Raw genomic sequence first — 84,299 nt, 5'->3', positions numbered from 1 at the left:
TTTTTTAATAAGAAAAACCTTCTGTGCCGAAGGTTCAGAAAAAAGCTGGGGTTGTCTAAAAACAGCAGGGAAGAGAGAACCTCAGCAAATAAAAACCACCGGCTGTGCCGGTGGTTTTTATTTAGGTGCATTGAAATACCATATATTTCCTATCAGTTTGTCTGCCATTCATATTGACGCTTTATCATTTTTTGCTCATACTTTGATTTGATAACACCTATCAGTGAAAGGAGAGAGAAGCGTGGATCAAAAGATTGAGTCTCAAATCATTTCTGCTTTTATCATCGATCTGAAAAAAGAACGAGCGAAATACGAGCTCTGGAACGAAAAAAAGCGGAGAGATTTTATATGGAAAACTTGCGTGCGCAAATATTTTAATGAAAGATGTGTACGGCGGATTACGCAGCCGATTTCCAGCTGGCAAGACGTTTATCGTCTGTTAAAAAAGAATGGTGCTCCAGACACTTGCTATGTGCTGAGCATAAATGAAGGGTTTGATGGGGTTACGCTTCCTCTGGAGGTTGCCTTAGAGCATCTTGTTTTCAATGGACCGGCTCTCATTTCCTGCATCCATGGAAAATTGGCTTATTTGGGAGAAGAACCGACGATTGGGCCTTCCGCGAGATACTTGCTCATTCGTGAGCAAGTAATTTGATTGCATTCCAGCGTTGAGGGCGGATCGATATTCTTACTGTGAAATCCATACGGAACGGGAGAGTTAATTGAGCTATATCTTATTAATACTTGCTTTATTTTTATTGACATTCTGCTATCTTCGGAGTTTATACTCGTGTATCATCGATTATCAGGTCAATAACAGTGCCAGACGGAAAAGAAGAAAAGGCCAAACATTGATAGAATGGATTCTTTATAGGCGGTACCGCAAGGAAATCCCACGGATTTTATTGATTACATACTTTGGCTGTTTCATTTTCCATTTGATCGCTTTTGTTTTAGCGATCCTTTTCTGGGCAAACCATTTGGAAGAAACCGCTTTTCATCATTTTAGACTGACTGTGGCGGCAGATTATGGTCTGATTTTCATTTTGGCAATTGCTTTTTATGGAAGGCGCAAAAATGGCCAGACATATGCCAAGGTAGAACGCTGGATCAAAAAGAGAAAAAGGCAAAGATAAATTCACTTTTGAGTCCGGGTACGGATCACTATGATGAGTCAGCAGAAATCCGTACCCGGCTTCTGTCGATACCTGAGCGGCCGCATATACACAGGTGGTCGAAAAAGGCGATGTTAAGAAAGAGATTCGCTTTTCCGGCCCGATTTTCCTATGATGGGAAGATCTGTTTGTCCATCTAAATTTTACAAAATTTTATATCATTACAAACAATTTTTACATATTGCAACAAAGCATTGACTAATGCGTAAAACCCTATTAAAATTGTTTTATCTCTACATGAAATTTAATTTACATATTCATGAAAATTTATTGGAGGTAAGAACATTGGAAGAAAAAAATCATAAGCCTTATATTCCGGCGGATAAGGTAGTACCTGAATTTACGGTTTATTCAGTAGCTTTAGGTATTTTGCTCGTTATTCTATTCGGCGCCGCCAATGCGTATTTGGGGCTGCGCGTAGGTATGACGGTTTCGGCCGCGATCCCCGCATCTGTTATCTCTATGGGCATCATCCGCGTGATTCTGAAACGTGATTCCATTCTGGAAAACAACATGGTGCAAACCATCGGCTCTGCCGGCGAGGCAGTGGCGGCCGGTGCGATCTTCACCATGCCGGCGCTGTTTATGTGGGCGGAGGACGGACTTACGTCGATGCCTTCTCTTATTGAAATTTCTTTGATCGCCCTGTGCGGCGGTATTCTCGGTGTTGTATTTATGGTGCCGCTGCGTACGGCGCTGATCGTCAAAGAGCACGGCGTTCTGGTTTACCCGGAGGGACAGGCCTGCGCCGAGGTTCTGATGGCCGGTGACAAAGGCGGCAATAAGGCCTCTACTGTTTTTATCGGCCTGGGTGTTTCCGCCGTATATAAGTTTATTACGGATGGACTCAAGCTTTTCCCCAGTGAGATCGATTGGAAAATCCCCATGTATAAAGGTGCCGGATTTGGTGCAGATGTGCTTCCCGCGCTGGCTGGTGTTGGTTACATATGCGGAGCACGGGTATCCTCTTATCTTCTCGCGGGCGGCGCTACCGCATGGTTTGTCGTTATGCCGCTCATTGCTCTTTTCGGCAACGATCTTGTTATCTTCCCGGCAAGCGTTTCTGTTGCGGAGCTGTGGGAAACCCAAGGAACATGGGGGATCTGGAGCAATTTTGTCCGCTACATCGGCGCTGGTGCCGTGGCGGCCGGCGGAATTATCACTCTGATCAAAACCCTGCCTTTGATTGTCCGCACGTTTCGGGACGCAATTGCCGGTTACGGACAGAGCACGAAGGGTACGCTGCGTACCGAACAGGATCTTTCCATGAAGTTCCTGCTGATCTGCACGGTAATCGTCGCTCTGGTCATGTGGCTCGTTCCGGCCATCCCGCTGAATTTCCTGGGAGCGCTGATTGTCATTATTTTTGGCTTCTTCTTTGCGACCGTTTCTTCCCGGATGGTCGGACTGATCGGTTCGTCTAACAACCCTGTTTCGGGTATGTCGATCGCAACGCTGCTCATTGCTACCATGCTTTTGAAAGCGACGGGCAATAGCGGAATCGGCGGTATGATCGGCGCGATCACCATCGGCTCCATCATTTGTATCAGTGCGGCGATTGCCGGCGATACTTCTCAGGATTTGAAAACCGGTTTCCTCGTGGGCGCTACGCCAAGGCTGCAGCAGATTGGCCAGCTGATTGGAACCATTATTTCCGCACTTACCATCGGCGGCGTTCTGTACCTGCTCAACCAGGCCTGGGGATATGGTTCGTCAGAGCTCCCCGCACCGCAGGCCACGCTGATGAAGATGGTCGTGGAAGGCGTTATGGGCGGCAATCTCCCCTGGGCGCTTGTGTTTACCGGAGTAAGCATTGCGGTTATTATTGAAATTCTTGGCATTCCCGTGCTGCCCTTTGCGATTGGGCTGTATCTGCCGATTCATCTGTCCGTGCCGATCATGGCTGGCGGTTTGATTCGTCTGTACCTGGAAAAGCGCAAGGCTTCGTCCGAAGAGGAAAGAGAAGACATGGTGCAGTCCGGCGTGCTTTACAGCTCCGGTCTGATTGCGGGTGAAGGTCTCATCGGTGTTTTCCTCGCGATATTTGCCGCGCTCAGCGTCAATGTGGCACTGCCCGAGTCCCTGCACTTCGGCAATATTGCCGGATTGATTGCTTTTATTCTGCTGCTCATGACCATTCTGAAATTCACTGTTTGGAATAAAAGCCTGAAAAGATAATCAAAATGAAAACATGGCCGGGCTGTACACCATAAAAGGGTGTATGGCCCGGTTCAAATCGAACCGGGAGAAGCTTTGATGGAAAAAAGAAAAAACTATCTGGATTTTGTGCCGGTTCTGAATGCTCAAAATTCATGGGATGAAAAGGACGGCATTGTCACAGTCCACATGGTGCATAAGGGCATTCACCACGTGATTGCCCAAAAGTTATTTCATTCGCCCCCCGTAAGTCATATCGCACTGGATACCTTCGGCAGTTTTGTGTGGAAGAAAATCGACGGCGTGCGGACTGTGGGCGATATAGCGGACGAAATGAAGGCGCATTTTGGCGATCAGGCGGAACCGGTTTATAACCGTCTGGTTCATTATATGAAGATTTTGCAAAACAACCGTTTCGTTCAGTTCTAAAAGAAAGGGTGAAAACCTGACCGGCGGAACAAAGCCGGTATGATTTCTTATGGTAACGGAACAACGTACCCTTTGTGTAGAATCCAAGGATTTTGCATGACGAGTGACGGATGTTATAATAACAGGAATGAGATGCGGGAACAATTGGTTCATCCTTCAGCGGCGAACATATCCCCGCTTCGAGTTTCAAGGTTCTCTCAGCCGCCGGCAGCTGGTTGCCGTAAACGGTGTGAGGTTCCTATTATACTGTAAAGGAGCTATCGTCATGGGAGTATTAGAGCATCTGGAACCGAACAATGTTTTTCATTTTTTTGAAGAGATTTCCGCGATCCCGCGCGGATCCACGAACACCAGGGCAATCAGCGACTGGTGCGTAAGCTTTGCGAAAGCACGCGGGCTGGAATATCATCAGGACAGCTTCAACAATGTGATCATCATAAAAGAAGCGACACCGGGATATGAAAGTGCGGAGCCGATTATTCTGCAGGGGCATCTGGACATGGTCTGCGAAAAAGAGCCGGACTGCACCAAGGACATGGAGAAAGAAGGCATTGATCTTGTGATCGATGGCGACCGGATCCGGGCCAAGGGCACCACGCTCGGCGGGGACAACGGTATCGCTGTCGCTATGGCGCTGGCGGTGCTCGACTCAAAGGAATTATCGCATCCCCGTGTCGAGGCGATTCTCACCATCGATGAGGAAATCGGTATGCTGGGCGCCATCCAGCTGGATATGTCGCCGTTAAAGGGCAGAAAGCTCATTAACCTTGACTCTGAGGAGGAGGGGATTTTTACCGTGAGCTGCGCGGGCGGCAATATGACCCGGTGCCGTTTGCCCATTGCACGCGCACCGTATTCCGGCACTGTGCTGAATATCACGGTGGGCGGTCTGCTCGGCGGCCATTCCGGTGCGGATATCGATAAAGGGCGCGCCAACGCCAGTATGCTGCTGGGCCGCCTGCTGTATGCCGCAAAGAAAAAGTCGGATTTCCGTTTGATCTCTGTAGAGGGCGGCAAAAAGGACAACGCAATTCCGCAGCAGTCAGAAGCGCTGTTGGTCGCCGCCAATGCGGATCTGGTTCGTGTGATTGCAGCGGACATGGAAACAGCTTTCAAATCGGAATACCAAAAGAATGATCCGGGCCTGTTTGTAGAAGTGAAAGATGCGGCGACAGAGCTTGTTCCTATGGATGAAACCGCGACCCGGAAGGTGCTCCATATGCTGACCTGCATGCCGAACGGCATTCAGGAAATGAGCGCCGACATTGAGGGGCTGGTTCAAACCTCGCTGAATCTTGGCATACTGGCAACCGAAGAAGAGGAGCTGCTTGCCTCCTTCTGCCTGCGCAGCAGTGTTGCGACACAAAAGCAGATGCTGGTTGACCGCCTGGCTTGCGAAATGGAGCTGCTGGGAGGAAGCATTCAGATTTTCGGGGATTATCCGGCATGGGAATATAAGCACGAATCGGCGCTGCGCGACCTGATGGTTCGGATTTTCCAAAAGCAGTATGGCCATGATCCGGAAATTTCTGCGATCCACGCAGGACTTGAGTGCGGTATGTTTATGGGGAAACTGCCCGATCTGGACTGCATATCGATTGGTCCGGATATGTCGGAGGTTCACACCTATCGCGAAAGCATGAGCATTTCGTCCGTTGGCCGCGTGTGGGACTATCTGATTGAAGTTCTTCAGTGCCTGAAGTAAGGCGGATCGAGAAAGCTCCATGGTGAAAACTGTGGGCTTTCGCCGAAAACATGGGTGCAATCCCGAATGAGAATCTGTTTTATTTAGGCTCTCTGCCAATCATTAAAGTGACTTCAAAGGGAAACGAAAGGAGCGGCGTTAAGCCGCTCCTTTTTGCATTGCGGCATTGAAGTTATGCACAATGCGATTGCGAAAGCGTTGAAAATTACGGTGACCGTGGGTGCTGTGCTTAAAGACTTTAACTTTGCTGCTGGCCTTTTCAGTAAAGGTGCTCATCTGAAGGCAATAGTACGATCGTGTCCGAAAAAACTGGATCACTACCGGCGAAAAGTCGGCAGTGATCCAGTTTTTCATTCGCTTGCTTTACTATCTAAATTGAAAGCGCGGGGTAGGTTTCTAAAATCACCTTGGCGGTGTTGGCACCCTCAGTGCCTTTTGTCCCAAAGAATTCCTGACCAGGATAATATCTTTGGCAGCCTTACTTGAGCACAGCGCCTTCCCAAACGCTGCCGACATACTTTTGATACCGCTTCAGATAATCGCTGTCAGTCTTTGTCAAGGTCGGGCTCCAACTCTTTCTCCGTTCTTCCATCACTTCCTCCGGAACTAACAGTTCCAGCTTGCGGTTTGGAATATCAATCGAAATCAAATCCCCGTCCTGTACCAGGCCGATCGGGCCCCCGACAGCGGCTTCCGGGGAGATATGCCCAATACACGGCCCATGCGTTGCGCCGGAAAAACGGCCGTCTGTAACCAATGCTGTCGTATCACCCAGCCCCAGGCCCATCAGCTGAGTCGTGGCCAGCAGCATTTCGCGCATACCCGGGCCGCCCTTGGGCCCTTCATTTCGAATCACGATAACGTCGCCATGATGAATTGCACCCTTTTGGATCGCCTCGATTGCCTTTTCTTCACTTTCGAATACACGAGCCGGGCCGGTATGGCATTTCATTTCTTCATTATGGATACCGTTCTGCTTCACAACGGCACCTTCCGGAGCCAGGGAGCCCTTGAGAATCGCGATACTGCCCTCCGCATGGAATGGTTGATCCAAAGTGGTGAGAACGTTTAAATCACGGGTTTTATGGCCGGGCAGGATATCCCTCCATGCCTGCCCGGTTACCGCAGTGACGTTCAGGTCAAGCAAGCTCTGAATTTCACCCATGACGGCAAGGACACCGCCGGCGTTTTCCAGATCCTGCAAGGAGTATTTACCGGATGGGCGCACATTGACAATTTGGGGCGTCGCCCTGCTGCAGGCTTCAAAATCATCCGGCCCAATGCTGATGTTGAATGCACTTGCGATTGCCGGAATATGGATCGTTGTATTTGTAGAGCCGCCGAGTGCCATGCTTACCTTAATCATATTGATGAAGTTTTCGCGCTTTATGTAATCTCTGGGGCAGATATTCTTTTTTACCATCTGCATCAGGCGTATGCCGCTTTTCCTTGCGATACGCAGCCTGTCTGCATGGATGGCCAAAACCGTGCCGCTGCCGGGCAAAGACAGTCCCAAAGGCTCCATTAGACATGACATGGTATTGGCTGTTCCCATCATTGGGCAGCTTCCGGGGCCTGTGCACACCGACATTTCCATTTCTTTGTATTCATCCTCGGTGATTTCACCGCGGAATAAGCGGCCTGCAGCTTCACGCACACGAAATGCACCTTCCATCGGTTCCCCGCGGTAATTACCGGTGACCATTGGCCCTGATGTGACGATTACACTGGGAATGTTGATTCTTCCAGCCGCTATTGCCATTGCAGGGACGATTTTGTCGCACCCGGCCAGCAGCACGAGACCGTCCAGCCGTTGAGCCTGAGCCATTACCTCAACAGAATCTGCGATGATGCCACGACTGGGTAAGACATAATGCATACCATCGTGACCCTGTGTACAGCCGTCGCATATGCTGATCGTATTAAATTCAAATGGACGGCCACCTTCAGCGATGATCCCTTCTTTCACAGCAGCACTAAGTTCGCGCAGATGCTTGTGGCCGGGATGCATTTCATTCCAGGAATTCACGATCCCGATAAAGGGCTTTTTTAATTCGTCTTCGTCTATGCCCAAGGCATATAAGAGCGTACGGTTGCCGGCGTTGTTTCATCCGCCGACCATCTCGTTGCTGCGATACGGCTTCTCCAGCATTGCCATGTTACCTACTCCTTTTTAATTGCTGACTAAATGTAATTTGGTGTGCAGGATGATTTGTTTTCAAGAAAAGATGTTTATTTGATATTTTAAAAATCAATAAACACAATCTCGTCTTGTATGAGAAAATTTCTGACACACCTGCATCTCTGAAATTTGAGCTCTGGTTAAAAACGAGCACTTGTGTACAAACAGGATCAGCTCGTAATCCCCAACCACCAGACCACAAATTCATCGTTGCCCATGCCGAACAGCTCGCTCTTGGTCGGTTTGCCGGAGGCTACCTCTATGATGGCCTCAAAAATATCCTCACCCATCTCCTCGAGCGTTTTCTCTCCGTCGATGACGACACCGGCGTTCATATCCATATCATCCTCTTGCCGTTGAAAAAGAGGAGTATTGGAAGAAATTTTCAAAGTGGGGAAGTGCTGTGCTCCAAAGCAGGAGCCACGCCCGGTGGTAAAAACACATAAATTGCATCCGCCTGCAAATAGGGCGGCGGCAGCCATTGGATCATAGGCCGGGGCGTTCATGATGACAAACCCCTGCTCTGTGATCTTTTCACCGTAGTCAAAAACACCGTTAAGAGGGGTGCTTCCGCCTTTTTTAGCGCCGCCCAGCGCCTTTTCTAGGATATTAGTAAGACCTCCGGCGTTATTACCCGGAGTTACCTTACCGTTGATTTGAGCATCGCGTCCCTTGCAGTAATCCAGCCACCAATTCATCAAATCGATTAGCTTTTGTGCCACTTCGGGGGATTTGGCCCGGCGGACAAAGGCTCCCTCTATTCCAAATAACTCTGTGATTTCTGTCAGAACGGCAGTGCCTCCCTGTTCGATCAGCAGATCCATCGCCTTTCCCAAAGCCGGATTGGCGGAGGAACCGGAGAATGAATCAGAGCCCCCGCACTCCATCCCGATTTTTAAGTGGCTGATCGGAACCGGCTGGCGTTGACACTGGTTGGCAATAGGGAGCATGGCTTCCACCATGGCAATGCCCTGTTCCATTGCTTTTCTGGAACCCCCAACTTCCTGAATGACCAGGCGGCCCAGCAAAGGGCCGGGGGTCAGTTCAGCTTCCTCAAAAAATGCATCGATGTTATTGGATTCACAGCCCAATGCGCACACGACTGCGCCCGCTATATTCGGATTTTTGACGTGCCCCCCTAATATCCGCCGAAGATAAGACATGGGTGTGCCCGTCTTTTCCAATCCGCAGCCGGAACTGGTGATAAGCGGAACAATGGCGTCTACATTCGGGTAATCCTTCAGCCTTTCAGGAGTAAAGTAATTTGCGATTTTTCGTGCCACCGTAGCAGCACAGTTGCTGCACACGGCAACAGCGATGCAGTTGCGCGTGCCAACCTGCCCGTCCGGGCGCACATATCCCTGAAAGGTACGGCACTGCTCAGGGGGCAGTATGTTCACCGGATGGTAGTCCCGGCAAAACTCGTATTGTTTCGATACAGAATCAAAGTAAATCGTTTCGTTGTGCATGTGGGTTCCGGCCTCTACATCCCGGGCAGCATAGCCGATCACCGTATTGTATTTTAAAATGGGTTCATTCTGGCGTATCGCGCGGGATGCGATTTTGTGCCCAATTGGAATATCGCTCTGGACGGTAAAATCTTCGTCAGGTATATAGGTGCCTGCTGCAACAGGCTCCCGTGCCACCACAATGTTATCTGCGCTGTCTAAACGAATTACGGGGGATTTTTTCTCTGTAGTCATTCCATTCTCCCTTCGCGCGGCTTTATGTAATGAATTGCTTCTTCATGCGCGTCTTCTTTTATTGAAAAAGGCAAAGGAAATGCTGAATACCCTTTGCCTCTCTCGCTTTGCAGTAAGCACTATTTAGAGTGAATATATTGAATCACTGCTCTGAGGCCCATTCTTTCCCTTGCCAAACAGGGTGATCATAAACCGACGGATCCGCTACGTACTTCCACTTTTCACCATGGCAAACGGCTAAACAGCCTTTGACACACATTTGTGCCATTCTGATAACCGACTCCCGGCTCAGTGCGGCAGCATGCGGGCTGAGAATCAAGTTCGGAGCTTGGAACAAAGGGTTGTCAGGCGTGGGGGGTTCGGTAGTAAAAACGTCGATGCCCGCTCCGGCTATTGTGCCGGATTTTAGTGCCTCTACTAAATCTTCCTCATTGATAATTCCGCCCCGGCCACAATTGATAATGAGAGAAGTTTTCTTCATTGATGCAAGCTGTTCCTTGGCAATCAAATTACGGGTTTGCTCCGTGAGCGGAATATGAATCGTGACCAAATCGCTTGCTTTCAGCAGCTCTTCATAGTCGGAAAAATACAGTACACCCAGTGATTCGATTTTTTCCCGAGATAAAAACGGATCATACCCGGCAACCTTCATGCCACATCCTTGGCACAGCTTTGCCATTTCACGTCCAATAGCCCCTAATCCCAGGATACCGACTGTTTTTCCTTCCAGTTCAAAAGATTTTTGTGCATCACGGATTTCCCAATTTCCGGCGCACATCTCCCGATGCGCATCCATCAGGTTTTTAGACAGCGAAAACATCATGGCAATGGCATGCTCCGCTACGCTGCGGTTATTGGCGCCCGGGGTAATGATGACGGGGATACCGTGAGCCGTAGCTGTCTTTACATCCACATTATCGTATCCGACCCCTGTGCGCCCAATTACCTTTAATTGCGGGCTGTTTTCAATGACGTGGCGGTCACACTTGCCGACGCGGACAAGTAATGCGTCCGCATTCTGCATCTGATCCAGATATTCATTCGGGTCAGGATGATTCGCGGTATAAACCTCCGCCTTTCCGACTAACAGCTCCATTCCCTCAGGGGAAACTGCTTTTGTCATAACAAATTTCATCTCACCTTAATCCGCCTTTCCTAAAATGAATTGAACCATGCGATCCAGCTATCTTTTGATACTTGAATTTTCTATCAGTGGAGTATGCAGTAAAGAGCAGTACCGGAACGGAATTCGTAAAAATGTATAGCAATGCAGTGTGGAGTAAGCATTGCTATACACCTTTCTTTTACGTAGAGCGCTGGCCAGCATGATAATCACTCAGGTTCATACTAACACAGAAGCCGGTTCCCCTCCAAATGTGTTTGGAGGGGAATTTGCAATGATTCCTTTATTTCCCTGATATTTCTGAGTCGTTGCCAAGACCGGAAATGACACCGGTCGAAGCCGGACCGTGTTCGTGAAAATGGCTGATTACTTCAGTGCCGCTTCCGGCTCGGCACTCCCCGCCAGAGCGGCGGCGCGCTGCTTATTGATCTGGTGAATCCGCCAGGGAGCAAAGATCAAGCCGCCGACGATGAAGGTGGGGATACGAAGGAACGAAATCACCTGGTAGCCTTTTGTGACCAGAGCGACGATGCCGATCTGCGCCAAAAGCAGCGACAGACCCAGAAGGATGATTCCGAAAATCATGTCCACAATCGCCTGATTGTACTTCTTCTTTGGGTTGAACCAAGGCCCGAAACGCGCACAGACAGCTACCACATCCGACATGGAAACATAAGCCAGGAACAGGCCGATACTGTAGATCAAGGACAAAATACCGGTGGAACCAAAACGCTCCACGATCATGTCGTAAATCGGAATCACGCTGTCGCTGATCCCAGGCATGCGGGACAGAACGGCAAGAGAAACGATAAACAGCATAAATCCATTGAGGAAGCCGCCGAAAATAGCCATCACCTTGCAGTCGTTTTTGCTGGTGAATTTTCCTGCAATCGCTATGTAAGCACTGCAGAATCCGACCTGCAGACCGGTATACCACATCATATCACCGATTGCCGATCCCGTTGAAACGTTGAATGTCTCTTTGGTCTGTACGATGTTCACGACACCGCCCCAGTTTTCTTTGAGCAAAACAAACGCCACGACAAGAATCGCACCGGTCATGATGATTCCAAGAGGCAGGTCGATTTTCGCCATTACGGTCGCGCCGAACATGGAGATCGCGACGACAATCAGCAGGCACACAAATGTCCCAAGGGTATAATTCATACCTACAGACTGATTCAGGAAGGTTCCCGCGCCGGCCAGTACCGCGCTGCTGTTTACCAGAAGGGAGATCAAGACGATCACGTCAAAAACGATCACCATAATTTTTCCGACAGCTTCTTTTTTGGAATACAGCGAGTATGCGACATCTTTATAGCTGTCAGCCTTAATTAACCGCGAATACTCTCCCATATAGTAAAAAACGAAACCAAGAATAATGAATGGGACTAACGTGGTGACAAGCGATATCCATCCGGACCTTGTAAAATATTTTAATAGAGTTAAACCGGAGCAAAATCCCGCCCCGCAATGATTGCCGAACCATGCAAAAGCGGCGCCGAGCGCTACAAACCACTGGATTTTGGCCTGATTGGTTTTAATCATCTTCACATCTCCTCAATAGTATATTACCTGTATCGACAGGCTTTGAAGGGCTGCTTTTAGCAAAGAAACACACTCTTTTTTACCTCATATTTTCTTCAGCGGATGGTTTCCGAATTCCTCCCCCTTTCCTGATTGTCCCTGGGGTCGTTTCGCCGTGTCCTACCTAAGCTGTTTTATAGATTGTCCCCGTATTGTATTTTAGATTCCATTGCCGGCCGGTCTTTTCTTTTTTTCTCCGTAGTCGGAAAAGAAAAGATTCAGACTGTTTTAACTGAAAGGAGACTGATAGGCAGCCGGATCGGTTAACGCTGTCCATCCCAAGCATGGCCGTTTTCGCCCTTGCGATAAGGCGGTACCCCTTTTATGTATGACGCCGTGAACGCTGCGCAGATCGCGGTGCTTTCACCGGAAACGAAACCGGGCGGTTACAGCCCTTATTTTTTGTCGGCTGTGGAATAGTCGTACCAGCCTTTTCCGGTCTTTCGTCCAAATTCGCCCTTCTGGAACTTTTCTATGACCAGCGGGCTGGGTTTGTCGTATTCGTCGCCGCTTTCGGCATAGCGGTCGCGGCGCACATAGTAGTTGACGTCGATGCCGGTCAGATCCATCAGGCGGAAGGGTCCCATGGGGTATCCCAGTCCCTTTTCACAGGCGGTATCGATATCCTCTACCGAGGCGATGCCCTTCTCCAGCAGAGAACAGGCCTCATGAGTTACCGCTGCGTTGATGCGGTTGGCTACAAAGCCGGAAATCTCTTTGTTGATCACGATGGGAGCTTTTCCGGTGTTAACGGCAAAGGCCTTGACGGTCTCGATAACCTCCGGTGCGGTGTGCGGGCCGCGAACCAGTTCTACAAGCTGCATCACCAAAGCTGGGTTGAAGTAATGGATATTCAGCAGCCGCTGGGGGTTCTGAGTGACGTCGGCCAGCTTGGAGCTGACGAGATTGGAGCTGTTGGTTCCCAGGATCGTGTCCGGCCTGCACAGCTTGCTGATCCGCCCGAACAGTTCCCGCTTGATTTCCAAATCTTCGATAATGGCCTCAATGACAATATCCGCTCGGGCAGCCGCCTCGTCCACATCCTGGGAGAAGGACAGGCTGGCCGAAATCCGGTCGGCCTCAGACTGCGTAATGCGGCCCTTGGCCACGCGGCCCGACAGATAGTCGGCGGCCCATTTCTGCGCCTTTTCCACCGCGCCCAGGAACGAGTCGCACAGGATGACCTGATAGCCGCTGGTACGGCCATTGAGAGCGGTGTTCATGGCGATCTGCTGACCCATGGCTCCGGCGCCGATCACCACGATGGTTTTGACCTGCTCAATATTCATTTGACACACCTCATTTTAATATAGAAATTGCGAGATTGGAATCACAGCTTTTCAATCATCGTAGCCATGGACTGACCGCCGCCGATGCATAGGGTGGCCAATCCGTACCGGCCGCCGGTACGCATAAGATTATGCAGCAGGGTGACGATCAGGCGGGTGCCGGTGCTGCCCAGGGGATGGCCCAGAGCGATGGCTCCGCCATTGATGTTGACCTTTTCCGGATCCAGACCCAGGTCCCGCATACAGGCCACCGCCTGGGAGGCAAAGGCTTCGTTCAGCTCTACCAGGTCCATTTGCTCCACGGTCATCCCGGTGCGCTCCATGATTTTGCGGGTAGCGTACACCGGGCCATAGCCCATAATGGCCGGGTCCAGGGCGGCTCTGGTAATACCCACGATTCGAGCCAGGGGCCTGAGTCCTGATTCTTTCATTTTACGCTCGGACATCAGAACCAGGGCGGAGGCGCCGTCATTCAGGCCGCAGGAGTTGCCCGCAGTTACGGTTCCGTCCGGCTTGACGATGGGCCTGAGGGCGGCCAGAACCTCCATGGTGGTGCTGGGGCGGGGGAATTCGTCGGTGTCAAACACAAAGTTTTTCTTTTTTTCTTTCACCTCCACAGGAAGAATTTCCTCTTTGAAATAGCCCGCGGCAATGGCCGCCGCCGCCCGGCGCTGGCTCTCGGCGGCAAATCTGTCCTGCTCTTCCCGGGTGATGTGGAAGCGCTCGGCCACATTTTCCGCTGTTCTGGGCATGCTCAGAGCGGTACCGTAAATGGATGCGGGCTGGGCTGTGGTACCCGCCTCTATATTGGAATCCACCAGCGTCAGGGGGCCGTCTCCCCAGCGCTCGTGGCGCAGGTAGTGGGGCGCACGGCTCATGTTTTCGGTGCCGCCGGCTACAATGACGTCGGCCTCGCCGCACCAGATTTCCTGACAGCCGCTGAACAGGGCCTGCATGGCAGAGGCGCACAGGCGATTCACGGTAAAGCCGGGTACGTTCTCGGGCAGACCAGCTTCCAGTGCGGCGCACCGGGCGATGTTGGAGGCCTCGGTGCTCTGCCGCACTTCACCTAAAATGACCTCATCTATCCATTCCTTGTTTACACCGGCGCGCCGTATCGCTTCCTGAATGACCAGTGCGCCCATGGTATGGGCCGGTACGCTTTTCAGCGAACCGCCGTATTTTCCCACGGCGGTACGGACGGCGCCCATGATATAAACGTTTTCCATTTCCATCAAGAGATTCCCCTTTCACAAAGTCCTGCCGCAGTACGGCGGGATTCATTGGTACACAGTTTCTATCAACGTGATAAAGCAATCTCTGTGCCAATTCATTTTTGCACCAAGGAAAATAAATAAAAGGAATCCGGGAACCTCCGTGCTTTTTGTTTGGAATTCCGATGTTTTCTGGACGCAGGCCAACTTTTTCGCACCAAATTCCATCCATCAAAAAGTTTTTCGCTGTTGTGCTGAAACCGATCACCGCATCGATCCATGGGGTAATTCCTTTGTGAAATGCACATATCATTGTGCATTTGCACTTATTGTGCAATTTTATTGCACAATTTTTTATTTATCTTTATATTAGGAAGGCATTCACCTGCGATTTAAAATCCGAAAGAGTTTGTGGGCACAGCCCTTTCCATCCGGATTTTTAAAATCGAATAAAATCTGTGCCTCTCAAGCCGGGTCGGCCTGCCGGAACTTTTCCGGTGGCCCCCGGCCTTTTTTATATGAAAAATTTTGAAACAGGAGAAATCACTTGGCACGCTTATTGCTGATTTACCCTGGGTAGAAGCACATAGAGGGTCTGCCTCTGCTGAATCAATGGAAAGGAGATTGGAAGACAGTGGGGATGGAATTTGAAAATATTCTCTACGAAATCCGGGACGGCATCTTATACCTGACGCTGAATCGCCCGGAGGTTCGCAATGCCCTTACCCCAGAAATGTGGGGGGATATCAGCGCTGCTGTTCAATGCGCCCGGGAGGATGACCAGATCAGAGTGGTGATTGTCACCGGAGCAGGGGAGAAGGCTTTGGCCAGCGGCGCGGATATCCGCGAAATCCATGACCGGGATTATTTGAAAATGCTGCTGGGCACGGCGCCGGCGGCTCTGAAAAACCTGGAGGATCTGTATAAGCCTGTCATCTGCGCCATTAACGGCTACGCTCTGGGGGGCGGCTGCGAACTGGCCATGGCCTGCGACATCCGGATCGCGACCAGGCGCTCCAGACTGGGGCAGCCAGAGGTTGGCCTGAGCATCATCCCCGGCGCGGGCGGAACCCAGAGGCTGAGCCGGCTGGTGGGGCTGGGCAAGGCCAGGGAGCTGATCTATACCGGAAAAATCATCACCGCGGAAGAGGCCGAGGCCATTGGTCTGGTCAACCAGGTGACCGAGGACGACCGGGATGCCCTGATGACCGCGGCGGAGGAAATGGCACGCCAGATCATGGCCAAGGGGCCGGTGGCGATCACGATGGCGAAAATGGCCATCAATCTGGGCTATGAGACCGACATCAACACCGGCCTGATGATTGAGCGCCTTGCTCAGACCATCGCGTTCAGCACCGAGGACAGAAAAGAAGGGACCGCCGCTTTTCTGGAGAAGCGTCCCGCCCAGTTCAAAGGGCGCTGAACCGCCGGAATATCAAAGGCACCGGTACGCTGATTGCGCCGGTGCCAGGATCAAGCAGCAAAAATTTAGGGAGGAATTTTCATATGAAACCAATGGAAAACATTCGTGTGGTAGAGCTGTCCACCATGCTGGCCGGCCCGATGACCGCCCGGATTCTGGCCGAATGGGGCGCCGATGTCGTCAAGGTGGAATCGGTCAACGGCGACGCGTGGCGCAAGCAGGCGGGCACTACGCTCTCCCCCTGCACGAAAGATGCAAACCCCAACTTTGATGTGCAGAACATGAACAAGCGCTTCGTCTGCCTGAACCTGAGGACAGAGGCAGGACGCGACGCCATGATGAAGCTCTTGTCCGGGGCGGACATCTTTATCACCAACTACCGCGTTCAGGCACTGGAACCCATGGGACTTACTTACGAGCAGCTCAAGGAGACATTTCCCCGCCTGATCCATGCTTCCGTTTTGGGCTACGGCAGCGAAGGCCCGGAGAGTTCACGCCCCGGGTACGATTACACCGTGTTCTTTGCCAGAACCGGCCTGATGGCCGACCTTGCCCCGGCCGGCGGCCCGCCCCTGATCCCTGTGGGGGGAATTGGCGACCACAGCGTGGCCGTCGCCTTGTCTGGGGGCATCGCCGCCGCGCTTTATAAGCGATCTGTTACGGGGGAGGGGGATAAGGTGGATGTCTCCCTGCTGCAGGCCGGCACCTTTATCAACTGCACGGGCATTTTAAACGGCTTTAACGGGCGCAAACTGCCCCGGGACCGTTATGACTGCGGACACGCCGGCAGCAATACCTACCAGGGCTCCGACGGGGAATGGTTTTACCTTGCCATCATCGATTACCGGCGCTTCCCGGAATTCTGCCAGGTGATCGGCATGCCCGAGATTGCCGCAGACCCCAGATTCTCCACCTCAGATGTGTATTACGAGAACAGAGGCGAGCTGACCAAAATTTTGGACAAAAAATTTGCGGAACAGCCAGTTTCTTACTGGCATGAGCTGCTCGACGCCCACGATCTCCCTCATGAGGTTTTGCATCACTTTAAGGACGTTCCCTATGATCCGCAGGTGCAGGCGAACCATTACACCTATTTCCACGAATACTCGGATGGAACCAAGACCGTGTTCTCCAATGGCCCGGTCCACTTCGGGTCGATCGATCCGTCCGCGATCCCCTGCCGCATCTCCGGCTCCATCGGCCGGGATACGGACGAGGTTCTGAAAGAGATCGGCTATACAGATGAACAAATCCATGCCATGTACCAGTCCGAAGAAATCAAATAACTGCCAGAAAGGAGGTTCGGCGCCTATGTATACACTGGGAATCGATATCGGTTCTACCTCCAGTAAGGCGGTCATTCTGCAGGATGGTGCTGTGCTTGCCGCTCACGTGGTAGAGCCGCTGGGCACCGGCACGGTAGGCCCTGAGCGCGCTCTGAAAAAGGTGTTTGAGCTGTGCGGCCTTTCGCAGCAGGACATCAGCTATACGGTGGTGACAGGTTACGGCCGGATGAACTGTGACTGTGCCGACGAGCAGATCAGCGAGTTGAGCTGCCACGCAAAAGGAATTCACTTTCTGCTGCCCACTGTACATACCGTCATCGACATTGGCGGTCAGGACGCCAAGGCGCTGAGCATCACGGATAAGGGCCAGCTCACTGCATTTCAGATGAACGACAAGTGTGCGGCGGGCACGGGGCGGTTCCTTGACGTAATGGCTCGGGTTTTGAACGTAGAGATCAGCGAACTGGGGCCTCTGTCCCAAAAATCCAGCCATCCGGTCAGCATCAGCAATACCTGTACGGTTTTCGCTGAATCGGAGGTGATCTCGCAGCTGTCTTCCAATGTCCCCATCGAAGATATTGCGGCGGGGATTCACAGCTCGGTGGCCAAGCGCGTAGCCGGCATGTCGCTGCGCCTGGATCGGACTCCCGATGTGGCCATGAGCGGAGGGGTCGCCCTGAACATTGGCGTGGTTCATGCCATGGAGCAGGAGATGGGATGCCATATCCTGGTCGATCCGCTGTGCCAGTCGGCGGGCGCCATCGGCGCCGCAGTTCTGGCATGGGAAAAGCGAAGAAAAGGAGAAGTTGATGATCATGAGTAAACAGACAACCGCGGCGGAAACCGCCGCTGCAGCACCGGCGCCCAAGCCCAAGCGCCCAAAACCCAAGTCCATGATTTTGCTGGGCGAGCAGACCCAAACATTATTTGACAATGCCCAGCTTGCTAAAGAGCGGGGCGAAAAAGTGGGGTGGTCCGCCTCGATTTTCCCCCAGGAGATTGCGGAGACGCTGGGCCTGAATATACTTTATCCGGAAAACCACGCCGCCGGCATCGCGGCCCGTCATCAGGCGGACCCTTTCCTGCAGGAGTGTGAAGGGCCTTTGGGCTACTCCAACGACCTGTGCGCATACGCCAAGCTGAACCTGGCGTATGCTGCCGTCCTGAACGGCGAAAGCGTAGTGGAGCTGCCCGACGGGGGCAAAATGGTCAAACCCGACTTCCTGCTGCTGACCAACAACATCTGCAATCAGCTGACCAAGTGGTACGAGAATCTGGCCAGACAAATGGACATTCCCATCTTCTTCATCGACACCTGTTACAACCCCTACGATTATGTGACGGAGAGCCGGGTACGTTATGTCCGCGCGCAGATCGATCAGCTGATTCAGGACCTGTGCGCCTTTACCGGAAAGTCCTGGGATGAGGAGCGGTTCCAGAGGGTGATGCAGATTTCCCAGCGCAACAGCTATCTGTGGGAGCGGGCCAATGACCTGCTCGACCGCAAGCCCTCCCCCCTGAGCGGATTCGAGCTGTTCAACTATATGTCCGCAATGGTGTGCAACCGGGGCAAGGAATCCTCTACCGCCGTTCTGGAGCAACTCAACGCCGAGATCGAGCAGCATATTGCCGAGGGAACCTCCACCTTCCCGGTGGAGGAACAGTTCCGGGTCTCATGGGACGGTATTGCCTGCTGGCCCTATCTCAGCCACAATCTGCGCACGCTCAAAAAGTACGGCATCAACATGGTTGCCTCCAGCTATGGAAAGGCATGGGCGATCGAATATGAGGACCTGGACGGCATGGCCCGGGCCTACTGCTTCGCCTCTACCAACGGCGACAATGCCACCACCATGATCTCACGGCGGCTGGAGGCCCTGCAGAAGTTTGGCTGCGAGGGTACCATTTACCATGTCAACCGCAGCTGCAAGGTGATGGACTGTCAGATGATGGAGGTACAGCGCCAGCTCTCTCAGCTGGCGGGAGTGCCCTTTACCTCGTTCGACGGCGACCAGGCAGACTACCGCAACTACAGTGAAGCCCAGTTTGAAACCCGCATCCAGGGGCTGGTAGAAGTCATGGAGCAAAATAAGGAGGCGAAGCGCAATGACTGATCTGAATCAAAACCTTTCTATACTGCAGCAGGCCTGCGCCAATCCTCGCGGCCGACTGGAGCACTATCTGGAGCAGGGCAAAAAGGTCGTCGGGTGCTTTCCTTATTACGCCCCGGAAGAGCTGGTTCACGCCTGCGGAATGATCCCCATGGGCATGTGGGGCGGCCAGACGGAATGGAAGCTTGCCAAAAGGTATCTGCCTGCCTTCGCTTGTCCCATCATGCAGTCCAATATGGAATTTGGCCTGAGGGGTACATATGAGGGCATGTCCGCCGTCATTATCCCCGCCATCTGCGACACGCTGCGCTGCATGACCCAGAACTGGCGCTTCGGCGTGCCCTCCATTCCCATGATCCCCATTGTCCAGCCCCAGAACCGCACTTCCCCCGCCAGCGTGGATTACCTGATCAGCGAGTTTGAGACTGTGCTGGCCATGCTGTACACCATCACCGGCAGAATGATGAACGAAGCCGCCCTCGGCCGTACCATCCAGATTTACAATGAGCACAACGCCGTCATGCGGGAGTTTTCCGCCGTGGCCGCGGAGCACCTGGATGTGATCACCCCCAAGGTTCGCCACACGGTGATGAAAAGCGCTTCTTTCTATGAGAAACACGAGCATACCGCGATTGTACGCGAGATTGTGGATGCGCTCAAGCAGCGTCCGGGCTATTCCTACCCCGGCAAAAAGATCATTCTCAGCGGTATTGCCTGCGAACCGGATGAGCTGCTGGACATTCTGGCCGAAAACCAGTTTGCCGTAGTGGAGGATGACCTGGCTCAGGAGATGCGCCAGTACCGCACCGACATTCCGCTCAAAGGGGGCGGCGGCCTGAAGCGGCTGGCCCTGCAGTGGGGCAACCGATGCAGCTGCAGCCTGATCCACACGCTGGGCAAGCCCCGGGGCGGCATGATGGTCGATCTGTGCAGAGAGACCGGGGCAGAGGGAGTCATTCTGTGTATGATGAAGTTCTGCGATCCGGAGGAGTACGACGAGCCCTATCTTGAGGCGGATCTGCGGCAGGCGGGCATCCCAAGCCTGTCTATCGAGGTGGACCAGCAGAACGGCAGCTTCGAGCAATTGCGCACCCGTCTGCAGACCTTCCGGGATATGATGTAGCGACAGCCGATTCCCAAATAATTTATTGTAAATACATTCCATTTTCTTGGCCTTTTTGCATGATTTATGATATGATATGCATGACTTTTGATCCGATGGGAGGCATGGTCAGATGCAGGATTTTTCGTCCTTTCAGGAGTTGTGCCAGGAATTGCCTTTTACAGAAATTCTGGACAATATCGACACCGGAATCGCCCTCTACGACGCGCAGGGGAATTTCCTTTTTATGAATACCGTCATGGTCAACTGGCGGAATATTCCCCGAAAGGAATACCTGAAAATGAACGTCCATGACTTCAGCCATGTTCTGGATGTGTCCGTGTTTGACCTGGTCTGCCAGGAAAAGCGCCGGGTCAGCCGCCTGCAGTACTACAAGGATTTTCAGCAGGTGGACGGCCCCACACGGATGCGCATCGTCATTGGCACGCCGATCTTCGACGGTCAGGGCAACGTGAAGTATGTCGTCACCACACTGCAGGATGTTCAGGCCTTTGAGGATCTGTACCATACCCTGCTCAACGATCACAAAATCCTTGCATCCAGAGAAATAGGCCAGGCGGAAAAGATCAGCATCGTCGCCAAGAGTCAGAAATTCCGGCAGCTGCTTTCGGTAGCCGAAAGCATTGCGCCGCTGGACTCTACAGTGCTGATTTATGGGGAATCCGGCTGTGGTAAAGAGGTCATCGCCCATTATATCCACGAACACAGCGACCGGAAAATCAAACCTTTGATCACCGTTAACTGCGCCGCTTTTCCGGAAAATCTGATTGAGGCGGAGCTGTTCGGCTATGAAAAGGGAAGCTTTACCGGCGCCAATCGGGAGGGCAAGACAGGCCTCGTGGAATCTGCCGACGGCGGCACCCTGTTTCTGGACGAACTCAACTCCCTCCCCATGAACGTGCAGGGCAAGCTGCTGCGATGTCTGGAGGAAAAGAGCGTCCAGCGGATCGGCGCCACCCGGGCCAAGAAGGTGGATTTTCGCCTGATCGCCGCCACCAATCAAAATCTTGGGGAAATGGTGAGCAAGGGTACCTTCCGTGAGGATCTGTACTACCGCATCAACGTCATTCCCCTGACCATCCCGCCGGTGCGGGAGCGCAGGGAGGACATCGTTCCCCTCTGTCTGTATTTTCTGCACCATTTCTGTCAGAAGTATAATCTGCAGAAAAGCTTCTCCGACGAGGTACTGGAAGAGGTTCGAAACTACAGCTGGCCCGGGAACGTCCGGGAAATTCGCAATTTTGTGGAGCGGATGGTCGTCATGACCCCGCACGCCACCCGTGAGATCAACAGCATCCCCTCCGGCATGCTGTCCAACCAGACGGATACCCGCCCGACAGTATCCCCCCAATCTGCCGTGTTCTCCGTCGCGCAGAGCCAACCAAGGCAGCGTTCCGATGGTCCGAGCCGGGATGAGGTGCTGGCCGCCTTGGCCACCTGCGGCAACCATAGGGAAAAAGCGGCGCAGTATCTTGGAATCTCCCGCCGAAAGCTGCAGTACAAGATTCGGGAGTACCACCTTCCGTCCCGCTGTCAATATCAGGATGAGGATGCAAAATAATTTTCAATATGTGAAAAAGCGTCTCCTGTTTTTCAAAAACAGGAGACGCTTTTTTGAGAGAGCATTATGGGGGTTAAGATCATGCGGCTTTCGCCATCCTGTGAAAGACTTCAAGAAAAGAAAACATAAAGAAAGGACTGTCGGTATGTTTTGGCAGTCCTTTCTGTTTCTCAGACGATTTTCTGAATTCGGATTTTTCGTGGCGGATTCTTTTATCCCTTTTGACCTTATCATCTGGTTAAAATCCAATCAAAATGATTTACCTTGAAAGACATAGTCACTTTGATTTTGAATGGAAATCACCAAAGCGTTTTGCCGTCCGTTTCAACAAGCGCTTTTTAATTACCGGCGAATATATTTCTGGTATTTATTTCTCAAATCATTTAACTGATTGATCCTTGCCATGGAATCGAAGGATTCCATGGCAATTTTAATGATCAGGCTGTCAACAACAGCCATCAAAGAGACCATGGAATGATATTCCGTTGGCTCCCCCCGGTAGCAGTAGAGAAAGGCTTCCGAATTCTGGAGTCCGTTCGCCAGAAGATCGCTGAAAATCACGCAGGAGAATCCTACATAGTTCTTTTGGGTGAGCAGTACCGTTGTTTCTGCCAAAACGCGGCCAAAACAGAAGATGAGAACCAGATCTTCCTTTCGGATATTATTCAGGGATTCATATAGGGCGGACCCTCCGTCCATCAAAATCAGCTCGATTCCGAACCGGCGCAGGCGGTATTTCATCACATGGGCGATCCCAAAGGAAGCGTCCGGTGCGAAAACATAGATTTTCTGCTTTTGTGCAATCAGGCGCGCCGCCGTTTCGATTGCTTCGGACGATATCAGCTTCATCGTTCTTTCCAGTGTGTTCACCAGCATGTCGATGTTTTTTACCATCCAGTCAGAGGGTGCCCGGTCTGAGCCGGTCAGGGAAGAAAGGGTGTTTTTTACCTTTGAGGCCGGGGTGGTGCTGCTTTGGGAGAGCTGTGCCCTTTTAAACTCCTTGAAATTGTCAAACCCGATTTTCGGCCAGAATCTGCCGACGGTCGCAAGGCTTACTCCTACTTTTTTAGAAATGTCGCTTGCCGTTTCGCAGTAAAGCGCAGTTTCGTTGCTCATCAGATAATTCAGGATCAGATGGTCTGCTTTGGTAAAGCCTTCTTGATTGATATCGGATAAATGGATCATACGGATTCCCCCTTCTTTTTTATTATAAGGGTTTCCCTCAAAAATGAAAGTAATTTTTCATTAAAAAATTTATGAAAATTATTAATCATAGCATAACGGTTTGATAATGTGATTTTAATGTTGAGGGAATATGATAAATTCAGCATTGAGAGGGGGGACAGCTGTGAATCCAATTTATTTTTCTTCCACGCTGATGTGGAATGCGGCCCTGCCTGAACTGTTTCAGGCTGCCTGCACGCTTGGCGCACAGGGAATCGAATTTTGGGCGCAGCAGTTTGAAAGCCGGGACTATTGTGAGGAGGAATGCCTTCGATTGATGGATGAATACCAAATCGAGGCGTTTGTTCACAGTAAAACATGGGATTTGAATTTCGCTTCGATGAACCGGTGCATTCGGGAGGCTTCGATCTGCGAGATCAAGGCTTCCATCGATCTTGCCGGCAAGCTGCACGCTCCGGAAATCACCGTGCATCCGCCGCGGGAATCGCTTTGCGGGGAGCTTCCCTTTTACCGGGAGCTTACATATCAGGGCCTGACGGAACTCCTTTCGTATGCGCGCGGCAAGAATGTGGATGTATCGCTGGAGGTGATGGAGAAAATCCCGAAGGAATTGATGACCTCACGCCGGCAGATTCAGGAGCTGACGCGCGACCTGTACCCGGAATTTTCTTATACGGTAGATGTGGCCCACTGTGACGACGCGGCAGAGGTACAGGATTTTCTTTGGGAGCTTCCCCGAATATCAAAGCTGCATATCAGCAACCGCCGCGGCAGCAAGTACCACACACTACTTTCGGATGGGGATTTTTCGTTCCCGGAGCTGTGGCCGATTTTGGAGGACAGTCATCTTCCTATGGTGGTAGAAGGTCTCGATCGATCGAAGGAATATACCATGCTGTACGAAAACATGAAATATATCCAAACAATCAAAAGGAGAGTCTGAAATGAAATCAAACAAAAAAATTGCGGCGGGAATCCTTGCTTTGTGTATGCTGGCGGGCTTTGCAGGGTGTTCCGGGACCGGCACCACTTCCTCGCAGGGCGGCGCGGCGCCGTCCGCTCAGAATTCCTCTGCGGCGCAGCAGACGGAGAACCTGAAGGGAGAGGTAACGCTTTACACCTCTCAGCCGGAACAGGATGTACAGGCCCTGATTGAAGCGTTCAACCAAAAGCAGCCCGATGTGAAGGTCAATGTGTTCCGCAGCGGTACCGAAGAGGTCGTCAGCAAAATCCTTGCGGAGAAAAAGGCCGGCGCGGTCAAGGCCGACCTGCTTCTGGTTGCGGATGCAGCTACCTTTGAAGCCCTCAAGTCCGAAAATCTGCTGATGAGCTATGAGTCCCCCGAGCTCAAGGGGATCAGCAGCGATTATTACGATGCAGAACATACGTATACCGGCACCAAAATCATTTCCACGGGGATCGTCATCAATACCGACATGGTCAAACAAGCGCCGGTCAGCTACAAAGACCTGATGGATGCCGCCTACAAGGACAACCTGATCATGCCGAGTCCGCTGTACTCCGGCGCTGCCGCTTATAACCTTGGTGTTCTGGTCAGAACAGACGGTGTCGGCTGGGATTTCTACAAATCCCTGAAAGCAAATGGAGTTTCTGTACAGCAGGGCAACGGCGCTGTGGAAAAAGCGGTGCTGGCCGGTCAGAAATCCTGCGGAATTGTCGTAGACTATCTGCCGCTGCGCGATAAGGCAAAGGGATCGCCGGTCGAGTTTATTTACCCCAGTGAAGGTTCTTTGAGCGTGACGGAACCGATCGGAATTGTGAACGGAACCCCCAATGAAGCGCAGGCCAAAGCGTTTGTGGACTTTATTTTGTCCGACGACGGCCAGACGACAACCTCTGTCATTGGGTACACGCCGATCAAGTCTGGAATCAAAGCACCGGAGGGTTTTAAATCTGTCGATGAAATCAAGAATCTGACCTACGATATTTCTGAGCTGGTCAAAACACGGGACGGCGACAAAGAAGAGTTCAGCAAACTGTTTGGCTAAAAACCGGGTGAATGCATGTAAGGCTGCGGTTTTCCGCAGCCTTTTTGGAGGTTTAGAGAAATGAAGAAAAGGAATCTGATGCTTCAAACGGTTGGCTGCATTGCAGTTGCCTTTCTGTTTTTGGTTCCGCTGTGTCGGCTGGTACTGATGAGCTTTACACAGGACGACGGCAGTTTCAGCTTCGGGAATTACACCGCGTTGCTCCAGGAGCCGCGCACGCTTCGGGCCATTGGGAACACGGTGATCATCTCCCTGGCGGCCACCGTGCTTTCCACCGTTCTGGGCGTTCTGTTTGCCTTTATCGTCGCTTATTTGAATGTCAGGCGCAAAAAGCTGCTGGAGCTGCTCGTGCTGGCTCCCTTTATCATTCCGTCCTATGTGATCACGATCTCGTGGACCAGCGCGCTGGCCGGGAACAGCGGGATGAACCAGCTTCTGCGGCTGCTGCATCTTGGCCCTGTGAACCTGTATTCACTGGGCGGGATCATCTTCATCCTTGGGATCTGCAATATCCCGCTGGTGTATCTCACTACCGTGAATATGCTGCGGAAAATCCCCCGGGATTTGGAGTGGGCAGCCCGTGCCTCGGGCTGCGGACAGTGGGAAACGCTGTTTCGGATCAATCTTCGGCAGGCGGCCCCGGCGATCATCGGCGGCAGTGTGCTGGCCTTTCTTTCGTGTATCGATAATTTTTCCGTTCCGGCTTTCCTCGGGATTCCGGCCTCCATTCCGGTGCTTAGCACCTACATTTATGAAAAGGCGATCAGTTTTGGGTCACAGTCCTTTTCCATGGCCTCCGCCTTGTCCGTCATGCTGTCTGTTGTGGCGATCGCCGGGTCGCTGGGAATCTCCGCCTTTTCTCAAAAAGAAAAGCATGCCGACAGTATCCGCGCGGATTTTTCGGAGCGCATCATTTTGAAGGATCAGACAAGAAGATGGGTGGAATGGATCGGCATAGGGATTTTTGCAATCATCGATTTGGTCCCCCTGCTCACGATGACCGCCGCTTCCTTTCAGGATCTTTACGGTCAAAGCTTTTCTGTCAAGAATTTCTCGCTGCAAAATTACCAGTTCCTGTTTACGAACAGCGGCATATCCAGTGCCATCGGCAACAGCCTAATGCTTTCACTTATCACCTGCGCGGTCTGTATTCTGGTCGGCACGGCGGCAGCGTATCAGAAGCTGCGCGGGAGCGGCCCGGCGGTTCGCCTGCTGGAAGCCTGCGCATCCCTGACCTACGCGATTCCGGGCATCGTGCTGGCGCTGGCCATGATCTTTCACTGGTCTGCGATTCCGGGCGTCTATGGCAGCATCCAAATCCTGATGGTTTCTTATGTGACACGGTATCTGATCCTTCAGGTGAAAGGAAGCTCGGCGGCAATGCTGTCCATCCATCCGTCGCTGGAGGAAGCGGCGCATGTATCGGGCAGCGGGAACACGCGGATGTGGAAAAGAATTTTGATTCCGCTGCTGTTCCGGCAGACCATATCCAGCTCTCTTCTGATTTTTGTTTCTGCCCTGACCGAAATGACGCTGTCTTCCATTCTGGCGTCCGCCGGAACCAAAACGATTGGACTCAGCGTGTTTAACCTGCAGCAATCCGGCGATTATAACCTTGCATACGCGTTTTCCGTTCTGATCGTTCTTTTGATCGTTTGCGGATATGCACTGGTTCAGTATGTGTGCCGGGAGCCGGTGAAAAAGGGGAAGCACGAAAAAAGGCAGAATGCGGGGCTGTTCCGCCAGTATCCTTTCAAAGTATCCCACAAGATGGAGGAGTCTGCTTTATGAGCCTGAAAATCAGCGGTTTATCAAAAAAATATGGCGATCATCCGGCCTTGTCGAAGGTGTCTGTCGAAATCGAGGACGGCGAGTTTGTCTGCATCCTTGGCCCCTCCGGCTGCGGCAAGACCACTCTGCTGCGGCTGGTGGGCGGATTTGAGCAGCCCACCGAAGGTTCTATTTGTGTCGGAGATGTGTTATACTCTTCTCAAGAGGAATGCGTTCCGGTGGAGCGTCGGGATCTGGGAATGGTGTTTCAGTCGTTTGCGCTGTGGCCCAATATGACGGTGCGCCAGCATGCGGAATTTCCCCTGCGGCAAAAGAAATACGCGCGGATGGATGCGGCGGAAAAGCAGAGGCTGATTGACCGTACGCTGGAGAGCGTCGGCCTTGCGGCACTGTCCGGCCGCTACCCTGATGAGCTGTCCGGCGGGCAGAAACAGCGTGTTGCGTTGGCGAGGGCCATCATCACAAAGCCGAAAATTCTGCTGATGGATGAGCCCCTCAGCGCGTTGGACGCGGAGCTGAAAATCAGCATGCGAAAAGAAATTCAGGATATTCACCGCATGACCGGGGCGACGATTCTGTATGTCACACACGACCAAAGCGAGGCGCTCGCCATGGCGGACCGCATCATGATCCTGAAAGACGGCGAAGTGGAGCAGGTCGGCACGCCCAAAGAAATTTATCTGCACCCCCGTACGCCGTTCGCCGCGACTTTCGTTGGCAAATACAATTTGTTTCGGGGTACCTGGGACAGCGACCGCTTTTACGAGGAAAGCTCGCGTGTCTGTTTCCCCGGCCGAACCGTCGGGCCGGAGCTCAAGAAGCTGGGGCTGTACCCCGTGCGGCCGGATCAGCTCCAAATTGAAAAGCACGGAAATGGAATTCCCGGAAAAATCAGGAACCGGCAGTATTGCGGGCGGGAGGTTCATTATTCCGTTGAAAGCGCCGGAGGCCTGATTATGGTGTATGCACCCATCCAGGCCAGCTATGACTTAAATGAAACGGTGGTTCTCACCAAAAAGGAGGAGATAGATTGAAGGCACTCTTTGATCTTCATACGCATACGCTGGCCAGCGGCCACGCGTTCAGCACCCTGAAAGAGAATATAGAAGAGGCAGGGCGGAAAGGCCTTTGGGCAATCGGTACCAGCGATCACGCGGAAAAAATGCCCGGGGCGAATCCGAATGTCTTTATTAATTATAAAGTCGTACAGAAATCCGTCGAGGGGGTCCGGGTTTTCTGCGGCATAGAAGCGAATATCTGTGATTTTGACGGGACGATCGATGTAGAGGAATCCCTGCTTCAAAAAATGGATTACGTTATGGCAAGCCTGCACACCCCATGCATTCAAAGCGGGACTGCCGAACAGAACACGGCGGCGCTGATCGGCGCGATGAAGAACACTTATGTGAAAATCATTGCACACCCCGACGATAGCCGGTATCCCTTGGATTACGAAGCGCTGGTACAGGCGGCCAAAGAGCTTGGAGCGGCATTGGAGCTCAACAATTCTTCCCTGATTCCTGATTCCACACGGCTCAATGGCAGGGAAAACGCCAAAGTGCTTTTGAACACCTGCAAACGCTTCGGGGCGCCTGTGATCTTGGGGAGCGACGCGCATATCTGGTACGATGTGGGCCGCTTTGAGGAAGCGTATGCCTTACTGGAAGAAGTCAGTTTTCCGCAGGAGTTGATTTTGAACCTGAGTCCGGACGGAATCCGGGCTGTTTTAAACGAATCCTGCACGAGAATATAAATACATGCAGCAGGCTGCCGGGTAGCACTTGGTCTGCATGGTGCTCGCCGCCAGAAGAATCCGATTCACAATTGTACCTTTTTCGTATCAATTCCCTTTAGAACGATTCTGTTAGAGGCCATTTCCTTTCAGATGGTCTTATAGCAAACAGCAGTGATCCCCCGCCATAGGCGGGGGATCACTGCTGTTTTTCAATTAAAGTATCGGCCTTTTTGCTTCTCCTCAGACTTGTCGATCGCGAAGAAACGCGGGTTCAGGCAACACCGACCGTAATCAAGATATTGGCAAAGGTACGCTTTTCGCCGGTAGAGATTGCAAGGCGAACACAGGGCTGTTCACACGCGTCATAAAATCCGAAGCGGTCGATACCGTCCAGCTCCATGCCGTTGAGAAGAGTGCGGAATTCACCCAAAATTTCCGGTTCTTCACCATCGGAAAGCATGACCTCGGCTTTTTCAACATTGATGCAATCCAAAAGTGTCCTTAAAACATCTGTGACGGTCGGGATTCCTTCCGCCAGCCCCAAATACACTTTGGCAGCGTCTCCGCTCTTTGCGTTCAGCGGATAATTTCCGTCGGCGATCAAAATCTTATCCCCATGCCCGCATAGGGAAAGTGCGCTCATGATTCCGGGATGAATACATCCGGATTTCAACATGCTCAGTCCCTCCTTTTATTTTTCGCTGTCCCGAAGCTGCCCCAGGGTTCCGCCGGGGTGCCACCGAACATATTCCTGCGGAGTTAAGCCGCGTACGGCCTGTAAATAGACGCTCAGCGCCTGCAATACATACATTTCTGCAAGAATAGAAGCACGGGGCGCGCGGTTCAGCGGGCCGCCCTCCTGTGTGACATTGGCCAGTAATGTTGCCTCGGCATTCTTTGCCAGCCAGGATTCAGGGTTGCCTGTAACGGCAATGACATGGCAGTCGTTGTTTTTAATGGCGGTTACGGTAGCTTTCAGTTCCGCGGTTTCTCCGCTGTTGGAAATGCAGATGACCACATCCCCGGCGACAAGCTGGCCGCAGGAGCCATGTACAGCCTCAGTCCCGTGCAGAAAATAGGTCGGGGTGCCGGTAGAAGAGAGCAGAGAGGCCATATAAGCGGCTACATGAGAGGGCTTTCCGATGCCTGTAATATGAACACGGCCTCCGTTTTCTTGCGCCTGAAGGATCAGTTTGGCAGCCGGTTCCAGGCTTTCCGGCGTGATGGATGGGATGAAGTGACCGATCTCTTCGGCAGATGTTTGCTGAAATTGATGCAGAGCCTGGCGAGTTCCTTCTGGTATCATAGTGTATATGTCTCCCTTCTATTTCAGACCATCCAGAGCCGAAAGGCTGAAGGTCAGATCGTTTTCCTGCTGCATGAGCGCAATGACTTCTTTCAGCTTTGGCAGGGATGGCTGTGCGCCCATACGCGAAACCGTGAGCGTTGCGGTGTAGTTGGCAAAATGGAGCGCATCCTTATGGCTGAGCCCCGCACAAACCGAGGCGGTAAACGCGCCGACAAAGGAATCCCCGGCCGCGGTCGGATCTTTTACTTCAACCACATCGATGCACGGTTCATAGAGGAACGCTTCTTTATTTGCCACAACGGCGCCGGCATTCCCAAGTGTAATCACAACGTTCTTGACGCCCTTTGCCAGCAAAGTATCTGCGGCTTTATGAACATCGTCCATGTTCACCTGCTTCCCGTCTTTTCGAATAGGGACACCGGTCAGGTCGGCCGCCTCATGCTCGTTGGGCGAAATATAGGTCAAATGCGAGAGCAATTCATCGGAAAGCGGGGCGGAGGGTGCAGAATTCAGCATGACCGGAACATTCTTTTTATAAGCATACGCGGCGACCAGCTCGTTGATCTGCATGGGGATTTCCAGTTGGAGCATCACCATATCGTATTCGGCGATAGAATCTTTCAGGAACGCGACGTCCTCCGGGCGGGTCGCCATATTGGCGCCGGAAACCACAATGATGCGGTTTCGTGTGGTTCCGTTCTGAACCTCGAGCTGCACGTTGCCAATGGCGGAATATGTTGTGCTGTCCACAGAAACGAACTCCGTGTTAACGCCCGCTTCCCGGCAGGAGGCGATCAAACGGCGTCCAAAATCATCGTCCCCGACTCTTCCGGCCATCGTTACCTGCGCGCCAAGGCGGGCCGCCTGAACCGCCTGATTTGCTCCCTTTCCGCCAGGCGCCGTCTGATAGTCCAGCCCCAGTACCGTTTCCCCCGCATTGGGGAAGTGTCCCGTCTTTACGATCAGGTCCATCACAAAACTGCCAACGACAAGTATTTTCGGTTTTCGTGACATGTTGATCTCTTCTTTCTCAGGAATTTCCTTCGGGTATTTTTATCTTTATAACCGCTTTTTTGATTGGCTCCGGGGTATCTGCGCACACAAGGGGCATGTGGGCGTCCTGCGGAAAGCAGACAACAAAGCTTTCGGGTACCATCGGCACAAAGAACCCCTGTCCGTTATCCCGGTAAAACGCAATATCCCGGTCTGTATCATACGACTCCTCCACAGTGAGCAGGCCGGTGTTTTGAAACCCGATCTGCTCTCTGCCAGAGATCAAATATTGAATATCGATGTAACGCTGGTGCGACTCCCAGCGGCTTTCTGTTCGGCTGCGGGTACAGGGCGCTTGAATCAGTACAAAAACCGAATCGCCATCAATCGGGTATTTCCCCGCTTCCAGAGTGGTCAGGTCTGTTTTCTCCAGATAACGCAGCGCAAGATCAAACAACGGAGACAGCCCGCGGTAAGAAAGCAGGTTGCTGCGATGGTCGTAGATCATAACCTCGCTTCCTTTCCTTGTTCCTCCAGCTCAAAACGCCAGAAAGAAACGTCCTTTCGGCAGTTGGTGTAGGTGACAAACAGGGAATTGTCGCTGTAATTGACCGAAGGGTACGAATATTCTCCCTCTGCTTCCTCCAGCGTGTAAATATCCTCCCAGGTTTGCCCGTTGTCCTCTGAAAGAGCCAGGTGCAGGGGAAAGCGCGGGCCCCAGCTTTCGCCTACCGGATTGTAAACCAGAAAAAGACGTCCGTCCGCCGTTCGGTCAAGGTCGATGCCGCTGTTGTTGTTCGGCAGGCTTGTGGCATAGCCCTCACACCAGGTTTCGCCGCCGTCCTGCGAATCGCTGCGGGCGATAAAGCCCTCCGACGTGCGCATGAGCATATGTACCTTGCCGGGCGCGGATTCCCACAAGGTGGGCTGAATGGCGCCCCGGCCGGTGAAGGACTGTTCCGAAACCGGAATCTCCTGATAGGTTAAGCTTTTTGTTCCCGTTCCGGCAAGGGGGATGAAAACCTCGCTGCTTTTGCTCCAGGTTTTTCCCTCGTCATCCGAGCGGTCGGCAAAGCTGCGCCATTGTCCGTTTTCCAGCGATGCCGGAGCCAGCCAGCGTCCGCTTGAAAGGACGATCAGCTTATTGCGCACGGGGCCGCGGCCGCCGACGTCGCCAGGGACAAGCTCGCGCGCGGGCGACCATGTGTGGCAGCCGTCATGGGATACGGAAGCCCAGGTTCGCCAGGAGGAAATTTCTCTTCCGATCTTGAAGAATAACCAGACGGAACCGTCCTTCTGCACAAAGAGGACCGGGTTCCAGTGAGGCAGACCGTTCTGCTGAAGAATCTGCGGCTTTTGCCAGCTGCCGCCGCTGCGCCTTGCGCCCCAGATGGCGACGTCGTCCTCGCCCTCGCGGCTGCCGGCGAACCAAACACAGAAGAAATCGCCGTTTGGAAGAATGGCCAGAGAGGAAGCGTGGCAGGATTCAAACGGGGGCTGTTCCCCCAGAATACTTTCTTTTTCGATCTGCCGGAACAGCCCGGCGATGTCTGTTTTCATTTTGTGTCACCCCTTAATCCCCGACGTTGCGATTCCCTCCACGAAATACCGCTGCAGCAGCAGGAAGACAATCATGGTTGGGATAATGGCCATACAGCAGGCCGCCAGAGCGGTGCCGTACTGGAACTGCGCGTTGGAGTTTACCGAACCCATGAACTGGGCGATCCCGACCGGGAGGGTCAGCATTTTGTCGGAGCGGATGGCGATCATCGGCCACAAAAAGCTGTTCCAATTTGCGATAAAGGTCAAAATGGTAACGGTAGAAAGCGCCGGTTTGGACAGCGGCAGCATAATCTTCAGGAAAATCGTAAACTCACCGCAGCCGTCGATGCGGGCGGCTTCTTCCAGCTCACGCGGCAGGCCTTTGAAAAAGCTCGTCAGTATAAAAATACTGGTGACGTTTGCCGCCGAAGGGAAGATAATAGAGGCATAGGTGTTGAGCAGGCCGATCTTGGCGCACATCAGATACAGCGGGATCATGTATGCCTGAATGGGGATCAGCAGCATCGTAACAATTGTGCCGTAAATCAGCTTGCGCCCGCGGAATTCAAAGCGCCCGAGCGCATAAGCCGCAAGAGACGACAGAAAAAGAATCATCAGCGTACCGCAAACGGCTGTAATCAGGCTGTTCGCGCCCCAGGAAAGGTAAGGGTATTTTTCCAGCACGGTGGTATAGTTGGAAACCGTGAAGGTGTCCGGAATCCATTTGGGCGGGTAACTCAGAATTTCGCTCTCAGGTTTGATAGAGCAGGCCAGCGCCCAGACGAGGGGAAACAGAAACACAACACAGATCACGATGAGAAGAATGTATTTTAAGCTTTGTCTCATTCCCTTTTCCATTTTTTACACCCCTTCGTCCACTTTTAGCAATTTGTTCTGAATAAAGATCATGATGACAAGGATGACGAGTACGGCAACTTCAATCGCTGAACCGTAGCCCATCTCGTAGTTTTGAAACGCAGAGGTATACAGATATTGCACCATCGTCAGGGTAGAGGTGCCCGGCCCGCCGTTTGTCATGACATAGATCTGGTCAAACAGCTGCACGGTGTTCACCATTGTCAGGGTGACTACCATAGAGGTTGTCGGTTTTAAGAGCGGCAGGGTAATTTTCATAAAGGTTTGAAAACGCGTGGCCCCGTCAATTAAAGACGCTTCGTACAGCTCCTTTGGGATTCCCTGAAGACCCGCAAGAAACAGAATGGTGTTATATCCTAAAAAGGACCAAATGATCACAATGGCAACAGAAATAAGGGCCACATGCTCATCTGTCAGCCAGTGTATTGCAGATCCTCCCATTTTCTTTATGTAAAAGTTCAAAATACCGAAATTGTTATCATACATCCAGTTCCAGATAATGCCGACGACCGCCGGAATCAGGACATAGGGGATGATCGCGACAACTCTGCCGACGTTTCTTCCGCGCATTTTTTTATTAAAAAAATTAGCGAGCAGAAGGCTGAGGATAATCAAGGGAGGTAATGTCAGAACAAAAAAGATGAGCGTATTGGTGATGGAGGTGTGGAAATTGCTGTCGGTCAGCATGCGTTTGAAGTTATCAATTCCAATAAAGGACAGCGACCCGGCAAGATCCCATTTACAGAAGCTGATGGCAATTCCCGCAATGCTTGGCCCAAGGCGGAATACGAAGAACACCGCCAGATACGGCAGCAAAAACAGCGCTGCGATTTTCCCCTGTGAGGCTCTCAGCGGTTTTGTTCCTTTGGTGCGGTTCAGATTCTGGGCGGCTTCGCCCGAACTCGTTTGTCTGTTGGACATACGCTTATCACTCCTTAGATGAGGAACAACATTCTAATAAAAGGGCGGGCAGCCTTGTTGGAGGATGCCCGCCGAAAGAAACCAGGTTAGCCTGCCAGAACTTTATTGATATCGCTCTCAAGCTGCTTTGTAATTTCAGCCGGGTCCTTGTCGTTCAGCATCGCATTCTGAGCGGCGGTGAGAATCGGGCTCGGAGCCGCGCTGGAGAATACCTTGACGGATTTCTTGTGTGCAGGCAGGAACTTGACATAATCCAGCTCGCTGTTATAGGCCTCAATGCCCTTGATCTTCGTTGCGGCCTGCTGTGCCTTTACGTTGGCGGGAATCTGACCGGAAAGTGCCCATTCGGCAGAGTTGTCGGAGAGCCATTTGATGAAGGTTTGGGCGGCTTTGACTTTGTCGGCATCCTTGTTGTTCGGGATTGCCAGCAGTTCAGATGCGCCCCATACTGCCTTTTCGCTGAAAATCTGCGGGTAAGCGGCGGTGTCCCAATCGAATTTAGCGGCGCTGTCTACGCCGGAGAGCTGCCAGTTGCCGTCGATTACCATCGCAACGGAGCCGGCCTTGAAGTCATCGATGGGGGATTTTTCGCCGGCGGGTGTTACCTTGTATTTGTAGACAAGATCCTCCAGGAACTGGAAGGCGGCGGAAGTCTTCTCGCTGTCGAGAGAAAGGGTGGTCATGTCGTCTGTGAAGGGATTATAGCCCTGTTGGTTCATCAGTGCAAAAGCCTGATAGAACGCATGATGGTTCTGCAGAAAGCCAAAACCGTACTGCTTGATGTTCGCAGCGTCAAAGCCGCTTTCCGTAGCATTTTTTCCGTTGGCGTCGACGGTGAGCTTCTGCGCAGCTGCAATCAGCTCTTCCTTATTGGTGGGGGCGCTGGCGATGCCCGCCGCTTTGAACAGATCCTTATTGTAATACAAAGCGTGCATGTTCACATCCAGCGGTACGCCGTACTGCACATCATTCAGAAGGGTGCCGTCCCAGGCGGTTTTGATGTAATCGCTGGAGCTCAGGTTCAGGCTCTTGATGGCGTCGGAACTCAGAACGCCCATGTCGACAAACTGCCCGAGCTCAAACGAGTGCATGGCAACGACATCCGGAGTGGAGCCGGCCTGATAGTCCGCAAGGAATTTCGTGAACATCTGCGACCACTGCAAAGAGGTAAAGGTAACCTGTACCTCGCTCTGGCTCTCGTTAAACTTCTTGACCAAAGCACTCATTTTGTCCAGGTCTCCACCGGTCCAGCCGCCGTAGTAATTGATGCTTACCGGGGCGGATGTGCCGCCTGAAGCGGCTCCGGAAGAGGTGCTGGTCTGTTGATTGCCTCCCGAGCATCCGGAAAACACAGAAGAAAGCATTGCAACGCTTGCCAAAACGGCAATAATTTTTTTCATTTCTTTTTCCTCCCAAATATTTTTTACAGTTACTGTTCCTGGGCCTCCCTGTTCGGTACGGCAACTGCAAATTTACGAAATTCCGAGTGTTGCCTCCAGCCTTTTTGTAAGCTGGGCCAGTTGAGAAAGCTCAAGCAGTTCCGTCGAGGTTTGTATGCTCTGCCTGCCTTTTCGTGCAACTTCTTTCATCGGTACACCAACCATGTTAAGATAGCACTTTGCATTTGCAGGGTAATTTTTCAGCTCTATGTAAGAACATGCCGTTAAAATATTCTGTAAGAAATCGGTTGTTTCAGGATCATCCTGCCAGTGCTTTACCAGCCAGGAATACAGCTTCATTTGAAAATTTGCCATCACGCCGCTGTAGCCTGAACCGCCGTGTTTCATGCTTTCTACCAAAGTAGCCGTATTTGCGTTGAACAGGTGGATTCCGCTGCCCTTTAAAATTTCGAGTTTTTCCCGAATCCGTTCCATATCGCAGCAGGTATCTTTTAAAAATGCGAAGCGACCGGTGGAAATGCAGTATTTCAAAATGGGAGGCGTCAACACCCTCTTGTAAGGAACCGGGCACTCATAAAAGCCCAGTTTGACGTCTTTCGGCAGTTGTTCAAGCAGGCGTTCCAGGCGTTCGATAAAGATGTCGTCACTTTCATTTTCTGCCGCAAGCCGGTTGCTGATGAGAATGACGGCATCCACATTTGTTTCGGCAATGCGGTTGAGTTCTTCAGCCTGATCCTTCAAATCGTAGGAAACATGGCCCGAGGCGATCACCGGGATTCGTCCGGCGGTTTTTTCCTTGACAAATTTGGTGAGCTTCACCCGCTCTTCCAAAGACAAATAAAAGATTTCGCTGGACTGGCAGGTTGCGAACAATCCGTCTGCTCCGTTTTCAATATACCATTCGATCAACGCACCAAGTGCGTTATAATCAATTTCATTATCACAGTGAAACGGGGTAATCATTGTTGGCCACGCCCCGTGCGCAAAGTTTGTACTCATAGACGGTAGTCCCTCCAAGCTGAAATGTTAGGTTAAATTCCGCTTTTTAAAATGCTGAGCAGCCATTCGTTCATCATTAATGAACGACGTTCTTCTATTTTGATTTTACTTTAGTTTTACATATGTGTCAAGTTGTTTTTAAAATTATTTATAAAAATATGTAAAACATCCAATAAAACGATAAATTTCTTTCTCTGCAGATAAAACTGAATTTAATTCTATAAGAGAGAATTGACTTTTTCAAAAGTTAATTTATAATAGATGAATATAGTTCTATTATGTGGAACAAGGCTCTCTGCATCTTAGATCACGACTGATTTTGGAGGAATTACAAAATGTCTAACGAAGAAAATTACCCCGAAGGAGTAAAAGTTCGTTCGCTTTATAAAGCGGTAAAGCTGTTGGATTATTTTAATTCCGCCCATCCGGAACGGGGAATCAGTGAACTGGCTGAGCTGAGCGGAATGTTAAAGAGCAGTGTTTATAATATAATGAGTACATTTGAATCCTGCGGAGTGGTGGAAAAGAATCCCAAAACCAGCCAGTACCGCTTGGGCTTGAAAATTTTGGAATGGAGCAATGCGCTGAGTCAGAACGATGTTTTTGGGCGTGTGATCCGCCCGTTTTTGGAAGAGTTGACAGACCGAACCGGTGAGACGGTTTTTTTGGCAACCCCTTACGGGACAAACATTATTTATCTGGAGGCGGCTTTTCCAAAGGGCGCGATGTCGGTGCGATCAATCAAGGGCGTTGTGGCGCCAATGTACTGCACCAGTCTTGGGAAGGCGATTCTTTCCCGCATGGAGCCATCTATGATCGAGCAGGTAATTGCGGCGGGCCTGGAGGCGTTTACACCATATACCATAACGGACGCACAGCGTTTCCGCGAAGAGATCGACCACATTCGTGCGGTGGGATATTCGGTAGATAATATGGAGCATGAATACGGAATCAAATGTGTGGGGGTCCCGATTTGCAACGGACGAAATCAGGTGATTGGCGGAATCAGCCTTTCCGGCCCTTCTCTGCGCTTCAATGAGCAGCAAATTGTGGAATATGCAAAACTGCTGGACGGATATGCGAATCAGATTCGCAACCACCTATGATTTGAAAGGCCAGGATTCAAAGTTCACGTGAACCCTGTTCCGCAGCGTTTATAAAAAACAAATCTGTGGAATTGAAAAGTAAACGGATTCTAAAAAGGAAGCCCCAAAGGAGCGGCACAGTAGGTTGTGCTGCTCTTTTGGGGCTTTAGGCGGTTGCTGTAATCATTTTCAAAAAGAGATGCGAAATGGCTTCCCACCACGCGCAATTGAACGGTAAACGCAGCGATTCATATAATAGAACACCTCTTTTTGTTTATTTTTGAAAAGAGAAAAAGGAGGGCGTATGTGTATAATGAGTGTTACCAAGGGTTGAGCGGACGCATTGTAACGCCATGCGACGCTTCCTATCATAGTGACCGACAAGACTGGAATCGTGCGGTGCAGCAGTTTCCGCTTATCATCAATTATTGCCGTACCGCGCAGGATGTCTCTCATGCGGTGCTGTGGGCCAGGCGAAACGGCGTACCTTTGCGCGTTCGCAACGGCGGCCATAATTACGAGGGGTATTCGAATGGCAATTGCGTTCTCGTGATCGATGTCAGCGAGATGAACGGAATAGAACTCGATGAGCAGCGGCAGACCGTACGCATACAGGGCGGCGTGACGAACCGGCAGCTGTATGACTATGTGTCTTCAAGAGGGTATCCCTTTCCAGGGGGCACCTGCCCGACGGTCGGCGTCTGCGGCTATGCGCTGGGCGGCGGCTGGGGGCTTTCGTGCCGCTATTTCGGGCTGGGCTGCGACAGTATAGAAGAGGTAGAGCTGATCGGCGATGAAGGGCAGCTGATTCGAGCGAACCGTCTGTACAATCCCGATCTGTTTTGGGCCCTGCGCGGCGCAGGCGGCGGCAATTTCGGAGTCGTCGTTTCCATGACGTTACGGCTGCCCCCGCGCATCGAGTATGTGACACTGATCGAAATCGATTATTACGGTGCGGATGCCGGAACACAGGCGCAGTTCCTTCAGACCTGGCAGGACTGGATCGGCAGCGCGGATCCGCGGCTGACGCTTCTGGCCAGAATCTATCATTCCGAGGCGGATGGCCTGTCCATGCTGGTTCGGGGCATTTTCTATGGAGAGGCTGCGGAAGCGGCGCAGCTCGTCCAGGCTTTTCTGGCGATACCAGGAGCGGTTTCCGATATCCGATATATGACCTTTCTGGAGGCGGTAACGATCCTTGGGGCTGCGTACCCGGAATTCGAACGCTTTCAGTCTGTCAGCCGGTTTGTTTACCGGTATTTCACTCCGGAAGAGGTTCAAAACATCGTAGGGCTGATTCAGCAGCGTGCCCCGGGCTCGGTCTATGCCGGGCTGTCCATGTATGCGCTGGGCGGGCAGGTGGCGGCAGTCGGCGTAGACGATACGGCCTTTTTCCATCGCAACGCACACTATATTCTATGGCTCGAAACCATCTGGGAGGACGACCGCTTTGCCGCAGAGAATTCCGAGTGGATCAACCGTCAGCTTCAGAGTCTGATACCGCTTACGACCGGGTCTTATGTGAATTTCCCTTATTCGCAGCTTTACTGGTATCAGAGCGAGTATTATGGATATCATTTGGCCGAGCTGAAGGCGATCAAGCAAAAATATGATCCTTGTGATATCTTCACTTTTCCGCAGGGTCTGGGACAGCGTGAGTGCTGCCGGGCGGAACAGCCGCCCTTCGCGGCAGAGCAGATCCCGCTTTGTGCGGAGGAATCCCCCGCACAAATGTCAACCATGCGCACCAATTACCGGGGATTCCGATATGTTGGACCCCGGCCCGAATCCCTTTAGATTTTTTCTATGCACAAAGAAACAAAAAAGCGTTCCGATATTAACAATCGGAACGCTTTTTTTAGAGCCTTTACAGCAACATTCTGAGAACACTATGATATGGTATATTATGGATAAATCATCCGGAATATCTGCTGCGGTTGTTTTAAAAAAGCAACCGCAGCAGATAGAATAGAAGCTTTGCAGCAATCTATAGTTTCAGTTTTTACTCAGGCGCGGCTGGCGAAAATGGTCGAAAAAAGCCGAAATTGTCGCAGTTTATCCTAAACGAAGACCGCTTCGATTTGACAAACTATGACAATTTTCATTATATATTATCTTATTTTGCTTGTCAATCTGACGCTCAATACAGTCTTGGGCAGAAAGTACAGATAATTTTTAATGAAAATGCAGACCTTTTTTCGTTGGTTTGAAAAGTATCGCCGTCAGCAAAAAACGTCACATTTGAAAGGAGACATTTGAGAATGCCACGCAAAGGAGAAAATATTTATAAACGCAAGGATGGACGATGGGAAGGGAGGGTGCTAAAGCTGGACGGAAAATATCGGTACCTGTATGCGAAAACCTATCGGGAAGTTCGTTCCAAGATGAAAGATACGCGGGAGTTAAACAAATTCGTCAATACAAAGAGAACAAACAAGAAAGAAAGCGCCGCCGATTTGTTCGAGGCATGGTTATCTGGGGAGATCATGACCCGTTTGAAACCCTCTACTTACGAGAACTATTATCACTGCATCAACAAATATGTGATCCCTTATTTCAGGCTTCCCGGTAACGTGCAGCTTTCGGAGGAGTCGATCAGGCAATTGGTGGAAGAGATCAATCAAAACGCCGCGATTTCCGTATCGTACCGAAGGAAGATCCTCTCCATTCTCAAAACGGCGCTTCGGGAAATATACAGAGATGTTCCGAATCACCCCTCCGTCGCAGAGCTTGTGACCCTCCCTAAAGTGAGGAGCAGCAAGGAGGTGCCGGTGTTCTCTATGAAGGAGCAGCGGATGATTGAGCATGTCGTGCAGCAATCGGAGGATAAAAGACTTTTGGGGATCATGCTCTGCTTTTACTCCGGGATCCGCCTGGGCGAGCTTTGTGCCTTGAAATGGGAAGATTTTGATTTTGAGGCCGGTGCCGTGTCCATCACGCGCACGGTGTCACGCATCCGGAATCGCGAACCGAACGGAGAAAAGACCGTTCTTCATGTGGGAACCCCCAAAAGTGAAACCTCGTTAAGAAAAATCCCACTGCCGGCCTTTTTGCTCCGGCTGATCGAAAAATACAGCCTCCCTTTTGAGGAGGATGATTGTTATATGCTCTCCGGGAAAGCGGCCCCCTTCGACCCGCGAATCTATCAGAGGATGTACAAGAAAGTTCTGGCGGCGGCGGGGGTCAAAGATCGAAAATTCCACACGATCCGCCATACCTTTGCAACCAGGGCATTAGAGCTTGGCGTCGACATCAAAACCCTCAGTGAAATACTGGGGCATTCCAGTGTAAACATTACGCTGAATGTGTATACACACTCTTTGATGGAGCAGAAAAAAGTCGCTATTGAAAAGTTCAATGAAATGCATGTGATGTATATGAAACCGGTGCCATTCGCCGTCGATTCTGCCGTCACGGCCTCCCGTGTATCCGGATAAACCTTGAACCCCCCCCTGCTGCGCTTCGTTTAGGATAAACTGCGACACTGCAGAGCAGCTAATTTATTCTATTATATCCTCTGCAAAGATCAAAGATTCAAAAATTTATTCAAAGACAATTTGGGAGAGATCTCTGAGATACATATTGTGAAACAGCAAGAAAAGAAGATGTTTCCTGCGTTGAAGAAGGAATCTTCACGCGGCATAGAAGAGATCATCCTGGCCCGAGGACTCTGCTGTGGCAGAAAAACTGATTGACAGCACGTAAAAAAACCAATGAGCGACTGACTCGGGTGTGCGGATTCATGCGGCCACTGCGAAAGAAAGCTCCCATTCCGGCGAGGAGCCTTCCCGGCAGGACCAACGCTTTATGGGAGGAGGTTGGTGAAAACCGGCAAAAGCTTCGCTGGAAGAGGATGCGGATCCGAATTTCATTCATGGGAATATCTCAAAACGGGGTCGCATCCGAAGGACAGAAAAGTGTCATGGGAATCCGGAGAAAACACAATACAGGAGGGTTTCAGGGTTATGAAGAGATTCAAAGATTTTAGCATTTCACGCAAGCTGCTCACGGGGTTTCTCAGCTTGGTATTCGGTATGATCGTCGTAGGAGTTGTAGGCGCTTTCGGCCTGGTTCAAATGCATAATATGGATGTCTATTTGTATGAGGAGCAGACCGCCCCCATTAAAGAAATTTACGAAGCTTCCAGCAGCCTTTTGCTGGTGCGCACAGAGGTTCGCGGCGGAATGATCTACGCAGGCGATCCGCAAAAGGTAGACGAATATTATCAAAAATATTTGCAGGAGAAAAAAGATTACGATACCGCCATGCAGGCGTACAGGCAAACCATATACCGTCCCGATTCCATCGCGCTGTACGAAGAGACCACCAAACTGATTGAAAACATGTATATTCCAGCTCTGGAAAAATCCTTTGCAAGCTCAAAATCGGGGGATAGGGATGGAGCCATGAATGCGATTGTGAGCATTTCGAATGAAATGGACACCATCTACAATAATCTTGAAAAACTGGTGGACAACCGGATGGCGGAAGCAAAGCAGACCAGTGATTCCAATGGCACTACAGCCATGCTGCTGATCGCGATTCTGGCCGCCGTGAATGTGATTGGCGCGGTTGCCGCGATTTTCTTAGGGCGCCGGATTTCTGACAGCATCAGCAAGCCCATCGGGCGCGTTTCAGACGCCGCCGGACAGATCGCACTTGGCCGGGTGGATATCGACCTGAGCGATGTCGATTCCAAAGACGAAACCGGCGCGCTGGCGGTGGAATTTACCAGGATGCTGGAAGGGATCCGCAAACAGGTACAGGTTGCGGAGCGGATCAGCAACGGTGATTTTACCCAGCAGGTTCCCCTGCGCTCGAATGTGGATGTGCTGGGACTCTCTCTGCAGAAAATCGAGGACGACCTCAGCGCCACCCTGAAAACGATCAGTGTGGCGGCGGAGCAGGTCAACACGGGGTCGGAACAGGTATCCGCCGGTGCGCAGGCCCTGTCCTCCGGCGCCACAGAACAGGCAGCCACAGTGGAGGAGCTCAATGCTTCTGCGGTAAGCGTTGCGCAGCAGGCAGAACAGAATGCTGTCAGCGTCAGAAAAGCGATGGACTATGTGGAACAGGCCGGCAAGGGAGTTACGGAAAGCAATAAGCATATGCAGAATCTGAATACCGCCATGCGGGAAATCGGAACGTCTTCACAGGAGATTTCCAGAATCAGCAAGCTGGTAGAAGACATCGCGTTCCAGACCAACATCCTTGCACTGAACGCCGCGGTGGAAGCAGCCCGGGCCGGAAGCGCCGGAAAGGGCTTTGCGGTAGTCGCTGACGAAGTGCGCAATCTGGCCGCAAAATCCGCGGAAGCTGCCAAGCAGACCTCTGAACTGATTCAGAAATCCGTATTGACTGTATCTGAGGGAGAACGGCTTGCCGATGAAACGCTGAAGCTGTTGGTAACTGTTTCGGAAAAAGCGCAGATGGTGGATCATGCGGTGCGCGAGATCGAGTCTGCCTCTTCGGAGCAGGCGGCGGCCATCGAACAGATCAATCAGGGGCTTTCGCAGGTATCGGCTGTGATACAGACCAACGCCGCCACAGCAGAAGAGAGCTCCGCCTCCAGTGAAGAGCTGGCCGCTCAGGCGCAGGCCCTCCAGAGCGAGGTTTCCAGGTTCAAGCTGGCGGGCGGCCGTGAATGGGCGCTCCCACGCGAAAAGGAGCTGTTGATATGAAAGTGCAGGAACGATTGGATTCGCCGCACCAGGAGGATGAGGAGATCAAAAAACGGTACCTGACCTTCTGGATCGAGCATCAGCTGTTTGGGATGCCCATCGCGCAGGTGGTTCAGATCGTGGGAATACAGGAGATCACCGAGCTGCCGGATCAGCCGGACTACGCCAAAGGGGTCATCAGCCTGCGCGGGCAGATCATTCCCGTCATCGATGTGCGCCTTCGGTTCGGGAAAAGGGAAGCGGAGTACACAGACCGAACCTGTATCATCATTACCCGCGTATCCGGCCGCGATTTTGGCCTGATTGTAGACGAGGTGGATGAGGTCACCGACATCCTGCCGGAGCGGATTTCCCCGCCGCCCCAAATGAAGAAAGAAACAGTAGAGACCTATCTGACCGGGATTGCCCGGCTGGGAGCGGCGGAGGACCAAAAGGATAAAATTGTCCTGCTGGTTCATCCCGGAAGAATCCTTGGCGAGGAGGAAGCCGAGGCCTTGGCGGAACCCGCGAAAGAATAGCAAAAACGGAGTGCTGTGGGCCAGCTGACAGCAGCCCAAAATTTCTAAAAGTGGTATGGCGCTGGTGGTATTGGCCAGCAGTATTGAGAAACTTTAAGAATACAAAAAGCCTGATCACAGCCCGGAAAAGCTGTGATCAGGCTTTTTTGTATGAGATGTGGGCAATCGGTTTTGCAGGCAGGCTCTATCAGTCTGGCCTTTCATCAAAAGCAGAAATTGATACGGCAAGGGGATTTTCAGAGAGTGCACTCGGCCAGCTTGGCCAGCGGGCTTCGTTCTACCTCGCTCAGCGTGATGTGACCGGTCAGGTTCGAGTTTTTCAGCCGTTCCACAAGGTAAACCAGGCCGTTGGAACGGGAATCGACCAACGAATTGTCGATCTGGTTGTCGGTAGGGTCACCGATAAAAATAAACTTGGAGTTCTGGCCTGCCCGGGTCAGCATCAGCTTTGCAATGTGCGGGGTGGTTTCCTGTGCCTCATCCACAATCACGATCGCGTCGGACAGGGTTCTTCCCCGCATATAAGTGAAGGTTTTCATGTCGATGACGCCGGTGTTTTTAAAATGCTCGATCAAAGAATCTACCGTTACGTTGTCCTCTGCGCAATTCTTTCTGGGCTTGCGGCTTCGTTCGCGGTACATCAGATTTTCGATGGCGTCATAAAAGCTCCCCATCCACGGGCGGAGCTTTTCCTCTTCATTTCCGGGGAGGAAGCCGATGTCGTCCCCCGCCGGGACAACCGGACGGACAAACACGATTTTTCGGTAAGCGCGCTGCTCCACCACCTTTTCCAGCGCGACGGCCGTTGCAAGAATGGTCTTTCCAGAGCCTGCTCCGCCTGTTATGGAGACGAACTTTACGGTATCGTCCATCATGAGCTCAAAGGCCATTTTCTGCTCCAGATTGAGGGGGGTCAGTCCCCAGGCCATCCGGTTTTCATACCGCAGGGGAACGAGCTTTTCCCCATCGAAACGGGCGACTGCCGTGTGCTCCGGGTTATCTCTGGCGTGGATCAGCACGAACTGATTTGGGCAAAGCGAAAGCTTTTTGGGGCACTTCAATCCCGATTCATACAGCTTATCGATTTCTTTAGAGGAAAAGACCGTGGTCGTATGGCCTTGATACAGATCGTCGAGAATGACACGGTCGGTTTCGTAATCCTCCGATTTCAGGCCGAGTACCTCCGCTTTCAGGCGCATGCAGATGTCTTTGGATACAAGGATCGTGGTTGTTTCCGGTTCTTTTTTCTGAATGCTGAGCGTGGTGAGAAGAATGCGATTGTCGTTTTTCTTCAAATCCAGCTCGTCGGCGTATTCCGGCATATTATGATAACCGTTCGGTTCCACCCGGAACAGAATGTTTTTTTCAAATGGGATTCCCGCCTGAATGCTCTGCTGCGATCTTCCCTCCACGATTTTGGAAAGCTCACGTACCGCCTGCCGCGCCTGGCAGCCGCACAGGCCTTCGCGGGATTTCAGGGAGTCCAGCTCTTCCAGAACCACCATGGGCAGGATCACATTGTTCCCTTTAAAATTGCAGATGCATCCCGGGTCGTGCAGTAATACATTTGTGTCGAGAATATAGTTTTTTCTGGCTCCATTCTTCTGCTGCATAGTTACCTCCAAATAGTCATTTTGTGTTACAAAACGGATGAGAGATTCAGGAGAAAAGCTTTTGGTTTTTATCAAAACAAAGCGGCACCACATCAAGCTATGTGGTGCCGCTTTGGCGCGCAATTGGCCGCAAAAACAGAGAAATGGAAAGGATTCAGATTGTCCGCACGTTTGCAGGGCGAAAATTGCCTCTCCCGCAGATTCAGGAAAGGACCCGGCGTTTCTATTCCTTGCCGCTTGATCGAAGCAGGCCGGTTTGCGTGCCTGTTTTCTTTTATCAGACGTTCGCTCCGGGCTTTTGTCATTCTCATCGCCTCTTATGGTAAGGATACGCTTATTTTGTTCAGAGAAGGTTATTACCAGATTAGAAATCATCAAAGGAAAGCTTTTCCGCAGCGATGATCTGTTTCGTCAGCTTTTTCCGGCGGCAGGGGAAAAGGGCAAATGTCTCTCAACAAGAGGCCTGCCTTTGGAGAAAGGAACCCATTCTGTTTCAGTGCTTTTTAAAATCCGCACTTCCAGCGTTTACTGAGTCTATTGCATTTTCAAATGTTTAGGTATATAATATAATAAATTTTAGGTTTACCTAAATTAAAGGGACACATACTCGAAAAAACGCTTTCAAATCGTCCATCAGACCCCAAACACACTCGAGTCCCCAAAACCTGTAACACTTTCAGGTCTTCTTCATAAATTAGTTTAGGGAAAATTACTTTCCCGCGACTAACGGTTTACGGGACGTTTTCAAAGCGTTGGCGGATAGATAAAATTTGAAAAGCTTCAGAATCGAAAAAGCAGGAGGATATGGCTATGACACCCAATAAGGAAGATTATTTAAAAGAGATTTACAAGCTCGGCGGTATGGAAGAGCAGGTAAGTAATAAACAAATCGCGGAATCCCTGCAGATTGCCCCGGCTTCTGTCACAGAGATGCTGGGAAAATTGAAGCGGGAGGGCCTGATCCATTATGAGCCCTATAAGGGTTCCCGCCTGACAGACGCGGGAATGCGCATTGCCATTACACTTGTGCGCGGGCACCGGCTTTGGGAAGTGTTCCTGATGCGTCATCTGGGGTATTCCTGGAGCGAGGCGCATGAAGATGCCGAGCTTTTGGAGCACATTACCCCCTCGCGCCTGACGGCCCGGCTGGATCAGTTCCTCAATTACCCTGCGTACTGTCCCCATGGCAGCGCGATCCCCCACCCTGACGGGCAGGTCGATCTGACTCCGCTGCAGCCGCTTAATCTGCTTCCCATCGGGCAAATCTCTCACATCCGCCGGGTAACGGAGGAAAAAGAGCTGCTGGACTATTTACAGGCCAGCGGTATCACCATTGGGAGCGCTGTCCGGATTGTGGAGGCCGGGGCTTATGAAGGCCCCTTAACGCTTGATCTGGAGGGGGAACAGGTTCAGATCAGTTATAAAGCCGCCTGTCACATCTACGTTGACGAGACAGCACGGCTATAACACCAAATATAATTTAGGAGGTTTCTTATGAATCAAAAATGGAAAGGGCTTCTGGCAGCATTTTTCAGTTGTGCGCTTTTGCTGACCGGGTGCTCCGCCCCCGCGGCGAACACGAATTCCGCAAACCCGGAAAAGGAGCAGCTGAATGTTGTTGCCACCACCACCATGCTTTCCGATCTGTCCTCCATCATCGGGGGAGACCGTGTTGCGGTGGAGGGGCTGATGGGGCCCGGTATCGATCCTCATCTGTATCAGGCCAGTGCGGGTGACGTTTCGCTGATGCAGAAAGCGGATGTGGTCGTATATAACGGCCTGCATCTGGAGGGCAAGATGGGCGAAATTTTTGAAAGTCTGTCCGGTCAGCAGGGCCTGACCGTGATTTGCATCGAAAAGGGGCTGGACGAATCAAAGCTGCTTGCGTGGGAGGATGACAGCTCGGTGCATGACCCGCATATCTGGTTCGATGTTTCTTTGTGGGAGGATGCCGCAAAAACAGTGGCGGAGGGCCTTTCGCAGGCCGATCCCGAGGGAAAGGCCGATTATCAGGCCAATCTGGAGGCTTACCTGAAAGAGCTGGACGAAACCGATGCCTATATCCGCAGCAGGGCAGCCGAGCTGCCGCAGGCGCAACGCGTTCTGGTCACGGCGCACGACGCGTTCCAGTACTTTGGCAAGGCCTATGGATTTGAGGTGCGCGGCCTGCAGGGCATCAGCACCGATTCTGAGGCCGGCACGGCAGATGTCAGCGAGCTTGCCAATTTTATTGTGGAACGGAAGATCAAGGCCGTCTTTGTGGAGTCCTCTGTCCCGCGCAAAACGATTGAGGCGCTGCAGGCAGCGGTTAAGGCAAAGGGCTTTGATGTTGCCATCGGCGGCCAGCTGTATTCCGATTCGCTGGGGGATGTGGCTTCGGGAGCAAATACGTACATCCTCACGGTGAAAGCCAATATTGACACCATTGTGGATGCCTTAAAATGACGGGAGGGAGCAAAATGAAAACGCAGCGCAGCTACGCGGTAGAGGTTGAAGATCTCACCGTGGCCTACGATGCCAAGCCCGTTTTGTGGGACATCGACCTGAAAATCCCCAAGGGAAAGCTGATGGCGGTCGTTGGCCCGAACGGGGCGGGGAAAACAACTTTGATCAAAGCCATGCTGGGGCTTTTGAAGCCTGTGACCGGCGCGGTTCGCTTTTTGGATGGGGACAGCGATGTGCGGACGCTGAAAAACCGGATCGGCTATGTTCCGCAGAGCGGCAGCGTAGACTGGGATTTTCCGGCCACGGTGCTGGATGTGGTGCTGATGGGCTGCTACGGAAAGCTCGGCTGGATCCGTCGTCCCCGCAAAGCGGATGTGGAGCTGTCCCGGCAGATGCTGGCCAAGGTGGGGATGGAGGAATACTCCTCCCGCCAGATCAGCCAGCTTTCGGGCGGCCAGCAGCAGCGGGTGTTCCTTGCCCGGGCCTTGGCGCAGGAGGCCGAGGTCTACTTTATGGATGAACCATTCAAGGGGGTGGACGCCCAAACGGAGCGGGCCATCGTGACCCTGCTGAAAGAGCTGAAGGAACAGGAAAAAACCGTTGTGGTGGTTCACCACGATTTACAGACCGTGCCGGATTATTTTGATTGGGTGACCCTGATTGATCTGCGCGTGGTTGCCAGCGGGCCGGTGGAAGAGGTGTTCCACGAAGAAAACCTGAAAAAGACCTACCACAGCTCCGGCACGCTTTTAAGGAGCGTGGGATAACATGAGCAGCATTCTTGCTTTATTTCAAGACTATACCTTTCAGACCGTGGCGCTGGGCTCCACACTTCTGGGGCTGATCAGCGGGGTGCTGGGGAGCTTTGCCGTACTGCGCAAGCAAAGCCTGCTGGGGGACGGCGTGTCTCACTCTTCGCTGCCCGGCGTCGTGATGGCGTTTGTCCTGCTGGGCAGTAAAAATACAGAGGTGCTTTTGCTGGGCGCGCTCGTTTCGGGTCTGCTGGCTACCTTGCTGATTATCAGCATCGTGCGGCATACCCGCGTTAAATTCGACAGCGCTCTGGCGCTGGTTATGTCCGTGTTCTTCGGGCTGGGGCTGATTCTGCTCACCTATGTGCAGAAGATTCCCAACTCCAATCAGGCTGGGCTCAAACGCTTTATTTTCGGGCAGGCGTCTACGCTGCTGCAAAGAGACATTGAATTAATGATGATCTGCGGGCTCGTTCTGCTTGCTCTGGTTCTGCTGTTCTGGAAGGAATTCAAGCTGGTCACCTTTGACAGCGATTTTGCGCAGAGCATTGGATTTTCCCCGAAAAAGCTCAATCTGCTGCTGTCGTTTATGATTGTGCTGGCCATCATCATCGGGTTGCAGACGGTGGGCGTCATCCTGATGAGCGCGATGTTGATCACTCCCGCCGTGGCGGCCCGCCAGTGGACCAACCGGCTGTGGGTGATGGTGACGCTTTCCGCGCTGTTTGGTGCCGTATCCAGCGTTGCGGGAACGGCCGCCAGCTCGCTGGTTCCCAAGCTGCCCACCGGCCCGGCCATTGTGGTATGCGTCAGCATCATTGTCGTGGTCAGCGTGCTGTTTGCGCCCGGCCGGGGAATTCTGCACCGGCTGTACCGCCGCAGGAAAAACAGGATTCTTTACAAGCTGGAGGGAGGTGTGCCGAATGGCTCCGCAACTTGAAATCCAAATCATCGCCGTGATCGTTGCGGTGGTCTGCGCGCTCCCGGGAACCTTTCTGGTGCTTCGAAAAATGTCGATGATGTCCGACTCCATCACACATACCATTCTGCTGGGGATTGTGCTGGCCTTCTTTGTTACGCACGATCTGTCCTCACCGTTTCTGATTCTGGGCGCGGCGCTGATGGGCGTCGTGACCGTATGGCTGACAGAGCTGCTGAGCCGCACCCGGCTGCTGGCCGAGGACGCCGCGATCGGGGTCGTGTTCCCGCTGCTCTTTTCCATCGCCATCATTCTGATCACTCGCTATGCCGGGTCGGTGCATCTGGATACCGATTCTGTGCTTTTGGGGGAACTGGCCTTTGCCCCCTTTGACCGCATGATCGTAGGCGGTGTGGATATCGGCGCAAAAGCAATTTACACAACGGGAGTTCTGCTGCTGATCAATCTGGCGGTGATCACTCTGTTCTTCAAGGAACTGAAGCTGGCCACGTTTGATTCCATGCTGGCCGCCGTAGTGGGTTTCTCTCCGGCTCTGGTTCATTATGGCCTGATGACGCTGGTCTCTTTGACCACGGTAGGCGCGTTTCAGGCGGTAGGCTCGGTACTGGTTGTTGCGTTTATGATCGGCCCCCCGGTAACGGCTTATCTGTTGACGGACGATTTGAAACGCATGCTGCTGCTCAGCGGTGCGATCGGCGCGGTCAACGGGGTTCTCGGCTATCAGCTGGCAGCTTTGCTGGATGTTTCGATTGCGGGGAGCATGGCTGTGGTAACGGGCCTGGTGTTTCTGCTCGTGTTTATTTTTGCCCCTCACAGGGGCCTGATCAGTGCCCTGCGCAGACGGAGCAATCAGAAGGTCGAGTTTGCCAAGGCGACGCTGCTTTTTCACCTCTCCAATCACGAAAATAGCGAGGAGGAAGCGGCGGAAGCGGGGGTTGACACGATACAGGTACATCTGCGCTGGACTCCGGAATTTACGGCGAAGATCATGCGGTTGCTGGAGCGCGAAGGGAATATCCGCCTGCTCGACGGTCTGGCCAGACTGACGGACGAAGGCCGCCAGACCAGCATCCGCAACTACAATACCTTATTTTCCAGATAAGGTTTTATCATCCGATTTAACTAAAAAAGAAAAGGCAGGGAAACGTTTTGTTTCCCTGCCTTTTGTCTTTTTGGTGGTTCTGGGACAGAGTACATCAACGCGCAAAATACTGTGTAAGCATCTGCCCAATTTTTTGCTGCATTTTTTCTACCGTGTGTTTTCTGGCCCGGGCACATTCCCATACGTCCGCGCCGCAGATCAGGCATTTGCGCGCGCTTCCCCGCGAGAGCTTTTGCCCATCTGTCCCGATGATATCAATGTCGAACAGGCGGCCCAACGGGTGCCGCTCTTCAATGGCAGAAGTCTGCTCTTTTAGCAGCTCTGCGTCCTGCCGGATACATAAAATCCATTCGTCACCGGTCGGCTTGTGGATTTCCGTCTCTTCCAGAATGATACAATCCGTGCTTTGCAGCACGGCGGCGATTTCTTTTTGACCGTCAAAAAACAGCCTTTGAATTTCGGGAGAGGTCTTGATCGGCCCCGGGATATTCAGGCAGAAAGAGAGCACCGGCAGATGGTGCTTTGACTGGTACCGGGCCTGAATGGCGGCGCGCTGTTCCCGGCAGTCCAGCATTTGCTCCAACGAAACCTCTTGCCCCAAAAGCATAACATCCCTTCTTCCTCTGAATGGTCAATAATGGATCACATGGTCAGCGGCTTTGATTTTTTGAATAATAGGGGCGGCTTCTTCACTCAAAAAGAAGAGGTAGGTGCTTTCGGGTACCAGAGACCGCACGGCGGAAAGGTTCCCCTCCTTGATAGCCTGGCGGACAGTGGAGGCGCTGATGGGTTTGCCTTGTGATTCCTTTCGCGGAATCACAAGGCATTCAATCCCGGCCTTTGGGAGTTCCTCCTGCATGGTACGGTTGTAAATTGCCGTCACCTGACTGGTCGGCTCCTCCCCGACATAGCGGCGGGTAATGCCAAGCACCTCCGCAATTTTGATAAAGATCGTCAGATCGAGCAGAGCATGGCTGTGAATGACCGTTTCGGCGTCCTTCAGAAAATAGCTCGGAAAGGTGGCGTTGCTGATAATATACGGACCGCTGTCGTGATAGCAGATGTTTTTCAAATAGGCGGTTCCTTCCATGACAAGACGCTTTCTGACAGGGAAGGGTACCAAACTGACGTCCTCGCTGACAATGAACAGGTGCAGCACCTCGTTTTCCGTGGCGGCCTTCTCCACCAGGTACAAATGCCCTAACGTAAACGGGTTTGCGTTCACGACCAGAGCGGCCGCTTTTTGTCCGCTCTTTTTCTGCGTGCCAAGGTTTTTCAGGTAATCTGAAAATCCGGTGCGCTGATTCTCCATGAAAACGACGCGATCCGTAACCCGGGCGATTTCATAGAATCCCAAATCCTGAAAAAACTTGGCGGAGCTGCATTTGGTGTACAAAAACAGGCGGGTGTTCCCGCGGGCGAATTGAATTTCGGTCAGGTGGGTCACGACTGCGTTCATCAGGCCTTCGCCCTGGTGGGCGCCGTCAACCGCCAGGCAGCGAAGGGTGTTCCCAAAGCAACTGCCGGTTGCGATCATGCTGCCATCTGCGTCAAAGATTCCGCAGGTGTAGTCCAGGTTCTGGTCGCGGCTGATTCCCTCCGCCTGCAAAAGCGCATCTACCAGCCGGTTGCCCTTGATGTCGCTTGCGTAGATGCGCGAAATGGTGTAATCGATTCTCATGTTCTGATTATCCTCTCTGTTTTTTCACCGTGTCGATAAAGGCTTTGACCTGGGGAAGAGCAACCACGGTGTCATAATACATCAGGTATGTGGAGCGGACAAACGGCTCCCCGTTTTGAAAGGAAAGCGGAAAAACCGAGCCGGTAAAGTTTTTCAGGCAGATTTCCGGAACAATAGACCACCCAAGCCCCCGGGATACCAGCTCTACGCAGGTGGTGATGTTATCCGCGTAGATGCCCTGCCGTTCCGGCTGAAAATGCTGCTCGCGCATCCATTGCGCCATCTCGCGTTCAAACATACGGTCCGTCTTTCTCCCGATATACGGGAGCTGATGAAGCGGCAGGGTCTGTTCCCTGCCGGGACAGATCGCGCAGATGTTTTCGCGGCCCAGCAAAATTTTACTTCCGGTCCATTCGTATTCGCCGCGCAGGATCGCGACGTCGATCGCGCCGCTGAGCAGCCGGGTATACAGGTTGCGGCTGTAATCGGTCTGAATGTGTGTGATGACGTGGGGATACCTTGTCTGGTAGTCGGCCAGAATGTCCGGCAGGCAGTACAGGGCGTAATTGATGGAAATGCCCGCGTTCAGGGTGCCGCATACATAGCCCCTACTTGCATCGATGGTTTCCCGCATCAGCCTGAGCTGGTGCGCGGCCTCTGCGGTGCGCCGCAGCACCTCTTCGCCCTCCGGCGTAAAATGGATGCCCTGGCGCGAGCGCAGGATCAGGGTGACGCCCAACTCCTGCTCGATCGCGCTGATCCGTTTGGAAAGGGAGGACTGCGTCACATACAGCAGATCTGCCGCGTGAGTGATGTTCCGGGTTTCTTTCAAAGTGGCCAGCAGCTCAAAATCACGTTCGTCCATTCTGATCCTCCCCAAAAGTGTTTGTCTGTAAATAGAACGAATTCGGAATCGATCTCGTAAGCATTCCATTCTGAATCAGAATCCCTGCGCTTTGCCGAATCCTCAAAGAGTATTCCCCGAAAAGCGGCTCCGTGCGGAATCACAAGAGTGTTGCTAAGCTTATTATACAAGGCTTCGGCGATTTGTAAACAAATTGATGTATTCTGAATTTGCATGGAAATCGAGGCAAAAGAGGACTTTTACATTTCGTTCTGATTGCTGTTAAATAAAGAAGAAAGAAAAAATCGTTTCCCAATTGGAATTGTTGAACTGAAAATACATAAAGGAGTTGGAATGAATGGAAATTCAGAAGCCGGCCATCGCCGGAACGCTGGAATCCAGCGATGCACAGGTAGTGGTGGAGCCGTTTGCAGACGGGATCCAGCTGTCGATTGAAAGCAGCGTGATGAATCAGTATGGCCGCCAGATCAAGGCGACCGTTTTAGAAACACTGGAACATCTTGGCGTAAAGAACGGCAAAATCACCGTGAACGATAAAGGTGCGTTGGAGTGCACCCTCAAGGCGCGCGTGGAATGTGCGGTGTTCCGCAGCTGCGGCGCTTCCGAGAAAAATATCCCGTGGGGAGGTGTGGTCAGATGATCAAAAGACCGAAACCGCAAAAATTCCGCCTGCGCAGAACCATGATGTTTATGAACGCGCAGAAGCCCGGCCTGATCAAAGACGCCTACATTTATGGGGCGGACAGCATTATTCTGGATTTGGAGGACGCCGTAGCCGAAAATCAGAAGGACGCCGCCCGGTTTTCGCTGTACCAGGCCTTGCAGAATGTCGATTACGGAGATACCGAGGTGATCGTGCGCATCAACGGCCTCGATACGCCCCACTGGCAGGAGGATATCCGCTGTGTGGTGGCCGGCGGGACAGACGGCATCCGCATTGCCAAATGTGAAAGCGCGCAGGATGTTCTGACCGTGGAGGAACACGTGCTGGCGGCGGAAAGAGAATTCGGGGTCGAAGAGGGAAGAACCCTTTTGATGGCCGCGCTGGAAAGCCCGAAAGGGATTCTGAACGCCTACGAAATTGTCACCGCGTCGGACCGCATGTTCGGCTGCGCCATTTCGGGCGGCGACTTCCGCAAGAGCATGCACGTTCAAATCGAAGAGGGCGGTATTGAAATGCTGGCCGCCAGGGGGCAGATGCTGCTGGCCGCGCGGGCTGCGGGTGTGCAGTGCTTTGACACGATGTTCCCGTATCTGGACGACACGGAGGGCTTTCAGGCCGAGGTCATTCAGAACCGCAAGATGGGCTTCGACGGCAAGAGCGTGATCAACCCGAAGCAGATTCGTTTTGTACACGAGACCTTTGCGCCCACTCCCAAAGAGATCGCTTACGCGGAAAAGCTGGTTCGCTCCTTTAACGAGCAGGCGGAATCCGGCGTGGGAGTCTACACCGTAGACGGAAAAATGGTGGATATTCCTTTCTTTGAAGACGCCAGAAGAGTGATCGCTCTTGCGAAAGCGTGCGGCGTTTACAAAGGTGATTTATAACGAATCGAGGAGGAAGCGATACAGTATGAAAAACGCAGTAAATCGGGAAATACCCGAAGAACTCCTGAAAGACGGCAAAGAGGTCTATCAGGGAAAATATTATATGGACGGCAAATATATCAAAAGGGATTCCCCCAAAACCCGCCGGTATGTAAAGCCGCAGAGCAGCAAGCTGTGCAGCAGTATCAGAAAGGCATGCGAGCGCTGCGGCGCGCACGACGGAATGACTGTTTCGTTTCATTCCGAATTCCGAGAGGGAGACTATGTGGCCAGCATGGTCGCCAAAGTTCTGGTGGAGGAGATGGGCCTGAAGGATATCACCATCGCGGCAACATCTCTTGGCAACGCTCAGGACCTGATTGCGGATTATATTGAGCAGGGGAAGGTCATCGGCATTCAGACCTCCGGCGTCCGCGGGCGGATCGGCGAGGTGATTTCCGCCGGGAAGCTCGCGACCCCTGCCGTTATCCGCAGCCACGGGGGACGCCCCCGCGCGGTCGAGGCTGGAGAAGTGCATATCGACATCGCCTTTTTGGCCGCTTCCACCTCAGACTGCTGGGGCAACGCCAAGGGGGTGGGCGGCAAAAACAATTGCGGCTCGATGGGGTTTGCCATTCACGATTCCCACTACGCCGACCATACCGTTATCATCACCGATACGCTGGTAGACTTTCCCAACCGGCCGTCCTCTATTTCTGCCGAAAATGTGGACTGCGTGTGTGTGGTGGACAGCATTGGCGACGCGACGAAAATTGCCACCAAAGAAGCCCGTGTTACGGAAAACCCGCGCGAGCTGATGATGGCGGAGCATGCGGCTGAAGTGATCGCCGCGACCCCGTATTTTACAGACGGTTTTTCATTCCAGACCGGGGCGGGCGGCCCATCTTTGGCGGTCAACCGTTTTATTGAGAAACGCATGGTGGAAAAAGGGATCAAAATGAGCTTCGCTCTGGGCGGGGTGACAAGCGCAGTATGCCAGCTGCTGGACAAGGGCCTTGTCGGGGCGATTCTGGATACGCAGGATTTCGACATGGGCGCCATCAAGCACCTGGCCGAACATCCAAAGCATCACGAAATCAGCATGAGCGAGTACGCGAATCCGGCCAACAAGGGCGCTTATGTCAATCAGCTGGATTTTGTAGTTCTGTCCGCTCTCGAGATCGATGTCAATTTTAACGTGAACGTCATCACCGGCTCCGACGGAATCCTGCGCGGTGCGCCAGGCGGCCACCCGGATACGGCTGCGGGCAGCAAGTGCTGCATCATCGTCACACCCCTGACCCGCGGCCGCATGGCGACCGTGTGTGATGAGGTGGTAACGGTCACCACGCCCGGCGACTGCGTGGATATTCTGGTGACGGATTACGGTATCGCGGTCAACCCCCTGCGCAACGATTTGGCACAATGCCTGGATGCCGCCGGTATCGAACACGTGACGATTGAATGGCTGCGCGACAAAGCTTACAGCTTGGTGGGAACTCCTGATGCGCTGGAGTGGGAAGATCAGGTCGTTGCCGTTGTGGAAGCGAGAGACGGCACACTGCTGGATGTCGTTCGCAAGATCAGGCCGCTTCAGCTGGATGGATGATTCGTGATTGGCGGTGTCGACAGGGTTTCCCTGCCTGCGGCCGGAACGGATTTACGCCATTTTGGCAAATCAATACAGGGAAACCGCCAGAGCGAGGCGGGAAGAAGCCTCTGAATCATGATAAAAAGTGCATGGATTGTCCGCTGAAAAGCGGTTCCATGCGCTTTTTTACTGTCTGCCGTTTCTCAGGGTGTGGCTGCTTCGGAATACGCCTGCAGTTCCACAAACTTTATGGGGAGCCATTACCTAGTGCTTGTCCGATTGGCGGCTGTATTTTGTCTATAATATGCGGGAAATTTCCTGTTGCTACTGCTCAGAGTTGAAATTGTGCGGATAACCCAATATAATAAAGTCAAAGATTGGGAGCGCGGCACAGAGTACCGCAGGCCGCCTCCGGCTTGCGAAGGGGGATGCGTTTGAAGACTTTGCTCAAATCTGCAGGGATCAAGGCGGTAAAGGCAGCGGCAGGGGCCTGTGCCGCCATTGCCTTGGCCCTTGCGCTGGGGCTGCAATACCCCACGGCGGCAGGTATCATTACGCTGCTCAGTCTGCAGGAAACGAAGCGGGAAACGCTGATCACCGCGGGGCGCCGTATCCCGATTTTTCTGGCGGCGACGGCCATTGCATTTTTCAGCTTTCAGCTGCTGGGCTATACGGTTGCGGCCCTTGGTGTTTATCTGCTGGCGTTTGTTACGCTGTGCCATACCTTTTCCGCCGCTGCGGATATTGCCATGTGTTCGGTGCTGGTCACCCATTATTGGGCAGAGCGCTCCATGGCGCTCGGGCTGATCGGCAACGAGCTTCTGCTCCTTGTGATCGGCGCGGGCATCGGTATTCAGCTGAACCTGTTTTTGCCGGTCGGGCTCCATGCCATCCGCAAGGCGCAGGGGGAGATCGATTCTGCGATCTGCCGGGTGCTGGATCAGATTGCGGAGGCGATTCAGGGCCATACGGTTTCCCATCTCCCAAAATTTTCGGAGCTGGAACGTCTGCTGGAGCAGGCGCGTGCGCAGGCAAACCGAGCTGCCGACAATGCGCTGACCCTAGACCTGAATTATTACCGGGAATACATCGATATGCGCACGAATCAGTTTCTGGTTCTTCAGCGCATTCAGATCGGCCTTCTCCGGCTCAATGGAGCACCTTTCCAGGCGGAGCAGATTGCCGTGTTTCTGCGCAGGATTTCTTCCACCTTTGGGGAATCGAACAACGCGGCGGCGCTGCTTGACGACGCGAACAAAATCCGAGCGGAATTCCGTGCCAGCGAGCTGCCCCGTACCCGCGAGGAATTTGAAGACCGCGCCGCCCTGCTGCACATTTTTAATGAGCTGGAGCATTTTCTGCTGCTGAAAAGCACCTTTGCCCAGTCGCTGACCCCGGAACAGAGAGCGCGTTACTGGAACGAATCATAATTGCTTTGCCGTTGAGCGACGGCCTGAATTGAGAGAAAAATAAAATGAATTTAGATAGGAGAAATTACTATGAAAAAGAAATTCGCATTTGTTTTGATGGGAGGACACTATACGCCGGAACAGCATCAGGCCCATTTTGAAACGGAAAAACAAATCACCAGTATTTTTACGGTGAACAACTACGAGCAGGCACGCCAGAAGCTGACGGAGCTGGAGCAGGAGGGCTTCGGGGCCGTGGAGCTTTGCGGCGCGTTCGGCGAGGAAAAAGCCAAAGAGCTGATTGCGCTGACGCATGGGAAAATTGCGATCGGGTTTGTAACGCACCTGCCAGAGCAGGATGAGCTGTTTGCCAGCTTTTTTGCGAAAGGCTGATATTTAATCTCTGAATGAAACAGAAATAACTCCCTCGTTTTCGGCGAGGGAGTTATTTCTGTTTCTCTTCATTTTCTATGTGTTCAGGGCGGCAGAACCACCGCGTAGCCGGAAAGCACCAGCTCCTGCTTCTGGTTGCGGATCTGTACCCGCAGGCGCACCTGCCCGTTTTCCGGGTAAATCTGCGCGACCCGACAGGCGGCGATGACAGTGTCGCCGCAGAACACCGGGCGGATGAAACGAAGCTCCTGACTGACGTAAACGGAGCCCGGCCCGGGGAGCTGTGTGCCGATCAGCGCAGAGATCATCCCGGCCAGCAGCATGCCGTGAACGATGGGCGCGCCGAAACGGCTTTCTCCCGATTCCAAGGTGTGCAGGGGATTCTGATCGCCCGTCAGCCGCATGTAATCCTCAAGGTCCTGCGGTGAAAAGCTTCTGGTGCGCTCTGCACAATTCCCAACGGATAAAGGTGTCATCATATTGCTTCCTTTCGGTTACTGCTAGGAAAATTCAACGCTGCGGCTCATAGCACGGATCAAATCGATTCCGTCCCATACCAGAGAAAACTGCATGCTGCTGCCAAGCGGTACCACACGGTCAATTCCCGCGGGACGTGCACGACGCAGAAATTCCCGCAGCTCTGCCGTTTTGATTCCATAACAGCAAAGCGTCTGGCAGCGTTCCCCTAAGATGGGGAGCAGCGTATCGAGTGTCTGCGCATGGGTTTCCAGAAACAAGCCGTCGCCGGTCCAAAGCTCCAGCAGCTCCGGAGTCAGGCGTGGCGTCAGCACCCGCACGGCATGGTTGCTCTGTGCGCACAGGCGGACTTCCGGGTTTTGGGCCGCCATAAGGCAGAAATGCTCCCGCTTTTTGACCGCGTGAACCGGCAGAAAATCCGTCCGGTTTTGGCACAGGCGTTCCACCTTTTGCCACAAAAATTTTTGGGCCGCTTTAATTTGTGCGTCTTCCCCCAGCCAAAGCAGAGCGCGGGGAGAGGTGCAGGCCCATTGTCCGGCAAAGTAAGCATCCGAATAAAAGCGTTCCGAAAGCCGCTCCGGGTTGGGATCGCTCAGGAATGCCCCTGCGTCGATGACGCACACGGAATAGCGGCTGGCAAAGGAAAGCTCCACCGCGCGCGGGGAAAGCGGCAGCTGCCGGATTTGCCGAATCGCCTCGTCGCCGCCCCACAGAACGCGCACGCCGCAGCGTTCCGACAGCCGCGCCAGAACCGGGTGATCGTGTTCGCACTGAAAACAGGTGATATAGGACAGAAGTCCTCGAAATTCAGTGTGCAGCAGCGCGTCCATTTCACGGCACAGCAGCCTTGCCTGCGGAAAATCACGTGAGGAAAGGCGAACCGCGCAGGCGCACCCTGCCAGCAAACCCGCCGCCAGCGAGTAGGCAAAGTTCAGCGGAACGTTGCTGGGGCACACATGAAATGCCAACCCGCGGCCGAAGCACAGGCTCTCTGTATTCTGACCCTTTGCGAGCTGCCGGAGATGGCTGCCCCGGCACCAGAACGCGAAGGCGGAAAGGTCGGGAAAGGGGTGTGCTTCGGGGTTTCGGCGCAGCCTGATGCTCAATGCGTTCAGGAACTGAAGCACCTGCTCCTCAAAAATGGAGAAAGGCGGCATATCCTGCTCTAAAGAAGACAGCTCCCCAGTGAGCAGTACAAATTTCTTATCCTGCGTAGACATCGCTGCACCCCCTGAGCTGCGCCTGCTGCAGGCGGCCGCTGACCAGAAAGTTTTTCCCCAGCCTGCCGCAGGGGCAGTCATCCACACCCAGAAAAACGCCCTCGTCCTCCGTTAGCAGACTGTGGCCGGGGTAAGAGCGCGGCAGCAGAGAAAGAACCTGCAGAATACCCGCTTCTCTCGGCTCGCACAGGGAGAAATCCTCCGCCCTGCGCACGAATACCTCGGAAAGCTCGCTGGCATGAAAGCGCCCAGCCTCGCATTGAAAAAAGACGGAACCGGCCTGCTCTGCCATACCGTAATAATTGTAAATGCGATGCAGCCCGCAGCACTCATTCAGGGCGCGCTGGAATTCCTCCGGCGGCACGGCCTGATCGAGAAGCTTCTTCCAGCCGCCCCCGTGAATGAGGATTCCGCCCGAAAAATCCAGATGTTCCGCAGAGTCGCGCAGCGCCTGGCAAAAATATTTCCACACCATAAAGGTGAAGCCGAACAAAAGAAACGGCCCGCCGTTTGCCTGCTCCAGAAACGCGCGGATGGCCGGCAGATCAAGCGTTAAATCCTCCCGCAGGGCAAACACGCGCCGCCGGGCAAAAATAGAAAAGCCCAGGATTCCGGCGGCCCGTGCGGAAAGCCCGCTGCCATAAGCAAGGATGGACGGCTGATCGAGAATCAGCATCGGCAGGCGCGCTCCGCCGATGAAATCTGCAGCAATGTGCGCCAGTGCGCGCTGCTGGTCGGCGGAGGTCTCCCGGTCCAGCTCCACATGAACGGTCTGGCTTCCTGTGGTACCGGAGGAGGTAAGGGAGCGGGCGTATTCCTGCTCGGAGGGAACGCTGCTCAGCCGCATGGATTTGAACAGGCCGCTGGGGAGAAAGGGCAGCTCCTGCGTGCTGTGGATCGTTTCGGGGTCAAATTCCAGCGCGCGCAGAATATTGGCATACGGCTCACAGTGGGCGCTGTGGTAACGGGTCAGCTCCAGTGCCGCGGGGAAGAACAAGGCCTCCTTTGCCGACTGCGGCAGAGAAAACGGCGGTATTTCCAGCAGATGTGCAACATCCTTTGTCATAGCAGCTCCTCCAGGCGCGGGTATTGGATTTTCCCGGCCTCGTTTCTGGGAATTTCCGCGATGGGATGTGCGCCAAAGGCCCACACGGGAAAACGAAGGGTTTCAGACAGATAAGTAAGCGCGTTCTGCGCGGTGCAATCCGAGGACTCGGTGACGAACAGATCGATATGATCGTCGCGCCCCAGGCACGCGAAATCCGCGCCGCCGAACTGCTCACGCAGCAGGCGCTCGCATTCGTCCAGGCTTACGCGGCTGCCGAACAGCTTTACCATCCGCTTCTTGCGCCCGGTAACGGTATAGCAGCCGTCCGTATCCCGCATGGCGAGGTCGCCGGTAAACAGCATGCCGCCGAAATCATCGCCCCGCGCCAGATCGACCGGGCCCTGCGCATAGCCGAGGGTCACGTTCGGCCCCTCATACACCAGCTCGCCCTCCCGGTACGGCTCCGTGATTTCCTCCCCGCTGTCGCCAACTAGGCGGAAGACCCCGCCCGGTATGGCAATTCCGATGGTGCCGCATTTTTCTTCTGCCAGCCGCCAGGGCAGGTAGCTCATGCGGGCGGTGGCCTCTGTCTGGCCGTACATCGCGTAAAAACGCAGCCCGCGTTCCCGGGCAAATTCGGCACAGCGCTGGTGCATCCGGTGCGGCAGCTTGCCCCCGGCCTGTGTAAAATACCGCAGGCTCGGCAGCTCGCGCTCAAAGAATCCGGCGCGCTCCAGCAGGGTGTAGGTCATGGGTACCCCGCTGATGCTGGTGGCTTTTTCGCGCTCAAAATAATCCCAAAACTCCTGCTGGATCACACTGTACTCGCTCAGCAGCACGGTCCCGCCTGTCAGCAGGTGGCTGTGCAGAATCGAAAGGCCAAAGGTGTAATGCAGCGGCAAGGTCAGGATCGGGCGCTCAGAGGTGGAGTTGAGCTCCAGATACTGCGCGATTGCCTCGGCGTTGGAAAGAAGATTGCGCGCGCTCTGGCGTACCAGCTTGGGGCTGCCCGTTGAGCCAGAGGTGGTCAGCAGCAGCGAGAGCTCCGGGTGCAGCTGCGGGCAGTCGGTACAGTCCGTTTGCAGCAGGGTGTAATCATACAGTGTCTGTACCGGCGTGTATTTGGAAAACGCGCCGGATTTTTTCTGCGGAACCCACAAAAAGCTGGGGCGGTACAGTGTAATCAGGCGGCTTAGAAGCTCCGGGGTCAGCTCGCTGTCCAGAAGCAGGGGCACCGCCTGCGTGGACAAAAAGCCCACATATCCTGCGGTAAAGCCGATGGTGCTGCTGGTCAGGCAGAAGATCAAAGTGCGCCGCACCGGCCACTGCGCCACACGGTTTACGGCAGCCGCGAGCTGAGAATAGGTCAGCACGGCTCCGTTTGGTTCCACCAGCGCGGGCTGCTCCGGCGGATGCTGTTCCAATGGAAAAAACATGGTCAGACCTCCACGTCGTATTTCCTCAAAATCTCTTTTCCTTTTTCATAGCTGTTAAACAGGATGACGTCGGTGGAGTTGATGGAAATATTGAAGGTGTCCTCCATCATGGTGATCATCTCGATATGCTGCAGGGAATCCCAGTTGCCGCGCAGATAAATCAGTGCGGGGAGGTCTTCCTCCGCAACGCCGAACAGCTTCATAAATACCTGATTGTATTGTTCCAAATGAGTCATGGTGTCAATTTCCTCCAGAGAGTGGCAGTGGTGCCTGTCGCCTGCTTCGGCGGCCTGCGTATTGTAGAAAGTGCACCGGAGAGGCCGGAGCCTCTCCGGTGCCTTTGGTGTGGGAGAGTGTATCGTTGAAAGATGTTATACTCCGAAGCGGCGATGGAATTCTTCCATCAGTTCTTCCCGGAAATCCGGGTGAGCGATTTCGATGAGGGCTTTCGCGCGGTCGCGCAGGGTTTTGCCCTTCAGCTTGGCAACGCCGAATTCCGTTACGATATAGTTCACGTCGTAGCGGGAGGTGGTCACCGCCGCGCCCGCATCGATTTGTACCGCGATTTTAGAAACGCGCGTGCCGTCCTTTTTTACTAAGGATGACGGCATGGCCATAATGCTCTTGCCGCCGCGGCTCAGGTTTGCGCCGCGCACGAAATCGACCTGGCCGCCCACGCCGGAAAACTGCCGCGGGCCGATGCTGTCGGAAACGACCTGGCCCATCAGGTCAACCTGAATGCAGGAGTTGATGGAAACCAGATTGTCGTTTTTCGCAATGACAGCGGGATTGTTGACATAATCCACCGGATACATTGCGACAGACGGATTGTTGTTGACATAATCGTACAGGCGCTTGCTGCCCATCAGGAAGGTGACGACGCATTGGCCCTTGTGCAGGGTCTTGCGGCGGTTGGTGATCACGCCGGCTTCCACCAGCTCGACCACGCCGTCCGAGAACATTTCGGAATGAATGCCCAGGTCTTTCTTTTCCTTGAGGAACAGCAGAACCGCGTCGGGAATCGCGCCGATGCCAAGCTGCAAACAGTCTCCGTCCTGAATGAGCGAGGCGCAGTGCTCCCCGATGGCGCATTCGGTTTCTCCAATTTTTGCCTGCCCCAGCTCGATGATGGGGTCATCCACCTCTACGATGCAGTCCAGCTCGCTCACGTGGATGAAGCTGTCGCCGAGGGTGCGGGGCATATTGGGGTTGATCTGGGCGATGCGCAGGTCCGCGATTTCTGCGGCGGGCTTTGTATAGTCCACCGAAACGCCGTAGCTGCAGTAGCCATGTTCATCCGGCGGGGAAAGGTGAAGCAGCGCCACATTGGGATGCAGCTCTTCGCGAAGAAGGTCGGGAATCTGCGAGAAATATACCGGGGTGAAATCCCCGCGCCCTTTCGCGATGGCGTCTCTGGTAGACGCTCCTAAAAACAGACTGTTGTGGCGGAAGTTCTCCGTGTATTCGGGCAGGCAGTATTCGCCTTTGCCCATTGCCACCATGTGAACAATTTCCACATTGCGGTAAGCGTCGGCGTTTTTTACCATAGCGTCGATCAGTGCGCTGGGTTCACCGGTGGCGTGAGCCACGACCACACGGTCGCCGGATTTGATATGAGAAACGGCCTGCTCCGCCGTCATCCGCTTTTGCTGATACAGTTCCTGCCAGGACATGTTACGTCACTCCTTGTTGATTTTTTGCGCCGGTATGCCGGCTGGTCAAAAACTCCCGCGCCTGCGTTAAAAGAGAATCGCTGACGCCGGTGTCGAGCACGACGCGCCGGATCTGCGGAAAACGGCTTTGCACGGCGGAGGCGATCAGCTCCTCGGTGGTCAGGGAAGCGGACGGGCAGTTGGCGCAGGCGCCCAGCAGGCGAATGGTCAGCACGTCGTCCGTCAGGCTGATGATGCTGAGGTTCCCTTGGTGCAGGGCAAGCTGCGGACGGACCTGTTCTTCCAGCAGGCGTTCGATTTCAGTCAGTTGGGTCATGAAAAACACCTCGGTTGGTTGATTCCGATTCCCCGCTGCCCGGGGGGTAGCACGGGCGGCGGGTACGAAACCGGAAAACACAAGCAGATTAGTCGATATGCGCGATGGCCTTGGCCAGCTTCTTTTTCGCGCTGATATTGCCCTGGCGGGCGATCATGATGCGCTGCGCCTGCGGGGAACCCGCGCCGTGCATGGATTCGGTGCGGTAGCCGACAGCCGCCGTGCCGAGAGACATATTTTCGATCAGGCGCAGGACGCGCAGACGATTCTCGGTGGAAACCGCGTTGACGCCGCGCAGGTATTTGTCCACATAGGGGCCTACCACCGGGTCACGCAGGTCTTTTTCAGACGGAGCGGTCACCATCAGGCCGCCGGCGATATCCTCGGCCAGCCGTACGATTTCATAGGGGAAGCGGGTCACGTTCTGCTTACAGACGTTGGCGAGTAGCAGATCGATCAGGTAGTTGCCGGACGGGGTGGGCTTGCCCTCCGAAGAGCACGCGATACCGCAGGCAAACAGGGTCTCGTTCAGGTGTACCATCTCAATCAGCTTATCTTTCACGGCAGAAGCGCGCTCTACGCCGTTGTACTCAGCGGCCAGCGCGGCCGCGCCGATCAGAACGTCGCCCACGCCGACCTTACAGCCGCCGTAGCTCTGTCTGTGGTAACCGGCAAAGCGCTCTACCAGCATTCCGGCAAACTCGACTTCGCCGTTGAGGAAAATGCGGTCGTTCGGAACAAACACGTTGTCGAATACCACCAGAGCCTCTACGCCGCCGAACTCGCTGTTGCCAACGTCCATCTCGCTGCCTTCCAGCTTGCGGGTGTCGCAGCTCTGGCGGCCGATAATCATGAAAATGCCCTCGGCGTCGGTCGGTACGGCAAACGAAACGGCATAATCCTTGTCGTCCGGGCCCATCGCGATGGTGGGCATGACGATCACTTCGTGGGAGTTGATGATACCGGTCTGGTGTGCTTTTGCGCCGCGCACAATAATGCCGTCGGGGCGGCGCTCCACCACATGCAGGTACATGTCGGCGTCAGGCTGTGCGTGGGGGGCCAGCGAACGGTCGCCCTTGGGGTCGGTCATCGCGCCGTCTACCGTCCAGTCGTTCTCTTCGGTGGCGATCGCAAACTTTTTGAAGTTCTCAAAATAATTGGTTTTGTACTGCTGGTCGGTCTCAAAGGTGGTGGAATAGAGCGCGTTGAACGCGTCCATGCCTACACAGCGCTGAAAACAGGAAGCGGTCTTCTGGCCGAGCAGACGCTGCATTTTCACCTTGTTTACCAGATCCTGCGTGCTGTGGTGGATATGACAGAAGCGGTTGATCTTGTTCCCGGTGATCGCAGAGGTAGCGGTCATCAAATCCTCGTACTGAGGGTCCTGCGCGAGGTCATAGGTCATGCGGACCGAATTCAGCGACGGGCGCAGAATCGGGTGATCTACCGGGCTCTCAATTTTCTCGCCGAACATGTAAATCTGCAGATTCAGCTTGCGGATGCTTTCGATATATTGTTCTCCGGTCATAAGTGCCATGGTGAAATTCCTTCTTTCTGAGATAATGGGCCGAATGGATTCCTTCTGTGAATGATTCAAATTGATTCAAAATGTGAAATGGCTGGCGTGTGCGTCAGTCGTAGTAGTGCGGGGCGGTCTTTAAGGTCTGGAAGAACTCATAATCGTGGGCAAAGACCACCTTGCCGTTGTATTTTTCTTCTAAATCGTGGACCTTCTGAACAGACTGGAAGTGCGCCAGGCTGTCGTACAGCAGGCCGGACATTTTGGCGGGCGGGCCGTAAATCTCGGAGGTGTATACGGCGTCCTGCGGCAGAATGAAGGTGCTGTTCTCCATATGTACCACAAGACCGAGTAGTCCGGGAGTATGGCCGGGCAGGTTGACAACGTCCACACCGGGAACCAGCTCGAAGTCGCTGTCGATCAGGTGATACTGCTTTACGGAAACGTCCATATCACCCTTGACATAGCCGCCGTGCGTGGTCGGATCCGGATTCAGGTGTACCTGTGCCTGCGCATTGAGGAAGTCTGCCTTCGGTACATACACGTCTGCATGGGGGAACAGATGCAGGTTGCCGGCATGGTCAAGGTGCATGTGAGAAACGACGACCGTCTTGATGTCCTCGGGCTTTACGCCGACCAGAGCAAGCTGGTTTTCGAGGCGCTCTTCCTCTTTCTGGTAGAGGGGGTACACTTCCTGCAGATTCTTGGGCCAGTAGCCGTTCATGGCCTCCGGGTTGCTGCCGGTGTCATAGAGGATGTATCCGTCTCCGGTATCGATCAGAAAAGCCATGACGGGCAGTTTAATCCATTTGTTGGTGACCTGCGGCTGGCTGTAGGTTCCGATGGTGGAACAGGCGACTACATTGTTTTTGTCTGTCTCCAGATAACCGGTGTTCAGGATGTACAGTTTCATTTTGGTTCCTCCTTATAATTTGAGTTGGCTCTTGTGGAAAGCCTGTTGTAAAAGAGTTAGAGCAAGTTCCGTGCCATATGCGATGATTCGTGTGCGTTGATTTGCCGATTCTACGAATCCGACAATTTTAGATCGGTGTTTTTTGGACTTTCGTCAATTGAATTTTGAGAATAGAAGAGAACTTAAATTCCGAACCGGAATGAATATTGGAAAACGGCATAGTAAATTGAGTGAATTTACTATTTTTTTATGAATTCGACATAACAGATCGCATGTTGTTGTTTTATTTTTGAAACGCCGATGCTGATATGAAACAAACCAGCGCCAACAGAAGCGGAGCTTGTGTCGGCGCTGGTTTTGTATGTCAGAACCGGGATCGGGCTCTGTTTTATTTTTGATATGGCAGCAACAGCATTCGTTAAAAGTTATTGATTTTCTCTTCCGGCAAAAACGTGGGAGAAAACCGGCGTTCTGAAATCCGTTCTATTTTAGTTTTACATTGTATTTCTGGCGCTTGCGCACATAGGTGGCCGGGTCCATGCGAAGGCTTTGCGCGGCTGAGCGAACATTTTTTTTGTTTTCGTATGCTTTATCGATATACTCTTTTTCGATTTTTTCAAGATACGCCTTCAAATCGAAGTCCTCGCTGCTGTCGCCGGGGTCTGGACAGAGCCGCGCGTTTTGCAGCATCAGATGCGCGCTGTCGATTTCGTCCGCGTCGCTAATGATGAAGGAACGCTCCATGACGTTTTTCAGCTCGCGCACATTGCCGGGCCAGCTGTATTCCAAAAGGCTGATAAAGGCGCTTTGCGTAAGAGATTTATTCTGGTTATATTTTTTATTCAGGGTTTCCAGCATGTTTTGTGCCAGCTTTGGAATATCGTCCTGCCGCTCGCGCAGCGGGGGAATGTGGACCGGGAATACATTCAGCCGGTAGTACAGATCCTCCCGCAGTCTGCCGCTTTTGACCATGCTCTCCATGTCGCGGTTGGTGGCGGCCACGACCCGCACATCCACCTTGATCGGCTTGCCGGTGCCCACGCGCACGATCTCTTGCTCCTGCAGAACGCGCAGCAGCTTTACCTGCAGGCTGGCCGGCAGCTCGCCCACCTCATCGAGGAAGATGGTGCCCTTGTCTGCAATTTCAAACAGGCCGGCCTTTCCTTCTCTGTTGGCGCCGGTGAAAGCGCCGCGCTCGTAGCCGAACAGCTCGCTTTCGGCCAGAGCCTCCGGTATGGCGCCGCAGTTCACCTTGATGAACGGCCCGTCTCTTCGAGGGCTTTTCTTATGTAGGTAAGAGGCGACCATCTCTTTGCCGACGCCGGTTTCCCCAAGCAGCAGAACCGGCGTGTCCAGCAGGGCGGCCCGCCCTACCATGCGCAGCAGGTTCAGCATTTTTGCGTCGGCCACCACCATGTCGCTGGTCTGCATCAGCTGCTTGCGGATGACCTCGATTTCTCCTTCGTAGCGCTGGGCCTGCTCCTGCTTTTGCGCCAGCTGTTCTTTCAGATTGTACAGCTCCGAAATATCGCGCACGTTGGTAACCACCATGATGATCTCGTTTTGCTCGTCGAAAACGGGAGTGCTGGTGACGATGGCGCGTTTTCCGGTACGGAAGGTCTGATCGATGGTGATGGTGTTTCTGCTCTTGAGGGCCATCAGGGAAGCGGAGCGCGAGATAATCCCGTATTTCTCCAGCTCGGTCATGTTTTTACCGATTACATCCTTTTCGTTCAGACCCGAAATCACTTGGTAAGAATGGTTGATCCAGATAGTATTGGCCTGTCCGTCGGTGATGTAAATCCCGTCAAAGGAGCTTTCCAGAATGGCGATCAGGGCATCGGTCGTGTTCATGGCATCCGGGAAGTTTGTCGTTTTGTGCACATGCACAGGATTTCGCTGCATACGTCCTCCTTTGTCAGACAGACGGGATGTTTCTCCGACGCGGCTGATCGGGCCGGATTTTCCCGTGGTGTAGTTTGTCTGTTTTGCATCGGCATGGCTTTTCTGCGCTATACTCTGTGATGCTGACAGAATTCTCTGTGGATATGATACCACAGGCGCAGAGCACCGTTGGGGTGTTATTTTACCAATTGGCATGATAATAGCCGCTTGTGGCCATTATAACAAAAATTTCTGTAAAATCAAATCCATATTTGGCATGTGTGTGCTGCGGGTGGAGTAGGGAGCAATTTCTACCATTGTGCTGGAACTTGATCCGGCTTCCGTTTTACCCTCATTTCTTTCAAAACCGTTATCTTTTGTAAAAGCTTTGTTCATTTACTTTCCCATGCTTTCGCAGTATAATAATGATCAATATACTGCCGGTTTGGAATCTCGCGGCACAAGAAGAAAGAAGATCGGCGGGCGGCCGGGGAAGCACGGAACCGTGCAGCAGAACTGCCAGCGCGGCATCCCGCGGATCAACATTGTGAAAGGATAGAGCACAAATGGAATATAAAAGATTCAAAGATTCGATCATAGCCAGAATCGATCCGGGTGAGGAAATCCTGGCGTCGATTCGGGAAATTGCTTTGAAAGAAGAAATCAAGCTGGCGTCTGTCAGCGGGTTGGGCGCCGTTAACAGCTTTACGGTAGGCGTTTTCAAAACAGCCGAAAAGGAATATAAAGCAAACGAGTTTAACGGCTATTATGAGATCGTGTCGCTCACGGGAACGATCAACACCATGAAAGATGAGTTTTACTGCCACCTGCACATGAGTGCCGGGGGAGAAGACGGCAACGTAGTGGGCGGCCACCTGAACCGGGCGGTTGTCAGCGCTACCTGCGAACTGGTCATCCGCATAATCGACGGCAGGGTGGACAGAAGCTTCAGCGAAAAAGTAGGATTGAATCTGTTCGATTTTCACCGCTGACTTTTGAGTGGTTCATGCAAAATCTTCTGGCAGGTACAAAAGGCAGGTACCCATCAGGAGATTTTTTATGTCGCCGGCCTCCATATTTCATCCATCTCAATGGACTGAAAATGGATCAGCCTGTGGAATAATAACCTCACACTGTTTTTTAGATGATATAGCGCTTTTTCTCTGTTTTCCGGTCATCCGGCAAAAGGGGACAAGCGTATTGGAATAAAGAAAGGGGGATTCGCTTGCTGGCCCAGATCATGGAGTTTTTGGGGACCGCGCTGACTGTCATCCTGTTTGCATTGCGGGTGCTGATACCGGTGCTGTCTCTGGTGGTGCTGTGGCGCTGCTTTGTGTCGCTTCGCCGCGGCCGCCGGCGAGAAGATCCGGTCATTCTGCTCGAAGAAATGACGACGCATGTCAAAATCCCGGTGCTGTATTGGGAAAATTCGATGGGCCGCAGCCGCAGCTGCGACATTGTGCTGCCGGACAATACCGCCAGCCGCGACCACGCTGTGCTGATGCGCCGGGAAGCCGGCTGGCTGATTACAGATACGAATTCCAAGGCGGGAACGTTTGTCAACGGAACAAAAGCGTCGCCGACCCTGTCTGTGATGCCGGGGGATGTGATCGCCATGGGCTCGACCGCCCTGATGCTCAAACGGACAAACGAGGGCGACTTTAAAAAGAAGCGCACGCTGTTCCAGTCGAATCGCCGCCTGCCGTCGCCTCTCGGCTTGATGAGCATGGTGTTCCTGATCCAGATTTTTCTGGCGGCGCAGCTCTGCTTTGGCGGAGAGGCGTTCGCCTGGCAGCCGCTGATCCCGTTTGGCGCGCTGACGGTTCTGGAATGGGGTCTGTACTACTACTTTATGCGGGTACGAAATCATGTCAGCTTTGAGCTCGAAACCATCGGCTTTCTGTTGAGCGGAATCGGAATCATGCTGCTCGCCGGTGCGGATGTAAAGCTGGCCTATACGCAGCTGGCCGCGATGGCGGGCGGGATCATCCTGTTCTGCATGCTGATTTCCTTTATGGGCGATCTGGACCGCGTGACCAAGTGGCGTATTGCGATCGGCCTGTTCGCGGTGGCGCTGTTTGCCGTAAACCTGGCGTTCGGCGTGGCGTCTCACGGGGCGAAGAACTGGATCAGCCTTGGGCCGATAACGGTTCAGCCGTCGGAATTTATCAAGATTGCATTTGTGTTTGCCGGTGCTTCTACGCTTGACCGGCTGCAGACTGCCAAGAACCTGACCGAATTCCTGGTGTTTTCAGGAATCTGCATCGGTTCTCTGTTTTTAATGAAGGATTTCGGTACGGCTTCCATCTTCTTCATCACGTTTCTTCTGATTTCATTCATGCGTTCCGGCAGCCTCAGAACGGTGATTCTGGCCTGCTCGGCCGCTGCTTTGGGCGCGTTCATGATCTTGCAGTTCAAGCCCTATATTGCAGACCGCTTCGCTGCGTGGCGGCATGTGTGGGAATATTCGGACGGTACCGGCTACCAGCAGACCCGCGTGCTTTCTTATACCGCGAGCGGCGGTCTGTTCGGCGCGGGAATGGGAGAAGGCTATTTGAAAAATGTATTTGCCGGCACCAGCGATCTGATGTTCGGCATGATCTGCGAGGAGCTCGGGATGGTTCTGGCAGTGGTCGTCACACTTTGTATTGTGATGCTTGCGCTTTACACCAAGCTCGACGCAACGCGCAGCCGTTCCACCTTTTATTCTATCGCGGCCTGCTCGGCAGCAGGCATGCTGCTGTTTCAGGCGGCGCTGAATATTTTCGGCGCGACAGACGTTCTTCCGCTGACCGGCGTCACGCTGCCGTTCCTCAGCGCGGGCGGCTCGAGCATGGTGTCTGTGTGGGGGCTGCTGGCGTTTATGAAAGCGTCGGATGAACGAACGTATGCCGCAAGGAGGAAAAGCACATGAAAACAACCGGAGGCAGAGCCGGTATCCTCTATTTGATGATTCTGGGCTTCTTTGTGGGGCTGGGTGTATTTTTGTTTGGATTTGTCAAGGACGGCGGCGCGTGGGCGATGCAGCCGTTCAATAAATATGCTTCGGGCGACAGTCAGCTGACCACTGCCGGAGATGTACTGGACCGCAGCGGTGTGGTGCTGGCCAAAAGCGAGAACGGCAAGCGGGTATACAGCAGCGATGAAACGATCCGCCGCGCAATGCTGCATGCCGTGGGGGATACGAACGGCTATATCTCTACCGGGGTTCAATACCGCTACCGTTCAGAGATCGGCGGGTACAACCCCATCACGGGGCTGACCTCGCCCACGGGCAAAAAGCAGGGCAGCGACATCACGCTGACGCTTTCCAGCGAGCTTTCCAAACTCGCGTATAATAAGCTCGACGGCCGCCGCGGCGCTGTGGCAATGTACAACTACAAAACGGGTGAAATGCTGGTGATGGTCAGCACGCCCGATTTTGATCCCTCCAATGTGCCGAAGGATATCGACACGAATTCCAAATATGAGGGAGCATATCTGAACAAGGTGCTTTCCGCAAGCTATACGCCTGGCTCTATCTTCAAGATCGTGACGACCGCCGCCGCGATCGAAACCCTTTCGGATTGGGATACCAAAACCTTTACCTGCAAGGGCAGCACTACGATCAACGGCAATAAGATCACCTGCGACGGCGTTCATGGTACGATCAATATCAAGCAGGCGCTGGCAAAATCCTGCAACGTGGCGTTTGCGCAGCTCGCCGTGGAGCTTGGCGAAGAGAAAATGACCGCCGAAGCTAACACCATGGGCTTTAACCGCAGCTTTTCTGTTGACGGGATCGATACCTCGAAAAGCAAGTATGACGTCAAAGGGGCAGAGAAGCAGGCGCTGGCCTGGTCGGGTATTGGACAGCATACCGACATGACGAACCCTTATCACATGATGCTGCTGATGGGCGCCATCGCAAACGACGGAACGCCGGTGCAGCCTTATTTCATCAAGCAGATCAAAAACAGTCTGGGGATTGTGCAGCAGCAGGGAAAAACGGAGCTGGGTACCCAGCTTGTCAAGCCCACAACCGCCCAGACGCTCGAGCAGCTGATGCGCAACAACGTGACGAGCGACTATGGCGACGACATGTTCCCCGGCATGAGCGTATGCGCCAAAACCGGCACGGCCGAGGTTGGCGGAGGCAAGAAGCCGAACGGCTGGATGATCGGTTTTTCGTCCGATCCCACAACGCCCTACGCTTTCGCCGTTGTAGTGGAAGAGGGCAACTACGGGCGCACCTCTGCCGGGCCGATCGCCAAAGCGATTATGACGCAGGCGAAAAAGCTGGGACTGTAAAGGAGTATTGCTTTACATCTTTCAAAGATTATTTTTTTATTTAGGAAAGAACCGCAGACCATTGGTCTGCGGCTCTTTTTTCGTATTTAATTTTTCGGTGTGTATGAAGGAAAGCGCGGGGACCCTCCTCAGCCAAAAATAAAATGCCCGGGCAGCACTTCCTGCAAGGTACCCGATTCCGGAATACAGGCCGGGTCAAACTCCAGAACCCGGCGGCTCCGCTCAGAAATAGGGCCTGCGGCCGGAACGGCGGAGAGCAGGGTTTTGGTGTATGGATGCAGCGGATGTTCGAACAGCTCTTCGGTTTCGGCCAGTTCCAGCAGACGGCCCTCCCGCATCACAGCGATCGTATTGCTGAGCAGGCGGATGACGGAAAGATCGTGCGAGATCAGCAGGAACGCAAACCCGTACTCCCGCTGAAGCTGCTGAAACAACGTGAGAATCTGCGCCTGAATCGATACGTCAAGTGAGGCGGCCGGTTCATCCGCAACCAGCAGCTGCGGATTCGTGCTGATGGCCCGCGCGATCGCCACGCGCTGGCGCTGTCCGCCCGAAATCTCGTCAGGGTATTTTCCGCGAAAGCTCTCGTCCAGCCCAACCTGATAGAGCAGCTCGTTGATCCGGGCATCCAGTTCCCGGCCGGGGCAAAGGCCGCAGGCCTGCAGCGGCTCGGCAATACTGTTCCGCACAGTCATTCTGGGGTTCAGCGCGGCGGCGGAATCCTGAAAAATAATCTGCATGTTTTTCTGGATGTTCCGGCGGTTCTTCCGGTAAATCTTCGGGTCCGATATTTTCTCCCCCTGAAACCAGATTTCTCCGCCGGTGAGACGGTACAGCCCCATCACCGAGCGGGCCACCGTGGATTTGCCGGAGCCGCTTTCGCCCACCAGGCCAAAAATTTCTCCCCGCTTGATCTGAAAGCTGATGTCGTCGACCGCGCGGATCGTCAGGCGCTTGCTGATCGAAAAATACTGCTTTACATTCCGGACTTCCAGAAGCATTTCCTCATTCATCGCTGCGGCCCCCCTTTCAGAAAGGCAGGCGGTTCGATGCGCGGGGCGTTGGGGTGCAGCAGCCAGGTGGCTGCAAAATGCGTCGGCGTGATCTGGAACAGGGGCGGCATTTCTTCATAATCAATTGCCAGCGCGTGTTCGTTGCGCGGTGCGAACAGGTCGCCCGCCGGTGGATTCAGCAGGGAGGGAGGCATGCCCGGAATGCTGTGCAGCTGTTTGGTCTGCACCGCCAGCGCGGGCTGCGCCCCCAGCAGTCCCCAGGTGTATGGGTGGCGCGGGTCGTAGAAAATCTCTTCGGCCGTGCCGATTTCAACGATCTTCCCGGCATACATCACGGCGACCCGGTCTGCGATTCTGGCGACCACGCTCAGGTCATGAGAGATAAACAGCACCGCGATTCCGGATTCTTTGCAGGTGGACAAAATCAAATCGAGTATTTTGGTCTGCACTGTCACATCCAGTGCGGTAGTCGGTTCGTCCGCCACCAAAACCTTCGGGCGGGAGGCCAAAGCAATCGCCAGAACGCACCGCTGGCGCATTCCGCCGGAAAGCAGATGCGGCTGCATCTCGAAGCGTTCCTCCGGGTGATCGATTTCCATCCGTCTCAGCAGTTCTAAAGCCTGCGCTTTGGCGGCTTGTTTCCCGATTTTTTGGTGCTTTAGAATCGCTTCGGTGATTTGCTTGCCAACCGGGATCGTGGGGTTCAGCGTTGTCATGGGGTCCTGAAACACCATCGAAATCTGTCTTCCCCGCAGGGAGCGCATGCGGCGCTGTGAATACGCGGTGATGTCTTCTCCGCAAAGCGTAACCTGTCCGCTTTTTACCGCCGCGTTTTTCGGCAGGAGCCTCAGCAGTGATTTACACAGCACGGTTTTCCCGCAGCCCGATTCCCCGACGACCGCGAGAATTTCCCCCTCCTCGAGCGCAAACCCGACATTTCTGACTGCCTGTATTTCTCCCTCCGGCGTGTCAAAGCTGAGGGAATAATCTGTCACTTCCAGTACCGTTCCCATTGGCAACCTCTTCGTTTATTTACTCAGTGTCCATTCCTCGATGTTCCACAGCACGCCGACTGCATGGTGTCCCAGAAGCCGCGTGGTGTCGAGCCCATCAAGGCCCTTGATGCTGACGTAGCAGCCGTCCAGAAACGCAACCAGAACAATGCCGGGCTGCTGCGCGTAGACATCCTCAAATTCCTGATAAATCTGTTTTCTTTTGGACTCATCCTTTGTGTGGCGGCCCTCAGACAGCAGTTGATCCACACGGGCGTTAGAGTACTTCATTGTGTTGTCGCTTGCTCCGGTCACGTAGTTTTTGTAGAACATATCGGGGTCAAACTGTGCCGCGTAGCCGGACAAAAAGCCGTTGTAGCCGGCCTTCCAGTCGAATTTCGTCACGAGCACAACCTCCATGTCCACACCGGCGGCTTTGAGCTGGCTGGCGCACAGGTTGGCAATATCCACGCGTTCTTCCTCATAATCGCGCACCTGAATGGTAAAGTGGAATTTTTCGCCGCGGCGCTCATAGATGCCGTCGCTGCCCTTTGCCCAGCCCAGCTTTGCCATCTGCTGTGCGAATTGATTCAGGTTATATGGGTAAATATCTGCCGCGGTGCTGCCGCCGAGGCGATTCAGCTGAATCGGGCTGTACGCGGCAAGGCCGCGCCCGGCCAGCACGCTTTTTACAATCGCTTCTTTATCGATGGCGTAGTTCAGCACGCCGATCGAGTCGCCATTTTCCTGCCAGAATTTTGTGCCGAAATCCATCGAGATGCCGCGGTAGTCGGCGGTCTTGAAATCAATGTTTTGATAGCCGTCCTTTCCGCGAAAGGTGTCGGCGTATTTGGCGTTCAGCCAGGCCAAATCTGCCTCGCCGGACTGCAGCATGGTGGCCTTGGTGCTTTCGACAGCAACGGTTTTATAGATCACGCGCTCAATGTTCGGCACCTTGCCGTAATAAGCGCTGTTTCGTTCCAAAATGATTCTGCCGCCGGCGGTATCCCATTTCACGAATCGGTATCGCCCTGTGCCGACGGGGGCCTGATTAAAGGCCATGGTGTTGATGTCCTGCCCTTCGGTCAGGTGCTTCGGGAGAATCCCAATGGTAAAGTAATCGAGCATGGCAGCGTTGTATTTGCCGAGCCGGATGACAACGGTGGATTTGTCTGGCGCCGCTGCGCTGACAATGTCCTCATAGTTGCTCGTGATGGTGGAGGACAGAGATTTGTCCTTGGTCAGAAGATCATACGTGTAAACCACGTCGTCCGCCGTGAACTCCTTGCCGTCGTGCCACTTGACTCCGCTGCGCAGACGAAAGGTGTAGGTGAGGGTTGCATCGTCGTAATCGTAGCGTTCCGCCAGATCACAGACCGGCGTACCGCTGCCGTCATATTTCATCAGTCCCGAGAATATCAGGTCGGGCAGCTCGTCGTGATTATTCAGAACAGGGTTGATGGTGCTTTCCGATTCCCCCGCGTATACCAGCGTGTTGGAGAGGTCCTCCGACTCCCCGGCGGCAGAAGCGGAGCCGCCCGTCTGACTGTCCGAGCCGGTGCAGGCTGCCAGAGAGAACAGCAGACAGAAAGCGAGAAGCAGAGAGAATCCTTTTATTGCTTTTTTGCCTATCATTTCTTTTCCTCCTCAAATCGTAACATAGGAAATCCCGATGGATCACAGGTTGCTGTGCTTTTTGTTGGTTTCCTTGCGGTAGAAGTTCCCCAGACTGGTAATGCAGTTCAATGTAACGAGCAGAAAAACGCCGGGGATAATGATGACCCACCAGGTATCCAGCAGCAGCGCCCGGTTGGCAAGTGAGAGCATACTGCCCCACGAAATGACATCCACCGGCAGCCCAAGCCCGAGAAAGCTGAGGGTCGATTCCATCGACATGCTTGAGCTGATGCTGGAGATCACGACAAACAGGATGGAAGAAACAAAGTTCGGGATCAGATGGCGCGTCATGATATTAGGGAAGCTGATGCCCATGCAGCGTGCGGCCAGAACATACTCGCTGCTGCGGATTTGGCGCACCTCGCTGCGTACGATACGGGCCAGCGGGAACCACCCTGTGATTCCGATAATGAAGGAGAGGGTAAAGGTGTTCTGCTTTCCAATCACGGATACAAGCAAAAGAACAGTCAGAAGATTCGGGATGCTGCTTGCCATTTCCGCGATCCGCATCATGATCGCGTCCACCCTCGTGTTCGCCAACCCGCTGATGCACCCGTAAGGGATGCCGATGATGCAGATGATCGCCATGCTCATCAGGCCGATGGAAAGGGATATCCTGCCGCCGTACCAGATCATGGAGTAAATGTCGCGCCCTAGAGAATCGGTTCCAAAGTAAAATTCGGAATTCGGCGCTTGATTCAGGTGCTGTAAATAGAATCCGGCGGGGTCGTGATTTGCCAGTCTGCCGGAGAATACACAGCCCGCTACAATCAGAAGCAGCAGAATCAGCGCCGGAATCGGCTTGCCCTTCAGACGTTTTCGCAGCGTCGGCTTTTGAATGACAGGCTGGTGCTCCTTCCAGCCGGGGCCGACCACCCGGAATCGAGGATCGTTTATCTCTGCCACGCGGACACCCCCGTTTCTTTCATGCGGGGATCAATGACCTCGTTGACCGTCTGCGCCGCCATGCTGCTCAGAATCACCAGGGCGCCGGTGATCAGCACCAGAAGCATCAGCAGATTGTAATCGTGATATTTTGCGCTTTCAATCGAGAGCGCGCCGATTCCAGGGTAATTGAACACCGCCTCTGCAATATAAGTACCGCTCAGAACATGGGGAATCGAGATGGCCATGATGCTGACAATCGTAGGGGCCACGTTGCGCAGGCAGTGCTTCCATACAATCTGCCGATTCGTCAGACCCTTGCCCTTTGCCAGAAGAACGTAGTCCTGCCGAAGCTCGTCCAGCAGCTTGCCCCGGATCATATAGGCGTAGTACCAAAGATGGCTGACAATCATGACCACGAGGGGCAAAACCATGTGCCGGAGGCGGTTCAGAATGTCCCTGGCCCTGCCGATGTCGTAAGCGCCGCTGCTGGGGAACCATTTCAGGTGAATGCTGAAGATCAGGATCAGAACAACGCCGAGCCAGAAAGAGGGGAGATAGTAAATTGCCGTTCCGATCTTACAGATCAGGCGATCGGCAAAAGAGTCCTCATGCAGGGCGCAGGCCACCGCCAGCAGGGTGGCAAGAAGAAACACCAGCAGATAGGAGGTTAACCCCAGAATCAGCGTGTTGCCGATCAGCGGGGAAACAACGTCCATCGCAGGTTTTTTATATTTCAGAGACAGGCCGAAATCCCCCTGAAAAGCGTTCCCGATCCACCGGACATACTGGGTGGTAAGGGGCGCGTCCAGCCCCAAACGGGTACGGGCAGTTATCAGCTCCTCCGAGGTCATCGATTCCACCGCGTCGCCGTAAAAGGACTGCAGCGGATCACCCGGTGCACATCTTGCAAAGCAGAATGCCACAACCGAGAGAATCAGCATCGTCAGCGCAAAGCCGAGCAGCCGCAGCAGGATTTTTTTCAGGAAGGACAGATGATCGTTTTCCGGCATTCAAAATGCTCCTCGCTTCTCTTTTTCAATACCACGTTTATTCCAGTGTTTGAAAGACCAGGCGTTCAAACAGGTTTTTGTGGGTAAAAAGAAGAGCCGCCAAAACGCCTGCTGGCGTAATAGCGACCCTCTTGGTCACACATTCCGAAATATACAGTCATGTTATTTCCGAGGTTCAAGGCACGCTTCTGCGTGCTGGTTCCCCCATATGATTGATTTGGCTGGCCAGATACCCGGCGCCAAATCCGTTGTCGATGTTGACCACGCTCACGCCGGAGGCACAGGAGTTCAGCATGGATAACAGCGCCGCAACTCCCCCGAAGCTTGCCCCATATCCGACGCTGGTCGGCACGGCGATCACCGGACAGTCGACCAGCCCGCCGATCACGCTTGCAAGGGCTCCCTCCATGCCCGCGACGGCAATCACCACCCGGGCGGTCATCAAGGGCTTTAAGTTGCTGAGCAGCCGGTGCAGTCCGGCCACCCCCACATCGTAAACCCGCGTCACGGAGTTCCCCAGAGCCTCTGCGGTAAGGGCGGCTTCTTCCGCTACGCCCATGTCGCTTGTACCGCCGGTGGCCACCACAATGGAACCGTGCTTCTCTGTCTCTTCCGGGAACGCAATCGCCAGCTTTGCCAAAGGCTCGTAGGTGATTTCCGCGTCTTTCGCAATCAAATCCGCCGTTTCCTGTGTGATACGGGTGACAAGGATGTTTTTGCAGCCGCGCGACCGAAGAGCCCCCAGAATTCCGGTGATCTGCTCCGGCGTTTTTGATTGCCCGTAGATCACTTCCGGCACTCCCTGGCGCAGGCCGCGGTGATGGTCCACCTTGGCATAGCCCAAATCCTCAAAGGGCGAAAGTTTGAGCTGAAGCAAAGCGTCCTCTGGCGGAATGGTTCCGTCGGCCACATGATTCAGCAGAGATAGAACATCTCTTTCTGTATCCATAAAGGGTCCTCCTCATTTGCCAATAAAAAGGGTATGCCCTAAAAAAGGCATACCTTCAGGTACGATACTTCAGTAAAATTTCACGCATACCGCGTAGGATGAATCTCAACACGGCGTGATTTGTTTTTGCGCTATGGGAAAATACACAGGCTCTTCAGAGTCCGTGAGGGGTCTTCCAGGCCCCAGTATGATTTTATAGAATATTGTTATTATATCAATTTTTTTGCCTTGTGGTCAAGTAGCGATGCGCATGATTAGGAATGCCGCTTTGAAAAAATTTTTAATTTCGTCCCCGCTGTAGGAGAAGAGAGGAATCGCTGTACGTGCATCAGGCCATTTTCCAATGAAAGTATTTTCCTGAAAAGATTGACAAATGGAGCAGAACTGTTTAAGGTAAGGTTGAGAAGAAATTCCGGGCTTGAAAAAGCCGAATTTACAGCAAATGCTGAGGCAGGATAGGGAAAGCGATGAAACATGGACGGATACAGGTGGCTGTTGTGGACGGACAGGGCGGCGGCATCGGAAAAGCTTTGATCGAGCGCTTTAAGCAGGTTCGTCCGGACATTGCCATCATTGCGTTGGGTACCAATGCCGTGGCTACCGCGAACATGATCAAAGGCGGCGCGAATGACGGAGCGACAGGGGAGAATGCGGTCGCGTTCAACGCTGCAAAAATGCATATTCTCGCCGGGCCGATCGGGATTTTGATGCCGAACGGTCTGCTTGGGGAATTAACGCCTAAAATGGCGGAGGCGATCGGCGCGAGCGACGCGGTGAAAATTGTGATTCCCTCCCGCCAGTGCAACATCAGGCTGGCGGACGGAACAAACCAGAGCATCAAATTCTACCTTGAGGCAGCCGCACAGATTTTTGAAGAAGAAATTCGGGCTCTGGAGGGACTGTAAGAGGGTCAAAGGCAAAGGGGCAGGGACAGGTCTATCTAACTGATAGGACTGTCCCAGCCCCTTTTCAAATCAGCGAAGTGAACATCAGGGCTTCAGATAGGCGTAGCCTTCCCGCTGGCGCAGGGCCAGCTCCAGAACACCGGCGGGTACCACCTCGGCAAACGGAACAAGCTCCTGCGGGCGAATGCCGAAGCTGTTTAAAGAGTTGTTGCACGCTGCAAAATGAACCCCCTGCTCCGCAAGCTTCTGCATCATCGGCAGAGCGGAGCCCGCGGACTGGGGAACCAGCTCGCGCACCGCCTCCGAATTGGCTACGATCCTGATATCAGAATCCGGTGTGTCCACCATTTGGATCAGATGAGAGGCGTTCCGGAGTACCAGCTCCCATTTTGCGGATTCATCAATGTGAAAAACAACGTTGACATTCATTGGATTTCCCCCTTCCACAAAAACACAAGTGCCGTTCGCCGCGGAATGGCACAGCTTTCGCCTGATACAGGATAAAGCGAAAAAGGCAGACGCACCGGATGATACATCTGCCTTTCCTCCATTGATTCACAGGCTGCTGTTACGCTTTTGCGCGCAGTTCCTTGTAATAACGGCCGAGCGCGTCCGCGCCGATGATGGCGTCGCATACCATCTGCGGGGTGACGGCAAACGGCATGTTGCCCATGGTGTCGTTCGGGGCGCAGGCCAGCTCGGCTACCTTCATCAGCTGCTCGCGGTTGACTTCCTGAATTCCAAGGTCAGACAGCGTGGTGGGCAGGCCGACATCCAGGCAGAAGCCGTAAACCTCGTCCAGCTCCGCTTTGCTTGCATTTTCCAGCACCAGCTGAGAAAGCGTGCCGATCGCGACCTTTTCGCCGTGGTAATAATGATGGGTTTCTTCGATCGCGGTGAAACCGTTGTGAATCGCGTGGGCAGCAGCGATACCGCAGCTTTCAAACCCGATACCGGAAAGGTAGGTGTTTGCTTCCACGGTGTTTTCCAGCGCTTTGCTGCAGGAACCGGCTTTTACAGAGAGGAGAGCCTTCAGGCCGTCGGCCAGCAGTGTATCATAACACAGTCGCGCAATCGCCATGGAGGTAACGGTGTATTTTCCGCCAAGGAAGTTCGGGCTGTCGGACTGTTTGCAGGCGCGGGCCTCGAAATAAGTGGCCAAAGCGTCCCCCATGCCGGAGACAAGGAGTCTTGCGGGCGCCTTGCTGATAATATCAATATCGACCAGCACAATGTTGGGGCTTTTCGGCAGGAACAAATATTCCTCGAACACGCCGTCGTCTGTGTAGATAACAGACAGCGCGCTGCAGGGAGCGTCTGTTGCGGCAATCGTGGGAACGATCACAACCGGCGAGTTGGTATAATGAGCAACCGCCTTGGCCGTGTCGTGAATTTTGCCGCCGCCGATGCCGACGATCACGTCACTGCCCGAATCCTCATAGGCCTTGATCAAACGGTTGATCTCGGTGCGGCAGCATTCTCCGCCAAATACTTCATAGGTCAGCGGGGTGTTCTGTTCTTTTGCACTTTCCGCAATCGGTGCTTCCACGCGCTTTTTCCCGGATGCGCTCACCAGAATAAAAGGTGCCTTACCGACGCGTTCCACGTGCTTGCATAGCTCTTTCAGAACTCCTCTGCCCTGAATGTAACGTTCCGGGCTGCCGATAATATTTGCCATAAAAAAGCCTCCTTTATTTTAGTTTGCCAGAAAAATATCAATCTGTTTTCCATTATTTTACTCTGGTCAGTAATGAATGTCAATATCAAAGGAAACGGACCGAAAAATATGAATAATCACCAAATAAAAGGCGCGAAATGAAAACATACTTGTTTATCAGTTCAGGTAGGCTTTTGCTGATTTGTTGCTGGGTTGTATGTTATAATAACCTCACGGCACAAGCCAAAGCGAAGCTTTGGGTGCCTGAGAGAGCATTGAAACATGATAATACCGTTCAGGAAACAGCTTTATATGGTCGGGGCGGCTTTGTGCTTGCCATCATGTTATAATAACCTCACGGCGTGAGCGAAAGCAAAGCTTTCGACGCCTGAGAGAGCATTGAAACATGATAATACGGTTCAGGAAACAGCTTTATATGGTCGGGGGCGGCTTTGTGCCTGCCATCATGTTATACATAAAAAAAGCGCAGAGCGAACAGGAGGTTTGAACATGGATGTTGTTACACTGGGGAAAACGGGTATTACTGTGAATAAAAACGGATTCGGGGCCCTGCCGATCCAGCGCATTTCGAAAGAGGAAGCCGTACATTTGCTTCGAAAAGCATATGACCACGGGATCCGTTTTTTTGATACCGCCCGTTTTTATACGGATAGTGAGGAAAAAATCGGCTGTGCGCTCCGGAATGTTCGGGAGCAGGTTTTCATTGCATCCAAGACCATGTGTAAACGGGCGCAGGATTTTTGGGATCAGCTGCATGCCAGCCTGCACGATCTGAATACGGAGTATCTGGATTTGTACCAATTCCATAATCCCGCCTTCTGTCCCAAGCCCGGTGACGGCAGCGGACTGTACGAAGCGATGCTCGAAGCCAGGGAGAAGGGGCTCATCCGCCATATCGGCATTACGAACCATCGGCTTTCCGTGGCGCACGAGGCGATCGCATCGGGCCTTTATGAAACGCTGCAGTTTCCGTTCAGTTATCTTTCCACAGAAAAGGAGCTGGAGTTGGTGCAGCTGTGTCAGGAGCGCCAGATGGGCTTCATCGCAATGAAAGGGCTGTCCGGCGGCTTGATTACGAATTCTGCCGCAGCCTACGCCTTTCTGGCGCAGTTTGAAAACGTGCTGCCGATCTGGGGTGTGCAGAAGGAAACGGAGCTGGATGAATTTCTTTCTTATATTGAAAATTCTCCGGTTCTGAATGAGGAACTCGCTGCGGTGATCGAAAAGGATCGCAAAGAACTGGCCGGGGATTTCTGCCGCGGGTGTGGCTACTGCATGCCGTGTCCTCAGGGGATCGAGATTCCCACCTGTGCCAGAATGTCGCTGCTGATTCGCCGCGCGCCGCTTACGGTTTACCTCAATGAAGAGAATCAGCAGAAGATGGCCCGCATTCACAGCTGCATCCACTGCAATCACTGCAGCAGCCACTGTCCCTATGGATTAGACACTCCGGCTCTGCTGGAAGAAAATCTGCGGGATTACGAGGATTTTCTGGAGAAGAGAAAGGCGGCTGGCTGCTGATCGCCGGAACATACATTAAAGAAGCTGGATAACATAACTGTTTCGTAAAAGAAAAGGGCTTCCCATTTGGGAAGCCCTTTTCTGTGAGTGATTTCCGCAACTTTGTGGTTTGGTGAGCGGGGAACATTTTGCGGTATGGCAGATCAGGCAAAAACGCTCATGTCGCCAAGCGCCAGCTCCGGTTTGAGCTGAACACAGCCCTCCGGATCAATGCAGGCCATCATGTATTCAAAATGCTTTGCGTCCAGCGGATTTCCGCTGGATTGCGCGACCTGATTCGCGTATTCCAGATCATCGGCCAGCACAAACAGATAGAGATAGGCAGCTTCGTTTTCCTGCTGCATAAAATAGACTTCCAAATGTTCTTTTTCATTCTTCAGCGTTTTTTCGCCCTCTTCTTTATTTGCGCGAAGAAAATCGATCCACTCCTTGGCCAGGGGTTGCTTTCCCGGCTTGATAC

General features: G+C 53.2%; 75 protein-coding genes and 1 pseudogene (1 of these 76 cut by a window edge). 37 read left to right on the top strand and 39 right to left on the bottom strand.

Annotation, left to right across the window (positions count from 1 at the left end; translation table 11 throughout):
• From HMPREF1141_RS17515 to HMPREF1141_RS07670, 6 genes are all read left to right on the top strand, one after another.
• On the top strand, positions 1–211 hold a 211-nt coding region (locus HMPREF1141_RS17515; RefSeq protein WP_196795034.1), incomplete at its 5' end, for a hypothetical protein.
• A 30-nt stretch (positions 212–241) separates the two neighbouring features.
• Positions 242–655 (top strand): hypothetical protein, encoded by a 414-nt coding sequence (locus HMPREF1141_RS07690; RefSeq protein WP_009062803.1) that lies wholly within the window; start codon positions 242–244, stop codon positions 653–655.
• 196 nt (positions 656–851) lie between these two features.
• Complete coding sequence (locus tag HMPREF1141_RS07685; RefSeq protein WP_009062554.1) at positions 852–1,136, top strand: hypothetical protein; 285 nt, start codon at positions 852–854, stop codon at positions 1,134–1,136.
• Between the two features lie 324 nt (positions 1,137–1,460).
• Positions 1,461–3,353 carry an oligopeptide transporter, OPT family gene (locus HMPREF1141_RS07680; RefSeq protein WP_035316732.1) on the top strand — a complete coding sequence of 631 codons (1,893 nt, stop codon included), beginning with the start codon at positions 1,461–1,463 and terminating at the stop codon, positions 3,351–3,353.
• Between the two features lie 78 nt (positions 3,354–3,431).
• Positions 3,432–3,761, top strand: a complete 330-nt coding sequence (locus tag HMPREF1141_RS07675) for a PqqD family protein (RefSeq protein ID WP_009062602.1) — start codon at positions 3,432–3,434, stop codon at positions 3,759–3,761.
• 265 nt (positions 3,762–4,026) lie between these two features.
• Positions 4,027–5,466, top strand: coding sequence for an aminoacyl-histidine dipeptidase (locus HMPREF1141_RS07670; RefSeq protein ID WP_009062490.1), 1,440 nt, complete (start codon positions 4,027–4,029; stop codon positions 5,464–5,466).
• 478 nt (positions 5,467–5,944) lie between these two features.
• Here the strand turns inward: HMPREF1141_RS07670 and ilvD are convergent.
• The 6 genes and pseudogenes from ilvD to HMPREF1141_RS07640 all read right to left on the bottom strand — a co-directional run.
• Positions 5,945–7,558: pseudogene (gene ilvD, locus HMPREF1141_RS07665) on the bottom strand (dihydroxy-acid dehydratase); the annotation flags it as partial.
• A 260-nt stretch (positions 7,559–7,818) separates the two neighbouring features.
• Positions 7,819–9,351 carry an altronate dehydratase family protein gene (locus HMPREF1141_RS07660; protein WP_009062586.1) on the bottom strand — a complete coding sequence of 511 codons (1,533 nt, stop codon included), beginning with the start codon at positions 9,349–9,351 and terminating at the stop codon, positions 7,819–7,821.
• Positions 9,352–9,493: 142 nt separating this feature from the next.
• Positions 9,494–10,486 carry a hydroxyacid dehydrogenase gene (locus tag HMPREF1141_RS07655; protein WP_009062717.1) on the bottom strand — a complete coding sequence of 331 codons (993 nt, stop codon included), beginning with the start codon at positions 10,484–10,486 and terminating at the stop codon, positions 9,494–9,496.
• 354 nt (positions 10,487–10,840) lie between these two features.
• On the bottom strand, positions 10,841–12,022 hold the full coding sequence (locus HMPREF1141_RS07650) for a hypothetical protein (RefSeq protein WP_009062458.1): 1,182 nt from the start codon (positions 12,020–12,022) through the stop codon (positions 10,841–10,843).
• Positions 12,023–12,456: 434 nt separating this feature from the next.
• A complete protein-coding gene (locus HMPREF1141_RS07645; protein WP_009062740.1) occupies positions 12,457–13,350 on the bottom strand; it encodes a 3-hydroxyacyl-CoA dehydrogenase family protein in 894 nt (297 codons plus the stop codon).
• A 41-nt stretch (positions 13,351–13,391) separates the two neighbouring features.
• Positions 13,392–14,579, bottom strand: coding sequence for a thiolase family protein (locus HMPREF1141_RS07640; protein WP_035316757.1), 1,188 nt, complete (start codon positions 14,577–14,579; stop codon positions 13,392–13,394).
• 625 nt (positions 14,580–15,204) lie between these two features.
• Between HMPREF1141_RS07640 and HMPREF1141_RS07635 the strand changes: the two genes are divergently transcribed.
• The 6 genes from HMPREF1141_RS07635 (at position 15,205) to HMPREF1141_RS07610 (ending at position 22,068) form a co-directional block, all read left to right on the top strand.
• A complete protein-coding gene (locus HMPREF1141_RS07635; RefSeq protein ID WP_035316731.1) occupies positions 15,205–15,987 on the top strand; it encodes an enoyl-CoA hydratase-related protein in 783 nt (260 codons plus the stop codon).
• A gap of 83 nt (positions 15,988–16,070) precedes the next feature.
• Complete coding sequence (locus HMPREF1141_RS07630) at positions 16,071–17,273, top strand: CaiB/BaiF CoA-transferase family protein (protein WP_009062501.1); 1,203 nt, start codon at positions 16,071–16,073, stop codon at positions 17,271–17,273.
• Between the two features lie 25 nt (positions 17,274–17,298).
• Positions 17,299–18,096, top strand: coding sequence for an acyl-CoA dehydratase activase (locus tag HMPREF1141_RS07625; protein ID WP_009062620.1), 798 nt, complete (start codon positions 17,299–17,301; stop codon positions 18,094–18,096).
• On the top strand, positions 18,089–19,387 hold the full coding sequence (locus HMPREF1141_RS07620) for a 2-hydroxyacyl-CoA dehydratase family protein (RefSeq protein ID WP_242824569.1): 1,299 nt from the start codon (positions 18,089–18,091) through the stop codon (positions 19,385–19,387). The genes HMPREF1141_RS07625 and HMPREF1141_RS07620 overlap by 8 nt, the downstream gene beginning before the upstream one ends.
• The gene (locus HMPREF1141_RS07615) at positions 19,380–20,507 is read left to right on the top strand and encodes a 2-hydroxyacyl-CoA dehydratase family protein (protein ID WP_009062511.1); all 1,128 of its coding nucleotides are present in this window, start codon (positions 19,380–19,382) and stop codon (positions 20,505–20,507) included. The genes HMPREF1141_RS07620 and HMPREF1141_RS07615 overlap by 8 nt, the downstream gene beginning before the upstream one ends.
• 112 nt (positions 20,508–20,619) lie before the next feature.
• A complete protein-coding gene (locus tag HMPREF1141_RS07610) occupies positions 20,620–22,068 on the top strand; it encodes a sigma-54-dependent Fis family transcriptional regulator (RefSeq protein WP_009062470.1) in 1,449 nt (482 codons plus the stop codon).
• 342 nt (positions 22,069–22,410) lie between these two features.
• On the opposite strand, the gene HMPREF1141_RS07600 is transcribed toward HMPREF1141_RS07610, so the two are convergent.
• Positions 22,411–23,253: a MurR/RpiR family transcriptional regulator gene (locus HMPREF1141_RS07600; RefSeq protein WP_009062550.1), complete on the bottom strand. Its 843-nt coding sequence runs from the start codon at positions 23,251–23,253 to the stop codon at positions 22,411–22,413.
• A gap of 163 nt (positions 23,254–23,416) precedes the next feature.
• Between HMPREF1141_RS07600 and HMPREF1141_RS07595 the strand changes: the two genes are divergently transcribed.
• From HMPREF1141_RS07595 to HMPREF1141_RS07575, 5 genes are read left to right on the top strand one after another with little or no spacing between them, the layout of a single operon-like run.
• A complete protein-coding gene (locus tag HMPREF1141_RS07595) occupies positions 23,417–24,196 on the top strand; it encodes a TIM barrel protein (RefSeq protein WP_009062631.1) in 780 nt (259 codons plus the stop codon).
• Position 24,197: 1 nt separating this feature from the next.
• The gene (locus HMPREF1141_RS07590) at positions 24,198–25,262 is read left to right on the top strand and encodes an ABC transporter substrate-binding protein (RefSeq protein WP_009062823.1); all 1,065 of its coding nucleotides are present in this window, start codon (positions 24,198–24,200) and stop codon (positions 25,260–25,262) included.
• Between the two features lie 60 nt (positions 25,263–25,322).
• Entirely contained in the window at positions 25,323–27,053 is a 1,731-nt protein-coding gene (locus tag HMPREF1141_RS07585) for an iron ABC transporter permease (RefSeq protein WP_009062447.1), read from the top strand.
• Positions 27,050–28,087 carry an ABC transporter ATP-binding protein gene (locus tag HMPREF1141_RS07580; protein ID WP_009062791.1) on the top strand — a complete coding sequence of 346 codons (1,038 nt, stop codon included), beginning with the start codon at positions 27,050–27,052 and terminating at the stop codon, positions 28,085–28,087. Before HMPREF1141_RS07585 ends, HMPREF1141_RS07580 begins: the two co-directional genes overlap by 4 nt.
• Entirely contained in the window at positions 28,084–28,806 is a 723-nt protein-coding gene (locus tag HMPREF1141_RS07575; protein WP_009062706.1) for a phosphatase, read from the top strand. The genes HMPREF1141_RS07580 and HMPREF1141_RS07575 overlap by 4 nt, the downstream gene beginning before the upstream one ends.
• A 253-nt stretch (positions 28,807–29,059) precedes the next feature.
• On the opposite strand, the gene HMPREF1141_RS07570 is transcribed toward HMPREF1141_RS07575, so the two are convergent.
• The 9 genes from HMPREF1141_RS07570 to HMPREF1141_RS07530 form a co-directional block, all read right to left on the bottom strand.
• Positions 29,060–29,464: an RbsD/FucU family protein gene (locus HMPREF1141_RS07570; protein WP_009062477.1), complete on the bottom strand. Its 405-nt coding sequence runs from the start codon at positions 29,462–29,464 to the stop codon at positions 29,060–29,062.
• Positions 29,465–29,479: 15 nt separating this feature from the next.
• The gene (locus HMPREF1141_RS07565; protein WP_009062517.1) at positions 29,480–30,094 is read right to left on the bottom strand and encodes an SIS domain-containing protein; all 615 of its coding nucleotides are present in this window, start codon (positions 30,092–30,094) and stop codon (positions 29,480–29,482) included.
• Positions 30,095–30,112: 18 nt separating this feature from the next.
• Positions 30,113–31,111, bottom strand: a complete 999-nt coding sequence (locus HMPREF1141_RS07560; RefSeq protein ID WP_035316729.1) for a ribokinase — start codon at positions 31,109–31,111, stop codon at positions 30,113–30,115.
• Between the two features lie 16 nt (positions 31,112–31,127).
• Entirely contained in the window at positions 31,128–31,598 is a 471-nt protein-coding gene (locus HMPREF1141_RS07555) for a YhcH/YjgK/YiaL family protein (protein WP_009062582.1), read from the bottom strand.
• Positions 31,595–32,650, bottom strand: coding sequence for a sialidase family protein (locus tag HMPREF1141_RS07550; RefSeq protein ID WP_009062635.1), 1,056 nt, complete (start codon positions 32,648–32,650; stop codon positions 31,595–31,597). Before HMPREF1141_RS07550 ends, HMPREF1141_RS07555 begins: the two co-directional genes overlap by 4 nt.
• Before the next feature lie 6 nt (positions 32,651–32,656).
• Complete coding sequence (locus tag HMPREF1141_RS07545; protein ID WP_009062661.1) at positions 32,657–33,490, bottom strand: carbohydrate ABC transporter permease; 834 nt, start codon at positions 33,488–33,490, stop codon at positions 32,657–32,659.
• A gap of 3 nt (positions 33,491–33,493) precedes the next feature.
• Positions 33,494–34,429, bottom strand: a complete 936-nt coding sequence (locus tag HMPREF1141_RS07540) for a sugar ABC transporter permease (protein ID WP_009062820.1) — start codon at positions 34,427–34,429, stop codon at positions 33,494–33,496.
• Between the two features lie 86 nt (positions 34,430–34,515).
• Positions 34,516–35,829, bottom strand: coding sequence for an ABC transporter substrate-binding protein (locus HMPREF1141_RS07535; protein ID WP_009062633.1), 1,314 nt, complete (start codon positions 35,827–35,829; stop codon positions 34,516–34,518).
• 72 nt (positions 35,830–35,901) lie between these two features.
• Positions 35,902–36,828, bottom strand: coding sequence for a dihydrodipicolinate synthase family protein (locus HMPREF1141_RS07530; RefSeq protein WP_035316728.1), 927 nt, complete (start codon positions 36,826–36,828; stop codon positions 35,902–35,904).
• 335 nt (positions 36,829–37,163) lie between these two features.
• On the opposite strand from HMPREF1141_RS07530, the gene HMPREF1141_RS07525 reads away from it, so the two are divergent.
• From HMPREF1141_RS07525 to HMPREF1141_RS07505, 5 genes are all read left to right on the top strand, one after another.
• Positions 37,164–37,934 (top strand): IclR family transcriptional regulator, encoded by a 771-nt coding sequence (locus HMPREF1141_RS07525; protein ID WP_009062781.1) that lies wholly within the window; start codon positions 37,164–37,166, stop codon positions 37,932–37,934.
• Between the two features lie 285 nt (positions 37,935–38,219).
• Complete coding sequence (locus tag HMPREF1141_RS07520) at positions 38,220–39,710, top strand: FAD-binding oxidoreductase (protein WP_155863551.1); 1,491 nt, start codon at positions 38,220–38,222, stop codon at positions 39,708–39,710.
• 464 nt (positions 39,711–40,174) lie between these two features.
• Complete coding sequence (locus HMPREF1141_RS07515; RefSeq protein WP_009062580.1) at positions 40,175–41,350, top strand: site-specific integrase; 1,176 nt, start codon at positions 40,175–40,177, stop codon at positions 41,348–41,350.
• A 528-nt stretch (positions 41,351–41,878) separates the two neighbouring features.
• Positions 41,879–43,594 carry a methyl-accepting chemotaxis protein gene (locus HMPREF1141_RS07510; protein ID WP_009062592.1) on the top strand — a complete coding sequence of 572 codons (1,716 nt, stop codon included), beginning with the start codon at positions 41,879–41,881 and terminating at the stop codon, positions 43,592–43,594.
• On the top strand, positions 43,591–44,112 hold the full coding sequence (locus HMPREF1141_RS07505) for a chemotaxis protein CheW (RefSeq protein WP_009062629.1): 522 nt from the start codon (positions 43,591–43,593) through the stop codon (positions 44,110–44,112). The genes HMPREF1141_RS07510 and HMPREF1141_RS07505 overlap by 4 nt, the downstream gene beginning before the upstream one ends.
• 236 nt (positions 44,113–44,348) lie before the next feature.
• Here the strand turns inward: HMPREF1141_RS07505 and HMPREF1141_RS07500 are convergent, their stop codons facing one another.
• Positions 44,349–45,725: a PhoH family protein gene (locus HMPREF1141_RS07500; RefSeq protein ID WP_009062547.1), complete on the bottom strand. Its 1,377-nt coding sequence runs from the start codon at positions 45,723–45,725 to the stop codon at positions 44,349–44,351.
• 810 nt (positions 45,726–46,535) lie between these two features.
• Here HMPREF1141_RS07500 and HMPREF1141_RS07490 point away from each other — a divergent pair.
• Genes HMPREF1141_RS07490 through HMPREF1141_RS07470 form a run of 5 tightly spaced genes read left to right on the top strand, consistent with a single transcriptional unit; the run spans position 46,536 to position 50,964 of the window.
• Complete coding sequence (locus HMPREF1141_RS07490) at positions 46,536–47,192, top strand: metal-dependent transcriptional regulator (RefSeq protein ID WP_009062787.1); 657 nt, start codon at positions 46,536–46,538, stop codon at positions 47,190–47,192.
• 27 nt (positions 47,193–47,219) lie between these two features.
• A complete protein-coding gene (locus HMPREF1141_RS07485; protein ID WP_009062598.1) occupies positions 47,220–48,170 on the top strand; it encodes a zinc ABC transporter substrate-binding protein in 951 nt (316 codons plus the stop codon).
• A 14-nt stretch (positions 48,171–48,184) separates the two neighbouring features.
• The gene (locus HMPREF1141_RS07480; protein WP_009062800.1) at positions 48,185–48,937 is read left to right on the top strand and encodes a metal ABC transporter ATP-binding protein; all 753 of its coding nucleotides are present in this window, start codon (positions 48,185–48,187) and stop codon (positions 48,935–48,937) included.
• Position 48,938: 1 nt separating this feature from the next.
• Positions 48,939–49,862, top strand: a complete 924-nt coding sequence (locus tag HMPREF1141_RS07475) for an iron chelate uptake ABC transporter family permease subunit (protein WP_009062684.1) — start codon at positions 48,939–48,941, stop codon at positions 49,860–49,862.
• Positions 49,846–50,964, top strand: a complete 1,119-nt coding sequence (locus HMPREF1141_RS07470) for a metal ABC transporter permease (RefSeq protein ID WP_009062446.1) — start codon at positions 49,846–49,848, stop codon at positions 50,962–50,964. The genes HMPREF1141_RS07475 and HMPREF1141_RS07470 overlap by 17 nt, the downstream gene beginning before the upstream one ends.
• A gap of 94 nt (positions 50,965–51,058) precedes the next feature.
• Here HMPREF1141_RS07470 and citX read toward each other — a convergent pair whose 3' ends face one another.
• The 3 genes from citX to HMPREF1141_RS07455 are packed head-to-tail and all read right to left on the bottom strand — an operon-like array spanning position 51,059 to position 53,510.
• Positions 51,059–51,571, bottom strand: coding sequence for a citrate lyase holo-[acyl-carrier protein] synthase (gene citX / locus HMPREF1141_RS07465; RefSeq protein WP_009062819.1), 513 nt, complete (start codon positions 51,569–51,571; stop codon positions 51,059–51,061).
• A gap of 24 nt (positions 51,572–51,595) precedes the next feature.
• Positions 51,596–52,645, bottom strand: coding sequence for a [citrate (pro-3S)-lyase] ligase (citC, locus tag HMPREF1141_RS07460; protein ID WP_009062513.1), 1,050 nt, complete (start codon positions 52,643–52,645; stop codon positions 51,596–51,598).
• A gap of 7 nt (positions 52,646–52,652) precedes the next feature.
• Positions 52,653–53,510, bottom strand: coding sequence for a LysR family transcriptional regulator (locus tag HMPREF1141_RS07455; protein ID WP_009062576.1), 858 nt, complete (start codon positions 53,508–53,510; stop codon positions 52,653–52,655).
• A 337-nt stretch (positions 53,511–53,847) separates the two neighbouring features.
• On the opposite strand from HMPREF1141_RS07455, the gene citD reads away from it, so the two are divergent.
• The 5 genes from citD to HMPREF1141_RS07430 all read left to right on the top strand — a co-directional run bounded on the left by citD (position 53,848) and on the right by HMPREF1141_RS07430 (position 58,430).
• A complete protein-coding gene (citD, locus tag HMPREF1141_RS07450; protein ID WP_009062756.1) occupies positions 53,848–54,150 on the top strand; it encodes a citrate lyase acyl carrier protein in 303 nt (100 codons plus the stop codon).
• The gene (locus HMPREF1141_RS07445; RefSeq protein WP_009062596.1) at positions 54,147–55,058 is read left to right on the top strand and encodes an aldolase/citrate lyase family protein; all 912 of its coding nucleotides are present in this window, start codon (positions 54,147–54,149) and stop codon (positions 55,056–55,058) included. Before citD ends, HMPREF1141_RS07445 begins: the two co-directional genes overlap by 4 nt.
• A gap of 25 nt (positions 55,059–55,083) precedes the next feature.
• Positions 55,084–56,646: a citrate lyase subunit alpha gene (gene citF, locus HMPREF1141_RS07440; RefSeq protein WP_009062809.1), complete on the top strand. Its 1,563-nt coding sequence runs from the start codon at positions 55,084–55,086 to the stop codon at positions 56,644–56,646.
• A 416-nt stretch (positions 56,647–57,062) separates the two neighbouring features.
• Positions 57,063–58,058, top strand: a complete 996-nt coding sequence (locus HMPREF1141_RS07435; RefSeq protein ID WP_009062618.1) for an aromatic acid exporter family protein — start codon at positions 57,063–57,065, stop codon at positions 58,056–58,058.
• Between the two features lie 69 nt (positions 58,059–58,127).
• Entirely contained in the window at positions 58,128–58,430 is a 303-nt protein-coding gene (locus HMPREF1141_RS07430; protein ID WP_009062652.1) for a DUF6506 family protein, read from the top strand.
• Positions 58,431–58,513: 83 nt separating this feature from the next.
• On the opposite strand, the gene HMPREF1141_RS07425 is transcribed toward HMPREF1141_RS07430, so the two are convergent.
• From HMPREF1141_RS07425 to HMPREF1141_RS07380, 10 genes are all read right to left on the bottom strand, one after another.
• Complete coding sequence (locus tag HMPREF1141_RS07425) at positions 58,514–58,909, bottom strand: MaoC family dehydratase (RefSeq protein ID WP_009062455.1); 396 nt, start codon at positions 58,907–58,909, stop codon at positions 58,514–58,516.
• A 21-nt stretch (positions 58,910–58,930) separates the two neighbouring features.
• Positions 58,931–60,127, bottom strand: coding sequence for an acyl-CoA reductase (locus HMPREF1141_RS07420; protein ID WP_009062700.1), 1,197 nt, complete (start codon positions 60,125–60,127; stop codon positions 58,931–58,933).
• The gene (locus tag HMPREF1141_RS07415; RefSeq protein ID WP_009062449.1) at positions 60,111–61,193 is read right to left on the bottom strand and encodes an acyl-protein synthetase; all 1,083 of its coding nucleotides are present in this window, start codon (positions 61,191–61,193) and stop codon (positions 60,111–60,113) included. The genes HMPREF1141_RS07420 and HMPREF1141_RS07415 overlap by 17 nt, the downstream gene beginning before the upstream one ends.
• Positions 61,190–62,611, bottom strand: a complete 1,422-nt coding sequence (locus HMPREF1141_RS07410; protein WP_009062645.1) for an AMP-binding protein — start codon at positions 62,609–62,611, stop codon at positions 61,190–61,192. The genes HMPREF1141_RS07415 and HMPREF1141_RS07410 overlap by 4 nt, the downstream gene beginning before the upstream one ends.
• 2 nt (positions 62,612–62,613) lie before the next feature.
• Positions 62,614–62,847 (bottom strand): hypothetical protein, encoded by a 234-nt coding sequence (locus HMPREF1141_RS07405; protein WP_009062797.1) that lies wholly within the window; start codon positions 62,845–62,847, stop codon positions 62,614–62,616.
• A 135-nt stretch (positions 62,848–62,982) separates the two neighbouring features.
• A complete protein-coding gene (locus tag HMPREF1141_RS07400; RefSeq protein WP_009062675.1) occupies positions 62,983–64,284 on the bottom strand; it encodes an acetyl-CoA hydrolase/transferase C-terminal domain-containing protein in 1,302 nt (433 codons plus the stop codon).
• Position 64,285: 1 nt separating this feature from the next.
• Positions 64,286–64,600 (bottom strand): NifU family protein, encoded by a 315-nt coding sequence (locus tag HMPREF1141_RS07395; RefSeq protein WP_009062481.1) that lies wholly within the window; start codon positions 64,598–64,600, stop codon positions 64,286–64,288.
• A gap of 88 nt (positions 64,601–64,688) precedes the next feature.
• Entirely contained in the window at positions 64,689–66,137 is a 1,449-nt protein-coding gene (locus HMPREF1141_RS07390) for a 4-hydroxyphenylacetate 3-hydroxylase family protein (protein ID WP_009062754.1), read from the bottom strand.
• Between the two features lie 94 nt (positions 66,138–66,231).
• Positions 66,232–67,032: an N-acyl homoserine lactonase family protein gene (locus HMPREF1141_RS07385; RefSeq protein ID WP_009062608.1), complete on the bottom strand. Its 801-nt coding sequence runs from the start codon at positions 67,030–67,032 to the stop codon at positions 66,232–66,234.
• Positions 67,033–67,515: 483 nt separating this feature from the next.
• A complete protein-coding gene (locus HMPREF1141_RS07380) occupies positions 67,516–68,937 on the bottom strand; it encodes a sigma 54-interacting transcriptional regulator (protein ID WP_009062772.1) in 1,422 nt (473 codons plus the stop codon).
• A gap of 545 nt (positions 68,938–69,482) precedes the next feature.
• On the opposite strand from HMPREF1141_RS07380, the gene HMPREF1141_RS07370 reads away from it, so the two are divergent.
• The 3 genes from HMPREF1141_RS07370 to HMPREF1141_RS07360 all read left to right on the top strand — a co-directional run bounded on the left by HMPREF1141_RS07370 (position 69,483) and on the right by HMPREF1141_RS07360 (position 73,206).
• Positions 69,483–69,908 carry a PPC domain-containing DNA-binding protein gene (locus HMPREF1141_RS07370; protein WP_009062479.1) on the top strand — a complete coding sequence of 142 codons (426 nt, stop codon included), beginning with the start codon at positions 69,483–69,485 and terminating at the stop codon, positions 69,906–69,908.
• A gap of 233 nt (positions 69,909–70,141) precedes the next feature.
• Positions 70,142–71,830: an FtsW/RodA/SpoVE family cell cycle protein gene (locus HMPREF1141_RS07365; protein WP_009062558.1), complete on the top strand. Its 1,689-nt coding sequence runs from the start codon at positions 70,142–70,144 to the stop codon at positions 71,828–71,830.
• Positions 71,827–73,206: a penicillin-binding transpeptidase domain-containing protein gene (locus tag HMPREF1141_RS07360; RefSeq protein ID WP_009062488.1), complete on the top strand. Its 1,380-nt coding sequence runs from the start codon at positions 71,827–71,829 to the stop codon at positions 73,204–73,206. The genes HMPREF1141_RS07365 and HMPREF1141_RS07360 overlap by 4 nt, the downstream gene beginning before the upstream one ends.
• 128 nt (positions 73,207–73,334) lie before the next feature.
• On the opposite strand, the gene HMPREF1141_RS07355 is transcribed toward HMPREF1141_RS07360, so the two are convergent.
• The 6 genes from HMPREF1141_RS07355 to larB all read right to left on the bottom strand — a co-directional run bounded on the left by HMPREF1141_RS07355 (position 73,335) and on the right by larB (position 79,735).
• Entirely contained in the window at positions 73,335–74,219 is an 885-nt protein-coding gene (locus tag HMPREF1141_RS07355) for an ATP-binding cassette domain-containing protein (protein ID WP_009062460.1), read from the bottom strand.
• A complete protein-coding gene (locus HMPREF1141_RS07350; protein ID WP_009062693.1) occupies positions 74,216–75,232 on the bottom strand; it encodes an ABC transporter ATP-binding protein in 1,017 nt (338 codons plus the stop codon). Before HMPREF1141_RS07350 ends, HMPREF1141_RS07355 begins: the two co-directional genes overlap by 4 nt.
• A 15-nt stretch (positions 75,233–75,247) precedes the next feature.
• The gene (locus HMPREF1141_RS07345) at positions 75,248–76,846 is read right to left on the bottom strand and encodes an ABC transporter substrate-binding protein (RefSeq protein ID WP_009062451.1); all 1,599 of its coding nucleotides are present in this window, start codon (positions 76,844–76,846) and stop codon (positions 75,248–75,250) included.
• A 42-nt stretch (positions 76,847–76,888) separates the two neighbouring features.
• Positions 76,889–77,794, bottom strand: coding sequence for an ABC transporter permease (locus HMPREF1141_RS07340; RefSeq protein WP_009062779.1), 906 nt, complete (start codon positions 77,792–77,794; stop codon positions 76,889–76,891).
• Positions 77,782–78,786, bottom strand: a complete 1,005-nt coding sequence (locus HMPREF1141_RS07335; protein ID WP_009062691.1) for an ABC transporter permease — start codon at positions 78,784–78,786, stop codon at positions 77,782–77,784. Before HMPREF1141_RS07335 ends, HMPREF1141_RS07340 begins: the two co-directional genes overlap by 13 nt.
• A 175-nt stretch (positions 78,787–78,961) precedes the next feature.
• Positions 78,962–79,735: a nickel pincer cofactor biosynthesis protein LarB gene (gene larB, locus HMPREF1141_RS07330; RefSeq protein ID WP_009062802.1), complete on the bottom strand. Its 774-nt coding sequence runs from the start codon at positions 79,733–79,735 to the stop codon at positions 78,962–78,964.
• Positions 79,736–80,202: 467 nt separating this feature from the next.
• Here larB and HMPREF1141_RS07325 point away from each other — a divergent pair, with 467 nt between their 5' ends.
• Positions 80,203–80,640 (top strand): DUF3842 family protein, encoded by a 438-nt coding sequence (locus tag HMPREF1141_RS07325; RefSeq protein WP_194955937.1) that lies wholly within the window; start codon positions 80,203–80,205, stop codon positions 80,638–80,640.
• Positions 80,641–80,724: 84 nt separating this feature from the next.
• Here HMPREF1141_RS07325 and HMPREF1141_RS07320 read toward each other — a convergent pair whose 3' ends face one another.
• Entirely contained in the window at positions 80,725–81,069 is a 345-nt protein-coding gene (locus HMPREF1141_RS07320) for a DsrE family protein (protein ID WP_009062467.1), read from the bottom strand.
• Between the two features lie 139 nt (positions 81,070–81,208).
• Positions 81,209–82,318 (bottom strand): glycerol dehydrogenase, encoded by a 1,110-nt coding sequence (locus tag HMPREF1141_RS07315; protein WP_009062610.1) that lies wholly within the window; start codon positions 82,316–82,318, stop codon positions 81,209–81,211.
• 489 nt (positions 82,319–82,807) lie between these two features.
• Between HMPREF1141_RS07315 and HMPREF1141_RS07310 the strand changes: the two genes are divergently transcribed.
• The gene (locus HMPREF1141_RS07310) at positions 82,808–83,839 is read left to right on the top strand and encodes an aldo/keto reductase (protein WP_009062828.1); all 1,032 of its coding nucleotides are present in this window, start codon (positions 82,808–82,810) and stop codon (positions 83,837–83,839) included.
• Positions 83,840–83,982: 143 nt separating this feature from the next.
• On the opposite strand, the gene HMPREF1141_RS07305 is transcribed toward HMPREF1141_RS07310, so the two are convergent.
• Positions 83,983–84,299, bottom strand: the 3' portion of a protein-coding gene (locus HMPREF1141_RS07305) for a DUF6176 family protein (RefSeq protein ID WP_009062457.1). 25 nt of this gene lie beyond the right edge of the window; the window shows 317 of its 342 coding nt (coding positions 26–342); the start codon falls outside the window, past its right edge; the stop codon is at positions 83,983–83,985.

This window comes from Clostridium sp. MSTE9, assembly GCF_000277625.1.
GTDB lineage: Bacteria > Bacillota > Clostridia > Oscillospirales > Acutalibacteraceae > Faecalispora > Faecalispora jeddahensis.
This window is presented reverse-complemented; position numbering and strand designations above follow the sequence as displayed.

Coding starts and splice junctions, on each gene's coding strand:
- HMPREF1141_RS07675 (WP_009062602.1), top strand. CDS start 3,432: ATGGAAAAAAGAAAAAACTATCTGGATTTTGTGCCGGTTCTGAATGCT.
- HMPREF1141_RS07670 (WP_009062490.1), top strand. CDS start 4,027: ATGGGAGTATTAGAGCATCTGGAACCGAACAATGTTTTTCATTTTTTT.
- HMPREF1141_RS07660 (WP_009062586.1), bottom strand. CDS start 9,351: ATGACTACAGAGAAAAAATCCCCCGTAATTCGTTTAGACAGCGCAGAT.
- HMPREF1141_RS07655 (WP_009062717.1), bottom strand. CDS start 10,486: ATGAAATTTGTTATGACAAAAGCAGTTTCCCCTGAGGGAATGGAGCTG.
- HMPREF1141_RS07650 (WP_009062458.1), bottom strand. CDS start 12,022: ATGATTAAAACCAATCAGGCCAAAATCCAGTGGTTTGTAGCGCTCGGC.
- HMPREF1141_RS07645 (WP_009062740.1), bottom strand. CDS start 13,350: ATGAATATTGAGCAGGTCAAAACCATCGTGGTGATCGGCGCCGGAGCC.
- HMPREF1141_RS07640 (WP_035316757.1), bottom strand. CDS start 14,579: ATGGAAAACGTTTATATCATGGGCGCCGTCCGTACCGCCGTGGGAAAA.
- HMPREF1141_RS07635 (WP_035316731.1), top strand. CDS start 15,205: ATGGAATTTGAAAATATTCTCTACGAAATCCGGGACGGCATCTTATAC.
- HMPREF1141_RS07630 (WP_009062501.1), top strand. CDS start 16,071: ATGAAACCAATGGAAAACATTCGTGTGGTAGAGCTGTCCACCATGCTG.
- HMPREF1141_RS07625 (WP_009062620.1), top strand. CDS start 17,299: ATGTATACACTGGGAATCGATATCGGTTCTACCTCCAGTAAGGCGGTC.
- HMPREF1141_RS07620 (WP_242824569.1), top strand. CDS start 18,089: ATGAGTAAACAGACAACCGCGGCGGAAACCGCCGCTGCAGCACCGGCG.
- HMPREF1141_RS07615 (WP_009062511.1), top strand. CDS start 19,380: ATGACTGATCTGAATCAAAACCTTTCTATACTGCAGCAGGCCTGCGCC.
- HMPREF1141_RS07610 (WP_009062470.1), top strand. CDS start 20,620: ATGCAGGATTTTTCGTCCTTTCAGGAGTTGTGCCAGGAATTGCCTTTT.
- HMPREF1141_RS07600 (WP_009062550.1), bottom strand. CDS start 23,253: ATGATCCATTTATCCGATATCAATCAAGAAGGCTTTACCAAAGCAGAC.
- HMPREF1141_RS07590 (WP_009062823.1), top strand. CDS start 24,198: ATGAAATCAAACAAAAAAATTGCGGCGGGAATCCTTGCTTTGTGTATG.
- HMPREF1141_RS07585 (WP_009062447.1), top strand. CDS start 25,323: ATGAAGAAAAGGAATCTGATGCTTCAAACGGTTGGCTGCATTGCAGTT.
- HMPREF1141_RS07580 (WP_009062791.1), top strand. CDS start 27,050: ATGAGCCTGAAAATCAGCGGTTTATCAAAAAAATATGGCGATCATCCG.
- HMPREF1141_RS07570 (WP_009062477.1), bottom strand. CDS start 29,464: ATGTTGAAATCCGGATGTATTCATCCCGGAATCATGAGCGCACTTTCC.
- HMPREF1141_RS07565 (WP_009062517.1), bottom strand. CDS start 30,094: ATGATACCAGAAGGAACTCGCCAGGCTCTGCATCAATTTCAGCAAACA.
- HMPREF1141_RS07560 (WP_035316729.1), bottom strand. CDS start 31,111: ATGTCACGAAAACCGAAAATACTTGTCGTTGGCAGTTTTGTGATGGAC.
- HMPREF1141_RS07555 (WP_009062582.1), bottom strand. CDS start 31,598: ATGATCTACGACCATCGCAGCAACCTGCTTTCTTACCGCGGGCTGTCT.
- HMPREF1141_RS07550 (WP_009062635.1), bottom strand. CDS start 32,650: ATGAAAACAGACATCGCCGGGCTGTTCCGGCAGATCGAAAAAGAAAGT.
- HMPREF1141_RS07545 (WP_009062661.1), bottom strand. CDS start 33,490: ATGGAAAAGGGAATGAGACAAAGCTTAAAATACATTCTTCTCATCGTG.
- HMPREF1141_RS07540 (WP_009062820.1), bottom strand. CDS start 34,429: ATGTCCAACAGACAAACGAGTTCGGGCGAAGCCGCCCAGAATCTGAAC.
- HMPREF1141_RS07535 (WP_009062633.1), bottom strand. CDS start 35,829: ATGAAAAAAATTATTGCCGTTTTGGCAAGCGTTGCAATGCTTTCTTCT.
- HMPREF1141_RS07530 (WP_035316728.1), bottom strand. CDS start 36,828: ATGAGTACAAACTTTGCGCACGGGGCGTGGCCAACAATGATTACCCCG.
- HMPREF1141_RS07525 (WP_009062781.1), top strand. CDS start 37,164: ATGTCTAACGAAGAAAATTACCCCGAAGGAGTAAAAGTTCGTTCGCTT.
- HMPREF1141_RS07515 (WP_009062580.1), top strand. CDS start 40,175: ATGCCACGCAAAGGAGAAAATATTTATAAACGCAAGGATGGACGATGG.
- HMPREF1141_RS07510 (WP_009062592.1), top strand. CDS start 41,879: ATGAAGAGATTCAAAGATTTTAGCATTTCACGCAAGCTGCTCACGGGG.
- HMPREF1141_RS07505 (WP_009062629.1), top strand. CDS start 43,591: ATGAAAGTGCAGGAACGATTGGATTCGCCGCACCAGGAGGATGAGGAG.
- HMPREF1141_RS07500 (WP_009062547.1), bottom strand. CDS start 45,725: ATGCAGCAGAAGAATGGAGCCAGAAAAAACTATATTCTCGACACAAAT.
- HMPREF1141_RS07490 (WP_009062787.1), top strand. CDS start 46,536: ATGACACCCAATAAGGAAGATTATTTAAAAGAGATTTACAAGCTCGGC.
- HMPREF1141_RS07485 (WP_009062598.1), top strand. CDS start 47,220: ATGAATCAAAAATGGAAAGGGCTTCTGGCAGCATTTTTCAGTTGTGCG.
- HMPREF1141_RS07480 (WP_009062800.1), top strand. CDS start 48,185: ATGAAAACGCAGCGCAGCTACGCGGTAGAGGTTGAAGATCTCACCGTG.
- HMPREF1141_RS07475 (WP_009062684.1), top strand. CDS start 48,939: ATGAGCAGCATTCTTGCTTTATTTCAAGACTATACCTTTCAGACCGTG.
- HMPREF1141_RS07470 (WP_009062446.1), top strand. CDS start 49,846: ATGGCTCCGCAACTTGAAATCCAAATCATCGCCGTGATCGTTGCGGTG.
- citX (WP_009062819.1), bottom strand. CDS start 51,571: ATGCTTTTGGGGCAAGAGGTTTCGTTGGAGCAAATGCTGGACTGCCGG.
- citC (WP_009062513.1), bottom strand. CDS start 52,645: ATGAGAATCGATTACACCATTTCGCGCATCTACGCAAGCGACATCAAG.
- HMPREF1141_RS07455 (WP_009062576.1), bottom strand. CDS start 53,510: ATGGACGAACGTGATTTTGAGCTGCTGGCCACTTTGAAAGAAACCCGG.
- citD (WP_009062756.1), top strand. CDS start 53,848: ATGGAAATTCAGAAGCCGGCCATCGCCGGAACGCTGGAATCCAGCGAT.
- HMPREF1141_RS07445 (WP_009062596.1), top strand. CDS start 54,147: ATGATCAAAAGACCGAAACCGCAAAAATTCCGCCTGCGCAGAACCATG.
- citF (WP_009062809.1), top strand. CDS start 55,084: ATGAAAAACGCAGTAAATCGGGAAATACCCGAAGAACTCCTGAAAGAC.
- HMPREF1141_RS07430 (WP_009062652.1), top strand. CDS start 58,128: ATGAAAAAGAAATTCGCATTTGTTTTGATGGGAGGACACTATACGCCG.
- HMPREF1141_RS07425 (WP_009062455.1), bottom strand. CDS start 58,909: ATGATGACACCTTTATCCGTTGGGAATTGTGCAGAGCGCACCAGAAGC.
- HMPREF1141_RS07420 (WP_009062700.1), bottom strand. CDS start 60,127: ATGTCTACGCAGGATAAGAAATTTGTACTGCTCACTGGGGAGCTGTCT.
- HMPREF1141_RS07415 (WP_009062449.1), bottom strand. CDS start 61,193: ATGACAAAGGATGTTGCACATCTGCTGGAAATACCGCCGTTTTCTCTG.
- HMPREF1141_RS07410 (WP_009062645.1), bottom strand. CDS start 62,611: ATGTTTTTTCCATTGGAACAGCATCCGCCGGAGCAGCCCGCGCTGGTG.
- HMPREF1141_RS07405 (WP_009062797.1), bottom strand. CDS start 62,847: ATGACTCATTTGGAACAATACAATCAGGTATTTATGAAGCTGTTCGGC.
- HMPREF1141_RS07400 (WP_009062675.1), bottom strand. CDS start 64,284: ATGTCCTGGCAGGAACTGTATCAGCAAAAGCGGATGACGGCGGAGCAG.
- HMPREF1141_RS07395 (WP_009062481.1), bottom strand. CDS start 64,600: ATGACCCAACTGACTGAAATCGAACGCCTGCTGGAAGAACAGGTCCGT.
- HMPREF1141_RS07390 (WP_009062754.1), bottom strand. CDS start 66,137: ATGGCACTTATGACCGGAGAACAATATATCGAAAGCATCCGCAAGCTG.
- HMPREF1141_RS07385 (WP_009062608.1), bottom strand. CDS start 67,032: ATGAAACTGTACATCCTGAACACCGGTTATCTGGAGACAGACAAAAAC.
- HMPREF1141_RS07380 (WP_009062772.1), bottom strand. CDS start 68,937: ATGCAGCGAAATCCTGTGCATGTGCACAAAACGACAAACTTCCCGGAT.
- HMPREF1141_RS07370 (WP_009062479.1), top strand. CDS start 69,483: ATGGAATATAAAAGATTCAAAGATTCGATCATAGCCAGAATCGATCCG.
- HMPREF1141_RS07360 (WP_009062488.1), top strand. CDS start 71,827: ATGAAAACAACCGGAGGCAGAGCCGGTATCCTCTATTTGATGATTCTG.
- HMPREF1141_RS07355 (WP_009062460.1), bottom strand. CDS start 74,219: ATGAATGAGGAAATGCTTCTGGAAGTCCGGAATGTAAAGCAGTATTTT.
- HMPREF1141_RS07350 (WP_009062693.1), bottom strand. CDS start 75,232: ATGGGAACGGTACTGGAAGTGACAGATTATTCCCTCAGCTTTGACACG.
- HMPREF1141_RS07345 (WP_009062451.1), bottom strand. CDS start 76,846: ATGATAGGCAAAAAAGCAATAAAAGGATTCTCTCTGCTTCTCGCTTTC.
- HMPREF1141_RS07335 (WP_009062691.1), bottom strand. CDS start 78,786: ATGCCGGAAAACGATCATCTGTCCTTCCTGAAAAAAATCCTGCTGCGG.
- larB (WP_009062802.1), bottom strand. CDS start 79,735: ATGGATACAGAAAGAGATGTTCTATCTCTGCTGAATCATGTGGCCGAC.
- HMPREF1141_RS07325 (WP_194955937.1), top strand. CDS start 80,203: ATGAAACATGGACGGATACAGGTGGCTGTTGTGGACGGACAGGGCGGC.
- HMPREF1141_RS07320 (WP_009062467.1), bottom strand. CDS start 81,069: ATGAATGTCAACGTTGTTTTTCACATTGATGAATCCGCAAAATGGGAG.
- HMPREF1141_RS07315 (WP_009062610.1), bottom strand. CDS start 82,318: ATGGCAAATATTATCGGCAGCCCGGAACGTTACATTCAGGGCAGAGGA.
- HMPREF1141_RS07310 (WP_009062828.1), top strand. CDS start 82,808: ATGGATGTTGTTACACTGGGGAAAACGGGTATTACTGTGAATAAAAAC.